Source organism: Actimicrobium sp. GrIS 1.19, assembly GCF_035984655.1.
Lineage (GTDB): Bacteria > Pseudomonadota > Gammaproteobacteria > Burkholderiales > Burkholderiaceae_D > Actimicrobium.
Genome location: NZ_JAXCHT010000002.1, coordinates 111,468 through 226,810 on the forward strand (window position 1 = coordinate 111,468; position 115,343 = coordinate 226,810).

94 protein-coding genes, 2 tRNA genes and 1 pseudogene (2 of these 97 cut by a window edge) are annotated in these 115,343 nt (G+C 60.9%); 59 read left to right on the forward strand and 38 right to left on the reverse strand.

The features are described 5' to 3' along the window. Positions 1-6,310: the 3' end of a leukotoxin LktA family filamentous adhesin gene (locus RCH09_RS02210; RefSeq protein WP_326939399.1), read on the forward strand. 12,545 nt of this gene lie to the left of the window's left edge; 6,310 of the gene's 18,855 nt are visible here — the last part of the coding sequence; its start codon lies off the left edge, out of view; its stop codon occupies positions 6,308-6,310. Continuing rightward, a complete protein-coding gene (locus tag RCH09_RS02215; protein ID WP_326939400.1) occupies positions 6,310-7,989 on the forward strand; it encodes a ShlB/FhaC/HecB family hemolysin secretion/activation protein in 1,680 nt (559 codons plus the stop codon). The genes RCH09_RS02210 and RCH09_RS02215 overlap by 1 nt, the downstream gene beginning before the upstream one ends. Positions 7,990-7,992: 3 nt before the next feature. Here the strand turns inward: RCH09_RS02215 and RCH09_RS02220 are convergent, their stop codons facing one another. Then, complete coding sequence (locus RCH09_RS02220) at positions 7,993-9,288, reverse strand: acetyl-CoA hydrolase/transferase family protein (protein ID WP_326939401.1); 1,296 nt, start codon at positions 9,286-9,288, stop codon at positions 7,993-7,995. Between the two features lie 526 nt (positions 9,289-9,814). On the opposite strand from RCH09_RS02220, the gene RCH09_RS02225 reads away from it, so the two are divergent. The 3 genes from RCH09_RS02225 to RCH09_RS02235 are packed head-to-tail and all read left to right on the forward strand — an operon-like array spanning position 9,815 to position 11,461. Beyond that, positions 9,815-11,017 carry a hypothetical protein gene (locus RCH09_RS02225; protein WP_326939402.1) on the forward strand — a complete coding sequence of 401 codons (1,203 nt, stop codon included), beginning with the start codon at positions 9,815-9,817 and terminating at the stop codon, positions 11,015-11,017. 9 nt (positions 11,018-11,026) lie between these two features. Further along, a complete protein-coding gene (locus RCH09_RS02230) occupies positions 11,027-11,308 on the forward strand; it encodes a hypothetical protein (protein ID WP_326939403.1) in 282 nt (93 codons plus the stop codon). A gap of 3 nt (positions 11,309-11,311) precedes the next feature. Next, the gene (locus RCH09_RS02235; protein ID WP_326939404.1) at positions 11,312-11,461 is read left to right on the forward strand and encodes a hypothetical protein; all 150 of its coding nucleotides are present in this window, start codon (positions 11,312-11,314) and stop codon (positions 11,459-11,461) included. Between the two features lie 20 nt (positions 11,462-11,481). Here RCH09_RS02235 and RCH09_RS02240 read toward each other — a convergent pair whose 3' ends face one another. From RCH09_RS02240 to RCH09_RS02250, 3 genes are all read right to left on the reverse strand, one after another. Beyond that, on the reverse strand, positions 11,482-12,576 hold the full coding sequence (locus tag RCH09_RS02240; protein WP_326939405.1) for a response regulator: 1,095 nt from the start codon (positions 12,574-12,576) through the stop codon (positions 11,482-11,484). Continuing rightward, positions 12,573-15,089: an ATP-binding protein gene (locus RCH09_RS02245; RefSeq protein ID WP_326939406.1), complete on the reverse strand. Its 2,517-nt coding sequence runs from the start codon at positions 15,087-15,089 to the stop codon at positions 12,573-12,575. Before RCH09_RS02245 ends, RCH09_RS02240 begins: the two co-directional genes overlap by 4 nt. 101 nt (positions 15,090-15,190) lie before the next feature. Continuing rightward, positions 15,191-15,421 carry a hypothetical protein gene (locus RCH09_RS02250; protein ID WP_326939407.1) on the reverse strand — a complete coding sequence of 77 codons (231 nt, stop codon included), beginning with the start codon at positions 15,419-15,421 and terminating at the stop codon, positions 15,191-15,193. A 389-nt stretch (positions 15,422-15,810) separates the two neighbouring features. Between RCH09_RS02250 and RCH09_RS02255 the strand changes: the two genes are divergently transcribed. Then, positions 15,811-16,737 (forward strand): lytic transglycosylase domain-containing protein, encoded by a 927-nt coding sequence (locus tag RCH09_RS02255; protein ID WP_326939408.1) that lies wholly within the window; start codon positions 15,811-15,813, stop codon positions 16,735-16,737. Between the two features lie 9 nt (positions 16,738-16,746). Here the strand turns inward: RCH09_RS02255 and RCH09_RS02260 are convergent, their stop codons facing one another. After that, on the reverse strand, positions 16,747-17,133 hold the full coding sequence (locus RCH09_RS02260; protein WP_326939409.1) for a nucleotide pyrophosphohydrolase: 387 nt from the start codon (positions 17,131-17,133) through the stop codon (positions 16,747-16,749). Between the two features lie 214 nt (positions 17,134-17,347). Here RCH09_RS02260 and RCH09_RS02265 point away from each other — a divergent pair, with 214 nt between their 5' ends. The 3 genes from RCH09_RS02265 to RCH09_RS02275 are packed head-to-tail and all read left to right on the forward strand — an operon-like array spanning position 17,348 to position 19,462. Further along, positions 17,348-18,004, forward strand: coding sequence for a DUF1345 domain-containing protein (locus tag RCH09_RS02265; RefSeq protein ID WP_326939410.1), 657 nt, complete (start codon positions 17,348-17,350; stop codon positions 18,002-18,004). Between the two features lie 42 nt (positions 18,005-18,046). Then, the gene (locus RCH09_RS02270; RefSeq protein WP_326939411.1) at positions 18,047-19,105 is read left to right on the forward strand and encodes an AI-2E family transporter; all 1,059 of its coding nucleotides are present in this window, start codon (positions 18,047-18,049) and stop codon (positions 19,103-19,105) included. Between the two features lie 24 nt (positions 19,106-19,129). Then, positions 19,130-19,462: a thioredoxin family protein gene (locus tag RCH09_RS02275; protein ID WP_326939412.1), complete on the forward strand. Its 333-nt coding sequence runs from the start codon at positions 19,130-19,132 to the stop codon at positions 19,460-19,462. Here RCH09_RS02275 and bioD read toward each other — a convergent pair. Genes bioD through bioA form a run of 3 tightly spaced genes read right to left on the reverse strand, consistent with a single transcriptional unit; the run spans position 19,459 to position 22,663 of the window. Beyond that, positions 19,459-20,154 (reverse strand): dethiobiotin synthase, encoded by a 696-nt coding sequence (bioD, locus tag RCH09_RS02280; protein WP_326939413.1) that lies wholly within the window; start codon positions 20,152-20,154, stop codon positions 19,459-19,461. The genes RCH09_RS02275 and bioD overlap by 4 nt on opposite strands. Then, positions 20,151-21,335, reverse strand: a complete 1,185-nt coding sequence (gene bioF / locus RCH09_RS02285; protein ID WP_326939414.1) for an 8-amino-7-oxononanoate synthase — start codon at positions 21,333-21,335, stop codon at positions 20,151-20,153. Before bioF ends, bioD begins: the two co-directional genes overlap by 4 nt. Continuing rightward, entirely contained in the window at positions 21,332-22,663 is a 1,332-nt protein-coding gene (gene bioA / locus RCH09_RS02290) for an adenosylmethionine--8-amino-7-oxononanoate transaminase (RefSeq protein WP_326939415.1), read from the reverse strand. Before bioA ends, bioF begins: the two co-directional genes overlap by 4 nt. 233 nt (positions 22,664-22,896) lie before the next feature. On the opposite strand from bioA, the gene RCH09_RS02295 reads away from it, so the two are divergent. Then, positions 22,897-25,620 carry a bifunctional diguanylate cyclase/phosphodiesterase gene (locus RCH09_RS02295; RefSeq protein ID WP_326939416.1) on the forward strand — a complete coding sequence of 908 codons (2,724 nt, stop codon included), beginning with the start codon at positions 22,897-22,899 and terminating at the stop codon, positions 25,618-25,620. A 93-nt stretch (positions 25,621-25,713) separates the two neighbouring features. On the opposite strand, the gene RCH09_RS02300 is transcribed toward RCH09_RS02295, so the two are convergent. The 3 genes from RCH09_RS02300 to RCH09_RS02310 all read right to left on the reverse strand — a co-directional run bounded on the left by RCH09_RS02300 (position 25,714) and on the right by RCH09_RS02310 (position 30,497). Continuing rightward, positions 25,714-28,227 carry a sensor domain-containing protein gene (locus tag RCH09_RS02300; protein WP_326939417.1) on the reverse strand — a complete coding sequence of 838 codons (2,514 nt, stop codon included), beginning with the start codon at positions 28,225-28,227 and terminating at the stop codon, positions 25,714-25,716. Between the two features lie 725 nt (positions 28,228-28,952). Continuing rightward, positions 28,953-30,128, reverse strand: coding sequence for a class C beta-lactamase (gene ampC / locus RCH09_RS02305; RefSeq protein ID WP_442784995.1), 1,176 nt, complete (start codon positions 30,126-30,128; stop codon positions 28,953-28,955). A 120-nt stretch (positions 30,129-30,248) separates the two neighbouring features. After that, on the reverse strand, positions 30,249-30,497 hold the full coding sequence (locus tag RCH09_RS02310) for a hypothetical protein (RefSeq protein WP_326939418.1): 249 nt from the start codon (positions 30,495-30,497) through the stop codon (positions 30,249-30,251). A 155-nt stretch (positions 30,498-30,652) separates the two neighbouring features. Here RCH09_RS02310 and RCH09_RS02315 point away from each other — a divergent pair, with 155 nt between their 5' ends. From RCH09_RS02315 to RCH09_RS02335, 5 genes are all read left to right on the forward strand, one after another. Next, positions 30,653-31,192, forward strand: coding sequence for a cytochrome b (locus RCH09_RS02315; protein ID WP_326939419.1), 540 nt, complete (start codon positions 30,653-30,655; stop codon positions 31,190-31,192). 29 nt (positions 31,193-31,221) lie between these two features. Continuing rightward, positions 31,222-31,770, forward strand: coding sequence for a YceI family protein (locus RCH09_RS02320; protein ID WP_326939420.1), 549 nt, complete (start codon positions 31,222-31,224; stop codon positions 31,768-31,770). 50 nt (positions 31,771-31,820) lie between these two features. Further along, on the forward strand, positions 31,821-32,396 hold the full coding sequence (locus RCH09_RS02325) for a YceI family protein (RefSeq protein WP_326939421.1): 576 nt from the start codon (positions 31,821-31,823) through the stop codon (positions 32,394-32,396). A 57-nt stretch (positions 32,397-32,453) separates the two neighbouring features. Continuing rightward, entirely contained in the window at positions 32,454-32,963 is a 510-nt protein-coding gene (locus RCH09_RS02330) for a YgjP-like metallopeptidase domain-containing protein (RefSeq protein ID WP_326939422.1), read from the forward strand. A 137-nt stretch (positions 32,964-33,100) separates the two neighbouring features. Next, positions 33,101-33,427 carry a hypothetical protein gene (locus RCH09_RS02335; RefSeq protein WP_326939423.1) on the forward strand — a complete coding sequence of 109 codons (327 nt, stop codon included), beginning with the start codon at positions 33,101-33,103 and terminating at the stop codon, positions 33,425-33,427. 53 nt (positions 33,428-33,480) lie between these two features. Here RCH09_RS02335 and RCH09_RS02340 read toward each other — a convergent pair whose 3' ends face one another. After that, entirely contained in the window at positions 33,481-37,086 is a 3,606-nt protein-coding gene (locus tag RCH09_RS02340; RefSeq protein ID WP_326939424.1) for a hypothetical protein, read from the reverse strand. A gap of 550 nt (positions 37,087-37,636) precedes the next feature. Here RCH09_RS02340 and RCH09_RS02345 point away from each other — a divergent pair. From RCH09_RS02345 to RCH09_RS02360, 4 genes and pseudogenes are all read left to right on the forward strand, one after another. Beyond that, positions 37,637-38,944, forward strand: a complete 1,308-nt coding sequence (locus tag RCH09_RS02345) for an NRAMP family divalent metal transporter (RefSeq protein WP_326939425.1) — start codon at positions 37,637-37,639, stop codon at positions 38,942-38,944. A gap of 35 nt (positions 38,945-38,979) precedes the next feature. Next, a pseudogene (locus RCH09_RS02350) lies at positions 38,980-40,257 on the forward strand (carbohydrate porin). Between the two features lie 90 nt (positions 40,258-40,347). Next, positions 40,348-41,058, forward strand: coding sequence for a queuosine precursor transporter (locus RCH09_RS02355; RefSeq protein ID WP_326939426.1), 711 nt, complete (start codon positions 40,348-40,350; stop codon positions 41,056-41,058). A 126-nt stretch (positions 41,059-41,184) separates the two neighbouring features. Further along, positions 41,185-41,400: a glycine zipper 2TM domain-containing protein gene (locus RCH09_RS02360; protein ID WP_326939427.1), complete on the forward strand. Its 216-nt coding sequence runs from the start codon at positions 41,185-41,187 to the stop codon at positions 41,398-41,400. 100 nt (positions 41,401-41,500) lie between these two features. Here RCH09_RS02360 and RCH09_RS02365 read toward each other — a convergent pair whose 3' ends face one another. Then, positions 41,501-44,200, reverse strand: a complete 2,700-nt coding sequence (locus RCH09_RS02365; protein ID WP_326939428.1) for a bifunctional diguanylate cyclase/phosphodiesterase — start codon at positions 44,198-44,200, stop codon at positions 41,501-41,503. 227 nt (positions 44,201-44,427) lie between these two features. Between RCH09_RS02365 and pepF the strand changes: the two genes are divergently transcribed. Continuing rightward, complete coding sequence (gene pepF, locus RCH09_RS02370) at positions 44,428-46,281, forward strand: oligoendopeptidase F (protein ID WP_326939429.1); 1,854 nt, start codon at positions 44,428-44,430, stop codon at positions 46,279-46,281. 68 nt (positions 46,282-46,349) lie between these two features. Here the strand turns inward: pepF and RCH09_RS02375 are convergent, their stop codons facing one another. From RCH09_RS02375 to RCH09_RS02400, 6 genes are all read right to left on the reverse strand, one after another. After that, positions 46,350-46,676: a hypothetical protein gene (locus RCH09_RS02375; protein ID WP_326939430.1), complete on the reverse strand. Its 327-nt coding sequence runs from the start codon at positions 46,674-46,676 to the stop codon at positions 46,350-46,352. A 58-nt stretch (positions 46,677-46,734) separates the two neighbouring features. Then, on the reverse strand, positions 46,735-47,328 hold the full coding sequence (locus RCH09_RS02380) for a PqiC family protein (RefSeq protein ID WP_326939431.1): 594 nt from the start codon (positions 47,326-47,328) through the stop codon (positions 46,735-46,737). Continuing rightward, positions 47,325-48,959: a PqiB family protein gene (locus tag RCH09_RS02385; RefSeq protein WP_326939432.1), complete on the reverse strand. Its 1,635-nt coding sequence runs from the start codon at positions 48,957-48,959 to the stop codon at positions 47,325-47,327. Before RCH09_RS02385 ends, RCH09_RS02380 begins: the two co-directional genes overlap by 4 nt. Further along, positions 48,952-49,602 carry a paraquat-inducible protein A gene (locus RCH09_RS02390; RefSeq protein WP_326939433.1) on the reverse strand — a complete coding sequence of 217 codons (651 nt, stop codon included), beginning with the start codon at positions 49,600-49,602 and terminating at the stop codon, positions 48,952-48,954. Before RCH09_RS02390 ends, RCH09_RS02385 begins: the two co-directional genes overlap by 8 nt. Continuing rightward, positions 49,595-50,287 (reverse strand): paraquat-inducible protein A, encoded by a 693-nt coding sequence (locus tag RCH09_RS02395; RefSeq protein WP_326939434.1) that lies wholly within the window; start codon positions 50,285-50,287, stop codon positions 49,595-49,597. The genes RCH09_RS02390 and RCH09_RS02395 overlap by 8 nt, the downstream gene beginning before the upstream one ends. A 72-nt stretch (positions 50,288-50,359) precedes the next feature. Further along, positions 50,360-51,253 carry a LysR family transcriptional regulator gene (locus RCH09_RS02400; RefSeq protein WP_326939435.1) on the reverse strand — a complete coding sequence of 298 codons (894 nt, stop codon included), beginning with the start codon at positions 51,251-51,253 and terminating at the stop codon, positions 50,360-50,362. Between the two features lie 265 nt (positions 51,254-51,518). On the opposite strand from RCH09_RS02400, the gene RCH09_RS02405 reads away from it, so the two are divergent. Genes RCH09_RS02405 through RCH09_RS02420 form a run of 4 tightly spaced genes read left to right on the forward strand, consistent with a single transcriptional unit; the run spans position 51,519 to position 55,136 of the window. After that, positions 51,519-52,169, forward strand: coding sequence for a hydrolase (locus tag RCH09_RS02405; protein ID WP_326939436.1), 651 nt, complete (start codon positions 51,519-51,521; stop codon positions 52,167-52,169). 30 nt (positions 52,170-52,199) lie between these two features. Further along, positions 52,200-52,457, forward strand: coding sequence for a DUF1427 family protein (locus RCH09_RS02410; RefSeq protein ID WP_326939437.1), 258 nt, complete (start codon positions 52,200-52,202; stop codon positions 52,455-52,457). 32 nt (positions 52,458-52,489) lie between these two features. Then, positions 52,490-54,364 (forward strand): amidohydrolase, encoded by a 1,875-nt coding sequence (locus tag RCH09_RS02415; protein ID WP_326939438.1) that lies wholly within the window; start codon positions 52,490-52,492, stop codon positions 54,362-54,364. A gap of 25 nt (positions 54,365-54,389) precedes the next feature. Then, positions 54,390-55,136 carry a YoaK family protein gene (locus tag RCH09_RS02420; protein WP_326939439.1) on the forward strand — a complete coding sequence of 249 codons (747 nt, stop codon included), beginning with the start codon at positions 54,390-54,392 and terminating at the stop codon, positions 55,134-55,136. A gap of 33 nt (positions 55,137-55,169) precedes the next feature. Here RCH09_RS02420 and RCH09_RS02425 read toward each other — a convergent pair whose 3' ends face one another. Further along, positions 55,170-56,600, reverse strand: coding sequence for a hypothetical protein (locus RCH09_RS02425; RefSeq protein ID WP_326939440.1), 1,431 nt, complete (start codon positions 56,598-56,600; stop codon positions 55,170-55,172). A 222-nt stretch (positions 56,601-56,822) separates the two neighbouring features. Between RCH09_RS02425 and RCH09_RS02430 the strand changes: the two genes are divergently transcribed. Further along, positions 56,823-58,538 carry a S41 family peptidase gene (locus RCH09_RS02430; RefSeq protein ID WP_326939441.1) on the forward strand — a complete coding sequence of 572 codons (1,716 nt, stop codon included), beginning with the start codon at positions 56,823-56,825 and terminating at the stop codon, positions 58,536-58,538. Here RCH09_RS02430 and RCH09_RS02435 read toward each other — a convergent pair. Together RCH09_RS02435 and RCH09_RS02440 are read right to left on the reverse strand one after the other, a co-directional pair. After that, entirely contained in the window at positions 58,535-60,013 is a 1,479-nt protein-coding gene (locus RCH09_RS02435) for a sigma 54-interacting transcriptional regulator (RefSeq protein WP_326939442.1), read from the reverse strand. The genes RCH09_RS02430 and RCH09_RS02435 overlap by 4 nt on opposite strands. Before the next feature lie 211 nt (positions 60,014-60,224). After that, positions 60,225-63,674: a hypothetical protein gene (locus RCH09_RS02440; protein ID WP_326939443.1), complete on the reverse strand. Its 3,450-nt coding sequence runs from the start codon at positions 63,672-63,674 to the stop codon at positions 60,225-60,227. A gap of 158 nt (positions 63,675-63,832) precedes the next feature. Between RCH09_RS02440 and RCH09_RS02445 the strand changes: the two genes are divergently transcribed. Further along, entirely contained in the window at positions 63,833-65,065 is a 1,233-nt protein-coding gene (locus tag RCH09_RS02445) for a DUF445 domain-containing protein (protein ID WP_326939444.1), read from the forward strand. A gap of 3 nt (positions 65,066-65,068) precedes the next feature. Here the strand turns inward: RCH09_RS02445 and RCH09_RS02450 are convergent, their stop codons facing one another. After that, positions 65,069-65,527: a SixA phosphatase family protein gene (locus RCH09_RS02450; RefSeq protein WP_326939445.1), complete on the reverse strand. Its 459-nt coding sequence runs from the start codon at positions 65,525-65,527 to the stop codon at positions 65,069-65,071. Positions 65,528-65,531: 4 nt separating this feature from the next. After that, entirely contained in the window at positions 65,532-67,646 is a 2,115-nt protein-coding gene (gene ppk1, locus RCH09_RS02455; protein WP_326939446.1) for a polyphosphate kinase 1, read from the reverse strand. A 180-nt stretch (positions 67,647-67,826) separates the two neighbouring features. Here ppk1 and pstS point away from each other — a divergent pair, with 180 nt between their 5' ends. The 7 genes from pstS to phoR all read left to right on the forward strand — a co-directional run bounded on the left by pstS (position 67,827) and on the right by phoR (position 74,392). Continuing rightward, the gene (gene pstS / locus RCH09_RS02460) at positions 67,827-68,873 is read left to right on the forward strand and encodes a phosphate ABC transporter substrate-binding protein PstS (RefSeq protein ID WP_326939447.1); all 1,047 of its coding nucleotides are present in this window, start codon (positions 67,827-67,829) and stop codon (positions 68,871-68,873) included. Positions 68,874-68,962: 89 nt separating this feature from the next. After that, positions 68,963-69,991 (forward strand): phosphate ABC transporter permease subunit PstC, encoded by a 1,029-nt coding sequence (pstC, locus tag RCH09_RS02465; RefSeq protein ID WP_326939448.1) that lies wholly within the window; start codon positions 68,963-68,965, stop codon positions 69,989-69,991. Further along, positions 69,988-70,833 carry a phosphate ABC transporter permease PstA gene (gene pstA / locus RCH09_RS02470; protein ID WP_326939449.1) on the forward strand — a complete coding sequence of 282 codons (846 nt, stop codon included), beginning with the start codon at positions 69,988-69,990 and terminating at the stop codon, positions 70,831-70,833. The genes pstC and pstA overlap by 4 nt, the downstream gene beginning before the upstream one ends. A gap of 6 nt (positions 70,834-70,839) precedes the next feature. Next, entirely contained in the window at positions 70,840-71,619 is a 780-nt protein-coding gene (pstB, locus tag RCH09_RS02475; protein ID WP_326939450.1) for a phosphate ABC transporter ATP-binding protein PstB, read from the forward strand. Between the two features lie 46 nt (positions 71,620-71,665). Then, a complete protein-coding gene (phoU, locus tag RCH09_RS02480; protein WP_326939451.1) occupies positions 71,666-72,367 on the forward strand; it encodes a phosphate signaling complex protein PhoU in 702 nt (233 codons plus the stop codon). Positions 72,368-72,376: 9 nt separating this feature from the next. Further along, positions 72,377-73,066 (forward strand): phosphate regulon transcriptional regulator PhoB, encoded by a 690-nt coding sequence (phoB, locus tag RCH09_RS02485; RefSeq protein ID WP_326939452.1) that lies wholly within the window; start codon positions 72,377-72,379, stop codon positions 73,064-73,066. Between the two features lie 9 nt (positions 73,067-73,075). Continuing rightward, complete coding sequence (gene phoR, locus RCH09_RS02490; protein WP_326939453.1) at positions 73,076-74,392, forward strand: phosphate regulon sensor histidine kinase PhoR; 1,317 nt, start codon at positions 73,076-73,078, stop codon at positions 74,390-74,392. Here phoR and RCH09_RS02495 read toward each other — a convergent pair. Continuing rightward, positions 74,380-74,901 (reverse strand): carboxymuconolactone decarboxylase family protein, encoded by a 522-nt coding sequence (locus RCH09_RS02495; RefSeq protein WP_326939454.1) that lies wholly within the window; start codon positions 74,899-74,901, stop codon positions 74,380-74,382. The two genes, phoR and RCH09_RS02495, sit on opposite strands and share 13 nt — an antisense overlap. A gap of 116 nt (positions 74,902-75,017) precedes the next feature. Here RCH09_RS02495 and RCH09_RS02500 point away from each other — a divergent pair, with 116 nt between their 5' ends. Continuing rightward, the gene (locus RCH09_RS02500) at positions 75,018-75,944 is read left to right on the forward strand and encodes a patatin-like phospholipase family protein (RefSeq protein ID WP_326939455.1); all 927 of its coding nucleotides are present in this window, start codon (positions 75,018-75,020) and stop codon (positions 75,942-75,944) included. 44 nt (positions 75,945-75,988) lie between these two features. On the opposite strand, the gene RCH09_RS02505 is transcribed toward RCH09_RS02500, so the two are convergent. Beyond that, positions 75,989-76,441 carry a C40 family peptidase gene (locus RCH09_RS02505; RefSeq protein WP_326939603.1) on the reverse strand — a complete coding sequence of 151 codons (453 nt, stop codon included), beginning with the start codon at positions 76,439-76,441 and terminating at the stop codon, positions 75,989-75,991. Positions 76,442-76,712: 271 nt separating this feature from the next. On the opposite strand from RCH09_RS02505, the gene RCH09_RS02510 reads away from it, so the two are divergent. From RCH09_RS02510 to RCH09_RS02530, 5 genes are all read left to right on the forward strand, one after another. Beyond that, positions 76,713-77,120 carry a GlcG/HbpS family heme-binding protein gene (locus tag RCH09_RS02510; RefSeq protein WP_326939456.1) on the forward strand — a complete coding sequence of 136 codons (408 nt, stop codon included), beginning with the start codon at positions 76,713-76,715 and terminating at the stop codon, positions 77,118-77,120. A 233-nt stretch (positions 77,121-77,353) separates the two neighbouring features. Next, a complete protein-coding gene (carA, locus tag RCH09_RS02515; protein WP_326939457.1) occupies positions 77,354-78,538 on the forward strand; it encodes a glutamine-hydrolyzing carbamoyl-phosphate synthase small subunit in 1,185 nt (394 codons plus the stop codon). Continuing rightward, positions 78,538-81,768 (forward strand): carbamoyl-phosphate synthase large subunit, encoded by a 3,231-nt coding sequence (carB, locus tag RCH09_RS02520; RefSeq protein WP_326939458.1) that lies wholly within the window; start codon positions 78,538-78,540, stop codon positions 81,766-81,768. Before carA ends, carB begins: the two co-directional genes overlap by 1 nt. Positions 81,769-81,877: 109 nt before the next feature. Then, entirely contained in the window at positions 81,878-82,354 is a 477-nt protein-coding gene (greA, locus tag RCH09_RS02525; RefSeq protein WP_326939459.1) for a transcription elongation factor GreA, read from the forward strand. After that, a complete protein-coding gene (locus RCH09_RS02530) occupies positions 82,326-82,823 on the forward strand; it encodes a DUF4149 domain-containing protein (protein ID WP_442784992.1) in 498 nt (165 codons plus the stop codon). The genes greA and RCH09_RS02530 overlap by 29 nt, the downstream gene beginning before the upstream one ends. Before the next feature lie 66 nt (positions 82,824-82,889). Here the strand turns inward: RCH09_RS02530 and RCH09_RS02535 are convergent, their stop codons facing one another. Beyond that, positions 82,890-83,366, reverse strand: a complete 477-nt coding sequence (locus RCH09_RS02535; RefSeq protein ID WP_326939461.1) for a YhbY family RNA-binding protein — start codon at positions 83,364-83,366, stop codon at positions 82,890-82,892. Positions 83,367-83,397: 31 nt separating this feature from the next. Between RCH09_RS02535 and RCH09_RS02540 the strand changes: the two genes are divergently transcribed. From RCH09_RS02540 to RCH09_RS02575, 8 genes are all read left to right on the forward strand, one after another. After that, a complete protein-coding gene (locus RCH09_RS02540; protein ID WP_326939462.1) occupies positions 83,398-84,069 on the forward strand; it encodes an RlmE family RNA methyltransferase in 672 nt (223 codons plus the stop codon). Between the two features lie 108 nt (positions 84,070-84,177). After that, on the forward strand, positions 84,178-86,064 hold the full coding sequence (ftsH, locus tag RCH09_RS02545; protein ID WP_326939463.1) for an ATP-dependent zinc metalloprotease FtsH: 1,887 nt from the start codon (positions 84,178-84,180) through the stop codon (positions 86,062-86,064). A 67-nt stretch (positions 86,065-86,131) separates the two neighbouring features. Beyond that, complete coding sequence (gene folP / locus RCH09_RS02550; protein ID WP_326939464.1) at positions 86,132-86,983, forward strand: dihydropteroate synthase; 852 nt, start codon at positions 86,132-86,134, stop codon at positions 86,981-86,983. A 38-nt stretch (positions 86,984-87,021) separates the two neighbouring features. Next, entirely contained in the window at positions 87,022-88,359 is a 1,338-nt protein-coding gene (gene glmM, locus RCH09_RS02555) for a phosphoglucosamine mutase (protein ID WP_326939465.1), read from the forward strand. Positions 88,360-88,522: 163 nt separating this feature from the next. Further along, a complete protein-coding gene (locus RCH09_RS02560; RefSeq protein WP_326939466.1) occupies positions 88,523-89,218 on the forward strand; it encodes a winged helix-turn-helix domain-containing protein in 696 nt (231 codons plus the stop codon). Between the two features lie 140 nt (positions 89,219-89,358). After that, positions 89,359-89,435 (forward strand) — tRNA-Pro (locus RCH09_RS02565). 152 nt (positions 89,436-89,587) lie between these two features. After that, positions 89,588-89,661, forward strand: a tRNA-Arg gene (locus RCH09_RS02570). A gap of 314 nt (positions 89,662-89,975) precedes the next feature. Further along, positions 89,976-91,055, forward strand: coding sequence for a GGDEF domain-containing protein (locus RCH09_RS02575; protein WP_326939467.1), 1,080 nt, complete (start codon positions 89,976-89,978; stop codon positions 91,053-91,055). A gap of 7 nt (positions 91,056-91,062) precedes the next feature. Here RCH09_RS02575 and RCH09_RS02580 read toward each other — a convergent pair whose 3' ends face one another. Genes RCH09_RS02580 through wrbA form a run of 4 tightly spaced genes read right to left on the reverse strand, consistent with a single transcriptional unit; the run spans position 91,063 to position 93,924 of the window. Continuing rightward, positions 91,063-91,485, reverse strand: coding sequence for a hypothetical protein (locus RCH09_RS02580; protein WP_326939468.1), 423 nt, complete (start codon positions 91,483-91,485; stop codon positions 91,063-91,065). 32 nt (positions 91,486-91,517) lie between these two features. Continuing rightward, positions 91,518-92,924, reverse strand: coding sequence for an FAD-binding oxidoreductase (locus RCH09_RS02585; RefSeq protein ID WP_326939469.1), 1,407 nt, complete (start codon positions 92,922-92,924; stop codon positions 91,518-91,520). After that, entirely contained in the window at positions 92,921-93,316 is a 396-nt protein-coding gene (locus RCH09_RS02590) for a DUF2069 domain-containing protein (RefSeq protein ID WP_326939470.1), read from the reverse strand. Before RCH09_RS02590 ends, RCH09_RS02585 begins: the two co-directional genes overlap by 4 nt. After that, on the reverse strand, positions 93,316-93,924 hold the full coding sequence (gene wrbA / locus RCH09_RS02595; protein WP_326939471.1) for an NAD(P)H:quinone oxidoreductase: 609 nt from the start codon (positions 93,922-93,924) through the stop codon (positions 93,316-93,318). The genes RCH09_RS02590 and wrbA overlap by 1 nt, the downstream gene beginning before the upstream one ends. A 183-nt stretch (positions 93,925-94,107) precedes the next feature. Between wrbA and RCH09_RS02600 the strand changes: the two genes are divergently transcribed. Beyond that, the gene (locus RCH09_RS02600) at positions 94,108-95,430 is read left to right on the forward strand and encodes a YihY family inner membrane protein (RefSeq protein ID WP_326939472.1); all 1,323 of its coding nucleotides are present in this window, start codon (positions 94,108-94,110) and stop codon (positions 95,428-95,430) included. 16 nt (positions 95,431-95,446) lie between these two features. Here the strand turns inward: RCH09_RS02600 and RCH09_RS02605 are convergent, their stop codons facing one another. Both RCH09_RS02605 and RCH09_RS02610 read right to left on the reverse strand, forming a co-directional pair. Then, the gene (locus tag RCH09_RS02605) at positions 95,447-96,268 is read right to left on the reverse strand and encodes an alpha/beta fold hydrolase (protein WP_326939473.1); all 822 of its coding nucleotides are present in this window, start codon (positions 96,266-96,268) and stop codon (positions 95,447-95,449) included. A 1-nt stretch (position 96,269) separates the two neighbouring features. After that, a complete protein-coding gene (locus RCH09_RS02610) occupies positions 96,270-97,592 on the reverse strand; it encodes an O-acetylhomoserine aminocarboxypropyltransferase (RefSeq protein WP_326939474.1) in 1,323 nt (440 codons plus the stop codon). Between the two features lie 158 nt (positions 97,593-97,750). Between RCH09_RS02610 and RCH09_RS02615 the strand changes: the two genes are divergently transcribed. Together RCH09_RS02615 and RCH09_RS02620 are read left to right on the forward strand one after the other, a co-directional pair. Then, on the forward strand, positions 97,751-98,197 hold the full coding sequence (locus RCH09_RS02615; RefSeq protein WP_326939475.1) for a CBS domain-containing protein: 447 nt from the start codon (positions 97,751-97,753) through the stop codon (positions 98,195-98,197). 94 nt (positions 98,198-98,291) lie between these two features. After that, positions 98,292-99,290, forward strand: a complete 999-nt coding sequence (locus tag RCH09_RS02620) for an NAD(P)/FAD-dependent oxidoreductase (RefSeq protein ID WP_326939476.1) — start codon at positions 98,292-98,294, stop codon at positions 99,288-99,290. A 27-nt stretch (positions 99,291-99,317) separates the two neighbouring features. On the opposite strand, the gene RCH09_RS02625 is transcribed toward RCH09_RS02620, so the two are convergent. Further along, positions 99,318-100,181 carry a substrate-binding periplasmic protein gene (locus RCH09_RS02625; RefSeq protein WP_326939477.1) on the reverse strand — a complete coding sequence of 288 codons (864 nt, stop codon included), beginning with the start codon at positions 100,179-100,181 and terminating at the stop codon, positions 99,318-99,320. A gap of 156 nt (positions 100,182-100,337) precedes the next feature. Between RCH09_RS02625 and RCH09_RS02630 the strand changes: the two genes are divergently transcribed. The 7 genes from RCH09_RS02630 (at position 100,338) to greB (ending at position 108,437) form a co-directional block, all read left to right on the forward strand. Then, positions 100,338-102,224, forward strand: coding sequence for an MFS transporter (locus tag RCH09_RS02630; RefSeq protein WP_326939478.1), 1,887 nt, complete (start codon positions 100,338-100,340; stop codon positions 102,222-102,224). Positions 102,225-102,496: 272 nt separating this feature from the next. Then, positions 102,497-103,792 carry an isocitrate lyase gene (gene aceA / locus RCH09_RS02635; protein WP_326939479.1) on the forward strand — a complete coding sequence of 432 codons (1,296 nt, stop codon included), beginning with the start codon at positions 102,497-102,499 and terminating at the stop codon, positions 103,790-103,792. 130 nt (positions 103,793-103,922) lie between these two features. Beyond that, positions 103,923-104,699 carry a molybdate ABC transporter substrate-binding protein gene (gene modA, locus RCH09_RS02640; RefSeq protein ID WP_326939480.1) on the forward strand — a complete coding sequence of 259 codons (777 nt, stop codon included), beginning with the start codon at positions 103,923-103,925 and terminating at the stop codon, positions 104,697-104,699. Then, a complete protein-coding gene (gene modB / locus RCH09_RS02645) occupies positions 104,696-105,415 on the forward strand; it encodes a molybdate ABC transporter permease subunit (RefSeq protein WP_326939481.1) in 720 nt (239 codons plus the stop codon). Before modA ends, modB begins: the two co-directional genes overlap by 4 nt. A 93-nt stretch (positions 105,416-105,508) precedes the next feature. Continuing rightward, positions 105,509-106,426: a 23S rRNA (adenine(2030)-N(6))-methyltransferase RlmJ gene (locus tag RCH09_RS02650; protein WP_326939482.1), complete on the forward strand. Its 918-nt coding sequence runs from the start codon at positions 105,509-105,511 to the stop codon at positions 106,424-106,426. A 156-nt stretch (positions 106,427-106,582) separates the two neighbouring features. After that, a complete protein-coding gene (locus RCH09_RS02655) occupies positions 106,583-107,854 on the forward strand; it encodes an EAL and HDOD domain-containing protein (RefSeq protein WP_326939484.1) in 1,272 nt (423 codons plus the stop codon). 16 nt (positions 107,855-107,870) lie between these two features. Beyond that, positions 107,871-108,437 carry a transcription elongation factor GreB gene (gene greB / locus RCH09_RS02660; RefSeq protein WP_326939485.1) on the forward strand — a complete coding sequence of 189 codons (567 nt, stop codon included), beginning with the start codon at positions 107,871-107,873 and terminating at the stop codon, positions 108,435-108,437. Here greB and RCH09_RS02665 read toward each other — a convergent pair. The 4 genes from RCH09_RS02665 to RCH09_RS02680 all read right to left on the reverse strand — a co-directional run bounded on the left by RCH09_RS02665 (position 108,434) and on the right by RCH09_RS02680 (position 113,304). Beyond that, positions 108,434-110,734 (reverse strand): RelA/SpoT family protein, encoded by a 2,301-nt coding sequence (locus tag RCH09_RS02665; RefSeq protein ID WP_326939486.1) that lies wholly within the window; start codon positions 110,732-110,734, stop codon positions 108,434-108,436. The genes greB and RCH09_RS02665 overlap by 4 nt on opposite strands. Before the next feature lie 36 nt (positions 110,735-110,770). Beyond that, positions 110,771-110,974, reverse strand: coding sequence for a DNA-directed RNA polymerase subunit omega (rpoZ, locus tag RCH09_RS02670; protein WP_326939487.1), 204 nt, complete (start codon positions 110,972-110,974; stop codon positions 110,771-110,773). Between the two features lie 22 nt (positions 110,975-110,996). Further along, entirely contained in the window at positions 110,997-111,641 is a 645-nt protein-coding gene (gmk, locus tag RCH09_RS02675; RefSeq protein ID WP_326939488.1) for a guanylate kinase, read from the reverse strand. Between the two features lie 691 nt (positions 111,642-112,332). Beyond that, entirely contained in the window at positions 112,333-113,304 is a 972-nt protein-coding gene (locus RCH09_RS02680; protein WP_326939489.1) for an IS5 family transposase, read from the reverse strand. A 281-nt stretch (positions 113,305-113,585) separates the two neighbouring features. Here RCH09_RS02680 and RCH09_RS02685 point away from each other — a divergent pair, with 281 nt between their 5' ends. Next, positions 113,586-115,070, forward strand: a complete 1,485-nt coding sequence (locus RCH09_RS02685; protein WP_326939490.1) for an ATPase domain-containing protein — start codon at positions 113,586-113,588, stop codon at positions 115,068-115,070. A 6-nt stretch (positions 115,071-115,076) separates the two neighbouring features. Continuing rightward, positions 115,077-115,343, forward strand: the beginning of a protein-coding gene (locus tag RCH09_RS02690; protein ID WP_326939491.1) for an EAL domain-containing protein. It continues 2,211 nt past the right edge of the window; the window shows 267 of its 2,478 coding nt (coding positions 1-267); the start codon lies at positions 115,077-115,079; its stop codon lies off the right edge, out of view.

The following is a 115,343-nucleotide window of genomic DNA, read 5'->3' on the forward strand; positions in this document are numbered from 1 at the left end:
CGATGCCGCCAACACCACGTACACCGCGACCAATACCCTGATCGCCAACAACGTGGCGCTGGCCGCTGACATCGAAGCCAAGCGCGTGAGCAATCTCGCCGACCGCACCGCCGTGTCGGACCGCAACACGCAGATCGGCGCCTACATCAGCGAAATCACTGCGCTCAAGAACGACATCGCGGCCCTGGCGGCGCTGCGCAATCCGGACGAGACCCTGATCGCCACCAAGCAGGCGGCGATCGACACCCGGCAGACCAGCATCGGCGTCAAGAGCGCCGAAGTGAAGAGCCTGTTGACCACGATCTCGGCGCGCAACACCACCATCAATAGCGACGTCAGTACGCTCAGCACCAACAACGCCACCATTGCCACCAACCAGACCGCGCTGGTGGATGCCTTCCGACTCGCCAACAAATCCGATGATGTCAGTGCCGTCACCGGCGCCATCAGCGGTGGCGCGGCAAACCGCACCAGCGTCGCCAGTGCCGCATCGACGATCGCAACCGAGCAGGCCAAATTCACCACCGCGACGACCGGCTATGGGGCGGTGATCGGCACGCAGGACACTGCATTGCAATCGGCGCTGACGGGCAAGGCCACCTGGCAGACCAGTCTCGACACGCTCACGGCGCAGTTGCCAACGCTGTCGGATGTGGCGGCCAACGGCCCGATCGCCGACTTCGTGAAAGTCGATGACATCACCGTCAAGCTCGGCAACATCCGCGTGCTGGCCGATGCGCTGGTCGGCTCCGGCGCATTGAATGCACCGGGCGATGCGCAGATCAACATCACCAACAACACGCCGAACTTCCTCAAGCTCAACAAGCTCACGGTGCAAAGCGATGACGGCGGCAAGTTACGCTTCAATGGCGCGCTGGTGAATTCGGTCGCCGACATCAACAATATCAACGATACCCACACCGGCGCGAATGGCTTGACCATCCTGACCGGCGAAACCCAGGGTGCGCCGAAACCGGCCATCACGGTCAACAGCAACTACAACCCGAACGGCGCGGGCACGCCGTTCGCAGCACCGTCGCCGGACGTCGAGCTGGCCGGTGACATCACCAATCTGCGCGGCAGCGTGACTGTGCACAGCAAGGCTGGTAGCATCCTGTCGGCCGGCACCGTGCGCGCCGGCACCGTCGACATCAAGGCCGACAACGGCGACTTCGTGCAAAGCTATGTCGACAATTTCTTCCATGTCGGCGGCGACCCCGCCTCCATCAAGGACAATGGCACGGCGCTCGGCGGCGGCATCATCGCCAACGGCAGCGTGTTGCTGAGCGCGCGCTATCTGAACATCAACAGCCTGGTGCAGAGCGGTATCGCGGACTGGAACATCACGCTGCCGTCGGCGCCGATCCTGACCGGCACCGCCGCTTTCTTCGGCATCGCGCAGTCAGCGCTGGATGCGAACCTGACCGCCTACGTCAATCACACCGGTCCGCAATACACCAGCTATACGGTGGCCGGCGGCACGGTGCGCTACAACGCAGTGGCCAAGCGGCTGGAAGCCGACATCGCCTTTGCCGACGCCGACAAGGCGACCAGCGGCTGGAGCGGACGCACCCTCGCCAACAGCGGTTTGTACACGCTGGTGCTGGGTGAAAACGGCGAGACCAGCAATATCGGTGCGAGCTACGATCCGACCAGCGGACGGTTTGTGCTGGACGGCACCCAGGTGCGCGGCGGCTACATCCAGGTGTATGGCCAGATCATGAACACCTCCTCCAGCGCCGGCACCTTGCGCGCGCTGGATGGCTATGGCCAGATCACGGTGACCAACAACACCGGTCGCGCGATGGTAATCAACAACCTCGACACCGGCACCGACAACACCGGCACCGGACGCGGCGTGGCCGGCGTCATCGACATCACCGACATCCAGGGCGTCAGCGCCAACGGCAAGGATGTCACCTCGACCCATACCGTGTACAAGCGCGAAAACGGCGTGATCACCGTCAACGGCGGCGCCACCACCAATGTGCGCAGCACCAGCTACGCGCCGCAAGAGGGCTTGCGCTATGTCTGGACCACCGGCACCGACAATTCGTACATCACGCATTGGGAATTCGCCGGTACCCAGTTGTTCGGCAACTCGGACATCCGGGTCGGACCGGATACCAGCAAGGCGGTCTCGCAAAGCACACCGTTGCTGCTCGACAGTTACCGCCTCGCCAGCGGCACCTATCTGATCACCGACAAGGCCAACGTGGGTAATGTCTATTTGCCAACCTCGGTGACCTATGCCAATGGCACGCCGCTGTGGGTGAAAACCGATGAGTGGTCGAACTGCAACTGGTGGACCTTGTGCGTGGCGCAGGATTACCACTCGACCTGGGATCAGACCACGCCAACCAAGACCATCACCACCAAGACGCTGAAGGCCGACAATCCGATCCGCATCGAATTCAGCGGCTACGACAAGGGCACGGTGGCGATCAATTCGTCGTCCGACGTGCTGCTCAAGGGTGAAATCCGCAATCTGGCCGGCGATACCACCATCGCCGCCAGCAATATCTTGCAGGTCAATGACACGGCACTGACCACCGGCAAGAACATCACGCTGACCGCCAGCGGCACTGTCGGTGGCGCGCTCGGAACCGATCCGGCCCGTGCGATTGCCGTCAACGTCAACGGCGGCGCAGTCAACGCCAGTGCCGCCAACGGCGACGTGCTGGTGCGTCAGGCGACTGGCAATCTGGTTCTCGGCACCGTCACCGCGACTGGCGATGCCGCACTCGGCAAAGGCCGGGTCGCGCTCACCGCCGACGGCAATATCACTGCTGCCAACACGTCGTCGCTGATTCGCGCCAACCGGGTCGATCTGGTTTCGCAAAACGGTGCGATCGGCGCCTTGAACGCGGCGTTGCAGGTGCAGGTCGGCTACACCGATGACCTGTCGGCACGCGGACGCTATGGCCTGAAGGCCAGCGCGGCCGGCAACATCAACGTCGAAGCAACCGCTTGGAGCGGCAATCTGGCCGGCAACCTGCTGCTCGATACCGTGGTCTCGACCGGTGGCGATGTCACGCTGAAGGCCCCGGGCCGGATGATCGACAACAACCCGAACGAACAACTCGATACGCGCACCTGGAACGAACTGCTGAACTTCTGGGATGCCGCCGGTTTGCGCGCCAACACCGCCAACAATCTGGCCAACCAGGCCAGTGCCGTGAAGTCATTCGAGCTGGGTCGCACCCAGGATTACCGCCTGTACTGGCAAATGCGCCAGCGCCAGGCCGACCCGGCGTCGTACAACCCGAACTTTGCCTACAGCGTGACTGCCACCGAGCGGCAGGCGCTGATCAATTCGGGCATGGATGCGACGCAGATCGCTGCGTTCGAAGCCAGCCGCACGGCTCAATACAAGCAGCTCAACACCGAAGTCGGCGGCCTCACGACGACCTACCAGCAGGCCTATGCCTATACTGCCAGCACGGACGAAAAAGCTGCGATGCTCAAGGGCGGTTCATGGACCGACCGGGAGCTGGGGATTTCGATTTCGGCCGGTCTGCTGAAGGAAATCACCAACACCAACCCGGTCATCAAGAGCGCCAACGTGTCGGGCCGGACGGTCACGCTGCAAGCCGGCATGGGAATCGGCGAGTCGCAGGTCGCGGTGGTGGTGCCGACCAACATCGATCCGAAGGATCTGACCGATGCGCAGAAGGTCGCGCTGGCGTCGGCCGAGCGTTCGGACATCGTGGTCACCGACACCGCCATCACCGTGGTGCGGCGTGCGCCATTGAATTTTGCCGCCAAGGATGCGCTGAACGTCGCCGTCACCGCTGCTGCGCTGGCCGGCACCGAGAACGGCACGGCCTATCTGGCCTCGCGTGGCAACGCGGTGCTCAACAACATCGCCACGAATGCCGCAACGCGCATCAAGGTCAGCGGTTCGATCGTCAACTACAGTCCGACCAGCGCTGCGGTGCAAACCGGGAACCTGATCCTGGAAGCGGCCAACGGCGGGATCGGCTATTTGCCGCCTGACGATCTGCATGCGTCCGGCCAGGCGCTGCCACTGCGCCTGAACCTGAACGCCGGCAGCACCCTGACGGCACGCGCTGCCGACAACATCGACATCGTCGAAGCCGATGACATGGCGGTCGATACGGTCTACTCGCGCAAGGCGGTCACGCTGAGCGCGGGCGACGCCATCGTCAATGCCAACAATGACTCGGCCAACAACGTGATCGCCAACACGATCACGCTCAATGCCGGCGCCGGATCGATCGGCACGGCCAGCAATGCGCTCAATGTCGGTATCAATCTGGACGGCGGCATCACCGCCAACGCGGGGCAGGGCGTGCATCTGCATGGCCCGCTGGGACACGCTTTCAATATCGCTGCGGTCACGGCCGGCGATGTGATTGACCTGTCGGCCGATGCCGACATGAAGATCCTCGGCGCGGTCAGCGGACCGGGCGATATCAGGCTGGTGGCAGGCCGGACCCTGACCCTGAACGGCACTTCGGCGATCCACGCCGCCGCCAACGGCATTGCCCTGTCGGCCAACACGCTGGCGATGCTCGACGGCGCCACCGTGACAGCAGACCTCGGCGGGATCGATATCCGCAGCGCGGGCGATGCCACCATTACCGGCATCAGCAGCGGTAATGGCGGCGCCAATGCGGTCTCCATCGTCAGTGGCGGCAACGTCATCGATGGTGGCGATCTGCATCTGGATGTGGTGGCCGATCACGGCCCGGCGGCGACGGTCAGCATTCAGGCTGGCGGCAATATCGGCGCGGGCAATCCGCTTGAGCTGCAACTGCTGCATCTGGCGGCCAGTGCCGGCGGCGGTGTCGACCTGGCCATCACCGGCCCGGTCACGATCGATGCCGTCCAGGCAGGCCAGCAGGCCGCGATCGTGGCCAGCGGCGCGATCACTGGCGCCAGCGTGTCGGCACGCAGCGTCGCGCTGACATCGACCGGCAGCAGCATCGATCTGGCCAGCGTGAACGGCACCGACGGCGTGCTGGCGCAAGGCAAAACCGGCGTCGCATTGACAGCGGTGGGTAGCGCCAACGGCACCATCGACGTGCTCTCGTCACAGGGCAATCTGACGCTGGGCAACGCCACGGCAGCGCAGGATATCCGGCTGAGCGCGGCGCAGGGCGGCATCAATGCCACGGTGCTCAATGCCGGTGGCAGCATCGTCACCAGCGCGCGGCAGGACACCACGCTCGACACGGCCACGGCGGCGGCGGATATCGTGGCCGACGTCGCAGTCGGTAATCTGACCATTGGCAAGGCCATGGCCGGCAAGGATATGCGACTGACAGCGGCACTCGGCGCGATCACCGCGACCGAATTGACGGCGGGCGGAAAAATCTCGACCAACTCGGGTCGCGGCACCAGCATCGGTTCCGCCACGGCGGTGGGTGACATTGCCCTCGACGCCGGCACCGGCCTGGTTGCCGACAGCCTGACCAGCAGCGGCGGCAGCGTCAGCGCCAACGCACGCTCCGGCGATGTCACGGTCGGCGCACTGCGCGCCGCGCGCAACGGCCAACTGACCGCGCCACTGGGCAACGTCCATGTCGACTCGGTCAACGTCGGCGGTGACTTTGCGCTGGAAGCAGTGGCCGATGTCGCGGTCGGCAACGGTACGGCAGGCGGCACCTTCCGTCTGTCGTCGCTGGGCGGCAATGCCACGGCTGGCAGCCTGACCGCCGACACGGTCATCATGACCGCGCCGAAACGGGTCAGTGCCAACCTGCTGCGGGTCGGCACGCGCTTCCTGTTGCAGGGCAATGTGGTCGATGCCAACATCACCGGTTCGGCCGGCACTCTGGCCGGCACCGTCACTGGCTACCGCGGCGGCATCGCCGATCAGGTCACGCTGACCTTGTCGAACCGGCAGGGCATTGCGTTCGATGACTTCATCGCGCGCATGGCGTCGGTCGATGTGCCGCTCGGTGCACTGAGCATTGCCAACACGCGCATCATGGATCGTGCCGTGCTGACCAATCCGCTCACCCGCGTGGTCGTCGACCAGCATGATTTCCGGCCGCAACCGGGCGCGGATGTGCAGCTCTACACTGACGGCGCACCGTTCGCGTTGCGCATGTTCGACAATCACGTGCTGACCGATGCCTTCGTGATCTTGCGCAACGTCGAACACGATGCGCTCGCCACCACCGGGCTGGACCGCAGTGTGATCGAAAGCAGCGAGTTGTCGCTGCTGACCGCGCGCCGCATGACGCAACTCGACCCGGATGCGGTTGCCAAACCCAAGCCTGGCGAATTCATTCCTGTGTCGTATTCAGGATTCCCCGTTTCACTGGAACAAAAATAATGACCAAGACCCCACTGCAACTCGCCATCCTTCTGCTGGCAAGCGCCACCTCGCTGCACGGCATCGCGCAAACGGTGGTGATTCCACCGGCCGGCGACGCCGGGGCGCTGCAGCAGCGCCAGATCGAAGAAGAAAAACGGCGACGGGCGGAAGAGCGCACGTTGCCGGCGCCCGCCGATCCGGTCACGCGCCCGGCCGCGCCCGCACCGCAACGGCTGCCGTCCGGCGCGGACGTGCGCTTCACGGTGCGTGAAATCCGCTTCAGCGCGCCGTCGGAAATCCTCGGCGCGGCCGAGCTCGACGCCATTGTTGCGCCATCGCGTGGCCAGCAGCTGACGCTCAACGACCTGCAGGCGCTGGCCGACCGCATCAATGCCTTGTACAAGGCAAGAGGCGTGGTCACGGCGCTGGCAGTGATTCCGCCGCAGGACATCTCGCAGGGGACCGTCACGATCCAGCTGGTCGAGGGCCATGTCGGCGCGGTCAATATCAGCGGCAATCAGAACACCCGTGAGAGTTTCATCGCCGCGCGCATCGGCTTGCGCGCCGGCGAGCTGGTCGATCTCGACAAGCTGGAGCGGGCCCTGATCTGGTTCAACCAGATCAACGATGTGCGGCTGCAGGCTGATCTGCAACCGGGCCAGCAGTTTGGCCTGACGACGCTGAACATCAGCGCCATCGAGCCGCCGCGCAACCAGTTGCTGTTCTCGCTGGATAACCTCGGCAGTCTGCTGACCGGTCCGAACCGGGCCGGCGCGACCTGGCGCAATCGCAGCGTGTTTGGCTGGCGCGATGACATGCTGCTGTCGCTGACGGCCGCGGGCGGCCAGCAAAGCGAAGCATTCAGTTATGGTTTTCCGATCAATCGCTGGGGTGGCCGGCTCAATCTGGCGTATTACAGCGACCGTACGGCGATTCGCTACGGTTCACTGTCGAGCCTGAACATTACCGGCGACTCGCATGCGCGCGTGGCCTCGCTGCGCCAGCCGGTGTATGTCGACAACAATGTCGAACTGGACCTGACCGCCGACGGCAAGAAGCGTGACAGCAGCAACTATATCGACAGCGTCTTCCTGTTGCGCACCGATACCAGCGCAGCGACCGTGGGCGCCGATCTGCAGCGCTACGACGACACCGGCACCTGGTCGCTCAGCCTGAACGGGTCGCAGGTCAGCGCGCGCGCCGCCGGCGTCGATCGCAACTTCGTGATCACGCGTGGTGCGGCACGGTTGAGCCGCGAAGTCGGTAGCGGCCTGTCAGTGCGCGGCAGCGTGGCATGGCAGTCGACCCCGGACAACAACCTGCCGTCCAGCGAGCAATTCTCGCTCGGTGGCGAGGGCAGTGTGCGCGGCTATGCGCCGGGCATTTATTCCGGCGACAAGGGCTACCTGATCAATCTCGAACTGCATCACCGCTTGGGCAATCTCGATCTCGGCGCCGCCAATTTTCAGGCCACCGGCTTCTTCTTCGCCGATCATGGGCACGTCAATCCGTACCGCCCGCCCAACTCGCTGCTCGATTCCGGCGAAAAGCTGACCGGTTACGGCTGGGGGCTCGATGCCACGCTGAACCAGCACACCACCATCCGTCTGGTGCTGGGCCGGGCCGCGAACACCGTGCCGCTGGCCGATTACGGCAGGAACCGCGTCACGCTGCAGATCACCAGCAGCATTCTGTAAGCGTCAACCCAGGCCGATTTTTTTCGCCGCCAGTGTCAGCTCGGCGCGGAAATCGGGATGGGCAATCGCAATCATTTCGCGCGCGCGCTGCTTGGCGGATTTGCCACGCAGTTGCGCCACGCCGAACTCGGTGACCACGTAATTGACATCATTCTTGCTGGTGCTCACATGGGTGCCGGCTGGCAGCACGGCCGAGATGCGCGAGATGGTGTCGTCCTTGCAGGTGGCCGGCAGCACGATGAAGGCCTTGCCGCCCTCGGAGCGATTGGCAGCGCGCACGAAATCGCTTTGCCCGCCGGTGCCGGAATAGGGCACCGGACCCAGGCTTTCGGAGCCGCACTGGCCGAGCAAATCGATTTGCAATGTGGCGTTGATGGCAATGAGGTTGTTGTTCTGACCGGCCAGATACGGGTCGTTGGTAAAGTCGGAGGGATGCATTTCCAGCATCGGGTTGCGGTCAAGGAAGCGGTACAGCTTGTTCGATCCCAGCGCAAAGGTGCCGATGATCTTGCCGTGGAGGTAGTTCTTCTTGCTGCAATCGACGGCGCCGCATTCGACCAGCGACAGAATGCCGTCGCCAATCATTTCGGAATGGATGCCGAGGTTCTTCTTGCTCGACAGTTGCAGCACCACCGCGTCCGGAATCCCGCCGTAGCCAATCTGCAGCGTCGAGCCATCGTCGATCAGATCGGCGACGTAGCGGCCGATGGCCTGCTGCACCGGCCCGATCTCGGGCAGCCCGACTTCGGTCAGTGGCGCATCGCTTTCGACGAGAGCCGCGAGCTGCGATACATGGACCAGGCAATTGCCATGCGCATAGGGCACGTTGGGATTGATTTCGAGCACCACCGCGCGCGCCTTGCTCACCGCCGCCATCGTATAGTCGGTGCCCAGGCTGAGTGAAAAATATCCCTGTTCATCCATCGGCGAGGCCATCGCAAACACCACGTCGGTCGGAATCTGTCCATGGCGGATCATGCCGGGAATTTCAGAAAAATAATTCGGAATGAAATCGGCCCAGCCGGCCTGGCCGCCGGGGCGCGAGGCGCCGCCAAAAAACAGCGCCGCATGCTGTACGTGATGTGCCGTCTCGGCATCGAAGTAGCCGAATTTGCGCACCGCCAGAATCTGCAGCACGCGCACGCCAAGGAAATCGCGCCGGTGTTCCGACAAGGCCGTCAGCAGCGTGGGCGGTTCGCCGACACCGGTCGGGACGATGATCGCATCGCCGTTGCGCACGAGGCGGATGGCCTGCTCGGCCGTAGTACGTTTGCTTTGATACAGCGATTGTGCGGACATGTTGTCTCCTGTTGGTGCTGCGCCTTGTTAATGGAACCGACGCTGGATGATGATCGCAAGTGGTTGGCTTGCGCGAATAACCATAGAGCATGACGCCTGTACCTTTCCCACGCCTTACAGCGAACCGAAAAACGGTCGGCATTGCGGTAAAAGGCGACCTGTAAAAAGGCACTTTCCGACGCGATCCAGCTGCGCCGGCGGAGCTTCTGTCGCGAAAAAGACACCGACCGCCGCGCCGCGAGAAAGTGCTGGAATTTGAAATGGAATCACCTATAGTATCAACCTGATAACTACTAAAATGTCAACTAATCGCGAAGCGTGATCTTGCTCGCCGGATACGGCGAGGAAGGCTCACCTGCGCTTCCCATCCAGTGCTGGCAGACCGATTGAAAAGTTACTCGACTGAGGTGCAACCGCTTTGCGACAGAATTCTGCTCACTTGCCGATCCTGATGCCGCTGCTTCGGTTTCTTGCCGAGGCAATCGCAGAACGCCTGCGCCGCACAGGATCTGTTTCTGTCGTACTCATGCTGTTGTTGCCATGCATGCTTTCCAGCGCGAACGCTACGGATCTCAACTGGTCCGGCTTTGCCGAAATTGGCTATGTCCGCTCGGACCAGTCATATCGCTATGACCGCTTTGTCGACGAGCAGGGCACGCTGCGCCGCGATTCGATTATCGGCGCGCAGCTCGATGCGAAATTTTCACCCTTTCTCAGTGCGGTGGTGCAGGCCAGCCTGGCGCCAACCGGCCAGAACGATCGGCGCAGCGCCGCAGGCATGCCATGGGCGGTACTGGCCTGGCGTCCCGACAACGACCTGCTGGTGCGGATCGGCAAACAACGCGTGCCGTTTTACCTGAACTCGGAAAACATCAGCGTGGGTGCGGCATACAACGCCGCGCGCCTGCCCGTCGAACTGTATTCGGTTGCGCCGAACCGGGATTTCATCGGGATGTCGATCAGCAAAACCGTGGATACCGCGGCCGGCGAGGTGTCCGTCGATGGCTATCTCGGGCGCGGCGACCTGCTGTTTCGCCTTGCTCGCAGCGACCCCGGCCCCGTCGGCGGTCCGCCGGTTGGCCCGCCGCAGTTGATCGGGGTGGACCGCGTCAAGGTCAACTCCAGCGGCCTGTCCTTCGTATTGCATCGGGACGAGGATCTGTATCGCATTGGCTGGCATCACTTTCGGGTCCCACCCGCTTCCACCGATCCCGAGCGCCAGCAGTTTGGTCTGGTCTCGTGGGTCTGGACCACCGGCTTTTCGGTCGGCTTGCCCGACCAATGGCGGCTCACCGGCGAAGTCGCACGTCACCATGGGGGTGGCCCGGATGCCGACTACAACGGCGCCAGTCACTATTTGACGCTGGAAAAAAAGCTCGGCAGGTGGACGCCCTACGTCACCGTGGCCGAGCTGCGTAGCGGTGCGCCGACCAGTCTCCCGCCGTTTCAGCCGGGACTTCCGCGGCCCGCGCCGCCGCCGAATGGGCCGCCTCCCGGCGGTGGGCCAACACCGCCAGGTTCGAATTTTTCGGCCGATGCAGCTTTTGGCCAGATCTCAGCGTCAATCGGCACGTCCTTCACGACTGATCCGGACACCAAATGGAAGGCAGAGTGGACGCGCGTGCGGAGTGGCTTTTTGTCGGGTCTGGTGCCAAGGCCGCTCGACAACAACGGCCCGCCACGTCAGTTTCTGAATGTGTTTTCGCTTTCCTGGAACCGGACTTTCTAGGCCCATGACATGACACGCCCTGTATTCGCCACCCTACTGCCAGCCTTGCGGGGGGCGCTGTTGATGCTCGCCTGCCTGGCTGCGCCGGTGCAGGCCGACGTGGTTGTGATCGGGCATCCGGGCCTGCCGCGGATCGATGCGGCGACGCTACAAAAAATCTTCACCGGGCGCGTCATCGAAGTCACCGGCATTGGCGTGACGGCGATCAACATGCCACCCGGCACGCAGGCGCGCGAGCATTTCCTGCAAACGCTGATGGAGCAGAACGAAGATAAATACAGCGCCTACTGAACCGTGCGACGCTACATCGGCAAGGGCGCGCCGCCCAAGGAAATCACCACCAGCGCCGAAGTCATCCGCTTCGTGCAGAACACCCCCGGTGCGATCGGGTATGTCGAGGAAACCGACCTCCGGCCCGGCTTGAACATCCTGTTGCGCAAATAGCGCTGCAGCGGCCGCCCGCATCAATGGTCGGCGAGGCTGGTCGCAATCTCCCGGAACTGCGGCAAACGGGCATAAAACGCATCGATGATTTCCGGATCGAAGTGGTGGCCGCGACCGGCCGAAATGATATCCACCGCGTGCTCGACCGTCATTGGTTCCTTGTACGGCCGGCGCGCCAGCAGCGCGTCGAACACGTCCGCCGCCGCCATCAGGCGTGCCGCCAGCGGGATGGCGTCACCCGCGAGTCCGTCCGGGTAGCCCGAGCCATCCCATTTTTCATGATGACTGCGCGAAATTTCCATTGCCACCGCGAGGAACTGTCCGCGTTCTCCCATGTCGTCGCCGGCGCGCTTGAGAATCGTATAGCCGCATTCGGCGTGGGTCTGCATGATGCGCCATTCGTCGGGCGTGAATTTGCCGCGCTTGAGCAGGATGTGATCGGGAATGGCGATCTTGCCGATGTCGTGCAGCGGCGCCGACTTGGCCATCAAGGCGATACGGTCGGGTGTCAGCACAGCGGCGTGATGCGGCTTGCCGGCAAGCTCGGTGGCCAGCAGCCGCACGTATTCGGAGGTGCGGCGAATATGGTTGCCGGTGGTTTGATCGCGAAACTCTGCCAGCGACACCATCACATGGATCGCCGCGTCCTGCAAATGATTGATTTCGGTCAGGCGGCGATTGACCTCGGTTTCCAGCCAGGCATTGTGGTCCCGCATCATTTCTGCAGCGGCCTTGATCTCCAGTTGCGTGCGCACGCGCGCGGCGACAATCGGCGGACTGAATGGCTTGTGGATGAAGTCGACCGCGCCCAGGGCAAAGCCGCGTTCTTCATCCTCCACCTCGGCCTTCGCGGTGAGAAACAGCACCGGCACGCGCGCCGTTGCGGGATTGTTTTTCAGGCGCCGGCAGACCTCGAAGCCGTCCATGCCCGGCATCATGATATCGAGCAGGATCAGGTCGGGCGGCTCGGCAAAGGCCAGTTCAAGCGCCTTGTACGGACTATTGGCGAGCTTGACGCGGTAAGCGCCGTTGAGCAGGGTCGCCAGCAGGCTGAGGTTGGCGGGGGTGTCGTCGACGGCCAGAATGGTCGGGCGTCGCTGGATGAGCGCATTCATTGGGTTTTGTCCTCCCTGATCGCGTCAACGCGAGTGGCTGCATTGGTCGGATCCGGCGGCAACAATGCCAGTGCCTTGTCGAATTCGAAATGATCTACGGCGGCGCTGATACGGCGTGACAACGGCGGTGGCAGCGTCGCATCCAGATCGGTCTTGTGCTCGGCCCATAGCGGCGCGGCCTGGCTGTCGCATTCCGCCAGCATCCTGCGCAGCCGCGGCAACCATTCGGACACGCCGGTCGCGGTGGGCGGTGGCGCGGGCATGCCGGGGCCGGCTGACACGGCCGACAACGCGTCCAGCAGGGCGCGCAACGCTGCGGAAAATTCAGGCAGCAAGGCGGTCGTCGCGGCCACATCATGCGCGTGGCTTGCTGCCTCGATGGTGTCTCCCAGCGGCGGCAGCGCGATCCCGCCGAGCGTGCCGCTCAAGCCCTTGATGGTATGAATCAGGCGTTCAAGCTGCTCCCATTCCTGCGCTGCCAGCAGGCGCGCCAGCTCAACCGGCGCGCCGCCGTAGTCGTGTACGAAGCGCTCGGCCAGATGCGCATGGAGCGCCATGTTGCCGCCAGTGCGACGCAAACCCATGCGACGATCGAGCGTCGGCCGGCCGGGCCCGCTGTCGACGGCGAGCCGTGCCGCGGCGTCCTGGCTGTGGCGCCCGTGATGCCGTGCCAGCGCTGCGTACAGGGCGTCCGGCTCGATCGGTTTGCTGATGTGGCCATTCATGCCGACGGCATCGCAGTGCAGCCGTTCATCGGGCAATGCGTGCGCGGTCATCGCGATGACGACCAGCTCACGGTAGCGCCCGCTTGCCCGCAGTCGCCGGGTCGCCTCGTAGCCATCCATCACCGGCATCTGCAGGTCCATCAGTACCGCGTCATAGTGTGTCGGCGGTAATGCGGCGAGTCGTTCGAGCGCCTCTTCGCCGTTGCTGGCGCGCTCGACGCGCACGCCACGCATGGCCAGAAGTTCGGTCGCCAGTTGCTGGTTGATGGGATTGTCTTCGACCAGCAGGATGCGCATCCCCGCAATATCGCCGGAGCGCTGCGGTGCGGGCAGGATCGGTGCGCTCAGGATCGGCGCGCTGCAGGCCGGCGCCGAGGCTGGCTGCATTGGCAGGGCGGCCGCGGCCAGCGCAAAGCGCGCGGTAAAGCGGAACGTCGAGCCAACCCCGGGCTGGCTCTCGACCCAGATCCGGCCACCCATCAATGCGACGAATTGCCGCGAGATCGCCAGACCCAGTCCGGTGCCGCCATATTTGCGCGTGGTGGTGCCATCGGCCTGGGTGAAATCGGTAAACAGCCGCTCCAGTTGCGGCGTGTCCATGCCGATGCCGGTATCGCGCAACGTGAAGCACAACGTCATCGCATCGGCATCGTGGCATTCCACCCGGGCACTGAGCCTGACACTGCCGCGCTCGGTGAATTTGATCGAATTCGACAGCAGGTTGGTCAGGACCTGACCGAGTCGCAGCGGGTCGCCCAGCAGCGAGTCGTCGCGGATCTCGGCATACAGATCGTCGACCTCGACCAGCAGGTCGATGTCCTTGTCCAGCGCGCTTTGCTGCAGCAGCGACACGGCCTGGTCGATCACCTCGTCGAGGCGGAACCGGGTCAGCTCGAGTTCCATCTTGCCGGCTTCGACCTTGGAGAAATCGAGAATGTTGTTGATGATCCCCAGCAACGACTTTGCCGCCGTATGGATGTTGTTGACGTACTCCCGTTGTCGCGTGTTCAGGTCGGTCTTCAAGGCCAGCCAGGCCATGCCGATGATCGCGTTCATGGGAGTGCGGATTTCGTGGCTCATGGTGGCCAGGAACATGGACTTGGAGCGGGTGGCGTCTTCCGATTGCACACGTGCCAGTTCCAGTTGCCGCTGCACCGCCGCGCGGTTCTGCAAATCATCTTCGATCGCCTGCGCCATGCCATTGACGGCCACGCCCAGCGCGGTCAATTCCTGTACGCCAAAATCGCGATCGGTCTCGATCAGCGGCTGGGTCTGCGCACGGTCGACCACCCGGGCGCTGTAGTTGCCACTGGCCAGCGCGCTGGCCGCCTGCGACAAGCGGCCAATCGGTTGCAGCACCTCGCGCTGAATCACGCGGGCAACCACCAGCACCAGCCCGATCGTGGCGATGATGCAGGCCAGTGAGGCGCGAATCAGCGTGTCAAGGCGCTGCAGGGCAAGGTTGACTTCCTTGTTGGTGCGGCTTTCGGTGGCCGCCACCAGACGCGCCACAGCGTGCGACAACTCGGCCTTGAGCAGGTTGTATTCATCGCCGTGCACCATGGCGCTGGCAACGTCCAGACGCGGTTCGCCATCGACAAACTTGCCATCGGCCGACTGGTAGGCAAATCCCTGGGTGGCGGCAAAGGCGACTTTTTCGACTTCTTTCATGGCCTGCGTGGCCGCCAGCACGGCGTTGAGTCCGGCGAATTCTTCCGGACTGAACCCCAGCAGCTGCATGCGCTCGCCCACCGAGCGCTTGACGCCGCCGCTGGGCAGGCGGTGCACGATGCGGCCGGCGATGACGTCATCCCAATAGGTGCCCGGGTGGAAGTTTTCTGGCGCGGCCCGTTCGCCGTCGCGAATCGCGAGGATATCGAAATACCAGTTCAGATAGGATAGCGCGTGTTGCCAGTGACGGAGTAGGCCCGCACCAGCGTCGCCAGCTGCTCGGCTTCCTGCTGCAATTCGTGGGTCAGTTCCTGCGCCTGCTGCCGATGCTGCTGCGCGATCACGAGGCGGTTATCGGCTTGTTGAATCAGCACGATCATCGCTGCGTTCAGGCCGAGCGCCATCAGCGTTGCGATGGGAAACCAGATCGAGATGCGACTTAATTTCATCGTCAGACCATAAATTTCGACGTAGAAACGCGACAATTCTGGCGGTCAATCTGCCGACAATCGCTCAAGCGGCGCCTGATCGATCAAGTTGTCTGCGCAACAATTGCGTGGGGCAACGGTGCATGCAAATCCTGGCTCAGTAACTATAACTCACCAAATGGCGTGGGCCGCATGAAAAATTGACCGGTTCGCGCCGACAAGTTGCTCCAGCGCACAGGCAGGCGCCGCTTGAGTCTGCACAGGTCAGGCGCGGAATCGTTCCGTCGCCCTGTAACCAATCGGCGCATTCCTTGCGTTGCATTTATCCCGACACCTTATTTGACACATTCATTGCCAAAATCGTAATAAGCTCGGGGTCCTGATCGTGTTCTTTTCGCACCACGAATCCTATGCAACTGCGTCACCTCCTTGCCATCCTTTGCTGCCTCGCGACGCTGTGGTTTCCCTGCGCCCGGGCCGATGACGAGATTGCTGCGTCCGCCAGCGCCGCGGAGGAACTGGTCGCACTGGCCGTGCAATACGAACACGGCGAGGGTGTGCCGCGCGATTACCTGCGTGCCGCCAGCCTGTATTGCCATGCGGCGCGCGACGGCAGTGCCGAGGGCTTGTTCGGACTGGGCTGGATGTATCTGAATGGCCGCGGCATAGCCGTCGACGAAGGCTACGGCGCGCGCTTGATCCAGCTGGCCGCTGCCGCCGGGCATCGGCAGGCGCAACGCCTGACGCAGCTGGTGTCGGCGCGCGCCGACGACGGCGTGCCGCCATGCCTGTTGCCGCAAAAGGAGGAGACGGCTGCGGCGCCGCAGCGCGAAGAGGTGGCGCCGGGCCCGGATTTGCGCAGCATGTCGGGAACCAGGATTCGCGACCTGGTCAGCAAGCTGGCGCCGCGCTACCAGATCGACCCCGATTTTGCCCTGGCCATCATCTACATCGAATCCGGTTTCAATGCCAAAGCCGTATCGCCCAAGCGTGCGCAGGGGCTGATGCAGCTCATGCCCGACACGGCATTGCGCTTCAACGTCAAGAATCCGTTTGATCCCGAAGACAACATCAAGGGCGGATTGCAGTACCTGCGCTGGCTGCTGGCCTATTTCAAGGGCGATGTCGTCAAGGTCGCCGCCGCCTACAACGCCGGTGAGGGCGCAGTCGAAGCACACGGCGGCGTGCCGCCGTATCCGGAAACGCGCGCCTATGTCACCCGGCTGGTCGCCATCTACCGCCACAAGGCGCATCCGTTCGACGCCACGCTGCGCTTTCCGGCGCCTTCCGGCACGCTGAAGCCCCGGCCGCTGGCGACGCTCAGAACCCTGCGCTAGTCGGCCAGCTCAGCCGGGATCGGATGCACCGTCAGCCGGACGCAACGCGGGGGCTTTCGCCGATGAGCCCCACGCCTCGGCGACCGGATAACGCACTCCATTTTTCTCCAGCTTGTTGCGGGCCGCGTCGAGCAAATCGATGCCGGCGGCATCGGCAATAAAGAGCAGGTACATCAACACATCGGCGCACTCATCGCGCAACGCCTCACGCAGGACCCCGTCCTGGCTGGCGGGATCGAGATCGGCATCGGTCTTCCATTGCGTCAGTTCAAGCAGCTCGGCGGCCTCAAGATTGAGCGAGACAATCAGATTGCGCAGGGTGTGAAATTGCTTCCAGTTGCGGGCATCGCGAAACTGTCGCAGTTGTTCGGTGAAATCGTTCAGGCTCTGGGTCACGGCAAGCGGCTTTCAAAAATTGGTGGTGGGTCGGCACCCGGCGTGCGCAGGCGCAGCGCCGGACGCCACAGTGATTGCTTGGCGCGCCGTCAGATTGCGTGCAATCATGCGGGGCGTCGTGAATCTGTCGTCAGCGTGAGGCTGACAATAACCCGATCGCTGCCGCAGCTGCAACCTGTCTGCCGCTGCCTTGTCCCTTGAGCCCGAAAATTTCATGACCAGAAAACGTCCGCCAACCCATACCCATCCGCGCCTGATCGCCGCACTTGTCATCGGCTTTCTGACAGGCTTCGCATTGCCCGATTCGTGGCAGCTGGTGACCCGCATCCTGACCGGCTGGAATGCGCTGGTCTGGGCCTACCTGCTGCAGATGGGGTGGCTGATGGTGCGCGCCGACCACGCCAGGATCAAAGCCATCGCCGAGAAGGAAGACAACAACGCCGTCGTGATTCTGGTAGTGCTGTCGATCGCCGCGATCCTGAGTCTGGTGGCCATCGTGTTTGAACTGTCGTCCGCAAAAGGGCTGACGGGCGCGCTGAAATTTTCGCATTATTTTTTTACTGCCATCACGGTGCTGGGCTCATGGTTGCTGGTGGCGACGACGTACACGTTTCACTATGCGCGGCTGTTCTATCGTTCGCCGGAGAACCACCGCTGGCTGCATTTTCCGGACGACGAGCTGCATCCGGATTACTGGGATTTCATGTACTTCTCCTTTACCATCGCGGTGGCCGCGCAGACCTCGGACGTCACGGTGATGGCCTCGGCGATGCGCAAGCCGGTGCTGGCGCAATCGTTGCTGAGTTTTTTGTTTAATGCGGCCATCATTGGCCTGTCGATCAATATTGCAGCAGGCATGGTTGGTGGCTGAGCCGTCCTGCACGCTGCATGTCTTGCACTGGGAAAAATAGTTATGTTCGGTATTGATGCTCGGGTTGCAAAAATCGTCTGGACCGCGTTTCTGGTCGGCTTCGTGCTGTATCTGACGTATTCCATGCGCTCGACCCTGCTGGTGGTGGTGTTTGCGATCTTCTTCAGCTACCTGCTGTACCCGCTGGTCGAACTGGTCGAACGCTACAAACCGAAGCGGGTGCCGCGCACGTTGTCGATCGCCCTGGTATTCATCTTTGCAGTGCTCGTATTTGGCGCCGGCAGCACCATCCTGGGCACCACCATCACCGAGCAAGCGGTCCGCCTCGGGCAGCAATTGCCGCGCCTGCTTGATCCAGCCAACATCGCCGACAGACTTCCGCTGCCAGCACTGCTGGAACCGCAGCGGGCAAAGATCCTCGCCTTCCTGACCGAACAACTGCACAGCGGGACGGGGCAGGCCCTGCCATTCGCGCAAAAGATGGGCATGCACGTCATGGCGGCGGCCACCAACGTGATCTATCTGGTGCTGATTCCGGTATTGAGCTTCCTGCTCATCAACGAAGCGCCGCAACTGCGCACCGAATTTCTGCGCGCCTTCAACGCCCGCAGCGGTTCGCTGTGGACCGGCATCGTGGAAGATCTCGATAATCTGTTGTCGCGCTACGTACGGGCGCTGCTGTTGCTGTCGATTGCGACGCTGGTCATTTACAGCCTGGTGTTCTCGGCGCTGGGCGTGCCGTATGCGCTGTTGCTGGCCGGGGTGGCCGGTATGCTGGAAGTCATACCGTTCGTCGGCCCGTTGTCGGCGGTGGTGGTGATTCTGGCGGTGGCAGGTTTCAGCGGCTTTGCGCATCTGTTGTGGCTGGCGATCTTTATTCTTGCTTACCGGGTCTTCCAGGACTACGTGCTCAATCCCTATCTGATGAGCGAGGGCGTGGAGGTCTCGCCGTTGATGGTGATTGTCGGACTGCTGGCTGGCGATGAGCTGGCCGGCGTGGCCGGGATTTTCCTGTCGGTGCCGGTGCTGGCGGCGATCAAGATTGTGCTGGTGCGATTGAAAACGACCAGTATCGTGCCGGCCAGTGAAGTCAACAATTGAGCCTGATCCCCATTGGGAGGTGTGATGTCCGGTCCTGAAAAATATGCTGAGGCAGCGCCCGCATGCGCCAGCGTCGACCAGTTCGAGGGCGCCTGCGTGCTGGACTTCGGCACCAACTGGTGCGGTCATTGCCAGGCTGCGCAACCCCTCATCGACGCTGCGCTGGCCGCGCATCCGGGTCTGCGCCACCTGAAGATCGAGGATGGCAAAGGACGCCCGCTGGGCCGTTCGTTCAAGGTGACGTTGTGGCCGACCCTGATCTTTTTGCAGCACGGCGTGGAAGTTGCGCGGGTGGTGCGGCCGACCGACGCGCAGGTCGTGCGCGACGCCTTGCTGCTGATCGATCCACTGGTTTAATCCGGCCAAGCCGGTAACACGGTGCAGTCCAGATAACCTGCGGCCAGCGCCGCCGATGGTTGCGCCAGACGCGGCACCACGCCGAGCAATGGCGCGCGCAGGCGTTGCGACAGTGCAGCGATGTTGGCATCGGCATGCGCCATGCCGGGATCGATGCGATTGGCCACCCATCCGGCCAGCGTCAGCCCGCGTGCGCGAATCGCTTCGGCGGTCAGCAAGGCGTGATTGATGCAGCCAAGCCGGACGCCGACCACCAGCACCACCGGTAGATCCAGGCGCCGCGCCAGGTCGGCGGTGTCGGCGCTGTGGGATAGCGGCACGCAAAATCCACCGACGCCTTCGACCACCACCGCATCCGCATCACTGGCCAGTTCGGCGTGACAGGCAACCAGGTGATCGAGCGACATGCTCACCCCGTCCAGTTGTGCCGCCACATGCGGCGCCGCCGCCGCGCGCAGCAGGTATGGCGTGGTCAGTGCCGCCGAGCGCTGCAGGTTGCCGGCGGCCGCCAGCAGCATCGCGTCCTCGTTGCACAGACGGCCATCGATCTCAATGGCGCCGGCGGCAACCGGCTTCATGCCGACCGCGCGCACGCCGCGCTGGGTCAGGGCGTGTAGCAGGGCGGCGCTGATCAGCGTCTTGCCGACCTCGGTATCGGTACCGGTGACGAAGCACCCGAAGCGCGCGCTCATGCTGCCTGCAACCGGTTGATCGCATCGACCAGGCGCGTCACCTCGGCGCTGCTGTGCGCCGCCGACAGCGTGACGCGCAGGCGCGCCGTGCCGGGCGCCACGGTGGGCGGCCGGATTGCACCGACCCAGATGCCGTCGCCATACAGTGTGGCGGCGGCGGCCATGGTGCTGTCATTGGCGCCGATGATGATTGGCTGGATCGCGGTATCCGATGGCAGCGCCTGCCAGTCGCGCAGTCGCAGGCCGGCGCGAAATTGTGCGATCAACGTGTTGAGATGGGTGCGGCGCTGTGCGCCTTCGGGGCCGCCGATGATGGCCAGGCTGGTCAGCAGGGCATGTGCCAGCGCCGGTGGCGCAGCGGTGGTGTAGATATAGGGGCGGGCGCGTTGCAGCAACCATTCGATCACCGTGTCATGCGCGGCAATGAACGCGCCGCTGACGCCGGCCGCCTTGCCCAGCGTGCCCATGTAGACCAGCCGGGTCGAGTAGATGCCGACATGTTCGAAGGCGCCCAGGCCGCGTTGTCCCAGTACGCCAAAACCATGCGCGTCGTCGACCACCAGCCAGGCGTTGTGCTGTTCGCACAGGGCCAGCAGCGCGGCCAGCGGTGCCAGGTCACCATCCATGCTGAAGACGCTGTCGGTGACGACCACCTTGTTGGTTGCATCGCTGGCCGCCAGCAGCGCTGCCAGTTGATCGACTGCGCCATGCGCATACACCTTCACGGTCGCGCGTGACAACCGCGCGCCGTCGATCAGTGAGGCATGGTTGAGCGCTTCGCAAAACAGATCGGTGCCGCGTTCGGCCAGCGCCGACACCACCGCCAGATTGGCCATGTAGCCGTTCGAAAAATACAGGGCGCGGGCCGACGGGATGACCGGCTGCATGAATTCGGCCAGCCGGTCTTCCAGCAACGCGTGGGCGCGTGAATGGCCGCTGATCAGATGCGATGCGCCGCTGCCTGCGCCATACAGGCTGGCGCCTTCGCGCAGCGCTTCGACAATCTGCGGGTGCGCCGCCAGTCCGAGGTAATCGTTGCTGCAGAACGCCAGCACCGGCGCACCGTCGATGGTGAGTTGCGGCGCGCACGGCGTGTCGGTGATGCGGCGACGACGGCGCAGGCCACCGGTGTCGAGCTCGCGCAGCCGCTGAGCGAGGGTGGTGAGCAGCGCATTGGTCATGCGATCACCTGCTCGAACACTGCCAGCGTGCGGGCCGCCAGAAGATCGATTTCATCGTCATTGAGGATATACGGCGGCATCAGATAGACCGTGTGGCCGATCGGCCGCAGCAGCAATTCCTGCTCCAGCGCGGCACTGAAAAACCGCCGCGAGAACGCGCCCGGCGCTTCAGTCGTGATGGCATCGAAGGCCCAGATCATGCCGCGCTGGCGCAGATGGCTGGCGTGCGGGTGATCGGACAGCGGCGCCAGTGCGGCGGACAGGCGTGCCGCCCAGCGCTGGTTGGATTGCAACACGTCGTCTTCCTCGAAAATCGCCAGCGTGGCCAGCGCTGCGCGGCAGGCCAGCGGATTGCCGGTGTAGGAATGCGAATGCAAAAAGCCGCGCGCGGTGTCGCTGTGATAAAACGCGTCGAAAATTGCCGGCCGCGACATCACCAGCGACAGCGGCAGATAACCACCGCTGATGCCTTTCGACAGGCACAGGAAATCCGGCCAGACGCCGGCCTGTTCGCAAGCAAAGAAGGTTCCGGTGCGACCGCAACCGACCGCGATTTCATCGGCGATCAGATGCACCTGATAGCGGTCGCACAGGGCGCGCACGGTGGCAAGATAGGATGGATCGTACATCGCCATGCCGGTGGCGCATTGCACCAGCGGCTCGACGATGAAGGCCGCGATGTGTTGACTGCGCTCGGCGAACAGGCGCTCCAGCGCGGCAGCGGCAAGGGCGGCAACATCGGCTGCGCTCTGGCCGGGTTCGGCACGCCGCGCGTCCGGGCTGGGCACCACGTGCACCGCCTGCAGCATCGGGCCGTAGGCGGTGCGAAACAGCGGCACGTCGGTCACGGCGAGCGCGCCGATGGTTTCGCCGTGATAGCTGCCTTGTAGGCAGACGAACTCGCGCTTGTCGGGATGGCCGAGGTTCTGCCAGGCGTGGAACGACATCTTCAGCGCGATCTCGACGGCGGACGCGCCATCGGATGCGTAAAAGCAATGACCCAGTTGCTGCCCGGTCAGCGCCGCCAGTTTTTCCGACAGACTGATCACCGGTTCATGGGTAAAGCCGGCCAGCATGGCGTGTTCGAGCTGGTCGAGTTGCGCCTTGATCGCATCGTTGATGCGCGGGTTGGCATGGCCAAACAGATTGACCCACCAGGAACTGATGCCATCGAGATAGCGTTTACCATCCATATCGATGAGCCACGGTCCGCGGCCATGGCTGACCGGAATCAATGGAATGGTTTCGTGATGCTGCATTTGGGTGCACGGGTGCCAGACGCTATGGCGACTGCGGCTGACCCAGTCGGGGGATTGGGGTGATGGCAAGGGATGGTCTCCGAAATAAGGTGGCGCGCGGCCTGCAGGCAGGCCGGGTTGGCAGTGTACGGTTTTTTTCGGAGGCTGCGTTTGTCGCGACGAAGGAACGGCACGAAATGGCGGGCGGTCGGCGCGGGGATACCTGCTGGAAATTACTGGTTTCCTGATAAAAATAACAAAGTCTAGCCTTTGCGCGGAAAACCAGCCGTGACACAATCGGTTTAACAAATACGGGAGGGGCCATGCGTATTTTTGGTGCTGGATGGAAGCCTGAATCAGGCCCTGCTGCGCGCGCCCTGTCGCTGTTGTCAGCCTGCGCCGATCTGATCGCACAAGCCGGTTCCGAGAGCCAGTTGCTCGACGGGTTCTGCGCCCTGATGACCCGCGACGGCAATTACCGGCTCGGCTGGGTTGGTCACCGCTGTGACGATGACGCCATTGGATTGCAGTCGATTGCCCGTTCCGGCGACGAGTTCGCCACCTACGATGCCGGTGGGCACTGGCGTAACATTTCCGAGTTCAAGGGCGGGCCCGCCGCCGAAGCAATTCGAAACCGTGCGGTGGTTGAATACGCCGACCTGGCGCAGGGCGAGCAGCCGGCGGCCTGGCGCACAGCTGCGGTGCGCGCCGGCTTGCGGTCGGTGATCTGCCTGCCACTCAATGACGCGGAACGGACCATCGCCGTGCTGGTGCTGTATCGCGACGTGTGCGGCGCGGTACCGCCAGATGAGCTGCAATTGCTGTTGCGCCTGTCGCGTCTGCTGGTGCAGGCGGTGCTGGGGCTGCGCGCACGCGTCGATCGGGATGAATCAACCACCGCCATGATGACCATTGCGCGAGCGCTGGAAGGATCGCGCGGCGATGAATTTCTGGGGCGACTGTGCAACGGCATGGTGCTTGCGCTGGGAGCCGACGCCGGATTCGTGGTGCGACTGGCGCCGTCGCAAGCGGGCATGGCGCGCGTGCTTGCCGGCACTGCCCTTGGCGAAACGGTGGCGCCGTTCGACTATCCGCTCGACCGCACCCCCTGCGAGCGCACGCTGCTGACCGGAAACGGGCTGGTCTGCGAGCAATTGCGCAGCCGCTTCCCGGGGATTCCCATGCTCGAAAAAATCGGCGCCGAAGCCTATGTGGCGTCCCGGCTGGACGATTTCGAAGGGCATCCGATCGGGCTGATCTACGTGCTGTATCGGCAACCGTTGTTGCACACCGCGTTATGCCGCACGGTGCTGCCGTGGCTGGCAATTCGCGCCGCCGGCGAGATTGCACGGCAGGAAGCCGACGAACGACTCATCGAACAGGCTGCGCTGCTCGACAAGGCGCACGACGCCATCATCGTGCGCGACATCGGGCATCACGTGCAATTCTGGAATGCCGGCGCCGAGCGCCTGTATGGCTGGGCCGGCAACGAGGCGCTGGGACGTTCGCTGGACGAGCTGGCGCTGGCGCCGGAAGAGCTGGTCGCCATTGACCGCCAGCTGCTCAATACCGGCGAGTGGAGCGGCACGCTGCGGCAACACCGCAAGGATGGCAGTGAAGTGGTGGTGGAGGGGCACTGGACACTGGTGCGCGACGCCCATGGTCAGCCCCGATCCATCCTTGAAATCGACACCGATATCACCGAACGCAGTGCCAACGACGCCGAGATGGCGCATCTGGCGTTTTATGACGCGCTGACCGGCCTGCCGAATCGGTTGCTGTTGCTGGATCGGCTGCACCAACTTCAGATCAGCCGGTTTCGTTCGCACAGCAGCGGCGCGCTGCTGTTCATCGACCTCGACAATTTCAAGACCTTCAACGACACGCTGGGCCACGATGTCGGTGACCAGCTGCTGCAGCAGGTCGCCCAGCGGCTGACGGAATGCGTACGCACCGAAGACACGGTGGGCCGCCTGGCAGGCGATGAATTCGTGGTGGTGTTGAGCGAACTCGACGATGCGCCGGAGGCAGCCGGCGCGCAGGCGACCGCCGTGGCGGAAAAAATCCTGCACGCCTTGCGCCAGCCGTTCCTGCTCGGTGAACACACCTGTCACAGCACCGCCAGTGTGGGCGTCACGCTGTTTGGTCGCGAAGATCTTGGCGTTGCCGAATTGTTGAAACGCGCGGACTTTGCCATGTACCAGTCCAAAGTGGCCGGCCGCGATACCGTGCGTTTCTTTGCTCCCGACATGCAGGTTGCCTTGTCGAGCCGGGCCTTGCTGGAGACCCAGCTGCGCCGCGCCGAGTCGAGCGATGAATTCGTGCTGCACTACCAGTCGCAGGTCGACCATGCCGGCAAGCTGATTGGCATCGAGGCATTGCTGCGCTGGCGCCATCCCACCCGCGGCATGTTGCTGCCGGCCGAATTCCTGGACCTGGCCGAACACAGCAGTCTGATCGTGCCGCTCGGACGCTGGGTGCTGGCGTCGGCCTGTGCCCAGCTGGCGCACTGGCAGCAGCGTGGATTGATGGGCGGCGCCAGCCTGTCGGTGAATATCAGTGCCAGGCAGTTCCGCCATCCGGGCTTTGTCGCCGACGTGCTGGCCGCCATCAACGATTGCGGCGTTGATCCGCATCAGCTCAAGCTGGAGATTACCGAAAGCGCGCTGGTGGCCGACAACAGCGACACCGCCGCCCGCATGGCCCGCATCAAGTCGCTCGGGATCGGCCTCACGCTCGATGAATTCGGCACCGGCTATTGCTCGCTGGCGTATCTGAAAGCACTGCCGATCGACCAGCTGAAAATCGACCGCTCCTTCGTCAGCGATGTCGTGACCAGTCGCGACGATCTGGCGGTGATCCGCAGCATTCTGGCGGTGGCGGGCAGCTTCGGCCTCGACGTGATTGCCGCCGGTGTCGAAAACCGTGATCAGCGGGATTGCCTGGCGCATGCCGGCTGCGAACGCTTCCAGGGGTTTCTGTTCAACCGGCCGATGCCGGCCGCACAGTTTGGTCATGTGCTGGCGCAGCAGCGCGGCGCTGGCTAAGCGGACTTCGAGCGCGGCGCGCCGAGAGATCCGCATTGCCGGTCCGTGACGGTGCAACGTACAGGCCTGGCCCGCTGCGCGGCCGCCGTGCCGTCATGGGTCGGATGGACGGTCTTTCCAGCTTGCGAACGGTTGCCAGTTGACCAGCCATTCCGGAATCGCCGCCGCCTCCAGGGGCCGGGCAATTGCATAGCCTTGTGCGATGTCGCAGCCGAGGTCGAGCAGGCGTTCGCCGATTTCCATGCTTTCGACGCCTTCGGCAATGACGCTGCGCTGGAATACATCGGCCAGCGCGATGACACTCTGGACGATGGCCAGGTCGTCATGGTCGATCAGCATGTCGCGCACGAACGTCTGGTCGATCTTCAGCGTTTCGGCCGGCAGGCGGCGCAAGTAAGTGAGCGCGGAATAGCCGGTGCCGAAATCGTCAATCGCGAAGTGCACGCCCAGCGCATGGCAGGCCTGCATCAGCGCAGCCACCGCGTGCAGGTCATGCAGCGCGCTGGTTTCGAGAATCTCCAGCTCCAGGTCGCCAGGGTCGACGTCCGGGAAACGCTCCAGCAGCAGGCCCAGCCGGACGGCGAAATCGGGCAGCAGCAGTTGACTGGCGGCGATGTTGACGCTGACCGGCAAGCGCAAGCCGTCCGCCTGCCAGCGGCTCATCTGCGCGAGCGCCTGCAGGATGACCCACTCGCCCAGCGTCGTCTCCAGCGGATCGTCCTGCATGACTGGCAGGAAGGCGGCTGGCGGCAACAGGCCGCGCTCCGGATGACGCCAGCGGATCAGCGCCTCCATCCCGGTGACCGTACCGAGCCGCATGTTTACCTTCGGCTGGTAGAACAGGACCAATTCATCGGTGACGATCGCCTGCGCGATGCGCGACAATTGCACGTTGCGCAGCTGAATGCCGGCCTCCAGCGCCGGATCGAAATGGTAGATCCGGTTGCGGCCTTCGCGCTTGGCGATGAACATGGCCTGGTCGGCATGGCGAATCAACTGATCGGCGTCGGCCTCGTCGTCCGGGAACACCGTCATGCCAATGCTGGCCGATACCTGCAACACCAGCTTGCCAATCACCACCGGCCGGGCGCAGGCGCGCAGGATGCGCCCGACCAGCGCGTCCGAGCACGCGGCGGTGCCGACGCCTTGCAGGACCACCACGAATTCGTCGCCGCCCATGCGTGCCAGCGTGTCGGTATCGCGGATCACCTCAAGCATGTGGTGCGACACCGCCACCAGCACCTGGTCGCCAATGTCGTGGCCGTAGGTGTCGTTGACCAGTTTGAATCGGTCGAGGTCGAGATACAGAACCGTCACCGGCTGCTGTGCGCGGCGCGCCTGCAACATCGCCTGCTGCAGGCGGTCGCCCAGCAGGATGCGGTTGGCCAGCTTGGTGAGCGGGTCGAAATGCAGCAGCCGTTCGAGTTCTTCCTGCTTGGCGCGCAGCGGCGTGATGTCGGCCACCAGCGCCACATAATTTTGCACCCGGCCGGCATTGTCGCGAATTGAATTGATCGACAACAGGCCGGCGTAGGCCTGGCCATCCTTGCGTCGGCTCCAGGCTTCGCCCTGGCAGCTGCCGGTCGCCGACAACTGCGCCCACATGGTTGCGCGCACCTCCGGGCCCTGCCGCGACGAGCTGAACATCAGCGGCGACTGCCCCAGCAACTCGTCACGCCGGTAGCCGGAGATGCGCAGGAACGATTCGTTGACTTCGACGATGAGACCGTTCGCATCGGTAATCAGGATGCCCTCATGCGTGCTGCTGAACACCCGCGCGGTCAGCTGCAGGCGCGCCTCGGCGCGTTTTTGCGCAGTGATGTCACGGGCGATCATTGAGGCGCCGATGATCTTGCCACGCGTATTGCGTATCGGCGAACTGGTGACCGAGACATCGATCAGGCGGCCATCCTTGCGACGGCGCACCGTCTCGATATGGTCGACCTTCTGGCCCGCGCGCAATTGCAGCAGGATGTCGTTCTCCTCGGCCTGGCGCTCGCGCGGCACCAGCAGATGGATCGATTGACCGATCATGTCGCACGCGGTAAACCCGAACATCGCCTGCGCACCGGCGTTCCAGCTGAGGATGGTGCCGTCGAGCGACTTGCTGATGATGGCATCGTCGGACGAAGCGACAATCGCCTCGAACTGCAGGGCGGTGACCGTCAGCGCCAGCCGCTCGGACACGTCGCGGGCGATCTTGGAGGCGCCGATGATGCGTCCGGCGCCGTCGCGGATCGGCGAGATCGTCACCGACACGTCGATCAGGTGACCGTCGCGATGCCGGCGCACGGTCTCGAAGTTTTCGACTTTTTCACCGGCCAGGATCTTGTTGAGGATCAGCGTCTCCTCGTCGCGCCGCTCGAACGGAAAAAGCACGAGCAGCGAACGGCCGATCATTTCCTCCGCGCTGTAGCCGAACAATGCCTCGGCGCCGGCGTTCCAGCTGGTGACGTTGCCGGCCATGTCCTTGCTGATGATGGCATCATCGGAACTCTCGATGAGCGCCTTGAAGTGTTCGCGGGAGAAGTCGGACGGCATGCCGCCGGGCGCGGAGCTTTCGCTCGCGGTTTCGCGGGGGCCGCCGCGTCTGCCCGGCTTATTCATGGGTGGCGCGTTCGGTACGCAAGGAGGGGATGTGCATCATGCCGATACTGTTTTCAGCCATAGTCAGCACTGGACCATTCGCAGCTTTTCGGTGGCGTTCAGACGGTAAAAGTTGTTGTTGTCTTGTACTCATCGCAGTTGCTGTCTGATATGAAGTTAAATGATTTAACCATATTTAAAAAAATACCACCTAATGATTAATATTAATTCAAGACTTGTGGCTTTTTGTTAAATGCAATAGCGCGAATGTGAAAAATATAATAGGCGAATGCACGCACGGCAGACTCTATCGGGTAACTCCTGCTTATACGCGGGGAATTGGCCAGCGGCCTGGCGTATTCAACGCAACCACGAATCCGTATAGAAAAATTTGCGGCACTGCGGCACTGCGGCACTGCGGGGCGCGCATCTGCGCTCGTTGCAAGAATAAAGCATGCGTAGACTACCTGGCAGGAACGCTGCAATAACCTGCGTTTACATTCCGGCCGGGATTGGCCGACACCAGGCGCCCTTTGCAGAATCCTTCACGTCCGTCTATTCGCGGCAGCCAGGCCAGATTGAGTTGGTATGACAAACCCGGACAGGTCAAAGCGGTTTTGGCCGATATTAAAAGCATTCGCGAACAGCGACACAGCGACTGATCCGGTTCAGCCTTCGCGTTGAACCAGTAAATCACTGCCTTGAGGGATTTTCGGGTCTGGCCACAGCGTCTGTTCGGTGCAAAGTCACTTCTCCGTCCGTGCCAGTTGCTCCAGGATGGCATGTGCCGCTTCGATGCGCGCGGGAATCGGGAAGTTCTTGTTTGCCAGTATCACGATGCCAATCTTTTTCTCGGGAACAAAGGCCACATAGGCGCCGAATCCATTGGTCGAGCCGGTCTTGTTGAACAGGGTCGGTCCGGCCGGCAGGCGTGGCGGCACAAGTTGTTTCGCTGCGGTTGGATCGAAGATCATGGCGCTGGAATTGCCGGATAGCAGCCGCTTCAGGCTGACCGGATAAGGATATTGCTCCCAGCCGATTCCCTGCACGGCATCGCCTGCCCTGAAATAACCGACATGGGTGCCGTCAACCGCGCTGCGCATCGATGCCTCCAGCCGGTCCGGCGCGATGTTCGCTTGTACAAAGCGGATCATGTCTGCGGTCGTCGACCTGACGCCATAGGCCGGTGCAGCCAATACCCCCGGGATCATCCGGATCGGTTTGTTCGCCTTGTCGTAGCCCCATGCATAGTTGGCCATCGCACTTCCGGGCACGCGGATGTAGCTGCCTCTCAGGCCCAGACGCGGGAAAACCTGCTGCTCCATGATTTCGGCAAAGTCGCCCTGCAAGGCGAGTGCGGCGATCTGCCCGAACAGGCCGATGCTGGGATTGGAGTATTGGCGTTGCGTGCCCGGCGCGGCCTCCGGTTTCCATTGCTGGAAATAGGCAAGCATCTGCGCATCGGTGCTGATCTGGTCCGGAACCTGCAGCGGCAGCCCGCCGGCGGTGTAGGTGCCCAGATTGAGCAGGCTTGCCCGGTTGATCGCGCTGGCCTGCAGCTGCGGCACGTATTTGCCGGGGTGATCGTCCAGCGACAGTTTGCCGAGCGCTTGCGCGTACGCACCGAGCGTTGCGGCGAACGTCTTGCTGATGGAGCCGATCTCGAACAGCGTGGTCTCGCTGACCGGCGTCTTTTCCTCACGCGAAGCGACGCCATAATTGTAGAAGCTGGTCTGGCCATCGACGGTCACGGCCACCGCCATGCCGGGCACGTCGTACTTTGCCATCAGCGGGCGTACCGTCCTGTCGACGGCGCCGCGAAGCTGTTCGGAATGGTCGGCCGCCCGGCTGGCGGGTGCAACAAAAGCAGAAGAAAGAATGACGGCAATTGCGATGCGACGGATGGGTTGTTTCCGGAGGATCAAAATGAGGTTTCCTTGTTTGCTGTCTTTGGCCGGCCCGGTGGCTACGCCTGCCAGCCTGCCGCAACACGATTCCGGCAGTCCCGCTTCCGCTCGCGAGGCGCCGCCGGCCGATGCTTGCTACTGGCCCTGGCAGATGATGGTGGTGACGTACTCGCCGGCGCGGGTCTTGCGGGCTTCGGTCCATGCCACCACCTGCTGCGCCAGCGCGATGGTCATCACCGACGCCTTGTCCTTGTTGCGGATGAACGAAACGCCTTCGAATTCGCCATTCTTGCCCAGCATTGCCTTGGCGTACACCGGCACATCCTTGTCGCCGGGGGTGGTTTTGCGCTGGCGTACCAGATAGCGCTGATCGATCTCTTCCATGGTGTAGTCCGTTTCCTGTTGCGGCGAAGCTGCAAGGATACAAGACCTTGGCTTTGATGCTGCCAGCACAGAAAAAAATTTGACCGTAAAATGTTGCCAGCCAAGTCCCGGCATCGTGCTGTATGCACCTACCTGATCATGAACGGAACAAACCGATGGGCGTGGTTCTTCGATATACCCGTACCGCCATGGCCTTGCACTGGCTGATGGCCTTGCTGATCATTGCGGGCTTTGTCCTCGGCCTCGTCATGACCGACATCCCCGGTCTGACGATGACCAAACTCAAGTATTTTTCGTGGCACAAATGGATCGGCGTGACGGTATTCTGGCTGGCATTGCTGCGCGTGCTCTGGCGTGCCACGCATCTGCCGCCGCCCACCGTCAACATGCCGGCCTGGCAAAAAAACGCGGCACATCTGGCGCATCAACTGCTGTACCTCCTCATCATCCTGGTACCGTTGTCCGGCTATTTTTACAGCACGGCCAGTGGTGTCGCGGTGGTGTATTTCGGGGTCATCCCGTTGCCGACCCTGATTGAGAAAAACGATGCCATCAAGGATGTGCTCAAGCTGCTGCATCAGACCCTGACCTACACAATGGCGGCCGTGGTGACGGTCCATGCCCTGGCGGCGCTGAAGCATCAGTTCATTGACCGCGACGGCACGCTGGCGCGCATGCTGCCGTTTCTGAAATAATTCATCCATTACCCTCAATCGGAACCCCCATGCGAATTCCTTCAATGCTGTTGTTGCTCTCCGCGGTGCTGGCCGTGCCCGCTCTGGCGCAGGTCGACCTCGCCAAAAGCAGCGTCACGGCGACGGCCAAACAACTCGGCGTGCCGATCGAAGGCAAGTTCAAGAAGATCAGTGCGGTGATCAATTTCAACCCGGCGCAGCTGGCGCAGTCGAACGCGAAGGTCGACATTGCCGTGAACAGTTACGACATGGGTGCGCCGGAATACAATCACGAAGTGCTGGGAAAGGACTGGTTCAATGCGGCGCAATTTCCGACTGCCAGCTTCGTGTCGGGTGCGATCACGGCGGCCGGCCCCAACAAATACAATGTCGCTGGCAAATTCACGCTCAAGGGCAAGAGTGCCGATGTGGTCATTCCGGTCACCACCAAAATGGACGGCGCCGCCCAGGTGTTCGATGGCGCCCTGACCATCAAGCGCACCCAGTTCAATGTCGGCGACGGCGAGTGGAAAGACACCTCGGTCGTGGCTGATGATGTGGTCATCAGGTTTCATGTTGTCGCAACGCCAGCAAAATAAGCCATTGTGATTTATCGCGCTGTTTTCATTCATTCTTAACAGGACCCACCATGAAATTGTTCTCCCTTGCCACCGGTGTCATGCTCATCGCGGCCAATGCTGTTGCCGCACCGTCGACCTACAACCTTGACCCGGGCCATACCTATCCGAGTTTCGAAGCCGACCACATGGGCGGCCTGTCGACCTTTCGCGGCAAGATCACCAAGTCTGCCGGCAAGGTCATGCTTGATCGTGAGGCCAGGACCGGCACGCTGGACGTGACCATGGACATGGATACGATCGACTTCGGGGCGAAGAAAATGAACGCGCACGCGACCTCGGCCGAGATGTTCAACACCGAAAAATTCCCGAACGCGACCTATACCGGCAAGTTCACCAAGTTCGACGGTGACCGTCCGACCGAAGTCGAGGGCCAGCTGACGCTGCATGGCGTGACCAAGCCGGTCAAGTTGACCATCCGCGAATTCAAGTGCGTGATGAGCCCGATGCTCAAGCGCGAAGTGTGCGGCGCCGACGCGGTGGCGAACATCAATCGTGCCGATTTCGGCGTTGACTATGGCGCGGCCTACGGCTTCAAGATGGACGTCAAGCTGGCGATCCAGGTCGAGGGCATCAAGTCTGAATAACGCAGGGCAGCGGGGAGGCCGCAGGGCTTCCCGCTCCTGTGCAACCGGGCGCGCGCCATGACCTATCTGAACGGCTATTCCGAAGAAATCCGCAACCAGGTGCAACGCCTGCAGGATGCCGGCAAGCTGGGCGAGCTGCTTCTCAAGAAATATCAGCGCGCGCATGATATCCGCACCGACCGTGCGCTGTATCAGTACGTGCAGGATTTGAAGAATGCCAAATTGCGCAACGCCGATCCGATCGACAAGGTGGCGTTCGACAGCAAGATCCACGTCATGAAACATGCGCTGGGGACTCACACCACGATCTCGCGCGTCCAGGGCGGCAAGCTCAAGGCCAAGCGCGAAATCCGCGTCGCCACGCTGTTCAAGGAAGTGCCGATCGAATTCCTGAAAATGATCACCGTGCATGAGCTGGCGCATGTCAAGGAGCGCGACCATGACAAGGCCTTCTACCAGCTCTGTTGTCACATGGAGCCGGACTATCACCAGTTTGAATTTGATTTGCGTCTGTACATGATGCACATGCAGGCATCGGGCACGCGCCTCTGGACCGGCCCGGAATAAAATCCGGCGGAGCCGTCGCGCCAGAGGATTCCATGTACTATGGAGGCGCTTTACAGATTGAACCATGCTTTTGCGCCGTTCCCCCTTCCGTACCCCGATGTCGTCACCAACCATCCGCAACGCTTCTGGAGAATGTCATGACCACCACCACCCTCGGCTACGAATTTGAATTCCCTGTTGACGGTATCAAGATCGGCTGCTTTGTGAGTCCCGTCTGCGCTGATGACGGCCACGTCAACCGGGTCGTGATCACGCGCGAATCGCCGGATGGGCTTGTGATCGCCGATATCGGCATCAGCCCGCAGATCTTCAAGCAGTTTGCAATGCCCAACATCGAAACGATGTGCCGGATTGCCATTGCCCAGGCCGCCAGCGAGCAGGCGCTGTCGGGTGGGGCGGCGCTGGTGGAAGTCATGCTCGACTTCGCCATCGAGCCATGGGAAGGTGCGTTGGCGCCGACCTGACGTAAAAACGGGCACCGCTGGGTGCCCGTGATGGCCTGTGCTGCCGGCGCAGGTCAGTTCGACCGCGAGGATGCCAAGGCAAGGTCATCAATCACCGCGGGCTGTGGCGCAGGTTCCTGTGCCGCCTTCAAATCATACGTTACCTTCAGGCCCGATTGCGGCGCCACCAGCTGGATCTGCGCCTGCGCCGGTGCAAGCTGCGGTGCCTGCGCCATGCCGAGCATGCTCCAGCCAGCCAGTCCCGCAACCGCCATCACGCCAGCGACCGCTACCGCACGCATGCGCTTGCCCAGTGCCGGCTTGCGCAGCAGTGGCGCTGCCTTGTCGGCCAGTACGGCGGCGGCGCGTTCCCGCCAGCCGTCATCGCTGGCCGCGATGGTTTTCAGACGCGCCACCAGTTCCCGCGCCAGGGTTTCCGACTCGGCATGGCCGCGTTCTGCGTTGAGTTGTGCGTCCAGCGCCTCGGCAGCGGCGTCGATGGCTTTGCGTTCGCTGTCCAGCTGCGCTTGCCGGGCGGCCTCTGCCTGGGCTTGGGCGGCGACCAGTTCTTCATTCAGCTTGCTGGCCTGACTGCTTAGTTCGGCCTGCGTGGCGGCGTGCTGCTGTGCGATTTCCTCGGCGCGGATCTTGGCTTGCGCCGCTTGCCGGGTTTGCTGTTCGATCGCGGCCTGGCGTTTTTGCTGGATGTCTTGTGCCATGGCTTGCTGCTCGGCGGCGCTGGCCTGGCGCAGATCGCGTTCGACCTGTTCGTGCAGCTTCGCCAGCGTGGCTTGCTCGCTCAGGATCTCGGCCCGTGCGCGCGCTTCGTTGCAGGCGTTCTGCTCTGCGGCGGTTTGCGCTTCGGCGGCGTGCAATGCCGTCTGGGTGGCCGCGTGGCGTTCCTGTTCCAGTTGCTGTTTCTGTTGCAGGCAGTCGAGCGCCTGCTGTTGCATCTCGGCGCGGCTGCGTTCGATGCGGGCCAGTTCGGCCGCGGCGGCCACCTGGCTTTGGGCGGCGGCGGCAGCGGCGCGTTGGGCTGCAGTTTGTTCGGTGGCTTGAATCAGTTGCTGTTGCTGTGCGGCATGTTGCAGCTCGACCGCCAGCCGCGCCTGTTGTTCGGCCAGCTGTCGCGCAGTGGCCAGCGCAAGTTGATCCTGCTCCAGCCGCACGCGGTTCTCGGCTTCGGCACAGGCAGCCTGTTCTGCGGCCAGCTTTTGCTGTTCGAGTTGCAGCAGGCTCTGGCTGGCGAGGCGACGCTGGTGAACTGCATCATGTTTCTTTTGAATGGTGTCGAGCACCTGCTGTTCGAGTTCGGCGCGCTCCCGGGCGGCCGCCGCAAGTGCGCTGGATTCGCTGGCCTGGGCTTGCATTGCCTCGGCCACCCGACGTTCCGCAGCGGCCTGTTCGGCATGGTGCTTCAGGATCGACTGGCTGGCCAGCGTGCGGGCGTTGGCAGCGGCCTGGCGTTGTTCTTCGGTGTCGATGCAGGCCTGCTGGACCGCGGCTTGCTGTTGTTCGGCTTCGACGCTGCGATTGGCTGCCTCGAGGGCGCTTTGCTCGGCAGCGACGCGCTGTTGCAGCGCCAGTAGCGCGGCTTCCTCGGCTTGCTTGCGCAGCCGTTCGACGCGGGTCAACTCGACCGCATCGCGCGCTTTTTGCAAGGCGATGCGGGCAGCCTGGCGTTGCAGTTCGATACTGGCGGCAGTTTGTTCCAGTGCGTGACGGGTGGCGGTCGCCTCGGCTGCCTGGGCTTGCCGCAGCTGCTGTTCGGTGGCGGCCTGCGCACTCAACAGATCAGCCTGTTCCTGCTCGGCGCGCAGGCGCGCCTGCGCCTCCAGCTCGGCTTGCCGGACGGCGGCGATGCGCTCCCTGGTCATTTCAACGGTTTGTGCGACGGTATCGGCACATTGCTGTTCCGCCGCCAGTTTTTCCTGTGCCAGCGTCAAGGCCTGTTGTTCGGCTTCGGCACGCTCGCGCCGGACCCGGGTCAGCTCGACCGCCTTGTGCGCGGCCGCCAGTGCGGTCTGCGCCGCCTGGCTACGCAGATCGGCTTGCGTGACCGAATGTTCCAGTGACAATTTCAGGGCAGCGGCTTCGGTCTCATGCGCCAGCCGTGCGGTCTGGTCGGCTTGTTCCTGCAGACGCAGCAGTTCGGTTTCGGCCAGTTCGGCCTGGGTCAGTGCTTCGGCTTCGGCCAGCGCGGCCTGCTCGGCGTTGCGCTTGTCCTGCAGTGCTGCCAGCGCTTGTGTATCGGCGTCGAGGCGGGCGCGTTCGGCACGCGCCAGTTCCAGCGTCTGTTGCGCTTTCTGGGCCGCGACGGTGGCGGCCTGATGTTGCAGTTCGGCGTATTCGGCGGCGGCGGCGACGCGTTTTTCTTCGGCGGCGCTGCGTGCCATGGCCATCTCGCTGGCGGCTTGCTCGGCTTCGGCGCGCGTCACGGCCAGTGCTGCGGCACGTTGTTCTTCGGCGCTACGGCGTTCGGCTGCGGCGGCGGCCAGTTGCTCGGCGCTGGCGCGTTGATTGGCTTCCTCGCTGGCCTGGGCTTCAAACACCAGCCGGGCGCGGGCCTGTGCATCGGCCTGGTGTTCGGCTTCAATGCGTGCCACGGCGGCGCTTTGCAACTGGCGCTCGACCTGCACCCGGCTTTCGGTTGCGGTGCGGATGCGCTCCTCGGCGTCGCGGCGGGCGCGCGCCGAGGCCAGTGCCATGCCTTCGGAGTGTTCGCGGCGCAGCGACGCATCGTGCAATTCGAGTTCGGCCTGCAGTCTCAACTGCAGTGATTCCAGCGCGCGCTGCTCACTTTCGGCGCGCGCCTGCGCGGTGGCCTGTTGTTCCTGTTCGGTGGCGATGCGCACGCGCGCTTCTTCGTGTGCCCGCACTTCCAGCGGGGCACGCTGGATCGTCGCGGCCAGTTCTTCGGTATCGGTCAGTTCGCGCTGGGCCGCCAGTGCCAGTGCTTCGCTGCGGGCGGCGGCCAGCATTTCGGCGGTCAGCCGGGCGCTGCGTTCGCGCCGTTCGCATTCGCGCGCCAGCTCGGTGATGCGGCTGTCGGCGCGGGCACGGCCTTCGGCTTCCAGTTGGGCACTCTGGATGGCAACCTGGCGTTCGGTGGACAGGCGGCGCGTCATCTCGGTGACCTGCGCCAGTTTTTCAGCGGCGGCCATGGCGTTGCAGCTCAGTTCGGCTTCGGCGTCGACCTGTTGCTGGGCGCGTTCGCGCGCTTCGCGTTCCAGCTGGACCCGGGTGTCGGACGCCACCGCGGCCTGCGCTTCGGCGTCGGCGCGCGCACGCAGTTCGCTGATTTCCTGATTGACCGAGAGGGTGCGCGCTTCGCTGGCAAGACGGGCTTCGCGCTCGACTTCGAGACGGGTGCGGCTGGCGGCGATGGCGAGTTCGGCTGCCTTGGCGTTTTCGTGGGCTTCGACGCTGGCAGCGGCGTCGATACGGGCGCGATCCTCGGCCAGTGCGCGGGCGCGGGCCTCGGCGCGGGCCCGGCTTTCGGCCGCGACGGTGGCCTTGGCTTCCGCCTCGACCCGTCCGATCGCTTCGCGGATGGCTTTCAGGTCGATGCCATTGTTGGCACTCCTGCGGTCATGCAGGTCAAGGTTGCCGGCATCTTCCTGCGCATCCTGCCGGTCTTCGTGGGCATAGTTGACGTGCAGTGAAAGATTTTTACGCATTGCCTGATTCGATTCCATTGCCCGCTCCTTGATTGCACCACACAGGACTTGATTATTGCGGCGTCTGCTGCCAATCGAGCGTCCAAGCAGAAGGACAAATCCCGCTCAGTTCGGCACTTTGGGACCTCCCGGCGCACCATAAAGCCACGCTGTAACGGAGGTTTCAGGCGAATGCCAGAATTTGGTTGACGAGGCATGAGCTGGCAACGTATTCTCGCGATGTTTTCATTATGTGGAGCCCGTTCATGGGTGCTTGTTCGAGTGACAGTTGTAGCCGGATTAGTTCCGGTAACGCCGCGGCAAGATAACGCAGAATTTCTCCCTGCCGTCATCTTGCTCACAGCGGATGATGGCGTCAAAGTGCGCGACTGATTTCTTCAAATCCGTTTCGCCGCATCAAACCCATCCAGAAAAACCATGTTGTTGCGGTGCCCTTGCCAGTTGCTTGGGGCTCCCGTCGATTTGCGTGCGCCCCTGTGTCGCGCGCGACTTGTGCGGCTGCAACGTTTGTCATGCCGACCCCGTTGGGGTCCTTGCGGTTGGAGTCACCATGCCAGAAACAAACACAGTTACACGCAACGCTGCCAGCGTATCCGTACCAAAACAAGTGCTGGCCAGTCTCGGCCCCGGCCTGATCACCGGCGCCGCCGACGACGATCCGAGCGGTATCGCGACCTATTCGCAAGCCGGCGCGCAGTTCGGCCTGAACATGCTATGGACGGTGTTGCTGACCTACCCGTTGATGGTGGGTATCCAGGTGGTCAGCGCCCAGATCGGCCGCGTCAGCGGGCGCGGGTTGGCCGGCAATATTCGCGATCACTATCCGCGCTGGTTGCTGTATGCGATCGTTTCATTGCTGCTGGTGGCCAATACCATCAACATTGCCGCCGACGTCTCGGCCATGGGCGAAGCGATGACGCTGATCGTCGGCGGTCCGTCACGATTCTATGCGGCCATTTTTGGCGTCATTTCGCTGTGCCTGCAAATCTTCATTCCCTACAGCCGCTACGTGCGCATTCTGAAATGGCTGACGCTGGCGTTGCTGGCCTATGTGGCCACCCTGTTCACCATCAATGTGCCGTGGGGCGAGGTCGCCATGGCCACCGTGGCGCCGTCGATCAGCTGGTCGCCGGAGTACATCACCACTGTGGTTGCGGTGTTTGGCACCACCATCAGTCCGTACCTGTTCTTCTGGCAGGCCTCGCAGGAAGTCGAGGAACAGCAGCGTCACCCGACCGAAAAACCGCTGCGGGATTTGCCCAAAATCAAGGGTATGGCACGCGCCAATTTCAAGCGGATCAAGATCGACACCGTGGTCGGCATGGGTTTCTCCAACCTGATCGCGTTCTTTATCATTCTTACCACTGCGATCACGCTGCACATGCATGGCATCACCGATATCCAGACCTCGGCGCAGGCGGCGGCGGCCTTGCGTCCGCTGGCCGGGGAGTTTGCCTTTCTGTTGTTCAGTGCCGGTGTGATCGGGACCGGATTGCTGGCGGTGCCGGTGCTGGCCGGCTCGGCCGCCTATGCGATGGCCGGGGCCTTCAACTGGAAAAAAGGGCTGGAGCACAAGGCCGGCGAAGCCAAGCAGTTCTACACCATCATCGCGGTCTCGACGCTGGTAGGCATCGGACTGGGCTTCACGCCGATCGATCCGATCAGGGCGCTGTACTGGAGTGCGGTCGTCAACGGCGTGATTTCGGTGCCGATCATGGTGGTGATGATGCTCATGGCGGCGCGTCCCGAAATCATGGGGCGCTACGTGATCCGGCAGCCGCTGAAAACGCTCGGCTGGCTGGCCACGCTGGTGATGGCGGTGGCGGTGGCGGCAATGTTCTGGTCGGTGGGCGCATGAGGCGCATTGGCTCCTGCGCGTTTGCGCTGCTGGTCATGGCGGCAGGTGCTGCGTGGGCCGGGGATATCGTTGCCGATGAAGCCGCGAATGCGAAGTTCCAGTCGACCTATGTGTGGCAAACCAGGCCGTCGTTTGCGGCGGCATACAGTGGGCCGAACAGTCTGCGCACCGAGCATGAAAAAGGCTATTCGTTTTCGGCCACCGCCGCGTTCGGCTGGCGCCTGTGGCACGGCGCGCAGCTGTACTTCGATCCCGAAGTGGTGCAGGGCGTGCCGCTGTCGAATCTGACCGGCCTGGGCGGCCTGTCAAATGGCGAGCAGCAAAAGACCGGCGGTCCCAATCCAACTTTCTATCGGGCGCGCCTGTTCGTGCGCCAACGCTGGGATCTGGGCGGCGAGCAGGTTGCCGTCGAATCCGGTGCCAACCAGTTGGCCGGCATGCAAAGCGTGCGCCGCGTCGTGCTGACAGTGGGCAATCTGGCCATTGCCGATCTGTTCGATGCCAACGGCCTGTCGCATGATCCGCGCAGCCAGTTCCTGAACTGGGCCCTGACTGCCAACGGTGCGTGGGATTTTGCTGCTGATGCGCGTGGCTATACCTGGGGCGCGGCGCTGGAATATATCGACGACGACTGGGCCTTGCGGGCCGGGCGTTTCCTGCAGCCGGCCGAGTCGAACGGACTGCCGCTGGATCACCGCATCTTCAGGCATTACGGCGATCAGATCGAAGTCACGCACAACCATACCCTGGCAGGCCGTCCCGGCGTGCTGCGGCTGCTGGCATTCCACAACCGCGCCAGCATGGGTGGCTTTCAGGATGCACTGGACCTCGCGACTGCAAGCGGATCAGTGCCGGCGGTGGCGCAGGTGCGCAGGGAACGCAGCAAGCATGGGGTTGGCGTGAATGTGGAACAAGCCATCACGCAATCACTCGGGGTGTTTGGTCGTGCCGGCTGGAATGACGGCGCATCGGAGACCTATTCCTTCGCCGAAATCGAACGCAGCCTGTCAGGCGGAGTTGTGATCAAGGGACATGGCTGGGGCCGTCCCGACGATACGTTCGGCGTGGCGCTGGTGCGCAACGGCTTGTCGCCGGTGCATCGCGCTTATCTGGCCGCTGGAGGGCTCGGTGCCTTCATTGGCGATGGCGCACTGACGTAGCGGCCGGAAGCGTTGCTCGAACTGACCTACAACGCCGAGCTTGGTCATGGCGTCTGGCTCGGCGCCGATCTGCAGCGCATCGCCAATCCGGCCTATAACGCCGCGCGCGGACCGGTGTCGATTGGTTCCTTGCGGTTGCACACCGAGTTTTAACAAGGTATTGCAATCGGCGATAAGATGCGAAGCAGTCAGCGCTTGACCCGCCGGACTGCCATCTTTACGACTGTCATGACTGGATCCACGATGCAAAGACCGATCGCCCAATACCGCTACTACGATTTTGTCATGGCGGCATTCGTCACCGTGCTGCTGTGCTCGAACCTGATCGGTGCAGCCAAGGCGGCGCAGGTCACGCTGCCGGTGCTGGGGACCGTGACGTTTGGCGCCGGCGTGCTGTTTTTTCCAATCTCCTACATCTTTGGCGATGTGCTGACCGAAGTGTATGGCTACGGCCGCGACCGCCGGGTCATCTGGGCCGGCTTCGGCGCGCTGGTCTTTGCCGCCGTGATGGCTGCCGTGGTGCTGGCCCTGACGCCGGTAAACGATGCCTTCAACAACAACTATCAACAGCATCTGGAGGCCGTCTTCGGCAACACCTGGCGCATTGTCACCGGCTCGATCATCGCATTCTGGAGCGGCAGTTTCGTCAACAGCTACGTGATGGCGAAAATGAAGGTGCGCATGCAGGGCCGTCATCTGTGGATGCGCACCATTGGTTCGACGTTGTGTGGTGAGCTGGTGGATTCGGGATTGTTCTACGTGATCGCCTTCTACGGTATCTGGTCGAACCAGCAGTTGCTGGCCGTAACCGTCACCCAGTACGTACTCAAGACCGGCTGGGAAGTGGTGATGACGCCAGTGACGTACCGGGTGGTGGCTTTCCTCAAACGCAAAGAAAATGAAGACTATTTCGATACCCACACCAACTTCAATCCGTTCAAGTTGAAGTCTTGACGGAACGCGACTGAAAGTTTGGGTGCGGTAACGAACGGTGAGGCGGCGGGTGGCCGGCCATACTGCTGGTGTGGCGCTGATTCAGGCGCATCCATGCAGCCCTCATCCCATCAAAAGGAATTCATCATGAACAACGTCAAAAATCTCATCATCACGACCGCCATCGCAGCAAGTCTGCTCGCACTGGGCGGCTGTAGCGGCATGTCGACGCGCGACAAGAACACCGCTGTCGGCGCTGGTGTGGGCGGCGTGGCGGGTGCCGTATTGACTGGCGGCAGCACTGCCGGCACGGTCGGCGGCGCGGCCGTCGGTGGCGTGATCGGCAATCAGGTCGGCAAATAATTCCATCTGACAGAACCCGTCCGGCAGGGTCGCGCGATCCTGCCGGACGATGGTGCCTGACGGTGCTGGGCTAGGCTGCCGATTTCGGGCTGCCCGCCACTTAGGTAGCCCAGTGCGGCTGCCGCAATCGCGCTGGAATCTCACTTGCCGGCATTGGCCGCGCAATCAGGAAACCCTGAATCTCGTTGCACCCCAATTCTTGTAGCAGGCGCAGCTGCGCATCGCTTTCGACCCCTTCGGCGACGACCGTCATGCCCAGCGCATGTGCCATCGAAATGATGGCCCTGAAAAACACCACACCCTCTTCAGTCCGATCCAGTTCGCTGGTGAACGCACGGTCGACCTTGAGCACATCGAGATCAAGCCGTTGCAGCTGCGACAGCGACGAATAGCCAGTGCCAAAATCATCGACCAGCAATCTGATCCCAAGCGCCTTCAACTCGGCCAGCGCCGACACCATGTCGGCGTGGTCGCTCATCATGCAGGATTCGGTCAACTCCACTTCGATCAGGTGGGCGGCAATGTCGTGACGCTGCATGGCATCCGCGAGTTGCTGGCATAAGTTTCCCTGGCTGAATTGACGCGGCGAGACGTTGATCGATACCGGCAACAATGGCAGTTGCTGGCGTTGCCATTGATCGATCTGGGCGCAGGTCTTGTCGATGACCATTGCGCCGAGCTTCAGGATCAGGCCGGTTTCCTCGGCCAGCGGAATGAATTCGGTGGGGGGCACCACTCCGCGCGTCGGGTGCAACCAGCGCACCAGCGCCTCCATGCTGCAAAAGGCACCGGTGTTGGCATCCACCCGCGGCTGGAAGAACAGCGTGAATTGATCCTGTTCGATCGCCAGTTCCAGCTCCTTGCGCGCGGTGAGACGCGCGCTCAGGCTGGCCGACAAATGCGGTTGATAGAAACAGTAGCGCGCCTTGCCGCCGACCTTGGCCGAGTACATCGCGATGTCGGCATGCTTGAGCAGCGTCTGGGCGTCGTTGCCATTTTCCGGATACAGGCTGATGCCAATCGAGGCGCGCACCAGCGTGCTGTCGCCGGCCACTTCGAACGGTTCATCAAACGCCGCCGCAATCCGCTGTGCGGCCTGTTCGACCGAGTCATCCTGCTGCACATGCTCCAGCACGATGGTGAATTCGTCGCCGCCGAGGCGGGCAATGCTGTCGTGTTTTCCCAGCAGGTTGCGCAGGCGACCGGCGACCGAGCGCAGCAATTCGTCGCCGGTGCCGTGGCCCAGCAGATCGTTGATATTCTTGAAGTCATCCATGTCGACGAACAACACCGCCAGCCGGCGTCCATGCGCCGCAGCGTGCGCAATCGCGCCGGGCAGGAACTCGATCAGCCAGTGGCGGTTCGGCAGCTGGGTCAGCGCGTCGGAATTGGCGATCATCGACAGCGCTGTTGCATGCGCCCTGGTTTCCGAGATGTCGCGCAGCGTCATTGCCAGTCCGTCGCCAAGGCGAATCAGTCGCCGTCGCAGCCACTGCATCTCGCCCTGTCCGGTCGCGCCGGCACAAAATTCGTCCTGGTGCACACCGCGATCCATTGCCTTGTCAAACAGGTCGACCAGCTGGCGCGGTTGATTGAGCAGGTCCAGCTCGGAAATTTTTTTCCCGATCAAGTCGCGGCGCGCGCTGCCGACAAACGCCGCGCCGCGCGCATTGCAGTCCTCCACTTGAAAGTCGGCCACATGGCCGTGCCTGTCGTACAGGGCATTGATCATATAGAACCCTTCGTCGCCGGCGTCGATCGCCAGCCGATAGGTTGCTTCGATCCGGTCCGTATGGTTTCTTCGCCATGCCAGCCAGACCGAGGCTGCGGTCGCGGCCGCCGCAAGCAAGGTCAGCATGGCAGCGCCAGCGCACAGCAAGTCCCGGTAACTTTGCCTGTTGGCGCGCCAACCCGCAAAGGCATCGTCTTCGGAGCGGCCCACCGCCGCTATCCACGGCGTGTTTCTGACCGCCTCCCAGCCGACGATGCGCGGCATCTTGTCGGCAAACTGATCGGCTTCCAGCAGCGCGGCTCCGGCATTGCTGTCGAACCCATAAGGCCGGTTCAACAGGGCCGCCGACGTGCTGACAACGCGATTGCCCATCCTGACGGCATGGACCTTGCCGCTGCGTCCGCCCAGCAGCAGGAAACCGTGCTGCCCGAGTCGCGCGTCGGCATAAAATTTCAGCAGGGTGGCAGGCATCACGATAACCTCGACCATGCCGTCAAACCCGCCATCGGGCAGGCCGAGCCGGCGCGTGAAATGGATAGCCGGCGGGATAGCCGGCGCGGCCGCGTGCGTGGCAGGAAACCCGGTGCTGATCTGTAGCGTTGAACTGGTGCTGGCCGCCCGCAACAGGGCCGGGTCGCTTGCAGCGGGAGGTGAGCCGGCCGGCAGCGCGCGCGTACTGGTCAGCGTTATGCCGCTGGCACTGACGATGCTGACGAACATCTGCTCGGTGGCCGGGTACAGTCCGCGCCGGTCTGGCGCGGCCAGATCGAGATGGCGCTGCGACGACTCCCAGTCGTGTTTGACGTGCCGCGTGATCTGGTCGATCTGTTCGACCAGCCGTGCCAGATCCTCGGCGTATGCCTGGGCCAGCGCCTCTGTGTCGCGCAAGGCGAGCGATTCGCTGCTGGATTTTTCGTTTGCCATGCGGGCGTCGATCAAGCCCCACATCGCGGTGCCAAGCAGTACCGCCAGCAGTGGCCAGAGCAGAATCAGATACAGTTTGTCGCGGACAAATCCGGTGTGCACCTGACCAGGTGCCTGGAACTGAGCGCGATTGAAACTCGGCATGGGGCGGTTTCCTGATAGCGTGTTGCCGGGCAAGGGAAGCGTGACAGCAATGCAGTACATTGCTAATGCGCAATGTTGCAGGCGTTAGCATGGCATCATTCTGCGAAAGTTGGTAGATGTTAATGCGAAACTTATGGTATTTACGGTTGGCAATTCGATATTCCTCGACGTACCGATTTGACGGATAATTCGTCACCGATTGTTCACCCACCTCCAGAATGGCAACCATGCAAAAACCTGTTCTTTTCCTGCTCCTCGCCCTTGGCGCAGCGCAACTTTCCAGTGCCGCCGAGAGCATCAACCCGCGCTGGAACCTGGCGGATGTCTATCCGTCCACCGAGGCGTGGCAGGCTGACGCGAGCAAGCTGGAGGGGCAGGTCAAGGAATTCGCCGGATGCCGCGGCCATCTCGGCGAGAGCGTCAAGCGTTTCAAGCAATGCATGGATCTGCGTGCCGACCTGAGCAAGCGGCTCGATCGCCTCGCCATCTATGCCAACGAGACGCACGCGGAAGATACCGGCAACACAGCCGGCCTCGAACTGAACCAGAAGACAGAAATCCTGGGCGCGCGGGTCGAAGAGAGCGGGTCCTTTTTCCGCCCTGAGATTTTGGCGCTGGGGCAAAAAAAGGTCAGTGCCATGCTGGCTGGCGACAAGTCGCTGGCGATCTATCGTCAGCCGCTCGACAACCTGTTGCGTGCCGCGCCGCACACGCTCGACGCCAAAGGCGAGGCACTCATTGCCAGCTTTGGCCTGACTGCCAACAGCGCCCAGTCGGTGTATTCGATTCTGTCGAACGCCGACATGCCATGGCCGAAAGTCACGCTGTCCGACGGCAAGGAAGTCACGCTGGATCAATCCGGCTACACGCAATACCGGGGCGTCGCCAATCGCGACGATCGCAAGAAAGTCTTCGATGCATTCTGGACAACGTGGCATGCCTTCGAGCGCACCTATGGCGTGACGTTTTATGAACACCTGAAGCAGGATTCGATCGACGCCAAGGTCCGCAACTATCCCGATTCGATCACCAAGGCACTCGATACCAACAAGATTCCGGTCGCGGTCTACAACACGCTGATCGAGCAGACCAATGCCAATCTGCCGACGCTGCATCGCTACTTTGCGCTGCGCGCCAAGCTGCTCGGCATCAAGGACATGCGCTATTACGATATCTATCCACCGCTGGTGAAGGGCGATTTCAAGTACCCGATCGAACAGGGCAACGCGTTGATGCTGGCGTCGGTCAAGCCGCTCGGCGACGACTACGTGAAGGCGATGGAGAAGGGTGTCGGCAGTCGCTGGATGGATGTCTACCCGCGTCCGCGCAAGCTGTCGGGTGCGCACATGGCCGGCGATGCGTATGACGTGCATCCGGTGATCCTGCTCAATTACACCGATGACTACAACTCGGTGTCGACGCTGGCGCACGAATGGGGTCACGCGATGCACACCGTGCTGGCCAACGCCGCCCAACCCTACGTGACGGCCGGCTATCCGATCTTCACGGCGGAGATTGCCTCCACCACCAACGAAGGCCTGTTGCTGGCGCGCATGCTGAAGATTTCGAAGACCGATGACGAGCGCCTGCTGTATCTGGGCTCGGCGCTGGAAAATCTGCGCGGGACATTTTTCCGCCAAGCGATGTTTGCCGAGTTCGAGCGCGATGTGCATGCGCGGGTTGATCGTGGCGAATCGCTGACTGGCGAAGGCTTGACCAAGATCTATGGCGATATCCTGCGCCGCTACCACGGTGACAAAGAGGGCGTTGTCACGATCGACGATGTGTACGCGACGGAATGGGCGTTCATTCCGCATTTCTACAATTCGTTCTACGTGTTCCAGTACGCCACCTCGATTTCTGCCGGGTCGCTGTTCGCCGAGTCCATTCTGGCCAACAAGCCGGGCGCGCGCGAACGGTATCTGGGTGTACTCAAGTCGGGCAGCTCGGCCTATCCGTATGAACTCGTGAAGGCGGCCGGCGTTGACCTGGCGACCCCGGCGCCGTACCAGGCGGTGGTGGCGAGCATGAACCGGATCATGGACGAGATCGAAGCCATCGTGGCACGTCGCAAAAACTGATTGGCAGTACAACAGGAACGGGCGCAAATCGATGGATTTGCGCCCGTTTTTTTATGCCAGAACGGATTTCAGTCAGAGCGGGGTTTGGTCGGGAACGCAGCGAAGGGCAACAAGCCCTGGAACAAGGCGGCGGTTTGTCCCAGCAGCGTGTTCTGCAGTTCGGTGAAGTTGGCGAAGGTTTCCTGCAGCGCGTCGGCCGGCATCATGCTTTCAGTCTGCTCGGACCACAGCTTGCCATCCCGATAGCCGCCCTGATGTTGCCGTAACGTGAACTGGTCGCCGTTGCCGGTCAACTCCCAGCGGCTATATTGCATCTGGAAAAACGGCATCGGTTGCGTGACCTGGCTGGGCTGCAGCAGCGCCCACGGATTGAAGGGAATGAGCTCGTTGCGCATCGAATTTCTCCTCGGGGAATTGAGAAACCGTTCGACTGCACCGACCCGTTCCTGTTCCCTATGGCGCGCGTTCGAGTGCGCCGATGGCGGCGGCGATGTCGCGGCTCAGCGCTGCCAGCGCGCGACCGTGCGCGGCGGCAACCGCGTCATGGTCGGCTCCCTGCACCGGTTCGCGCAATGTGGTCAGGCCGCTTTTCGCCGGGCGTCCGGCAGACTGAATGCGCCAGCGCGCTTCGAGCGTGGTGGCGTCGCCGAGGCGCGCGTCAAAGCGCAAGATATCAACGGCAACGTTGTACTTTGCCGTCGCACCGGCCTGCTCGCTGCGCGTGGCCACGGCCGCACCGGGCAGCAGACGGCGCAGGTTGCCGCTGATCACGCGCGGAATGGCGCGTCGCAATGACTCGGCCCAGCGCCGCGATTCCGGGATGTCGACCTGGTTGCTGCCGGATTGCAGGACCATTTGCGGCCGGTCGATCAACTCCGGCAGGCTCAACGGGCCGACGGCGATGCTCAGGTCGCTGACGGCAGCGCTGCTGTCGATTGCCACGCTCGGCTCCAGCGTATAAAAGTGCTCGGGCGGTGCGCTGGCGCAGGCGCCCAGCAACAGGAGCGGCAGCAGGACGCAGCGGCGCAGGGACGAAACAGCGATCATGGGTTTTCCTTTTTGCCGCGGATCAGGGATTCCGGATGGCGATCGAGATAGTCGGTCAGCGAGCGTAGGGCCTGTGCGGCGCGGCTGACATCACGCAGGGTTTCGCGCAGGTCCTGCTGCAACGGCGCGTCGCTGGCCAGCACGCTGTCGGCGCTGGCAACGGTTTTGCGGACCTGTTCCAGCGTGGCGCGCATTTCCGGTGCGAGTTCGGTATCGAGACGCTTGACCAGTTTGTCCGTGCTTTTGAGCGTGCTGTCGAGGGACTGCATTGCGGTGCGCAAATCGGCCGCAATCTGTTCCATCGGCACCTTGTCGAGGCGGCGCGCGATGCGGCTCAGAATGCTCTGCAATTCTTCCAGCGTGCCCGGAACGGTCGGCAGCACGATCGGCGATTGCTTCCAGTCGATCCTGGTCCTGGCCGCATCCGGGAAGAAATCCAGCCCGACGAACAATTGTCCGGTCAGCAGGTTGCCGCTCTTGAGCTGCGCGCGCAGTCCGCGCTTGACCAGTTTGTCGAGCAATTCCGGACTGTCATCGGGCGGCGTTTCGGTGGCGGACTTGCGACGGCGCGATTGCAGACGCTGCGGGTACAGGTTGACCTCGACCGGGAAACGCATCGCACCGGTGGCCTTGTCGTATTCCAGATCGATGCTGGTGACCTCGCCGATCACAATGCCGCGAAAATCGACCGGCGCACCCAGGCTCAGCCCGCGCACCGAGTCTTCGAAATACAGCAGCGCCTTGTGCACCACCGCTTCCTCGTACTTGAGCGCGGCATCGCGGTTCGGGTACAGCTTGAACTCGGCATTGGCCGCTGCCTCGGCGGTGGTCGGCATGTCCGCCGGCGCGGCGAAACTGACGCCGCCCGACAGGATCGCCGCCAGCGATTCGGTATTGACCTTGACGCCATTGGCATCCACGCTCAGCTCGACGCCGCTGGATTGCCAGAAGCGTGCATTGGTGGTGACGTACTTGTCGTACGGCGCATTGACGAAGCCATGCAGGATCACGCCAGTGCCGTTCGGATCGAGCTCATACGCGGCGATCTGGCCGACCTGGATGTGGCGGAAAAAAATCGGCGCGCCGATATCGAGCGAACCAATCTGGTCGGCGTGCAGCACGAATTGCCGTCCGGCCAGGCCGGTCAGCACGAAGGGCGGCACATCAAGGCCGGTGAATTCGGTGCGCGCTTCTTCCGACTTGCCGGCGTCGACGCCGATGTAGGAGCCCGACAGCAGCGTGCCCAGACCCGAGATGCCGCCGGCGCCGACGCGTGGCCGCACGACCCAGAAACGGGTGTCTTCGCGCAGGAAGCTGTCGGCGCTCTTGACCAGTTGTGCGGTGACGATGACCTGCTTGCGGTCCGGCGACAGCGAGATGCGGCCGACCGTGCCGATATCGACATCCTTGTACTTGATGCGCGTCTTGCCGGCTTCCAGCCCTTCGGCATTCTTGAAGTTGATGGTGATGGTCGGGCCGCGCGAGAGCAGTGCCTGAACCAGGATGGTGCCGCCGATGAGGGCGGCGATCACCGGAATCAGCCAGATCAGCCAGGGTGACCAGTACCAGCGCGGCGCCTGCACTGCCAGCGGCAATTGGGCGCGGGGGATATCGTCGTTCGGTTCAGTCATTGTCGGTCTTTATAAAATCCCAGATAAGGCGTGGATCGAAGCTCTTGGCCGCCAGCAGGGTGAGCACCACCACGGTGCCGAATGCCGCCGCGCCCGGTCCGGCCTCGACGGTGGCAAACGATTTGATCTGCACCAGCGCCACCAGCAACGCCACCACGTAAATGTCGAGCATGGACCAGCGTCCGATCGCTTCGACCACGCGGTACAGGCGGGCCCGGTGCAGCGGTAGCCAGACCGAACGACGCTGTACCGAAATGGTCAGCAGCGTCAACGCCAGCAGCTTGAACAGCGGAATCACGATGCTCGCCATGAACACGATCAACGCCAGCATACGCGAGCCGGACTCCCACAGGTACACCACGCCGCTCATGATGGTGTCAGTCTGGATTTTTGCCAGCGAACCGGTCTGCATGATCGGCAGCAAATTGGCCGGAATGTACAGGATGTAGGCGGCAATCAGATAGGCCCAGGTATGCAGGACGCTGCGATGGATGCGCGAACACAGCGGGGCGGCGCAACGCGGGCAATTGCCGGCATTGCCATGCCGCGCCGGCCGGCACAGCAAACCGCAGGCGCTGCAGGAAAGCAGGCCCTGGGTGGCAGCGGTAGCGCCGGCAAGGGGGCGTGGTCGCGACTCAGCCATGCAGCCACACCCGACCCCAAAGATCGCGCGGATTGAAAAAATGGGCGGCTGCCGATAACGCCACCATCAGGGCTGCGAACGACCACAGCGCAATGCCGGGAATGACGGTGGTGAAGGTGGCCAGCCGAACCACCGACACCAGAATCCCGAGCATGAAGACTTCCACCATGCCCCACGGCCGAATCGTTTGCACGAAACGGAACGTGGCCGGCACGCCGGGAACCACGTGTCCCAGCCGCAGCGGCAACAGGATGTACAACATCGCGGCGATTTCCAGCGCCGGTACCAGCATGGTGGTGACGAAGACCAGGATCGACATCGACACCAGTTCCAGTGATGCCAGCGCGCGCACTGCGCCAAACAGGGTGGCCGAGGTGCGCGTGCCCTGCAGTTCGATGCGCACCAGCGGGAACATGTTGGCAAACAAAAAGAACACCGCGGCCGACAACGTGAAGGCCAGCGTGTAATCGAGGCCGTGCAGGGTTTCGCGGTACAGATAGGCATTGCAGCGACCGCACAGGGCTACCCCATGCGGGGGCAGCTTCAGCTCATGCTGGAGCAGGTCGCACTCGGGGCAGGCAATCAGCGTCGGTGACGGTGACGGTGCAGCATTTTGCTCGGGCATCGGTGGCAGGAAGGACAGGGTGGGCAGGGCCGCCGGCCAAAAAACGGCACGGCGTGACATGGCCGTCAAATTATACGAGAGATTGTTGCCGGCCAAGTCGCATCACGTTGTCGCAGTAGCTTGTTTGCATGGCTATCCGGCGCCAACATGCGCAATGACGAACGCCATGAAGGCTCGCGTCTTCGCGAGCATGTGACGGTTGGGGACGATGGCATGCACTGCGATCGAATCAAACTCCCAGTCAGGGCACAGGCGCACGATGGTGCCTTCCTGTTCCAGCGCGACCGCCATGAAATCCGGCAGCATGCCAATGCCGAATCCGGACACCACCGCCTCACGGACAAATCCCAGACTGTTGACGCTGAGCGCACCTTGCACCGGTACCAGAACGCGCTGCTTGCCGCGCGCAAAGCGCCATTCGACGCCGTTGCCGAGCAGCGGGAAGGCAATGCATCGGTGCCTGGCCAGATCCTTCGGGCCGGTTGGCAATCCATGCAGGGTGATGTAATCGCAGCTGGCATAAATATGGCGTCGCAATTCGCACACGCGCCTGGCGATCAGCGTGCCATCCTGGATTTCGCCAATGCGCAACGAGATGTCGACCTGTTCTGCCTTCAGGTCGACGTTGCGGCTCGACAGGTCCAGCTCGATACGCACGGCGGGATACTCATGCAGGAACTTGCCGATGATCGGTCCGAGGAAAGAGGTCGCCAGTTCCGGCGGCGCGCTGACCCGGATCAGCCCGCTGACGCGGTGCTGCATTGCCATCACATGCGCATTGGCTTGTTCCAGATCGTAAATCGGTGCGGCACACTGTTCGTAATAGGCGCGCCCGGCGTCGGTAAGTGTGACGCCGCGTGTGGTGGCGTCGATCAACGGGGTGCCGAGCTGGCTTTCGAGCGCATGCAGTCGCTCGCTGACGGTGGATTTTCCCAGCGCCAGCTGCTTCGCCGCCTTGGTCACGCTGCGCTGTTCGGCAACGGCAATGAAAATCCGAATGTCATCGAGTTGCAGCGGTCGTTTCATGGTTGGGCCACCGATCTGGTTGTGCGGGCATCGCAGCTGCGGCCACGCAGGGCATGCTAAAGCATTTTGAAGGGAGCCGATAGCCATCACTGCCGGCAGGTGGCCGTGTTCGCTGCGCCGAATGCATTGTTCGGCCACCAGTCGTTCCCGTCTGGCACGGCTATGCTCTGGACCGGACCGCGCCTCGAAGCCGGACGCCGGCAACCGGCGCGCCGCCGCTGTTGGCCGGGCCAGACAATCGCCCACATTCTTTCAAGGAACCGTCATGCCAATCGCTCAAGCCACCGCCGGAAGCAACTTGCTCACGCCTGCCGACCATACCCTGGTCATGATCGATTTCCAGTCGCAAATGGCGTTTGCCACCAAGTCGATTGATGCCGTCACCCTGCGCAACAACGCGGCCCTGGTGGCCAAGGCGGCGGCCGCATTCAAGGTGTCGACGATTTTGACCACGGTCGCCGAGAAGACCTTTTCCGGTCCGATGTTCGATGAAATCAAGAGTGTATTTCCAGGCCAGAAAGTCTTCGACCGCACCTCCATGAATACCTGGGAAGACAGCGCCGTGATTGGCGAAGTCAACCGACTGGGCAAATCCCGTATCGTGTTATCCGGACTGTGGAGCAGCGTCTGTATTGTCGGTCCGGCCATGTCGGCGATCGATCAGGGTTTCGAGGTGTACGTGATCGCCGATGCCTGCGGCGATGTCTCCGACGAGGCGCACCAGCGCGCGATGGAGCGCATGATCCAGCAGGGCGCGCGGCCGATGACATCGCTGCAGTATCTGCTTGAGCTGCAACGTGACTGGGCCCGTGCGGAATCGTATGATCGGACCGTTGCGGTGTCGATCGCACACGGCGGCAGTTACGGACTCGGACTGGTCTACGCCCACGCGATGTTTGGTGGCCACGAAAGCTGATCGGCAGCGCTTCAACGAACGGGAGTGCGCATGAAAACCTATTTGCTGTCGCTGGCGGTCGGCGTACTGGTGGGGTTGATTTACGGCCTGCTCAACGTGCGCTCGCCGGCGCCGCCGGTGATTGCGCTAATCGGCCTGCTCGGGATTTTGCTCGGCGAGCAAATCGCGCCGGTCGCAAAACGGTTGCTGGGCGGGCAGCCGGTCTCGGTGAGCTGGATCAAAACCCAATGCAGCGAGCCTGTGCTCGGTCTCAAGCCCTCGGACGACAGCACTTCGCCGCCAGTCTGATAAACCACGCTCACCCTGACCGAAAGTGCTCCATGACCGCAGTCCCCGACCTGATCATTCGACACGCCCGCATCAGCACGCTCGATCGGCAGAATCCGGTCGCCGACACGGTGGCCATCAGTAATGGCAAGTTCAGCGCAGTCGGTGAGGATGCCGATGTGATGCGCCTGGCCGGGCCTGCGACCCGCGTCATCGATGCGCTGGGGCGACGCATGATTCCGGGCTTGATCGATTCGCATATCCACATTATCCGGGGCGGCCTGAATTACAACCTCGAACTGCGCTGGGACGGCATGCCGTCGCTGGCCGATGCGATGCGTGCGCTCAAGGAGCAGGTCGACAAAACCCCGGCGCCGCAATGGGTGCGGGTGGTCGGCGGATTCACCGAACACCAGTTTGCCGAAAAGCGCCTGCCAACCCTGGACGAACTCAACGCGGTGGCGCCCGATACACCGGTGTTCATTCTGCATCTGTACGACCGGGCCTTGCTCAATGCGGCGGCGTTGCGCGCCGCCGGTTATACCCGCGACACCCCCAACCCGCCCGGCGGTGTGATCGTCAAGGGCCCTTCCGGCGAACCAACCGGCTTGCTGCTGGCGCAACCGAATGCGTTGCTGCTGTATTCGGCGCTGGCGACCGGACCCAAACTGCCGTTCGAGTACCAGATCAATTCGACCCGCCACTTCATGCGCGAACTCAACCGGCTCGGCGTGACCAGCGCGATTGATGCCGGCGGCGGCTTCCAGAATTATCCGGACGATTACAAGGTGGTCGAGGAACTGCATGCCAAGGATCAACTGACCGTGCGCATCGCCTACAACCTGTTTACGCAAAAACCACACGAGGAGCTGGCCGATTTTTCGCGCTGGACCGGCCTGGTTACGCCGGGGCAGGGCGACGGGTTTTATCGGCACAATGGCGCCGGTGAAATGCTGGTGTTTTCGGCCGCCGATTTCGAGGATTTCCGGCAACCGCGACCCGAGCTGCCGGCCGGCATGGAGCCCGAACTGGAAGCGGTGGTGCGTCTGTTGGTGACCAGGCGTTGGCCGTTTCGCATGCACGCGACCTACGACGAATCGATTGGCCGGGCCCTCGACGTGTTCGAGAAGGTCAATCGCGAGATCCCGTTCGACGGCTTGCACTGGTTCTTTGATCATGCGGAAACCATCAGCGACCACAATATCGAACGGGTCGGCCGACTCGGCGGCGGCATTGCGATTCAGCACCGGATGGCCTATCAGGGCGAATACTTCATTGCCCAGTATGGCCAGGCGGCGGTCGAACGCACGCCGCCCTTCAAGCGCATGCTGGAACTGGGCGTGCCGGTCGGCGCCGGCACTGACGCCACTCGCGTGGCCAGCTTCGATCCCTGGAATGCGCTTTACTGGCTGACCACCGGCAAGACGCTGGGTGGGCACCGGATGTATCCGGCCGCGAATCTGATCGACCGCGAGACCGCGCTGCGGCTTTACACGCAAGCCAACACCTGGTTTTCCGGCGAAGAGGGGTGCAAGGGACAGATCAAGGTCGGTCAGCTGGCCGACCTGGTGTTGCTGTCGGATGACTATTTCAGCGTCGACGAGGAAGCGCTGCGCCACATCGTGGCCTCGCTGACGATCGTCGGCGGACGCATCGTGTACGCCGCCGACCAATTCGCCGCGCACGATGCGCCGCCGCCGCCGGCCATGCCGGACTGGTCGCCGGCGCGCAGCCGCGCTGGCTATTACAAGGCAACCAAAGCCGAGCAGCAGCAACGTGCCCTGCTGCAGGCCAGCGCATTGAAGGCGTGCCAGTGCAGCGCGGCCTGCGGTGTGCACGGACATGCGCACGGCACGGCGGGAAGCAGTCCGAGCGCGGATCGGGAGCGCTTCTGGGGTGCACTGGGCTGTTCCTGCTGGGCCGCATGATGCGGGGCGTGTCATGATCCCGCCCATGCCAATCGATACGCCCGCTCCCGTCACACCGGCCAAGGGCCCCGACCAGGCCACCGGCTCGGCGCTGGACGCCGCATTGCTGAGCTATGTCGCGGCCTTTGTCGACACGGCCGGATTTGTCGGCCTGTTCGGGCTGTTTACGGCGCACGTCACCGGCAACTTCGTGCTGATGGGCGCGCAACTGGTCAATCACAACGGCGAGGTCATCGCCAAGCTGCTGTCGCTGCCGGTGTTCGTGCTGGCGGTGGCCTTGTCGGTGTTGCTGGCCAACTGGCTCAAGCGACGCGCACGCTCCGCGCTCACGCCACTGCTCGGTGTTCAGGCGGGATTGTTGCTGGCAGCGGCATTGATTGCGATGCGCACCGGCGCACCGGTTTCCGCCGATGACATCAACGCCATCGCCATCGGTACGACCATGATTGCCGCGATGGGATTGCAGAACGCGCTGATGCGGCTGGAGCTGGGCGCCATGCCGCCAACCACCGTAATGACCGGCAATGTGACCCAGGCCACCATTGACGTCATGCAGCTCTGGACCACCTCGGCGAACGCGTCGGAGCGCGCGGTGCAGCGCAAGCGTCTGCAGAAAATGTGGCCGTCGATGCTGGCGTTCCTGCTCGGCGCAGCCAGCGGCGCGCTCGGGTATCTGCTGTTCGGGTTCTGGTGCCTGTTGGTGCCGTCGGCATTGTGTGCCGTGCTGGCGGGAAAATTGGGGCGTCGCAGTTTGTCAGGCGGCCCGGCCTGACTGCGCTGGTCGGGCCACCAATTTGTATCCTCGTCAGCTTGTCGTGCAGCCGATATCGCAAGGTCGGCAAGTGGCGCCTTCCTCTTCCTGGCTGACGTTGACTGCTGGCAGTTGCGGTGCAGCCGGCGGCGCGAGCGCTTCGGCTAGCGCCGCTGCAGGCGCTGGCGGAGCCGCAGCAGGCACCGCAGCCGCGCTACGCTCGGGCGACTGCGCCTTGGCCTGCTGCCGTTTTGCTTGCCATTCTTCGGCGCGTCGGCGCTTCTCCAATTGCTTTGCGGTGAGCGGCTTTGCCTCCGACTCGCCAGCACCGGCCTGCTGTTTCGTCGCCTTGCGTTGCTGGCCCTTTTTCTCGGCCGGCGCTGCTTCGGTGGTGTTGCTTTCAGCGGCACCCGTGGCGGCGAGCGGACGGGTATTGGCGCCCCACGGCACGCCGTTGACCAGTTCGCCATCGTCATTGGGGGCCTTCAGATACAGGCCCTTTACGCCAAGCAGTCCGGCGCTGTTTGGGTCGGCCACATGCGCCGCGATCACGCCCGGTCCGAACAATTCGGGCAGCCGGTTGAGCAACATGGCTTCTTCGCCGGCCCGGAAGTACATGTACTCCTTGGCCTTGTTCTCGATCATGCGTTCACGCGCCTTGCCTGACAGTCCTGCATGTTTCGGTTCGAACACGCTCGGGAACCGGCTGCACAAGGCGCCGGCCTGCTTTTTCAATCCTGCACTCACGGACCCGGGGATGGTGCGTCTGGCGGGATCGTTCTCCTTCGGCACCTGGATCACGCTGCGGCCATGCGCTGCGATCTGCTCCGGCGTGACGGCCAGGGTTGCCAGCATCTCGCTCAGATGGCGCGTTTCCAGTCCAAGGCCGGCGGCGTGCTGCTGCACCGATTGATAATACGGCACATGAATTTCAGGCGGGATTTCATTATGTTCGGCATGCGCATCGGCCAGGATCACGACGATCTTCGCCGGTATCGGCAAGGCATCCTGCAACGCGCGCAGTGCAGCCAGATTGCGCTGTTCGCGTGGCTGCAGCTGCGGGTTCTCGGCGAAGCCATGGAAATACGGCAGGGTGATTTGACCGCTCGCTGCCATCGCATCGACGGCGCGATGAAGCTCGGGCGAGTCGGTGAAGCCGCGCACCATCGCGTGGCTCTTGAAAACGGCTTCGATTTCCAGTGCCAGCGGCGAGCGCGGCGTGGCCGGCAAGGCACGCAGTGCGGCAACGGCCTGCTCCCGCGTGGCAGGGGCCAGCGCCGTGTCCGCAAGACTGCTGGTGTCGCGCGCACGCGTGGCGTCCTGCTGCAAGGTGCGTTGCAGCAAGCCGGGACGCGGCACCAGCCGAATCGCGGGTACGGCCGGTGTCGCCAATGCTGCGGCGGCTTCCTGCCAGGTTTGGGGTGCTGCGCGAAAAGAATCATCGCGGGCGACGGGGGGACGAACTGCTGCTGCGGTACTGAACATGACACCATTCCTCGTTGAAAAAAACTACAGTTGGGACTCATGGGTGTTCGTCACCGCTATTCGGTTCTAGAAGGTTTTCGCATTTGAATGGGCGCTCGTCGTTGTTTTTTGTTCGATGAGGCGGCACGATGTTACTTTCGAGGAATGCCGAAAGCGCGTTAATATCTGGCGGGGAAAAGTAGCAAGACTTTCATCGGTGTTGACTCAGTCGGGCGAGAAAAAATGAACAAGAAATCATGGTTGGTATCGCTGGTGGTTGTCGCTTTGTTGTCCGCCTGCGGCGGTGGCGGCGGAACACCCGGTGCCTGCAGTGGCAGCGCGGCGGTGTGTTCAGGCTCGACCAACACGGCCAGCAACCCGCCAGCCAGCGCCACGGCGCCCGAGGCCAGCGATACCGCGCCGCCACCGATGTCGGCCAGTGTCGAGAAACAGTGCGAAGCGCCGCGGCCGGCGAATACCGTCGATCCGCTGAGCGGCCGGCTGTATGGCGACACCCAGGGCTCGTTGACGCTGGAGAAGCAGTGGATTCGCGCCTACGTCAACGAAACCTATTTGTGGTTCGACGAAGTCGCGCCGGTCCGGGCGGCGTCGTATGTGGTCGGGGCCACGGTGCCATTTATTTCACCCTCCACCAATGCTGTCGGCAGCATGGCGCTGGCCAATAATTTCGATGTGGTCGATGCGTATTTCAACAGCCAGCGCAGCACGGCCAATACCGCGTCCGGCAAGCCCAAGGATCAGTTCCACTTTACCTACCGCAGCAGCGAATGGGCCGCAATGGCGGGCGCCGGGGAAAGCCTCGGCTTTGGTTTTGAAGTCGCGCTGGTCAGCGCAACACCGCCGCGCAAGGCAGTGGTCGCGTTCACCGCGCCCGGTTCCACGGCGGCGCAAAACGGCATCGCGCGCGGCGCGCAATTTGTCAGCGTGAATGGCGTCGATGTCGCCAGCGGCAGCGATACGGCGACGCTCAACGAGGCGCTGTTTTCGCCGGTCGCCGGCAAGAGTTATGTATTTCAGGTGCTCGACATCGGCAGCGCCGTTGCACGCACCGTGACGATGACGGCGGCAACGGTGACCTCGGTGCCGGTGCAAAACGTCGGCACCTTGCCAGCGCCGAACGCCAGCGTTGGCTACATGCTGTTCAACGACCACATCGCCACCGCCGAAGCCCAGCTGGTGGCCGCTGTCAATCAGCTCAAGGCAGCCAACAGTGGCGCCGGCGTGTCCGATCTGGTGCTGGATTTGCGCTACAACGGCGGCGGCTATCTCGACATTGCCAGCGAGCTGGCGTACATGATTGCGGGGCCGACCGCCACCAGCGGCAAGGTGTTTGAAAAACTCACCTTCAACAGCAAGAATCCGTTTGGCCTGAGCGACGCCGACAAGACCACGCCGTTCCATTCCACCACCCAGGGGTTTTCGCTGGCGTCCGGACAAAGCCTGCCGCAGCTTGGCCTGTCGCGGGTGTTTGTCCTGACCGGCAGCGGCACCTGCTCCGCCAGCGAGGCCATCATCAACGGTTTGCGCGGGGTCGGCGTCACGGTGATTCAGGTCGGCGGCACCACCTGTGGCAAGCCGTATGGATTCTTTGCGCAGGATAACTGCAGCACGACCTACTTCACGATCCAGTTCAAGGGCGTCAATGAGGTCGGCTATGGCGACTACGCGGATGGTTTCGTGCCGGCCGGAAGCAATGCTGCGGCCAACAGCCTGCCCGGCTGCGCGGTGGCCGACGACTTCACCAAGGCACTTGGCAATCCGGCCGAAGGGCGCCTGGCGGCCGCATTGCAATATCGCGCCAATGGCACCTGTCCGGCGCCACTGGCGTCATCGTCTGCCACGCTGGCGGGTCTGGTCAGCCTCAACAAGGGCGCGGATCCGGCGTTGCGCCGCAATGCCTTCCAGCAGAACCGGATCTATCGTCCGGCGGGCCACTAACGGGCTGTGCGCGGTTTGCTGCGAGCCTCGACCCGGCCAATCGTCAGCAGGGCCGGGTTGCCCGCTGGCGCCGCCTCCTGGTCGCTGCGCGCGGCAATGTGAATTCCCAGGGTCTTGAGCTTGTAATACAACACGTGCGGTTCGACGCTGAGCTCCCGTGCGGCACGCGCCACATTGCGCTGGCACCGTTCCAGCGCCGCCACCAGCAGCGCACGCTCGTACCGCTGCAGCAAGTCTTTCAGTGAACTGCCCGGCGAGGCGGTGTCATCGCCTGCAATCACCGGAAAGCCCAAGGCGTAACGCTGCGCGGCGGCACGTAACTCGCGGATATTGCCTTCCCAGCGATGCGCCAGGATCTGCGCCTCGACGGCGGGATTGACCGCGCTTGCGGTGGTCGTGCGGTAGCGGGTTTGCGCGTGTTCGACATAACGCCAGAATAGATCGAGCGCGCGCGCCGGTTGCGAACGCAGCAGCGGCAAGGCCAGTTCGACCACGCTCAGGCGGTAATACAGGTCGGTGCGAAATTTGCCCTGCTCGACCAGTTTTGCCAGTGGGGTCTTGGTCGACACAATGACCCGGAAACTGAGCTGCCGGAATACCGTCGAGCCAACCCGTTCGACGCCCCGATCCTGCAGCACGCGCAGCAATTTGGCCTGCAACGTGAGCGGCATGCTGTCGATTTCATCCAGATACAGCGTGCCGCCGTTGGCCGATTCGATGCGGCCGGCGCGGCTTTTCGTGGCGCCCGTGTAGGCCCCGGCATCGACCCCGAACAACTCGGCCTCGGCCAGGGTTTCGGGAATGGCGGGACAGTTCACCGCAATGAACGGTCCGCGCGAGCCTGAGTGATCGTGGATGTAATGAGCCAGCCAGTCCTTGCCGGTGCCGGTTTCCCCCACCAGCACGACATCGACGTCGGCGGGCGCGATGCGGCGCGCCGTGGCATACACTTCATGGTTGACGTCGGCGATGACGGGCGCGGCGTGGACGGGGGCGAAGGCTGCGCCCGGAAAATCGGGCGTTGCCTGCAGCGACGTCGGCTCGGCCAGCGGTTTCGGTTTGCGCGCTTCGACGCTGCTGTCCTCGGCGTCGTCGGTCGGCAGCGCGGCAGGGGACCGGTCCAGCAATTGCTGCAGTATTTCCGCCAGGCGGTGGTCGCTGGCCGGAATGTTGATGGCGCGGCAAACGCTGGCCGTGGCAACGCACGTGGCATAGTCGCTGCCGTCGACCAGTCGCACCAGCGCTGCCTGCGTCGAGATCCTGCGGCGCTCGCACTGGGCGACAATGCCGGCGAACTCGCCGTCGTCCTGGCACACCAGGAAGCGCGCGCCGGGATGACGCGCCAGGATGTGTTCGATGTCGGCCACTTGCACTTGCGCGAGCTGGACCGCCATCGCTTCGCCGGCACGCAACACGCGTAGCAGCAGGGAGTCGGCGGCAATGCACAGCAGCAGGGGACGATCAGACTCGGGCATGTGAACCATTCTTCCAGACAGGGCGACGTGATATGGATGCAGTGTGCTAACGCATCAGTCGTTGCAGTGACAATCGGTTATTTTAGAGTAACTCGCAGTTACAAAACCTTCAAGAACTATTGCTTTGAAGAAGCTATGGTGTTGGTTTGGCGCGATGCCATGACACGTCATGCTGGTATTCAAGACACACCGTGACAACAGCGGCGCCTGGCTAGATGAAGCCGGACGTCGTTTTGGCGATGCCCATCGCCTCGCGCCAGGACAGACCCAGGCTGAACTTCAACCCACGCGCTACCCGCCAGGTCTCGATATCGACAAGGAACGCCGGCAGATAACTGTCTTCGTCATGCAGCAAGGCGTTGGCGGCCTTTTCGTATTGCGTGGCGTGCTGGTGGTTTCCGCTGAGTTCCGCTGCCTTTTTCAGATCAAGAAGCCCATTGATTTGCGGGACCAGTTCCGGCGCGATTTCCAGAAATGCAACGTAATTTGTGTTCTGGTTCGCGTTCTCCAGCGCATTGTCGAGGTAGCGTTTCAGCGTCGCCTCTTCGTGCTGCACCGCCCAGGTCCTTTCGTTGTCATCGCCGTTGTCGGCGCCGTAGAGGGCGGGATGCTTGCGGCGCGCAAGTCGGTTGCTCCAGGCGTTGATGTTGGGTGCAATGTACTTTGCCAGGTCGTCCGCATTGCGATACGACTTCAACAAGTAGCTGGTGGGTTTGACCTCGTCGTTGTGCACGACTGTCTGGAACGCCGTGAGTTCGCCACCTTTATAGACTTCCAGCGTCAGCGCGCCGATTTCCGCCTGCGGTGGATACACGCTGGCCTCGGCAAAGGACGCTGCCGCCTGCCCTTCGGTTGAGTCGAGTGCAAGGGTGCCTGCCGCGCTCACGGTGCCGGACAGCTGGTGGCCATCAATTTTTTGGGGATTGGTTGTCACGCCGAAGTTTTCGCGATTGCGCGCCCGTCGCCATGTGCCGGTGAACGCCGTCGAAATGCTGGCGCCCAGCGCATAGGCGCCGCTGCCAAGACTGGCGCCAACCGAGCCGGTGAAGCGGCCGCGCGCACTGAGATCGCGCGTGGTGGTATCGGCATGCTCCAGAAAGCCAATCGATACGTCGGGAAAGTCGATGGCAATTTCTTCTTCCAGGGAGCGGTACTCAGGGTCATCGGCCGGCTTGCTGGGTCCTTCCATCAATTTCTTGAGCAGTGCCGCCATGCGTGCGGCAAGGGCGGCGTCACCGCCAAGGCCCGGTGCTTTGCCGTCGATCCCGGTGTCGCCCGGGCCCAGCCGATTGAAGCGATAGATGACGGCCTCCTTCAGGTTGGTATAGTCAGCGCCGAGTGTCAGGTCGGCGGTCATGCCGGCGCCAACGGAGGCATTGGCGTCGGCAAATGGCAGCCAGCCGGCAGTCGCGCCGCCGCCGGCGCGCACGCCCTTGTCGTCCTGAATGCCAACCACCAGCACGCCGCCCGGCGTTGTAATACCGGCGTTCACCACGGCGGTCCGGCCAACGGTGGCGCTGCCAATCACCCGTGGCGCGACAGGAACGCCCGCGACGCTCGCCAATGCGGCGCCATTGTTGACGATGCCGGACAGGCTCAGACCCCAGGTGTTGCCATTCGACAGGCTCAGCGTCGAACCCAGGCGCATGTCGCTGACTTGCTTGAAGATCTCGTCGAAGTTTGCGGGCGAGGAGGGCGGCGGCGTCGGGTTGCCGTCGGGGGCGCTTCCGCTGACGGCGGCGTGACGCGTCAACCTTGGCAACGACAAATCCTGGTCGGGAACCAGATATCGCATCGCCTCGGCAAATTCGCCGTAGCGCGCGCGCCGGGCTGCATCGGGTGAATTCTCCACGGACGCTTCGCTGAAATTCAGCGTCTGCGCCCAACTTTGCAGCCGCTCGGGGGTCAACGCCTCATTGAAGGCGGTTGCAACGGTGTGGACGGCTTTCTTGAAATTCTCCGAATTATCGCCGAAACGTGTCAATACTTCCTCGACCAGCTTTGCAAGCTGTCTTTCGTCATGCGCAGGCAGATTCAGCACATCGCCCATGAAGCTGGCGCGCCAGTCTCTGATGAACTGGTACTTGACGGCGGATTGGAGGTGAGCCAATCCGTTGGTGCGGTCGGTCGCGAAATCATAGTCCGGGTAGACATCGATTTCACCGGTGTCGTCCTGGTGTCCTTTAAGCCCGCCATGCTCGCACAGCTCCGTTTCCATGATGCCGAGCGTCTTGCGCATGGCTTCCCAATGCAGGATGGGGGTCGTCACCGGCAAACTCAATGTGCCCTTGAAGGGTGATTTATGACGCGTCAGGCGGAACTGTTCATGACTCCTTTTGCCACGCTCGGCCCAGACCGCCACCTTGTTCTGGCGCTTGCGCACGGCCTGCCATTTGCTCCCCGGCGCGTTGGAGTAGAAACCATTGCGCAAGGCGTGCGCCGAGGATGCGAATTGTTTTTCCAGATCGAGCTGGCGCTGCCGGTTTCTTTGTAACGTCCTGCGTTGATGTAAAAAGGTTTCGGCTCGCTGGTCGGTAAGGCTGCCAGGGTTGCCGAGGTATCCTGCCCAATTATCCGTGGCAAGGTCCAGCGCCTCCTGCGTAGCCCCAGCCCACTGATTCCATGCGCAGGACGCTGCCGTGTCGGATACAGCTGCCGTTTCCGGTGTCGCTGTCGCTTCCACCTTGCAGGCACGCTGCATGGCGGGCAGCCCCGTGATCAACAGGGTATTGGCCGGCAGGTCGGGCGTTTCAATTTGTCGGAAACAATAGTCCATCAATGCGTTCGGGTCTGCCTTGATATCGACCTGCCGCCCATGCTCGGTCAGGAGCTGATCGGCGGCGTTCAGAAAGGTGCGCACATTGGCATCCTGCCGAATGCCGCTGTTCCCCCCCAACTCGCGCGTCGGCGCCGATATTTTTTTCAGCAAGCCAAAGCCTGTTTGCGTCGCCGCCAGTTTCTGCGCGATGCGCCAGGCCAGATTTTCTGCCGCGCTGGTTTCCTCGTCGTGACCCTTGCGCCTGGCGGTCTGGATACATTCCCGGATGTCGGTCTGGTTCAAATGGTTCAGTGCGTCGATGACATCGCGCACCGGAACGCGCTTCCGGTCGTTTTTCGTGACCGCATTGTTCCTGACCGCATTGCAGGCGGCCTCCAGGCTCAAGGCCAGCACCATTTTTTCGTTATCCGTGGTGGTTGGCGGGCAGATATCCCTCATCCAGTCGGCCAGGTCGTTTTGCGCCGCAGCGCGTGCGGTGGCATCGTTGGTATCGGCGTACCTGATCGATCTCACTTCCCGCAGATGGTGAATCCAGGCATCGCCCGTGGTGCTCTCGTGGATCGATTTGGACAGCTGCGCTGGCAATGCTCCCGACCGTCTGTGGCACGGCTGAAAATAGGTCTCGGATGTTGGCGCTGCCCGTGTCGAGGTGGTGGGTCTTTGCGCCAGGCGGCGTGGCTCGGGGTTAAGCGTGTTGGCGGTAAACGTGGTGGAGTTGTACCAGCCGGCTACGGTAACCTGTGACAGGCCGTACCCACGCGCGGCGGCATTGCGTGTGGGAGTAGCGGGACCGGTCTGCGCCGCACGATTGGCAATTGACTCGGCCTCGCTGGGTGTCGGTGACATGCTGCCGCGAAAAAAAAGCCGTGCCAGAGAATTCATGGATGTGCCTTCCGAGTCAAGTGTGGTCTCCGATCGCGCCACCATGGTCCGGGTGAGGTATCCTCTGAGCGCGAATTGATTCATGAGTAGTCGCCTTGTCGGATTGGTTCCGAAAATAAACCATCCCCTTTTTTCATCCGCACCCCCTCAATCCCTGGATGCACGAGACCGACCCACTAGCTGCCCTCAATAAAATGCGTCGCATCGCCACTGGCTTGCTGGCGCTGATGGCAGTGGTGTTCGTCACGGCGCGCATTTACGAAGGCGTGCACCCGGCGGTGGGCTTCGTGCGTTCCTTTGCCGAGGCGGCGCTGGTGGGCGCGCTGGCGGACTGGTTTGCCGTGACCGCGCTGTTTCGTCATCCGCTCGGATTGCCGATCCCGCACACCGCGATCATCCAGCGCAACAAGGACCGCATCGGCGCCAGCGTCGCCAATTTCCTGGAACACAACTTCATGACGCGCGAAGTCGTCGCCGGCGAATTCGCACGTATCGATTTTGCCGGCGCCGCGGCGCGCTGGCTGGCGCACGACGACAACAGCAAGGCCGTGGGCCGGCAGCTTGCCGCGGTGGTTCCTGCGCTGCTGCGGCTGGTCGAGGATGCCGACATCAACCGCTTCATCCATGAACGCCTCGGCAGCCTGATGCGCCAGGTGCGGTTCGCGCCGATGCTGGCCGAGGTACTGTCATTGCTGGTGGCCGACCGCCGGCATCAGGAGCTGTTTGATCATTTGCTGGTGATGGTGGCCAATGCGCTGGAACAGAACCAGGCCTTCATTCGCCAGAAGATCCACGACAACAGTCCGCGCTGGATGCCGCGTGCCTTCGATGACCGCTTTTTCGAACGGCTGCTGGCGGGGTTGTCGAGCGTGCTGGAGGAAATGAAGCACGACGACAGCGAATGGCGTGCGCGCTTTCAGGTGGCGGTAGAGGAGTTGATCGCCGACTTGCGCACGTCGGACGACTACGAAGCCAAGATCGCGGCGTTGCTGTCCTCGGGTCTGCAGCACCCGGTTTTTTCAACGTATATCGACAACGTCTGGCAGGAGGTCCGCAGCCGCTTGCTGGCCGATGTGGCGTCGCCCGAGTCGCGCATCGCCGCGCGCCTGGCGCAGGCGGTACATGGGCTGGGCGCGGCGCTCGAAGGCGATGTGCTGGTGCGCGACAAACTCAATCTGTGGCTGCGCGAGTTCGCTACCGAGACCATCGTGCGGCGGCGCGGCGCGATTGCCGAGTTGGTCGAGCGCGTGATTGCGCAATGGGATGGCGAAACCGTGGCGCAGAAGTTCGAGCTGCATGTCGGCAAGGATCTGCAATACATCCGTATCAACGGCACCGTCGTCGGAGGACTGGTCGGCGTGCTGCTGCACCTCGTGTCGCTCGCGCTGTGAGCGCTACTTGACGATCAGTTCCGGGCTCATGACGGCGCGCAGGAAGGTGGTGGTGACGTCGCCGCGTTCGCGCTGTGCAATCCACCAGATCGCGCCCTTGCGAATGGTCCAGTCCTGTTCGCTGCCACCGATGAGCAGCGCGGCGACCCGGCCCAGCGTCGGTTGATGGCCGATCAGCACCACCGGTTCGCGGTTGTCGGGCCAGTTGGCCGCTTCCAGCAAGGACGCTGCGGTAGCGTCCTGCGCCAGGGCGGGGTGGATCTTGAAGCGGCGTCCCAGTGCCTCGGCGGTTTGCAGCGTACGCGTGGCCGGGCTGACCAGGATGCGGCAGCCGTTGGGCAGATTGCGGTCCAGCCACTCGGCCATCTTGCCGGCCTGCTTGTGGCCTTTGGCGGTCAGCATGCGACCGTCATCCGGTTCGCCGATTTCTGCTTCTGCATGCCGCCACAAGATCAGGTCCATGGGATTAGCGTCGTGCCTCGTCAGGTGGGGTGCCGAGGGTTTGCATCAGATACTGCTGCGCGCTGAACGGCGCTTGCTTGGCGCGTGGCTTGCGCTTGTGATACACGCCATCGCCATCGAGTTCCCACGAGTGCGTGTTGTCTTTCAGGTAGGGATTCAAGCCCTCGGCGATGACGCGTTTTTTCAGCGTGCGATCGAGGATCGGAAACGCCACTTCGATGCGGCGAAACAGGTTGCGGTTCATCCAGTCGGCGCTGGACAGGTACACGTCATGCGCCAGGTCGTTGCGGAAGTAATAGATCCGGCTGTGTTCCAGGAAGCGGCCAATGATCGAGCGTACCCGGATATTGTCCGACAGGCCCGCCACGCCAGGGCGCAGCGCGCAGGCGCCGCGCACGATCAGATCAATCTTCACGCCATCGGCCGAAGCCGCATACAGCGCCCGGATCACCGATTCGTCGAGCAGGGCGTTCATCTTGGCGATGATGCGACCCGGGCGACCGGCGCGCGCGATGGCCGCCTCGTTGCGGATCGCCTTGATGAATTCCTTTTGCAACGCAAACGGCGCCAGCCACAAATGGTTGAGCTTCTTCGGCTTGGTCAGGCTGGTCAGATGGATGAAGATCTCGTTGACCTCGGCCGCCAGCGCGGTATTGGCGGTCAGCAGGCCAAAGTCGGTATAGAAGCGCGTGGTGGTCGGATGATAATTGCCGGTACCCATGTGGGCGTAGTAACGCAATTGGCCTTCTTCGCGGCGCAGCACCAGCGCCAGCTTGGCATGGGTTTTCAATCCCACCACGCCATACACGACCTGGGCGCCGACACGTTCGAGCCGGTCGGCCCAGTTGATGTTGGCTTCTTCGTCGAAACGCGCCATCAGTTCGACGATGACGGTGACTTCCTTGCCGCGCTGGGCCGCGATGATCAGCGATTCCATCAGATCGGAATTCATGCCGGTGCGATAAATGGTCTGCTTGATCGCGAGCACATTCGGGTCCAGTGCCGCAGTGCGAATAAATTCGACGACCGGCTGAAATGACTGGAACGGGTGATGCAGCAGCACGTCCTGTTTTTTCAGATAGGCGAACAGGTCGCCATTTGCCAGCTGCGGCGGGAAGCGCGGCGTGAAAGGCGGAAACCGCAAGGCCGGGCGATCCACCAGATCCAGCAGTTCCGACAGCCGGACCATGTTGACCGGGCCATCCACGGCGTACAGACGATTTTTGTTGATGGAAAATTGGTCAAGCAACAACTGTGACAGATGCGCCGGGCAGCTTTTGGCCACTTCGAGACGGACTGCAACGCCGAACTGGCGCACCTGCAACTCGCCCTGCAATGCCTGACGCAGGTTCTTGACCTCTTCCTCGTCCACCCACAGGTCGCTGTTGCGCGTGACGCGGAACTGAGAATAGGCGATCACCTCGCGGCCCGTGAACAAATCGGTGATTTGCGCGTGGATGATGGACGAAAGCAGACAAAACGCGACGCCACCATTGGTCGAGAGTTCGTCGGGCAGTCGAATCACCCTTGGCAGCACGCGGGGTGCGCGCAGAATGGCGATCGCGGTGCCGCGTCCGAAGGCATCCTTGCCGGACAACTCGACAATAAAATTGAGACTCTTATTGACTACCTGAGGAAACGGATGCGCCGGATCAAGCCCGATCGGTGTCAGCAATGGCCGCACCTCGCGTTCGAAGTAAGCTTTGACCCAGGCGCGCTGGGCTTCGTTGCGGTCCTGGTCGCGCAACAGATGAATGCCTTCGGCCGACAATTCCGGCAGCACGTCTTCATTCAGCACCCGATATTGTTGTTGCACGATGTCGTGACATTCGGTGCTGGTCAGTTCCAGTGCCGCGGTCAGGGCCGGCGATTCGCGTGCATCGCCTTCCAGCCTGCTCTTGGCCAACAGGCTGGCGATTCGAACTTCAAAGAATTCATCAAGGTTGCTGCTGGCGATACACAGGTAACGCAAGCGCTCCAGTAACGGCACACTGCGGTCTTCGGCTTGCGCCAGCACACGGCGATTGAAGGCCAGTTGTGACAGTTCGCGATTGAGCAAAATTGACTCGTTCACCGGGATGGCGTCAGCGGTGTCGCCAGTCTTTGCAATTAGGGTCATTGTTTCGTCAGTTGTCATCCGGCTATGGTGACGTGAGTGTAGGGAGCAAAGGTGACAAGTTAATGACACACATTTTGCCGTCTTTTTACTTCATGACATGCTATTTTTGCACCGTCATCTACTTGTCATATTTGTTGGTTAGAGTACGGCGGGTCACATTAGCCACCCTAGGAGCTCTTAATGCAACTTAACAAAATTCTCAAATCAGTAGCGGTGCTCGCCACCGGTGCGGTCATGGTTCTGTCCACAGCAGTTGCTGCTGACATGACGGGTGCCGGTGCCACATTTCCTTACCCAATCTATTCAAAATGGGCTGAAGCCTACAAAAAATCCACCGGCAATGGCTTGAACTATCAATCGATCGGTTCGGGCGGCGGTATCAAGCAGATCAAGGCCAAGACCGTCGACTTCGGCGCGTCCGACATGCCACTGAAAATCGAAGATCTTGACGCTGATGGCCTGATGCAGTTCCCGGCAATCATCGGCGGCGTAGTCCCGGTCGTCAATCTCGAAGGCATCGCGCCAGGCCAGATGAAATTGACCGGCGACGTCATCGCCGGTATCTATCTCGGCAAAATCACCAAATGGAATGCTCCGGAAATCGTCGCATTGAACGCCGGCGTCAAACTGCCCGCTGACGATATCACGGTTGTGCATCGCGCTGACGGTTCCGGCACGACCTTTTTGTTCTCGGACTACCTGTCCAAGGTCAATGCTGACTTCAAAACCACCGTTGGCGCCGGTACGGCGATCAAGTGGCCAGTGGGTGTGGGCGGCAAGGGTAACGAAGGCGTCGCCGCCAACGTGCAGCGCATCAAGAATTCGATTGGCTATGTCGAGTACGCGTACGCCAAGAAAAACAAGATGGCCTACACGCAATTGAAGAACAAGGACGGCCAGTTCGTGTCGCCCGATGACGATAACTTCAAGGCAGCGGCTGCCGGTGCTGACTGGGCGAAGACGCCGGGCTTCGGCGTCGTGCTGACCGACCAGGCTGGCAAGATCACGTGGCCAATCACTGGCGCCTCGTTCATCATCATGTACAAATCTCAAGTTGATGCTGCCAAAGGCAAGGAAGTGTTGAAGTTCTTTGATTGGGCCTTCAAAAATGGTTCCGCCATGGCGACCGAACTCGATTACGTCCCGCTGCCAACCGCATTGACCAAGTCGATCGAAGACGTCTGGAAAGCGCAGTTGAAGGATTCGTCAGGCAAGGCAATCTGGTAAGTCAAGGTTGATTTTCGCGTAATACTCGCAGCTTCGGATGAACGCCGTCAGGTGTTCATCCGAAGTCGCTTACATCGAGTGCCACAATTATGAGCGCAAATATTTCTACCTTATCGATGTCGACCCCGGAGCAGGACAAGGATCTCGCGCAAGCGATACTGGCCGCAAAGCGGATGGCGGTCACGATGCGCAAGCAGCGTCTGCAGGATTTCATTTTTCACAAAATTACGTTCGGTTTTGCCTTTAGCGTCTTGCTGGTGCTGGTCGGCATTATCATTTCTCTCATGATGGGAGCCTGGCCCGCGTTCAAGGAATTCGGGCCGGCTTTCATCACCACCGTCGAGTGGGACCCGGTCAACGACAAATACGGCGCGCTGATCGCCATTGTCGGCACGCTGACCACGTCGTTTATTGCGTTGCTGATCGCATTTCCGCTCAGCTTTGGCATTGCCCTTTTTCTGACCGAAATCTGCCCCACCTGGCTGCGTCGACCGCTGGGTGCTGCGGTTGAATTGCTCGCGGGTGTCCCGAGCATCATTTACGGCATGTGGGGCCTGTTCGTGTTTGCGCCCATTTTTGCCGATTACGTGCAACCGGCCATGTCTGCGACCCTCGGGAACGTGCCGGTCATCGGTGCCTTGTTCAAGGGACCGATGATGGGGATCGGCATCCTGACCGCAGGCTTGATCCTGTCTGTAATGATCATTCCCTTCATCGCTTCGGTGATGCGCGACGTCTTCGAAGTCGTGCCCGAAGTGCTCAAGGAATCGGCGTACGCACTGGGCTGCACCAAGTGGGAAGTGGTGCGCAAGGTGGTGCTCCCTTACACCAAGACCGGTGTGGTTGGCGGCGTCATGTTGGGACTGGGCCGCGCCCTCGGCGAAACGATGGCAGTCACCTTCGTGATCGGAAATGCGCACAATTTGTCGTGGTCGCTTTTCGCGCCGGGCAACAGTATCGCGTCAACCCTGGCCAATGAATTCGCCGAGGCAGAATCGACACTGCATATGGCATCGCTGTTCGCGCTCGGCTTGATTCTGTTCGTCATTACTTTCGTGGTTCTCGGAGCGGCAAAGATAATGCTGCACAACATGGAGAAAAAGGAAGGTTCCGCATGAATCCAATTTACCGCCAACGTCTGTGGGTTCATCGCATTGGTATCGCCCTGTCGTTTCTGGCGATGGCCATTGGCTTGTTCTTCCTGATGTGGATCCTTTTTACTCTGCTGATCAAGGGCTTCAGTTCGCTCAGTCTGGTCATGTTCACCGAAACCACGCCATCGCCGGGTGGTGAGGGAGGTGGTCTGCTCAATCCGATCGTCGGCAGTTTGCTAATGGTCGGCATTGCCACAGCGGTAAGCACGCCGATCGGCATCCTCGCCGGAATCTATCTGGCCGAATATGGCGAGCGCAGCTGGTTCGCGCAAGTCACGCGTTTCGTCACCGACATCATGTTGTCGGCGCCGTCGATCGTGATTGGCTTGTTCGTGTATGCGATTTATGTCGCCAACGTCAAACATTTTTCCGGCTGGGCGGGGACGTTTGCGATTTCCTTGATCGCCGTCCCGGTGGTGGTCCGCACCACCGATAACATGCTCAAACTGGTGCCGAACAGTTTGCTCGAAGCGGCCTTTGCCCTGGGTGCGCCGCGTTGGAAAGTGGCGACGTTGGTGCGCTTGCGTGCGGTCAAGGCGGGTGTCATGACGGGTGCACTGTTGGCCTTGGCGCGCATCTCCGGCGAAACCGCGCCGCTGCTGTTCACCGCACTGAATAACCAGTTCTTCAGTGCCAATATGAATGCGCCAATGGCCAATCTTCCCGTTGTCATTTTCCAGTTTGCGATGAGCCCGTATGATAATTGGCGCGACCTCGCCTGGGCAGGCGCATTGCTGGTGACCTTCACCGTGTTGGGTTTGAATATCCTGTCGCGCACGCTGTTCAATCAAAAAATCAAGGCTTGATCTCCAATGACGAATCCCAACGCTGCTGACCAAAAGCCAACCATCGCCATCTCAGGATTGAATTTTTTCTACGGCAATTTTCAAGGCCTGAAGAACATCAACCTGAATATTCATGAGAAAAAAGTGACGGCCTTCATCGGCCCGTCCGGCTGCGGCAAATCGACTCTGTTGCGCACGCTCAACCGAATGTACGACCTGTACCCGGGGCAGCGCGCCGAAGGCAAGATCCTGTACCACGACAAGAACATCCTGGACCCGGGGCAAGACGTCAATATGCTGCGCGCCAAGGTCGGTATGGTGTTTCAAAAGCCGACGCCGTTTCCGATGTCGGTGTATGACAACATTGCGTTCGGCGTGCGACTGTACGAAAACCTGCCGAAGGGAGAAATGGACGAGCGCGTCGAGTGGGCGCTCAATAAGGCCGCACTGTGGGGCGAAGTCAAGGATAAGCTCAACAAGAGCGGTCTGAGCCTGTCGGGTGGCCAGCAGCAACGTTTGTGCATTGCGCGCGCGGTGTCGGTCAAACCGGATGTGTTGTTGCTCGACGAGCCGACCTCGGCACTCGACCCGATCTCGACAGCCAAGATCGAGGAATTGATCAGCGAGCTCAAAACCGACTACACCATCACGATCGTGACGCACAACATGCAACAGGCTGCGCGTTGCTCGGATTACACTGCATACATGTATCTGGGCGAATTGGTGGAATTTGGTGAAACAGATCAGATTTTCATGAACCCGGCAAAAAAAGAAACGCAGGATTACATCACCGGTCGCTTCGGTTGATTGTTTTCGTACAGAGCCTCAGGCAAAACAGTTCAGGAGAATTTTGATGACCGGTGAACACTCTTCAAAGCAATACGATACGGATCTGGAATCGATCCGTTCCAAGGTTCTGCTCATGGGCGGCCTGGTCGAAAGCCAGTTCCGCGACGCCATGGTGGCGTTTCGCACCGGGAATGTCGAAATGGCCTTTGCGGTGGTCAAGGGTGATGACAGCGTCAACAAGCTCGAAGTCCAGCTCGATGACACATGCAGCCATTTGATCGTGCGGCGTCAGCCGACGGCCAATGACTTGCGCACCGTGATGGCAACGGTCAAGGTCATTACCGATCTGGAGCGCATTGGTGACGAAGCCACAAAGATCGCCCGCACCACCGCCAGCATGCAGGAGCGCGGCGCCATGATCATCAATCACTACGAAACCGTGCGTGTCATCGCCAACAGTGCCGCCGACATGTTGCACGATTCGCTGGATGCGTTTGCCCGGCTCGATTCGAAACAGGCACTCCGTTTGATCGCACAGGATGAGGTCATCGACCATGAATTCCGCTCGATCATGCGCAGCCTGATCACTTTCATGATGGAAGACCCCCGCACCATTTCCTCGGCGCTGGACACCCTGTGGGTCGCCAAAGCGATCGAGCGGATTGGCGATCATGCCAAGAATATCGCCGAATACGTCATCTATATTGTCGAAGGCAAGGATATCCGGCATTCCGATTACGCCAGTACGGCTGACCTGGACGAATGACCGCGGACTATGGCTGTTGATAAAACCACGATCCTGATTGTCGAAGACGAACCCGCCATTGTCGAGCTGGTCAGTTTCACCTTGCGGGAAGCGGGCTGGAACTCGATGGCGGTCAATACCGCCGCAGAGGCCTGGGAATTCATTCAGCGCCGCACGCCGCATTTGATCCTGCTCGACTGGATGTTGCCGGACCAGACCGGATTGCGCTTGCTGTCGCGCATCCGCACGGATCGGCAACTGCATGAAGTCCCGGTAATCATGCTCACTGCCAAGACGATGGAAGAAGACAAGATCGCCGGCCTCGACAATGGCGCCGACGACTACATTACCAAGCCGTTCTCGCCGCGTGAACTGACCGCCCGCATCAAGGCACTGTTGCGCAGGAAGAGTCCGGAGCACGCCCAGAATTTAATGCGCGCCGGCACCGTTACGCTCGACCCGGTCAGTTGCAGTGTCAGCCTGTCCGACCAGAAGATCGATATCGGTCACGCTGAATTCAAGCTGCTGAAATTTTTCCTCGCGCATCCGGAACGTGTGTTCAGCCGTACCCAGCTTCTCGACAAGGTGTGGGGCGATCACGTGGTGATCGAAGAGCGCACCGTCGACGTCCATGTGCTGCGTTTGCGCAAGGCGTTGAAGGAAGCCGAGCATTTGATTCGCACCGTCCGCAGTGTTGGTTATATGCTGTCCGAAAAATAAAGACCCTCAATGAATTCCAGGCTGGCGTTTTGGTTACCGGCAATGCTGCGGTTGTTTGGTGTGTTGATGCTGTCGAGCGTGATCGGTTTCTTCTTCGGCAGCATTTCCGGCCTCGTCGCGGCCGCACTGGCACTCGCGTTCATCGCCTTGATGCAGCTGAGCTACCTGTATCGCCTCAATAGCTGGCTGGATGATCCCGACAGCGCCCGTCTGCCGGATGGCTGGGGCGCCTGGACGGACGTCTTCTCGCGCCTGTACCGGATGCGCCGCGATGATGAAAAACACCAGACCGAGCTCATTGAGTGGCTGGCGCGGTTTCGCCAGGCGATGAGCCTGCTGCCCGACGGTGTGGTCATCATGGATGACGTGCTGTTTCTCGAATGGTGCAATCCGGCCGCGGAGCGCCACCTCGGGCTGAAGCTGGACCGCGACGAGGGCATGCGCGTGACCAATCTGATCCGCAATCCGGATTTCATGGATTACATCATCCTGGGACGCTATGAGCAGCCGCTGATACTGGCGCTCAAGGATCGCAAGCTGATCCTGCAAATCATCCCGTTCGAAAATCGCCGCCAGATTCTGGTCACGCACGACGCCACCGAATCGGAGCGGATCGAAATGATGCGGCGTGATTTCATCGCCAATGCCTCGCACGAATTGCGCACGCCGCTGACGGTCATCAACGGCTTTCTCGAAATCGCCTACCTGCAGCCGAATCTCGATTCACAGACGCGCATGTCGCATCTGAAACTGATGGCCGAGCAGGGCCAGCGCATGCAGAATCTGGTCGAGGACATGTTGACGCTGACCCGGCTGGAATCGGTCGATTATCCAATGCGCCCGGAGCGCGTCGCGATCCATTCGCTGCTGGAGCAGATCCAGCAGGAAGCCGAGGCGCTGTCGGCCGGCAAGCACACCATTACGCTGCATGTCGACGGCCCCGATATCAATGGCAGCACCGACGAATTGCGCAGTGCGTTCGGCAACCTGGTCTCCAATGCCGTGCGCTACACGCCGACCGACGGCGCCATCAAGATCAGCTGGATCGAAGCCAACTCCGGGCCGCAATTCATTGTCCAGGACAATGGCATCGGCATTCGCCCGGAGCATATCTCGCGGCTGACCGAGCGCTTCTATCGGGTCGACAAAAGCCGCTCGCGCGAGACCAAGGGCACCGGGCTCGGTCTGGCCATCGTCAAGCACGTGTTGTTGCGCCACTCTGCGGCACTGGTGATCGAGTCGACGCAGGGCGAGGGCAGTCTGTTCAAGGTGAAGTTTCCGTCCAACGCCGTGCATCATCCCCAGCCGGTTGATCAGGCGTCGTGATCCAGCTGCAAGGCTTCCAGAAAGCGCGAGACCATGTTGTACGCCGCAATGGTGGCGGTCAGCTCGACCATTTCGCGTTGGCTTAGCTCCGCATTGATCGCGTCGAACACCGCCTGCGGCACCCGGATCGTGGTGGTCATTGCATCGGTATAGTCAATTACCTTGAGATCGACGGTGTCAAAATGCGCGCGAAAATCCGGCCTGCGCAAGGCGTCCAGCTGCGCTGTGGTGTAGCCTTCGGCCAGCGCAAACGGGACATGCTGCGCGAACTCGTAGTCGGCCTCATTTAATACTGCAATGCGCAAGATCGCCAGTTCGCGATAGCGCGCCGACAAGTCGCATTGCTGGCGAATCGCCGTGAGCAATTGCCGCCAGCCGTCCGCCACGGGCGGGCTTTGGAGCAGCATTTTGTACAGGTTGATCATTTTGCCGCCGCGCTCGGCGGCGATGCGTTGTGCCAATGGCGCAATGGCGGGGTGGGACGGGTCGGCGTAGGGGAGGCGGGCCATCAAGAAATCCGGTTGGTTGCACAAGGCCCCGATTGTGCCATTGAACCCGGAACCCACTTGCCTTTCCGCATTGCTTGTATGATCGAGCGCTCCGCATCCACTGGTTGACTGAACTCATGGCATTTCCCGTCCCCCGCAGCATCCGGCTTCTCCTGACTACCCTTTTGCTGGGTGCCTGCAGCACGACGCCGGTGGTCACGCCGGTGGCGCCTGTCCCCGTCCCGGCGCCGGTATCGGTGATCAAGCCGGCCCACCCGATCAAGATCGGGCTGGCACTTGGTGGCGGCGCGGCGCGCGGTTTCGCCCACATTGGCGTAATCAAGGCGCTCGAAGCGCAGGGCATCTATCCGGATATCGTGGTTGGCACCAGTGCCGGCAGTCTGGTCGGCGCCTTGTACGCGGCCGGGAACAATGGCTATGCGCTGCAAAGGATGGCGCTCGACATGGACGAAGCCACCATCTCCGACTGGAGTGTGCCGTTGTTCGCCAAAGCCAGCGGCGTGCTCAAGGGCGAGGCGCTGCAGAATTACGTCAACAAGGCGGTCAATAACGTAACGATCGAAAAATTCAAATTGCCATTTGGCGCGGTCGCCACCGATCTCAACAGCGGCATGTCGATCCTGTTCCGCAAGGGCAATGCCGGTCTGGCGGTGCGCGCATCGTCGGCGGTGCCGGGGGTGTTTCAGCCGGTGCGCGTCGGCGAGCGGTCGTATGTCGACGGCGGCCTGGTGTCGCCGGTGCCGGTGCGCTTTGCGCGCGAGATGGGTGCTGACTTCGTGATCGCCGTGAATATTTCCACTCAGCCGGACGCGCAAGCGGCATCAAGCTCACTGGATGTGCTGATGCAGACGTTCGCGATCATGGGACAAAGCATCAACCGGGTTGAGTTGAAGGACGCCGACATCGTCATTCGCCCGGGGCTGGGCTCGATGAAGGGAAGCGATTTCGGCGGACGCAATCTGGCGATCCTGGCTGGTGAGCAGGCCACGACGGCGGTGCTGGCCGAATTGCGGCAAAAACTCAAGCTGCGTCGCGAGCAATAAAAAACCGCCTCGATGGCGAGGCGGTTTGCACTGAACGGCGCGGGTTATTGATGTTCTGGAGCAGTGATCCTACGCGCGCCATTGAAGCGGCTCTTCCAGTAGCCGATTTCCATGCTCTCGACCCGTACCTGACCACCTGCCGAGGGCGAGTGAATGAATTTGTTGTCGCCCAAATAAATGCCGACATGCGAGAAGCCGCGGCGCAACGTGTTGTAGAACACCAGGTCGCCAGGTTGCAATTCCCGGCTCTCGACCTTTTCGCCAACGCGGCTGATTTCTTCGGCGGTGCGCGGCAGGGTTGCACCCCACGCTTGCTTGAATACGTACTGCACCAGACCGCTGCAGTCGAGTCCATTCTCCGGTGTATTGCCACCCATCCGATACTTGATCCCAATCAAACCAAATGCATTCATGGCCAGTTCGGACGCCCGGCTGCCGAAGTCCTGCAATTTTGCCAGTGCCACATTCATCGGCGGGTCGGTAATGTCTGCCGCCATTGCCGAGCCCGGCAGCGCGCACGCACACATCAGCAGGGCGCTGGCTGAGACGCGGCGAATACACAGGAAGGATTGGAAAGTTGTCGGCAAAATAAGATTGAAATCGGAGTGAGAAAACAAGGTAACTGAATCAATAAACCCTGTCAAAAGGTATTGCCGCGTGACGTCTTGTCAACATTTCTATTTTTGAAACATCCAGATATGTGGTTTCGTGTCGCAAATTGACACACGGCTGTCGTACAATCGGGGCTCTTTTCGATCAGGAGTTGTGATGCTTACCAAGCCAATGTTGTCCCTCGATGATGTCAAAAAAATCGCCGCTGCTGCCGAAGCCGAGGCAGTCGCCAACAACTGGGCAGTGGTGATTGCGATCGTTGACGACGGTGGTCATCTGCTGTGGTTGCAGCGTCTCGATGGCACCGCGCCGATTTCGGCCGACATCGCACCAGCCAAGGCGCGCACTGCCGCACTGGGTCGCCGCGAAAGCAAAATCTACGAAGACATGATCAACAACGGGCGCATGTCGTTTATCACCGCGCCGCGCCTGGAAGGCATGCTGGAGGGCGGCGTTCCAATCATGATTGATGGCCAGTGCCTTGGCGCGGTGGGCGTGTCGGGCGTGAAGTCGGCGGAAGACGCGCAGATTGCCAAAGCCGGTATTGCCGCACTGGTCGGCTAGGCTGTTCTCCGGCTGAAACCGTGACGGCGAGACTTAACGCACTCGCCGGATTGCCGCGATGGCCTGTCGTGGGCTATAATTCGGCGGTTCAGCCCATTTTATACCGCCGTAGCGCATACCCTCTTTAACGTCCCGGAACGACCCCGCCTACCGTCTGCGCTCCGCCGCGGAAAACACGCACGCGGTCAATTCTGGAGCGACGCAGCGCGGCGGTAACCACATCAGGAGTTACCTTGCCGCCATTTTTTTCTGGCCCCTCAGTCCCTGCCATACTGGCGCTTGCAGACGGGTCAATTTTCCAGGGGTTTTCCATCGGCGCGCCCGGCCACACAATTGGCGAGGTTGTATTTAATACGGCAATGACCGGCTACCAGGAAATCCTGACCGATCCAAGCTACAGCCGCCAGATTGTCACGCTCACCTATCCCCACATCGGCAACACCGGCATCAATGTCGACGACGTCGAATCCACGCGGGTCCATGCCGCCGGCTTGATCATCAAGGATCTGCCGTTGATGGCATCGAACTTTCGTTCGACACAAAGCCTGACGGAGTATCTGCAAGCCGAAAACATTGTTGCTCTGGCCGGCATCGATACGCGCAAGCTGACGCGCATTCTGCGTGAAAAGGGCGCCCAGAATGGCGCCATCGTCGCTGGCGAAGGCGTTACGGCGGAGCAGGCGCTGGCCCTGGCAAGATCCTTCCCGGGGCTGGCTGGCATGGACCTGGCGAAAGTCGTTTCTACCCAGACCGCCTACGAATGGACTGAATCGGAATGGGTGCTTGGCGCCGGCTACGGCAAACAGAGCGCGCCACAGTTCCACGTGGTCGCATTCGACTATGGCGTGAAATTCAACATCCTGCGCATGCTGGCGCAACGTGGTTGCCGCGTCACCGTTCTTCCGGCGCAAGCGACGGCCGAAGAAGCGCTGGCGCTGAATCCGGATGGCATCTTCCTGTCGAATGGTCCGGGCGATCCTGAGCCGTGCGATTACGCGATCAGTGCGACGCGTACCTTGATCGAGCACGGGATTCCTACCTTCGGCATTTGCCTCGGTCACCAAATCATGGCGCTGGCGTCCGGTGCACGAACCATCAAGATGAAATTCGGCCATCATGGCGCCAACCATCCGGTGCAGGACCTCGCCACCCGGCAGGTCATGATCACCTCGCAGAACCACGGATTCGCGGTGGATCCGGATTCGTTGCCAGCCAACTGCCGCGTCACGCACGTCTCGCTGTTCGACGGCTCGCTGCAAGGCTTCACCCGCACCGACAAGCCCGCGTTCTGCTTCCAGGGTCATCCCGAAGCGTCGCCTGGTCCGCATGACATTGCTCCCCTGTTCGACCGCTTCATTGACTTGATGACCAGCGCACGTAACAGCACCACATCGGGCAATGACGGAGAAAAGAAATAATGGCAAAGCGTACAGACATTAAAACCATCCTGATCATTGGCGCCGGGCCGATCATTATCGGACAGGCGTGCGAATTCGATTACTCCGGCGCACAGGCCTGCAAGGCGTTGCGCGAAGAGGGTTACAAGGTCATTCTGGTCAACAGCAATCCGGCCACGATCATGACCGACCCGGAGATGGCCGATGTCACCTACATCGAACCGATCACCTGGCAAGTCGTCGAGCGCATCATCGCCAAGGAACGTCCGGATGCGATTTTGCCGACCATGGGCGGTCAGACCGCGCTCAATTGCGCGCTCGACCTGCATCACAATGGCGTACTGACCAAATACAACTGCGAATTGATTGGCGCCTCGCCGGAAGCCATCGACATGGCGGAAGACCGCTCCAAGTTCAAGGAAGCGATGACCCGCATCGGACTCGGCTCGGCGCGCTCCGGCGTTGCGCACTCACTGGATGAAGCGTGGGCCGTGCAGAAGACGCTGGGATTCCCGACCATTATCCGGCCGTCGTTCACGATGGGCGGGACCGGCGGTGGCATCGCCTATAACTCCGAAGAATTCGAAACCATTTGCAAGCGCGGTCTCGAAGCCTCGCCGACCACCGAGCTGCTGATTGAAGAATCACTGCTCGGGTGGAAAGAATTCGAGATGGAAGTTGTGCGCGACAAGGCGGATAACTGCATCATCGTCTGCTCGATTGAGAACCTCGATCCAATGGGCGTGCATACCGGCGACTCGATCACGGTTGCGCCGGCGCAGACACTGACCGACAAGGAATACCAGATCATGCGCAACGCGTCGATCGCGGTGTTGCGCGAGATCGGTGTCGATACGGGTGGGTCGAACGTGCAGTTTTCGATCAATCCTGCCGATGGCCGCATGATCGTCATCGAAATGAATCCGCGCGTGTCACGTTCGTCGGCACTGGCCTCGAAAGCCACCGGTTTCCCGATTGCGAAGATCGCCGCCAAGCTTGCCGTCGGCTTCACGCTCGATGAGTTGAGCAATGAAATTACCGGTGGTGCGACGCCGGCGTCGTTCGAGCCAAGCATCGACTATGTCGTCACCAAGATCCCACGCTTTGCCTTCGAAAAATTCCCGCAGGCGGACAATCACCTGACCACGCAAATGAAATCGGTGGGCGAGGTCATGGCAATCGGACGCACGTTCCAGGAGTCGTTCCAGAAAGCCTTGCGCGGCCTTGAAGTCGGCGTCGATGGCATGAATGAAAAGACCACCGACCGCGAAACCATCGAAGAAGAACTCGGCGAGCCGGGCCCGGATCGCATCTGGTATGTCGGCGATGCATTCGCTCAAGGTTTCACGATGGAAGAGGTGCACCAGCTCACCCACATCGACCCATGGTTCCTGATCCAGATCAAGGAGATCATCGATCTCGAATTGTGGCTGGAGACAAAAGCGCTCGATGACCTCGACAAGGCGACGCTTTACAAGCTCAAGCAAAAGGGATTCGCCGACCGACGGCTGGCAAAGCTGTTGAACAGCACCGACAAGCTTGTGCGTGCAAAACGGCATGCCATGAACATCCGGCCGGTCTACAAGCGCGTCGATACCTGCGCCGGCGAGTTCGCGACCAACACCGCGTACATGTACTCGACCTACGAGGAAGAGTGCGAATCGGCGCCGACCAACAACAAAAAGATCATGGTGCTCGGCGGTGGTCCGAACCGCATCGGGCAGGGTATTGAATTCGATTACTGCTGCGTCCATGCGGCCCTGGCGATGCGCGAAGATGGCTATGAAACCATCATGGTCAACTGCAATCCCGAAACTGTGTCGACCGACTACGATACGTCAGACCGGCTCTATTTCGAGCCGCTGACGCTGGAGGACGTTCTGGAAATCGTCGACAAGGAAAAGCCTTACGGGGTCATCGTGCAGTACGGTGGACAAACGCCACTGAAGCTCGCGCTGGACCTCGAAGCCAATGGTGTGCCGATCGTCGGCACCTCGCCGGACATGATCGACGCCGCCGAGGATCGCGAGCGATTCTCGCAACTGCTCAAGGATCTGGAGTTGCGTCAGCCGCCGAACCGCACTGCGCGCACTGAAGAAGACGCGCTGCGTCTGGCGCAGGAAATCGGCTATCCGCTGGTGGTCCGGCCGTCGTATGTGCTGGGTGGACGTGCGATGGAAATCGTCCATGAGCAACGGGACCTGGAACGCTACATGCGCGAGGCGGTCAAGGTGTCGCACGATTCGCCGGTGCTGCTGGATCGATTCCTCAATGATGCAATTGAAGTTGATGTCGATTGCCTGTCCGACGGCACGCGTACTTTCATCGGCGGCGTGATGGAACACATTGAACAGGCCGGCGTGCACTCCGGTGACTCAGCCTGTTCGCTGCCACCGTATTCGCTGTCGCAATCGACCATTGACGAAATCAAGCGCCAGACGTCGCTGATGGCGAAGGGCCTGAATGTGGTCGGCCTGATGAATGTACAGTTCGCGATCCAGCAGCAAGTGATTGATGGCGTTGCACAGGATGTCGTCTTCGTGCTTGAGGTCAATCCGCGCGCCTCGCGCACCGTGCCATTCGTCTCGAAAGCCACGGGGTTGCAGCTGGCTAAAATAGCGGCGCGCTGCATGGTCGGCCAGTCACTCGATAGCCAGGGTATTTTCAACGAAGTGGTGCCTGGTTATTTCAGTGTCAAGGAAGCCGTCTTCCCGTTCGTGAAATTTCCGGGTGTCGACACCATTCTCGGACCGGAAATGAAATCCACCGGCGAAGTCATGGGTGTGGGCAAGACCTTCGGCGAAGCATTCGTCAAATCGCAATTGGGCGCCGGCGTCAAACTGCCGCGATCGGGTACGGTATTCCTGAGCGTCAAAGGCGGCGACAAACCGCGCGCGGTCAAGGTTGCCCGGGACCTGGTTGCAATCGGATTCTCGGTCGCCGCTACCAAGGGCACGGCAGCTGCGATTCGCGAAGCGGGCATTCCTGTCACCAGCGTCAACAAGGTCGTCGAGGGACGTCCGCATGTTGTCGACATGATCAAGAACAACGAGATTGCGCTGGTCATCAACACGGTGGAAGAAAAACGCAATGCGATTACCGATTCGCGCGCGATTCGCACCTCGGCGCTGGCCGCCAGGGTGACGACCTACACCACGATCGCAGGCGCCGAAGCGGCTGTCGCTGGAATGGCGCATCTGGATGAATTGCACGTCTACGATTTACAAGAACTGCATAAATCTTTACACTAAGTTCATCGTCATCACGTACTGAACACAATTGCAGAGGTCACAGAAGGTGCCCGGTTTACCAGGCGTCGTTTGTGGCCTCTGTAGTTTTTAATCGGAATAAAAAAGACCTATGAGCACCGTACCTATTACGAAGCATGGCGCACAACTTCTCAAGGAAGAGTTGCATCGCCTGAAGACCAAAGAACGTCCCTCGATCATCAATGCCATCTCGGAAGCCCGGGCGCAGGGTGATCTGTCGGAAAACGCCGAGTATGACGCCGCGAAAGAACGCCAGAGTTTCATCGAAGGCCGGATTGCCGACCTCGAAGGAAAACTGGGATCGGCGCAGATCATTGATCCGCTTACGCTGGAAGCCGATGGGCGCATTGTGTTTGGTTCAACCGTGCATCTCGAGGATCTGGAAACAGGCGACAAGGTTACCTATCAAATTGTGGGGCTGGATGAAGCCGATCTGAAGGATTTGAAGGTGTCGATTACCTCGCCAATAGCCCGTGCATTGATCGGGAAATTTGCTGGTGATGTGGTGGGTGTGCAGGCCCCCGCCGGTGTGCGCGAATATGAAGTGCTGGAAGTGCGTTACATCTGATTTGCGCAATCTCGCATCTCATGTCCGGCCGGTCATTATTGCCTTGTGGGTTGGCAGTCTCTGGACGGTTGGCTATCTGGTTGCGCCGACGCTGTTCGCTGTTTTACCGGATCGCGTCCTGGCCGGAACCATTGCCGGAAAGTTGTTCCGCGTTGAAGCGTGGTTTTCGGTAACGGCGGCGCTGGCATTGCTGGTATGGGTCAAGTTTCAGGTCGCTGAATCGTACAGGCGCAAACACCTGTATCAGTTGGCGGGTGCCATGTTGGCATGTACGCTAGTGGGATACTTCGGATTGCAGCCGTTCATGGCGTCATTGCGCGAAAGCGCGGAGGGTGGCGTGATGAGCGGTGACGCCAGGTTGCAGTTCGGCCTGCTGCATGGCGCAGCGAGCGCATTGTATCTGGCGCAAAGTATCGTCGGAATTGTTTTGCTGGTCAAAAATCAGCAGTTGGAACCGGCGCAGCAGTGAAGGGGTTGACGGAGGCGGGATGCGAACATGAGAGCGCAATCCCAGCCCCCAAATCAGCCAATCGCTTCAGCTATTCCCGAGCGACGATTTCTTGGCGCTGGTCTGACGCGGTTTCGCACGTTTGATCGAGCCGCCCTGGGTGACGCGCTCGTTACCCTTTACCATTACCTTGGTCACTGACGGGCGTTTGGTACCACTCGGGCTTGGTTTGACGATGGTGACCTCGCGCATGCCACGGCCTTTTTTCTCAAGACGTACTTCCTTCACCGCATCGCGTTTTGGTCGGTACACCACCAGGAGTTTCCCGATATGCTGTACGGGTGCGGCACCGAGTCTGTCGCAAATCGTCTCATACATGCCAATGCGTGCTTCGCGATCGTCGCCGAATACACGGACTTTGATCAAGCCATGTGCATCGAGTCCGTTATCAATTTCCTTGAGTACCGGTTCAGTCAGCCCAGCCTCACCGACAATGACGATCGGGTTCAGCGCGTGCGCTTCGGCACGGAGCGTACTGCGCTCTGCCGGTGTGAGTTTCAACATAAAAATCCCTTAAAAGCAGTATTCTACGCGAATGGCAAAGAACAAATTAAACAAAAACTGGCTACACGATCACATCAACGATCCTTACGTGAAGCTGGCGCAAAAAGAAGGATACCGGGCACGTGCTGTCTACAAGCTCAAGGAGATCGACGAAAATGAAAAACTGATCAAGTTCGGTCAGGTGATCGTCGACCTTGGCTCGACGCCCGGGAGCTGGTCGCAGTACGTGCGCAACAAGCTGGCAGGCAAGGCCGGCGGCGGAATCGACGGCACCATCATCGGGCTGGACATGCTGCCGATGGAGCCAATCGCCGACGTGCATTTCATCCTCGGCGATTTCCGTGATCACAAGGTGTTGCGTCAGCTCGAAGTGATTCTGGCCGGCCGCAAGGTCGACGTTGTGTTATCCGACATGGCACCCAACCTGTCCGGCATCGCCAGCGCCGACGCAGCCCGGATGGAGCACATCATCGATCTGGCGGTCGAGTTTTCGCAGATGCATTTGAAACCTTCCGGAGCCTTGCTCGTCAAATGCTTCAACGGTTCTGGCTACAGCCAAATCGTTGAAAAATTTCGCGATGAGTTCAAAACGGTTTCGCCAAAGAAGCCAAAAGCGAGCCGGGATAAATCTTCCGAGATATTTTTGCTTGGAAAAGGCGTGAAAAATCCGGTTTCCTTGTTAAAGACGCCAGTTGACCCTTGATATCCGGGCAGTTTGGCCCCAAGTCGGACATAGCAAGCGCTGTTTATTACGAGTAAAATCAAGTCTGCACATCGGGCATATGGCGCAACGGGCGTCCAAGGAGTTCTAGTGAATAATATGTTTTCCAAGGCCGCCATCTGGGTGGTCATTGCCATGGTTCTTTTCATGGTGTTCAAAAGTTTCGACAAGACCGGCCTGTCGGGTGGTGCAACCTCAGTGCCTTACTCTGATTTTTTGGATGAAGTAAAAGCCAAGCACATCAAGGACGCCACCATCGAAGACCGCAGCATCGTTGCGACTACACTCGATGGCAAAAAGATTAAAACGGCGATCACCTATCTTGACCGCGGCCTGATTGGCGATCTGGTCAACAATGGCGTGAAGTTCGACGTCAAGCAACCCGAAGAACAATCGTTCCTCTCGCAAGTATTCATCTCCTGGTTCCCGATGCTGCTCCTCATTGGCGTCTGGGTATTTTTTATGCGTCAAATGCAAGGCGGAGGCAAGGGCGGCGCGTTTTCGTTTGGAAAATCCAAAGCGCGGATGCTGGATGAAACCAGCAACGCCGTGACCTTTGCGGACGTCGCCGGCTGCGACGAAGCCAAGGAAGAAGTGCAGGAGCTGGTTGACTTCCTGCGCGATCCCACCAAGTTCCAGAAGCTCGGTGGCCGTATTCCGCGTGGCGTGCTGATGGTTGGTCCGCCAGGAACCGGTAAGACCTTGCTGGCGCGCGCCATTGCCGGCGAAGCCAAGGTTCCCTTCTTCACCATTTCTGGTTCGGATTTCGTTGAGATGTTTGTCGGCGTTGGCGCATCGCGTGTGCGCGACATGTTCGAAAACGCCAAGAAGCATGCGCCGTGCATCATCTTCATTGATGAAATTGATGCTGTCGGTCGCCATCGTGGCGCCGGCATGGGCGGCGGCAACGACGAACGTGAACAAACGCTGAACCAGTTGCTCGTCGAGATGGACGGATTCGAAGCGAATGCTGGCGTGATTGTGATTGCCGCAACCAACCGCGCCGATGTGCTGGACAAAGCGCTGTTGCGTCCAGGTCGATTCGATCGTCAGGTCGTGGTTGGCTTGCCGGACATTCGCGGTCGCGAACAAATCCTGTATGTCCACATGCGCAAGGTGCCTATTGCTCCTGACGTCAAGGCGGATATCCTGGCACGCGGCACACCAGGTTTTTCCGGTGCGGACTTGGCCAATCTGGTCAATGAAGCCGCACTGTTCGCCGCGCGTCGCAACAAGCGCCTGGTCGAGATGCAGGACTTTGAGGATGCCAAGGACAAGATCGTCATGGGCCCTGAGCGCAAATCTGCCGTCATGCGCGAAGAAGAACGACGCAACACCGCCTTCCATGAATCCGGGCATGCCGTCGTTGCAAAACTGTTGCCGAAAGCCGATCCGGTCCACAAAGTGACGATCATGCCGCGTGGCTTCGCACTGGGCCTGACCTGGCAGTTGCCGGAGCACGACCGTGTGAATCTGTACAAGGACAAGATGCTTGAGGAGATCGCAATTCTGTTTGGCGGCCGCATCGCCGAAGAAATCTTCATGCATCAAATGTCGACGGGTGCGTCCAATGACTTTGAACGCGCGACCAAGCTCGCCCGTGCCATGGTGACGCGTTACGGTATGTCGGAGAGCCTGGGGACGATGGTCTACGAAGACACCGAGCAGGATGCGTATTTTGGTCGGATGTCGGCCAAGACCGTGTCAGAGGCGACCCAGCAGAAAGTCGATACCGAAATCCGCAGCATCCTTGACGGGCAGTACGCACTGTCACGCCGTCTGCTGGAAGAGAATCGTGAAAAAGTCGAAATGATGGCCAAGACGCTGCTTGAGTGGGAAACCATTGACGCTGATCAGATCAACGACATCATGGAAGGACGTGAACCACGTCTTCCAAAAGCCGGCGTACCACCGAAACGACAGTCATCCGATAGCAGTTCGGGTGGCGTTTCACCGAGCGCAACTGCACCAGCCTGATTCGGCAAGTCGTCGATGACAAGAGGGTGAGGAGAGATCCTCGCCCTTTTTATTTTCCATGCACCCTATGAAATCAACCACGTTTCACTGCGGACGTTACCGTCTCGCGCTTGATGAAGGCGGACCGCCCCTGATCATGGGCGTGTTGAATGTCACTCCCGATTCCTTTTCGGATGGTGGCCAATTTGTCTCGCTTGAATCGGCCCTTTCGCGTGCCGATGCGATGATAGCTGCTGGCGTTGACATCATCGATATTGGTGGCGAGTCGAGTCGGCCCGGCGCGAAGCCGTTGTCGATCCGCGACGAGCTGGACCGCGTGCTGCCGGTGATTTATGCGCTCCGGGATTGCGGAAAACCACTTTCCATTGATACCTACAAGCCCGCGGTCATGCGTGAAGCCTTGTTGGCCGGCGTGGATATGGTAAACGACATCAGCGGCTTCCGTGACGTTGATGCGTTGAGCGCAATCAACGACAGCGACTGCGGCATCTGTATCATGCACATGCGCAAGGAGCCACTCACGATGCAAATCGCCCCCGACTATCAGGATGTGGTGCAGGAGGTGCTTGCGTTCCTGGCGCAACGCCATGCTGCGCTTGAGGCCGGAAAAATTCAGCGCGAGCGTATTTGCGTTGATCCCGGATTTGGATTTGGCAAAACTCTGGCGCATAATCTCGCGCTGTTGACGCACATTCGGTCAATCGGAAATGCTCTGAACCTGCCGGTTCTGGCTGGACTTTCCCGCAAATCAATGATCGGTGAAATCACCGGCCGTGCCGTGGGCGATCGTCTTGCCGGAAGTCTGGGTGCGGCGATAGCCGCGGCTCATCACGGCGCCGCAATGTTGCGGGTGCACGATGTCAGTGAAACCCGCGATGCTCTGGCGGTTTGGCATGCGGCGACACAGCCGGGCGCCTAGAACACGCAGCACCAACACTCACGAGGATGGAACAAGAAATGTCACGTAAATATTTTGGCACGGATGGCGTACGCGGGTTGGTTGGTGTGGCCCCGATCACACCGGATTTTGTCATGCGCTTGGGCTACGCAGCCGGCAAGGTATTGACGGCGAACGAGACAGGCAAGCCGACAGTGTTGATTGGGAAGGACACGCGCATTTCTGGGTACATGCTGGAAGCCGCGCTGGAAGCCGGCTTCGCAGCGGCGGGCGTGGACGTGATGTTGGCGGGGCCGATGCCGACGCCGGCGGTTGCCTATCTGACGCGGGCGTTGCGTCTGTCGGCCGGAGTCGTCATCTCGGCGTCGCACAATCCATTCCAGGACAACGGCATCAAGTTTTTTTCGGCGCAAGGCAACAAACTCCCGGATGCTGTCGAAGCCGCCATTGAAACGCAGCTGGAACAGCCGCTTGGCTGCGTTTCCTCCGAAAAGCTGGGGAAGGCACGTCGCCTGGAAGATGCGCAGGGGCGATACATCGAATTTTGCAAGAGCACCTTTCCCAACGAACTTGATTTGCGCGGCATGACCATCGTGGTCGATTGCGCGCACGGCGCCGCCTATCATATTGCGCCACATGTTTTTCATGAGCTGGGCGCCGAGGTCATTGCAATCGGTAATCAGCCAAACGGCATCAATATTAACGATGCGGTCGGTGCCACGGCGCCAGAAGCACTGGCGCTGGCAGTGCGCGCCAACAATGCCGATCTTGGCATCGCGCTCGACGGCGATGCGGACCGCCTGGTAATGGTCGATGCGGCGGGGCGCATTTTCAATGGCGACGAACTCCTGTACATCATGGTCAAGGACAGAATGGCGACGCAGAAAGTGCATGGCGCCGTTGGTACGCTGATGACCAACATGGCGCTGGAGGTGGCCTTCAGGGAGATGGGCGTCGGTTTTGCGCGTGCCAAGGTCGGCGACCGCTATGTCCTGGAAGTGATGCAGGAGCGCGGTTGGACGATTGGTGGTGAAGGTTCCGGCCACTTGCTGTTTCTGGACAAGCACACGACCGGCGACGGGATTGTTTCGGCCCTGCAGGTGTTATCCGCGCTCAAGCGCAGTGGCAAAACGCTGTCGGAATGTACCGAGGATATCGTGATGTATCCGCAGTCGTTGATCAATATGCGGGTAGAGCAGGGCTTCAACTGGTTGAATAACGGCGCAATGGTCGCTGAAAAAGAGGCAGTTGAGGTGGCACTGGCTGGCGAAGGGCGTGTATTGATTCGGCCATCAGGCACCGAGCCCCTGATACGCGTGATGGTGGAAGCAAAAACGCTGGAGATTGCCCAGGCGATGGCACGTCGCATTGCCGACAAGGTGCATCTGGTGAGTTAGTTGTTGCTGTCGCGTTGCTGCGTTCGCGTCAACCGGGAAAATCATTTATAGTCATTTGGCGCGGCGTATGCCGCGCAACGACAATGCGCGTCAGACATCGCGGCGTCGACCTCTTAGACCAACGTCAAGCGTCCTTGACTCTCTGCGCATGTAGCGCCCGGTAATGGAAAAAAATTCGTATCAAATTCTGATTGTTGAGGACGAGCCCGGTATCGTCGAGCTGTTGCGCTTTACGTTGGGTGATGCAGGATTTTCATCGACCATCGCCGTCAATGCTGCCGAGGCAAGAAAGGCGATTGCGCGACATTTGCCGGAGGCAGTGCTGCTGGACTGGATGCTTCCGGATGTCGCCGGTCTGACCCTGCTGCGTGAGTGGCGCAGTGATGGGCGCACTGCGGCACTGCCGGTGATCATGCTGACTGCAAAAAGCATGGACGAAGATAAAGTGCGCGGGTTGAATGCGGGCGCTGATGACTATGTCACCAAGCCGTTCTCGCCGCGTGAACTGGTAGCGCGCATCCATGCCGTGTTGCGACGCAATGCGCCCGAACCGGTCCGTTCAACGCAAACCCACGGGATGATTGCGATAGATTCGGAGCGTCACCTGGTCACCGTATCGAACCAGGCCGTCAAGCTCGATCAGGCAGAATTTCGGTTGTTGCGGTTTCTGATGATGAATCCGGAACGCGTATTTTCGAGATCGCAATTGCTCGACAGGGTGTGGGGCGATGACTCCTATATCGAGGAACGAACGGTTGACGTCCACATCATGCGTTTGCGGAAAGCCTTGGGCGCCGCCGCCGACTACATCAAGACAGTTCGGAGCGTCGGATACATGCTTGACGCCATGCCAGAATAACCAACCATGCGACTTCGCGTCGTTGAGGCGGCATGTCTGCCGGGTTGGATTGACCGGATGATCGTTATGGCGCGCTGTATGACAATTTAGACGCCGAAACCATTGACGTAAGCGACTGCGGCCGTTATGATTCTCTTCCTCGGAGTGTAGCGCAGCCCGGTAGCGCACCTGGTTTGGGACCAGGGGGTCCAAGGTTCGAATCCTTGTACTCCGACCAGAAATACGAAAGCGGGCTGTCTTAATGACAGCCCGCTTTTTTTTGTTCGCAGAGATTCGAAGGCATTGCTCGCCGGAGATTGCCTGGATGAGTTTTCCGGCCGTGGTCGTCGAACTGACAATGGCCGATTGTGGCGATCGCACCTTTTCTATGCGTCGGTAGCTCAGCTGGATAGAGCAATGCCCTTCTAAGGCATGGGTCGGGGGTTCGAGCCCCTCCCGACGCACTTTCTTTCCGTCGAAAAATTCCTGAATATCCTCAATCATTTTTAGGCATTTGCGTGTGCATTGAGTTATTGTTACAAGAATAGAATGTCTTTAAGTTGTTGCGCACAGGCAGATTGCCGACGGCGCGCGGTATCGGGCTTCAGTCCGGTTACATCAACTTGTTTTCAGCCTGGGATTGACTGCTTTGCATATTGATCCTGTCACCTTGTTGTTCTCCCTGAGCCTGCTATGTTTCTTGATGGCAGTGATGTCCTACAGTTCGGCGCGCGCGACTCCCAACAAAAAGTTTGGTCTCGAAAAATGGGGCGCGGCAATGGGCTGCATCGGCTTTGGCTTCCTGCTGCTTTTCTTTCGCGAGAAGCTGCCGTGGGTCGTCAGTTTTTTGCTGGCAAATGGGCTGATCATGGGGATGCCGGTTTTGTGTCTGCATGCCTTTTCCGAGCTGTTCGCGACGACAGTTTCCAGAAAGACGAGTGCCTTCATCTGGTTGCTGGGCATGAGCGGGGTGCTGTCGACCTATTTTTTCGATACACCCAAACAGTTTGCGATTTGTTCCATTTCCTGGGCGATTACGCTAATTCTCGCCAAGGTCTACGCGGTGATTCAGCGCAATCGCAGATTCTGTGCCACGAGCATGTTGGCCCTGGTGAAACTTGTCATCGGTGGAATGGCCCTGGCATTGCTGTTGCGCGGCGCTATCAGCCTGTTCGGTGACGGCGCAATGGTGGCGCCAACGGCGCGATCATTGCCACCGATCGGAGCGCTCTTCATGTTTGGGCTGTTCGTCATTGTCAGTTCCATGGGATTTTTTTACATGGTGCATGAGCGGCAGCGTTTTGAGGAACTCGAAAGCGCCAGACGCGACGATCTGACAGGGCTGCTGACCCGCAAAGCATTTTTTGAAATGGCGTTGGGAATCGATCTGCTTGTGCCCGCGGAAGCCTACGCCGTGGTGATGATCGACATCGATCGCTTTAAATCAATCAACGATGCATTTGGCCATTCCGGCGGTGACAAGATTCTGGCCCATGCCGCCCGGATGATGGTCAATCTGATCCGCATCAAGGATCTGGCGGGACGCTATGGCGGTGACGAATTCTGCATTTTGCTGCGTGAATCCAGCGAGGCGGATGCCGCCATCCTGGCGCACCGGATGGTCAACGAAGCCATGCAGCAAATGGTGCGCGTGCGGGATGACCAGAATTCTGGCTTCACGTTGACGGCCGGGTATGCGGCGCGATGCGTGGGGCTTGACCGCTGCGGGGGCGCCGAGTCGATCAATGCGGTGCTGGAGCGCGCTGATCAGGCACTTTACCTGGCCAAAAGGGCCGGCCGCAATCAGGCAATCGCAGCACTTCCCGCCAGAGAGATTGCTGCCTTGATGGGCAAATGAGCGCGGATCAGGGTGTACATTCCAGCGCGTATTTTTCGCCCAGTCGACGCGACTGGCGTCTGGACTTTTCGGCTTTCTGGCTTGATGCCAGCGCCGTATCTTCGGCAGCCCAGCGTCGTTTCAGTGCAAGTGCCGCGCATTGGCGCTGGTGTCGGGCTGCGGTCGCTGCGGCGCGGGCACGTTGCTGATCGTCCACGCGCTCGTTGCGCCGGCGGTTTTCCTCAAGTTCGAGCAGCTGGCGCTTCTCCGTTGCGGCGCGCTGCTGCGCACTTTGCTGATCGGCTTCGAGCGTGGCCGGCTTGCGCAAATCGCTGGGTGGTAGCGCGATGCCACCGGGGCAGGGATGGTCGCTGTACAGAGTATGACCATCCTGCGCGCACTTGAAGGCGGCATTGGCACAGAGCGACGAAAGGCTGAGAAGTACGGCCATGACGCAGCGGTTGGCCAGGGTTGCGGTTGCGATCAAATTACTTTTCCCGGGTTCATCAGGTTCAGCGGATCGAGTGCGGTCTTGATGCTTTGCATCAGACGCAATTCGAGCGGAGATTTGTAGCGGCGGATCTCGTCGCGCTTCAGGGCGCCCAAGCCGTGTTCGGCCGAGATTGATCCGCCGAAGCGATGCACGCTGTCGTGCACCACGCGATTGATGTCGGCTTGACGTGCAATAAACGCATCGCCGGCTTCACCGATCGCAGGAGAGACGTTGTAATGCAGGTTGCCGTCGCCCAGATGGCCGAAGGTGACCATGCGGCAACCGGGAAAAGCGTCCTGCAAGAACGCATCAGTGGCGGCAATGAATTCGGCAATGCGCGAGATCGGCACCGAGACGTCGTGCTTGATGTTCTTGCCCTCTTCGGCTTGCGCCAACGGCACATGCTCGCGCAGGCTCCACAGTGCCCTTGACTGCGCCAACGAGGAGGCCACCACGGCGTCGTGCAGGATTTCCTGTTCGAGCGCGTCGGCAAACAGGCTTTCGAGCATGGCTTCGGCATGCGCAAACGACTCATGGTCGGACAGTTCCAGCAGCACGTATTGGGGCGACGAGGTGGCAAATGGCAGCTGCAACTGCGGAAAATGCGCGTTGACGAGTTGCATGCAGAAGTCCGACATCAGCTCGAAGCCGGTCAGTGTCGCACCACAATGCTCCTGTGCCAGGGCCAGCAGTTGCAGGGCCTGTGCCGGTGTGGTCATCGCGGCGAATGCGGTCAGTCGCGCCCTGGGTTGGGGAAAGACCTTGAGCACGGCCGCGGTGATGATGCCCAGCGCCCCCTCCGCGCCGATGAACAGGTCACGCAGGTCGAATCCGGTATTGTCCTTGCGCAGTCCGCGCAGGCCGCTCCAGATTTCACCGTCGGCGGTGACAACCTCCAGGCCGAGGCAAAGATCGCGCATATTCCCGTACCTCAGCACGGCGGTCCCGCCCGCATTGGTGGCCAGATTGCCACCAATGGTGCAACTGCCTTCTGCCGCCAGCGACAGCGGAAACAGGCGATTGGCTTCCACTGCAGCCTGCTGCACATGATGCAGAATGCAGCCCGCTTCGGCAGTGATGGTGTTGTTGACGGGATCGACGCTGCGAATCTGGTTCAGGCGCAGCAGCGACATCACGACCGCCGTGCCGCTACTGTCAGGGACGCTGCCCAGAACGAGGCCGGTGTTGCCGCCTTGCGGTACGACAGGTATGCGGAACCGATTGCACAGGCGCACCAGCAGGGCAACTTCATCGACACTACCCGGCCTCAGCACGGCAAGTGCGCGCCCGGTGAAACGGCGACGCCAGTCGGTCAGGTACGTCGCCATGTCGGCAGGATCGACCACGACATGTTTCGCGCCGATCGCATCGACGCATTGCTGCAGGAAGGTATTCATTTCGCGGCTTTTTCGATCGCTTCGCGCGCCAGTTTTCGGGCCGCTTTCTTGTATGGCTTGAGGAACAGCACCGTCGAAAAAAAGTACACGCACACCAGCGCAACTTCGACCCACCCAAGCGTGGCCGACAACGTGACCCGGTCGCTGGTTGCGCGCACGATGCCTTCGGTCAGGTAAATCAGGATCAGCATGGACGACCACTGCAGCGTGTAGATGTCACGTTTGATGACGCCACGAAGCGGGAGCAACAGCGGCAGCACTTTCAAGACCATCCACGAGCCGCCCGGGCGCAACGGCGCCAGCCACATTTCCCAGCAGATGCCAAGCACGATGAGTCCGGTCAGGCTCGCCACGGCGGCGTAATAACAGGTTTTTTGAAAGGGTGTTTGCATTATTGCGGACGGTTTCTTCGTGTGGTCTCGGCCAGGCGGCGACCGAGTGCGATGGTGAGCGTGCGGGACTCGTCGGAGATCGGATGGTTGCCGTTCAAACCGGCCCAATGACTGGCGCCGTAGGGGGTGCCGCCGGTCGAGGTGGTCATTAATTCCGGATGGCTGTAGGGCAAACCGAGAATCAGCATGCCGTGATGCAGCAGCGGAATCATCATCGACAGCAGGGTGCTTTCCTGGCCGCCATGCATGCTGCCGGTGGTGGTGAAGACGCAGGCCGGCTTGTCCACCAGGGCGCCCGCGAGCCATTGGGCCGTGCTGCATTCCCAGAAGTATTTCAGCGGAGCGGCCATGTTGCCGAAGCGTCCGGGCGAGCCGAACGCCAGCGCGTCGCAGTGCACCAGGTCGGTCAATTCGGCGTACGGCGCACCTTCGGATGCGAACTCCGGTGCCGTGGCCTCGGCAACAGTGGACACCGCGGGCACCGTGCGCAACATCGCTTCGCAGCCGCTGACGCTGTCAATTCCCTGCGCAATGAGTTCGGCCATTTTGCGTGTCGCGCCGTGTCGTGAATAGTACAAAACCAGAATCGAAAGGTTGGGTGGGTTCATCCGCGATATTATAGGGCGCTTTGGTTCGGCCCCGGCGTTGACTGGTCATCTTGTCGCCGTTCGCGCAGGAAAGCCCGTCGGGTTGTGCCGCATGGCGCAGCGAATCGTGACGATCGATCGTTTTCGTTGTTGTTTGCAGGCGGTCCGGACCACCATCTTCTTTTGAACGGAATCTCTGAACGCATGCTTTCCCGCCGTTTTCAACTTTTGCGTGGCCTGACATGGTCCCAGATCCGCGACCTGTTTCGCTTCGCTTCCCGCCGTCTTGATGAAGAACATTTGCCGCAGGTCGCCGGCAGCCTGACCTTCACGACTGTGCTGGCGCTGGTGCCACTGCTGACCATCGCGCTGGCGATTTTCACGGCCTTCCCGCTGTTCAATACCTTTCGCACCGCGCTGGAAGCGTACTTCATCCAGAACCTGATGCCCAAGGCGATCGCCAATACGATTCTGGGTTATCTGAATCAGTTTGCCGCCAAGTCGACCGGCCTGTCGGCGATCGGTGGCGTCGTCCTGATCATTACCGCGCTGGCCATGATGTCGACCATTGAGCGGGTCTTCAACCGCATCTGGGGGGTGCGCATCGCGCGTCCGTTCCTGCAGCGCATGCTGGTCTACTGGTCGGTCATCACGCTGGGACCACTGCTCATCGGCGTCTCGATTTCCTTGACCTCGTACCTGTTCGAGGCAACCAATGGCGTGGTCATGAAGATGCCGTTTCTGGGGGCGATGACCTACACCACGATTTCGGTCGGCATCACCACCGGGGCTTTCACGCTGCTCTACATTGCGCTGCCCAACCGGCGCGTCGATTGGCGCGATGCCATCTGGGGCGGGCTGCTGGCCGGCATGGCGTTCGAAATTGCCAAGCGCCTGTTCGCCATTTACATCATCAAGTTCCCGACCTATACGATGGTCTATGGCTCGGTCGCGGCGGTTCCGATCGGGCTGTTGTGGATTTTCATGTTCTGGATGATCACGTTGTCCGGCGCCTTGCTGGCGGCAGCCTTGCCGGTGGTGAAATACGAACGCTGGTGGCATGTCGAGCGGCCGGGCGGCGCATTTGTCGATGCCATGGCGATCCTGCGCGTGCTGTACCACTCGCGTGAAGGGAACTCAACCGCGGTGGATGCCGACATGATCCGTGACCGCACCCGGCTCGGGTTTGACGAATCCGAAACGTTGCTGCAGCAAATGCTTGAAGTCGGTTGGGTAGGCTGCCTCAAGAGCGATGCCCCGAAGCGGTTGGGTTGGGCGAAAGCGCCGGCCAGCATGCTTGATCGCTGGACCTTGTTGATCAATCCGGCGCAATTGACACTGGCTGACGTGTACCGGCTGTTCGTGTTCGATGCGGTGCGTACCGGACCGCTGGCGAGCCATGTCGAGAATGCGGTCGAACAGGGATTGCGCCAGTCGCTGGCCGATTATTTCGATCATGAGGTCAGGGACGATGCCGCGGTCTCCGCGACCACGTCGCCCGCCGTGTCGATGGCGGGCGGTCGGTAAAGCGGCCGTACCGCCGTCACGCCATGCTGGTGGCGCTGCCGGCAAATCCGAACAGCGTTGTCAGTACCGCATCCGGTTGTTCTGCCATCAGGGCGTGGCCGCAGTTTTCCAGTCGCACCACGCGCGCGTTCGGCATGGCACTGATCAGTGGCGCGGTGGCCCGGGCGCTGGTCATCGCATCCTTGTCGCCGAGCAGAAATAGGGCTGGACAGGCGACCGATGCCGCCGCCACCGCGCCGTTGGCGTAGTTGTTGCAAGCCGAAAAATCGGTGTAGAAGACAGGCGCCGGATTGCGCGCAGCGATGCGCTGCATCAAACGCTTGCCAACCCCGATTGCCAGCGATCCCGGGCCGGCCATGGATGGCGTTGGCGTGACGGCGCTGTGCGACCAGATGTTGACCATATCGATGGCCGCTTGCTCCTGATGCCTGGAGGCCTCCAGCAGCGCATCGGAAACCTTCATCGGATACGCGGTGGCCACCAATGCCAGGCCGCTGGCACGAGCCGGTGCGCGACAGGCGGTTTCGAGTGCGACCAGCGATCCCATGCTGTGGCCGATCAACAGCGCGCGCTGCACGCCAGCCGCGTCGAGCAGCGCCAGCAGCCAATCGGCCATCGCCTCGATCGACTGCAGTGGCGCGCCGCCGCTACGACCATGCCCCGGCAGATCGACCGCCAGCACGCCATAACCGTGGTGCGCAAAATAGCGCGTCTGCAGCACCCACACCGAGTGATCGTTCTGCGCGCCATGGATGAATACGGCGGTCGGCAAAGCCGCATCGAACGGTTTGCCGCCGGTGTAACAGTAGGCCGGTTGATCGTGAATGGTCAGCAGCATCTCAGGCTCCTTTCTGCGCACTGCGCTGCGAGGCCTTCAGGCCGAGGGCGAGATCCTCGATCAGGTCGTCGACATCTTCCAGCCCGACCGACAGGCGCATGGTTCCTTCGGTGATGCCGGAGGCGCGCAGTTGCGCGCTCGGCACCCGGAAGTGCGTGGTCGAGGCAGGATGAATCACCAGCGATTTGGCATCGCCGACATTGGCCAGGTGCGAAAAAATCCGCAGTGATTCGACAAAGCGCTGGCCGGCGGCGCGATCACCTTTGATGCTGAACGAAAATACCGCGCCGCAGCCCTTCGGCAACAGGGTCTTCGCCAGCGCGTAATCCGGATGCGTTGGCAGCTCGGGGTAGGACACGGTCTCCACCGCCGGATGCGCGACCAGGAACTCCACCACCTTGCGCGTGTTGGCGACATGGCGATCCATGCGCAAGCCCAGCGTCTCGATGCCCTGCAGGATGGCGAAGGCATTGTGCGGACTCATGACTGCGCCGAAGTCGCGCAAGCCCTCGCGGCGCGCGCGCAATGAAAATGCCGCCACGCTGGATTCCTCTGCAAACACCATGCCGTGAAAGCCCTCATAGGGTTCGCACAACTCGGCAAAGTGGCCATTCTTTTCGTACGCGCGCTGCCAGTCGAACGTGCCGCCATCGACCAGCAAACCACCAATCGCGGTGCCGTGCCCGCACAGGAATTTGGTGGCCGAATGAAATACCAGATCGGCGCCGTGGTCGAACGGTCGCAGCAAATACGGTGTGGTGAAGGTGGAGTCCAGCATCAGCGGCAGATAGTGTTCGTGCGCGATCGCGGCAACGCGTTCGATGTCGAGCACGTCGAGCCCGGGATTGCCCAGCGTCTCGGCAAACAGCACCTTGGTGTTCGGCCGGATGGCAGCGCGCCAGGCGTCATGATCACGCGGATCGACGAAGGTGGTGTCGATGCCGAACCGTTTCATGGTGTAGGCCAGCAGGTTTTGCGAGCCGCCGTACAGTGCGCGCGAAGCAACGATGTGCGAGCCGGCCGCGGCGATGGTCGCCAGGCCCAGATGCATCGCAGCCTGGCCGCTGGCCACCGCCAGGCCGGCTACGCCGCCTTCCAGCGCGGCGATGCGTTCTTCCAGCACGGCGTTGGTCGGGTTTGAAATGCGCGAATACACGTGGCCCGCGCGCTCCATGTTGAACAGCGATGCGGCGTGATCGGAATCCTTGAACACGAATGAGCTGGTCAGATAAATCGGGGTGGCGCGCGCGCCTGTGGCCGGGTCCGGCGCACTGCCTGCATGCAGTGCGAGAGTGTCGAAACCGGGATAGTGCGGACCGCTCATGATGGGGTGTCTCCTGTGTCGAATGGTGCCAATCCTAGCATCGTATTGCACCTTGTTTGCGCTGGCTCAGTCCGGCGGTGCCGGGTAGTACGCTGGATTTTTCATGCTGCTTAGGCTACATTGCAAAGTACAGAACAACAACGTGCCGGGACGAGACAATGAAAGTATCTGAAATACTGAAGGTCAAAGGCAACATTCTCTACACCGTCACACCCGAGACACCCATGCTCGAAGCCGTCAACACCATGGCCGAAAAAGACATCGGTTCGCTGGTGGTCATGGAGTTTGGCGAACTGGTCGGCATGCTGAGCTTTCGCGAAGTCATGAAAACCATCCATGAGAACCATGGCGAAATTGGCCCCGGAACCGTGCGCAAGCACATGGATGACCACCCGATCACCATCACACCCGAAACCGACATCAATGAAGTGCGCCGCCTGATGCTGGAACGTCATGCGCGGTATGTGCCGGTCATGGACGCACGCACACTGCTTGGCGTGATGTCGTTCTACGATGTCGCCAAGGCGGTGTTTGAAGCACAGAGTTTTGAGAACCGTATGTTGAAGGCGTACATTCGCGACTGGCCCGCCGAAGGCGACGAGTAAGCGCGCTTGTGATCCCGACCAGTGCCGCCCATCGCTGTTTTTTCGAACAGCGATGGGCGGTTTTTTTTGGCTGATTGATTCTCAGGAGCATTGCATGCAAATTGCCATCATCGGTGCCGGCATGTCCGGCTTGACTTGCGCACGTCAATTGCTGGAGCAGGGGCACCAGGTTACCGTTTTTGAAAAGAGCCATAACGTCAGCGGACGCATGTCCACCCGACAAACCGAGCTGGGTGGATTTGATCATGGCGCCCAATATTTCACGGCAAAGTCGCCGGCCTTCAAGAAGGCCGTGGCCACCTGGAGCAAGGACGGCTGGGTCGCCCCCTGGAAAGGAAGATTCGTCACGCTCGAGAACGGCAAGAGCAAGCCGGCTGGAGCCAACGGCAGCGGCGTGCGGCACGTCGGGGTACCGGGCATGCGCGAGATTGGCGTGCAACTGGCGCATGAACTGGACGTGCGGTCGGCGCAGCGAGTTGAACGGATCGAACCGCTGGGCAAGCAGTGGCTGCTGATCGTGCAGTCCGACACGGTACCAATCAGCGCGACTGCCGGACCATTTGATGCGGTGGTGGTCGCCGTGCCGGCCGACCAGGCCGCGGGGCTACTGCGGGTGGCGCCGGCGCTGGCCGAGCAAGCCGCCAGCACACACCTGGTGCCATGCTGGAGTTTGATGCTGGCGTTTCAGGAGTCGCTCGAGCTGGGCTTTGACGGCGCGTGGGTCAATGGCTCGCGCCTTGCATGGCTGGCGCACGATGCTTCCAAGCCCGGTCGCCGGCCAGGTGAACACTGGGTCGGCCAGGCCTCGGTCGCGTGGAGCGTCGAACATTTGGAGGATGACCCGGAACGCGCCAAGGAAAAATTATTGAAAGCCTTTCACGAGGCTACCAACACGCACGTTCAGCCGGTGTATGCGGCCGTGCATCGCTGGCGCTATGCGCAGGCGGCACAGCCGCTGGCCGGTGATTGCCTGTGGGACGCGGCGCTGCGCATCGGCGCCTGCGGCGACTGGTTTGCGGCCGGCCTGGACGGGGCAGGGCGGATCGAGAACGCCTGGCTGAGCGGCGCCGCAATGGCGCAACGCCTGACCTGATTGCGCCAACGGCCGCAGCGCAAACCGCTAGCTGCAGGCCAGTGTTTGCGATGACGCACGACAGGGGATGTTGCGTTCCCTGATGCGCACGTACTCGCCGTCGGCTCTCAGGGTATCGAGCGCGGCATCAAAGCGCTCGACGAACCGTTCATCAATTGCGCGCCTGCTGAAGGCGATCAGGGCTGGCTCGCCGGAGACCACCACGCGGCTCTTGACCACGGTCTCCTGCAGGTTCAGCTGTTTGAGTTCGATCAGACCCGTCACCTCATCGGCGATCAAGCCATCGATACGGCCGACCTGCAGCATTTTCCAGCCGCTGCGACGCTGCCCGATCGGATAGAGATGCTTGTTGAATTCGGGATCAGCCAGCAAGGCGTCAAATTGCGGGCCATAGGACACCTTGATTTGTGCACCCAGCACGAACTCGGTGCCAATGATGTCGGCCAGCGTTTTCAGCGGAAAGCGCTGCTGCCCGGCTCTGGCAACGAACAGCACATTGGGTGATCGGTTGACCGGGTGCGAGAACAACGCGAATGCGTCGCGCTGTGGATTGTGCAATGCCCCTGGCAAAATATCGAGGTTGCCGGCTTCGAGATCGACCAGCGCACGCGCCCAGGGCAGTTCGACAAAGCGGGCGGTACAACCCATCCGCTGCAGTGCATTGCGCACCAGTTCAACATAAAAGCCGTTGATGGCACCGTTCTCATCGCGCCACGAATACGGCGGGTCATCATTCCAGCGCACGGTTTTTTCGCACGCGCCTGCGCTCGCGCACTGCGATGTCAGCGCCAGCGCCAGTGCCAGTGCGGCCGGGGCACCCTGGCGCCAGGCGCCGCGAAACCGCGAGACAACGGGAAGTAAGGTGAACCGGGCGACAGCAAAACGATGCATTGAAAATTTACCTTTGGCAGAATCTGGAGGGCAAGCCGGAGTATCACCGGTTTTTGTACAACGTGGCATGCCGTCCTGAATTTTCCCGCAGCAAAACCCGTTTTCGCGATCCCCGACTGCTGTTACAGTTCCCACCCCAGCACAGAAGACAATCCCATGAGCGATAAGAGCCAGTTTGCCCTGCTTGCCGAGCGCCGCTTCGGCCCATTTTTCTGGACCCAGTTTCTCGGGGCGTTCAATGACAACGTCTTCAAGACGGCGCTGCTGACGATTCTTACCTACGAAGCGCTGAGCTGGACCACGATGGATCCGGCATTGCTGAACAATCTGATCCCGGGCCTGTTCATCCTGCCCTTCGTCCTGTTCTCGGCGACCGCCGGGCAGCTCGCCGACAAGTTCGACAAGGCCCGTGTGGCGCGTATCGTCAAGGTGTTCGAGATCGGCATCATGGCAATCGCGGCGACTGGCTGGATGACACACAACCTGGTTCTGCTGATTGTCGCGGTGGTTGGCATGGGCATGCATTCGACGTTGTTTGGCCCGGTCAAATATGCCTATCTGCCGCAGCACCTGAAACAACACGAACTGGTGGGCGGCAACGGCATCATTGAAAGCGGCACCTTCGTCGGGATTTTGCTGGGCGAAATACTGGGTGCGGTGCTGGTCGTGCACAAGCCGTGGGGCACGGAACTGGTTGCCTTCGGCACGATCGCCATTGCGGTCACGGGCTGGCTGACGAGTCGGGCGATACCGGTGTCGCCGGCGCCTGCGCCGGACCTGAAAATCAACTGGAATCCGGTCACCGAAACGATCCGCAACATCAATTTCTCGCGCCAGAACCGGCCGGTGTTCCTGTCCTTGCTGGGCAACTCGTGGTTCTGGTTCTACGGTGCCATCATCCTCGCGCAGTTCCCTGTCTATGCGAAAGATTACCTGCATGGCGACCACAGCGTGTTCGTGCTGCTGCTGACTGTATTCTCATTGGGGATTGGCGCCGGATCGCTGCTGTGCGAACGGCTGTCCGGCCATCGGGTGGAGATCGGCCTGGTCCCGTTCGGTTCGATCGGGCTGTCGGTGTTCGGCATTGACCTGTTCCTGGCCAGCCTCGCCTACACGAATACCGCGCCGGTCGACCTGTCCGGCTTCGTGGCACAGCACGGCAGCCTGCGCATCCTGTTTGATTGCGTGATGATCGGGGTGTTTGGCGGGCTGTATATCGTGCCGCTGTTTGCCCTGATCCAGACACGTTGTGATCCGACGCATCTGTCGCGCACGATTGCCGGTATGAATATTCTCAACGCCTTGTTCATGGTGGCGGCAGCCTTGCTTGCGCTGGTCTTGCTCAAGAGCGGCCTGACCATTCCCCAGCTGTTTCTGGTGACTGCCGGACTTAATGCAGCGGTGGCGGTATTTATCTTTACGCTGGTGCCGGAATTCCTGATCCGGTTTGCCGCGTGGATCCTGATCCATACCATTCATCGGGTGCGCAGCATCGATGCCGATCGCATCCCGGAACATGGCGCAGCGGTGCTGGTCTGCAATCACGTCAGCTATGTCGACGCGATCGTGATCATGGCGGCCAGCCCGCGTCCGATCCGGTTCGTGATGGATCACCGGATTTTCCGGATACCGGTGCTGTCGTGGATATTCAGAAATGCCAAGGCGATACCGATCGCACCGGCGCGGGAAGATGCCGCGCTGATGGAACGGGCCTATGTCGAGATCGGCAAAGCGCTGGATGACGGCGATCTGGTGTGCATCTTCCCCGAAGGAAAACTGACCGTGACCGGCGAACTCAACGAGTTTCGTGGCGGCGTCATGAAGATTCTGGAGCGCTCGCCGGTGCCGGTCATCCCGATGGCGCTGCGTGGCCTGTGGGGCAGCCTGCTCACGCGCGGCGACGGCAATCCGTTTGGGCGGTCATTCCGGCGCGGACCATGGTCGCAGCTGGCACTGGCCGTCGGCCCTGCGTTGTCGCCCGCGGTGGTCACGCCGCAACTGTTGCAGGAACAGGTACAGGCGCTGCGGGGACAGTGGAAATAGATCTCCCGCCTCGTGCGGTGAATTTCACCATGCGGAAAGCGCATTCCTTATTGTGGGATATCACGCTGCGCAGCATCATTAATTCATTTCATTCTCAGGGAAATGATTTCATATAGTAAAAAATGCTAACCAACCCTTTGATTGTAATGGGAGTTAATTTAGTTATGTGTCTTATATAAGACCTTGTTGCTCCGCAAAATACGGCCTATGATTAGTCATCGGATTTCACTTCACTTCACTTCGACGACATCGTTCACCACAGGAGATTGACCATGGCAACTCGCGAACAGCAAATCGCTGCACTGAAAAAAGACTGGGCAGAAAATCCACGCTGGAAAGACGTCAAGCGTAACTACACGGCCGAAGACGTGGTTCGTCTGCGCGGCTCGCTGCAGGTTGAGCACACGCTCGCCAAGCGCGGCGCCGAGAAATTGTGGAATCTGGTTACCACCGAGCCTTTCGTCAATGCCCTTGGCGCACTGACCGGCAACCAGGCCATGCAGCAGGTCAAGGCCGGCCTCAAAGCCATCTATCTGTCGGGCTGGCAAGTTGCTGGCGATGCCAACCTTGCTGGCGAAATGTATCCGGACCAATCGCTGTATCCAGCCAATTCGGTGCCGATGGTGGTCAAGCGCATCAACAATACCTTCACCCGTGCTGACCAGATCCAATGGTCGGAAGGCAAGGACGACATCGACTTTTTTGCACCGATCATTGCCGATGCCGAAGCAGGCTTTGGCGGCGTGCTCAATGCGTATGAATTGATGAAGTCGATGATCGACGCCGGCGCTGCCGGTGTTCACTTCGAAGATCAGCTTGCTTCGGTCAAGAAATGCGGCCACATGGGCGGCAAGGTGCTGGTGCCAAGTCGTGAGGCCGTCGAGAAACTCAATGCTGCCCGCCTGGCTGCTGACGTGATGGGCACCACCACACTGGTGATCGCCCGTACCGATGCCGAAGCGGCAGACCTGCTGACCTCGGATGTCGATGAAAACGATCGCGAATTCTGCACCGGCGAGCGCACCGTCGAAGGCTTCTACAAGACCCGTGCCGGTATCGATCAAGCGATTTCCCGTGCCATTGCCTATGCGCCGTTCGCCGATCTGGTGTGGTGTGAAACCGGCAAGCCTGACCTGGCCTTCGCCAAGCAGTTTGCCGATGCAGTGCATGCCAAGTTCCCGGGCAAAATGCTGGCCTACAACTGCTCGCCATCGTTCAACTGGAAAAAGAACCTGGACGATGCAACCATCGCCAAATTCCAGAAAGAGCTCGGCGCAATGGGTTACAAGTTCCAGTTCATCACGCTGGCCGGTTTCCATTCGCTGAACTATTCGATGTTCAACCTGGCCCACGGCTACGCCCGCAACCAGATGTCCGCATTTGTCGAATTGCAGGAAGCTGAATTCGCTGCTGCTGAAAAAGGCTTCACCGCCGTCAAGCATCAGCGCGAAGTCGGCACCGGTTACTTCGATGCGGTCACGCAAGCGATCCAGCAAGGCGTGTCATCGACCACCGCGTTGCATGGCTCGACCGAAGACGAACAGTTCTTCGACAAGAAAGTCGCCTGATTGGGCGTTCTGGTCGCATATTGATGTGACCGAAAAGGCCGTCTTCCACAAGAAGACGGTTTTTTTTCGTCTGCAGCAAGGGCGCTTGTTACAATCCGCAGATTACATTGACAGGTCGCGCCAGCGCATCATGAATAGTTCAGCATGGGTTCGAGGTTTGCTCGCTAGTGCGCTGCTGTTGCTGGCGGCAGTCAGCGCGACGGCGGCGCCGGCACTGCAAATCGCCGCGGCTGCCGATCTGGCAATCTGCATCAATGAGCTCAACGCTACCTTTGCCAAAGCCAATGGCAATGCCGATGTCAGGTCCAGCATCGGTTCGTCCGGAAATTTTTTTGCACAGATCAACAATGGCGCACCTTTCGACGTGTTCCTGTCGGCCGATCTCGATTACCCACGCAAGCTCGCCGAGGCCGGTTTTGCCGATGCCTCGTCACTGACCACCTATGCAATTGGTCGACTGGTGCTGTGGTCGAGCGATCCGACGCTGGATCTCGATCGCGGGTTCAGGGTGTTTGCCGATGCCCGCGTGCAGCACATTGCGATTGCCAACCCGGAGTTGGCGCCGTACGGTCGCGCTGCACGCGCCGCGCTACAGCATGCCAGCGCATGGGACGGGATCGCTTCGCGCCTGGTGATCGGCGATAACGTCGCACAGGCGGCCCAATTCATTGCGACTGGCAATGCCCAGGTTGGCCTGGTTGGCGCGGCGCATGTGAGCGCAACAAAAGGCGGGCGTGCATGGATCGTTCCGCCGGACTGGTATCCGGTGATCGAGCAGGGCGGCATTGTCACGGCAAGCGGGCGCAGCAATCCGTTGGCCGCAAAATATCTGGCGTTCCTGCGCAGCGACGGCGGTCGCGACATCTTGCGCCGTTACGGCTTTGCACTGCCTGATCGAACCCCTTGATCACACCACTCTGGGCCCTGCCAAACGCATTGTGGATCGCGCTCGGTCTGACCGTGCAACTGGCCGCGGTGTCGACCCTGTTGTTGCTGCTGATCGTGTTGCCGGTTGGCTGGTGGCTGGCGACCACGCGTAACCGGATTGCCCTGCCGCTGGAGATCGTGATGTCGTTGCCGCTGGTGCTGCCGCCGACGGTGATTGGTTTTTACCTGCTGGTGCTGTTGTCGCCGGAACACGCGTTTGGTCACTGGTGGCAAACGCAGTTCGGGCACGCCCTGCCGTTTTCATTCGGCGGCCTGGTCATTGGCTCCTTCGTCTACAGTCTGCCGTTTGCATTGCAGCCTGTCCTGGCGGCGTTTCGCATGCTCCGTCCGGAGATTGCGCAGGCGGCGTATTCACTGGGGATGACGCGTCGACAGGCCTTCATCCACATCTTTCTGCCGCTGTCGAAAGCCGGCGTGTATTCCGGCGCGATCCTTGCGTTCGCCCACACCATTGGCGAATTCGGCGTGGTGCTGATGCTCGGTGGCGGCATTCCCGGCGTGACGCGGGTCGCCTCGATTGCGCTCTACGATGAGACCCAGAAATTGAATTATCCCGACGCCCACGGCTTCGCCTTGCTTCTGTTGTTGTTGTCGTTCGTGCTGCTGTGTGCGACCACCGCCTTGCAAAAACGCCAGGAGCGCTGGCGCCAGACCGGCTACTTTTCGGCCCGCTGACAGCAATCGGTGCAACCCGGTTGCGCCGGACTTGTTAAAATGCCGAATTAGCCGCCGTGCTACCTGCCATTCCCACCAAGATCGATCACCGTTATGTTGAGTTACCGCCACGCCTTCCATGCGGGCAATCACGCCGATGTCCTCAAACACGTCGTCACGATGCAGTTGTTGAATTACCTCAATCAGAAGGACACCCCGTACATGTACATTGATACCCATGCGGGTGCCGGTGTGTATGCGCTTGACGGGGGTTATGCAGCGAAGAACGCCGAATTCGAAAGCGGCGTCGCGCCGCTGTGGAACCGCAAGGATCTGCCGGCGCCCCTGCACGAATACATCCAGATGATCAAGAAGATGAACCCGAGCGGCAAGCTGCGCTATTACCCTGGTTCGCCCTATTGTGCCGACAAGACCATGCGCGAAGCCGACCGTCTGCGCCTGTTCGAGTTGCATCCGGCCGATGCGAAGATCCTGGCCGATAATTTCCGCAAGGTCGAGGCGCATGCGGCTGAACAGGGACAACGTGCCACGGTTCGGGGCAAGCGCATCATGATCCAGAAGGGCGACGGCTTTCTTGGACTGAAGGCATTGCTGCCGCCGCCGTCGCGCCGCGGACTGGTCTTGATCGATCCGCCATACGAAGACAAGGGAGATTACCGCCGTGTCAAGGAAACGCTGCAGGATGCGCTGGTGCGATTTGCCACCGGTACCTACGCGGTCTGGTACCCGGTGTTGCAACGGATGGAGTCGCGTCAACTGCCCGACAAGCTCAAACGTCTACCCGCAAACGGCTGGCTGAACGTGACGCTGACCATCTCGACACCCGGCCCGGATGGTTTCGGATTGCACAGCAGCGGCATGTTCGTCATCAACCCGCCATTCACACTCGAACCGATGCTCAAGGAGCTCATGCCGTTCCTGGTGCAAACTCTCGGCCGGGACAGTGGTGCAGGCTTCACGCTGGAAACCGGGGCCACCTCGGTCGCGCACACAGGAACCCGCCGGGTGTGACGGAATTCGGTCCGACGGCGGTATTTCGCAGGCGTATTTCACCGTACAATGGCCGAAGATTCTTCAAAACAACAAACGTCACGAGCGGTTCCGGTTGCAATCCCACGGCATTGATTCGTGCAGTAGCGGGGCACTATGACACAACTTTCTGATTCAGTGGCAACCCATTCCGGGAATGGCGACCCGGTGGTGCACCTGCGCGAATTTTTTCTCGCACGGCAGCCCATTCTGGACAACACCCAGGGCTTGATTGCCTACGAACTCCTGTTTCGCAGCGCCGCCGCCGGTCCGGCTAATGTGACCGACGACTTGCTGGCGACAGCCTCCGTGATGGCCAATGCCGCCGAGATGGGCATGGAAAACGTGGTTGGCAGTTCTCTGGCGTTCGTCAATGTGGACGTCACTGTGCTGATGAGCGACTTCGTCAGCTTTCTGCCGCACGATAAAGTCATCCTCGAAATTCTTGAGTCCGTGAAGGTCACGCCGGAAGTCATCGCGCGCATCGAGCAACTGGCCGCGGCCGGATTCCGTTTTGCTCTCGACGATGTCATTGCAGCATCCGAAGATGTGTTGCGCTTGTTGCCGGTGGTCGAGATTATCAAGGTCGACATCCGGGACATGGCGCAGGACGACCTGGAGCTGCTGTCAGCACGGTTCAAACTGGCCGGCAAAAAATTATTGGCAGAAAAAGTCGAGACGATCGAAGAGTTCGAGAACTGTGTGCGGCTTGGCTTCGATTATTTTCAGGGCTATTATTTTGCCAGGCCGGTGGTGCTGGTCGGCCGCAAGCTCTCGCCGTCGCAACTGGCGATCATGCAGTTGATGGAACTCCTGCGCAGCGACGCCGATGGCAGTGCGATCGAACGCGCCATCAAGCAGGATGCGTCGATGGGGTTGAATCTTCTTCGCATGGTCAATTCGCCAGGTGCTGGTCTGACGCACCGTGTCGACTCGCTCAGCCAGGCAGTGATGGTGTTGGGACGGCGGCAATTGCAGCGCTGGTTGCAGATTCTCCTGTATGCCGAGCCAAACAAATCCGGCCGATCGGTCTCGCCGCTGTTGATGCTGGCCACGACACGTGGCAAATTGCTGGAGTTGATGGCCGATCAGATCCATCCGGGCAATCGTGGATATGCCGAACGCGCATTCACTGTCGGTATCATGTCCTTGATGGATGCGCTGTTTGGGCAAACGATGCAGGCAATCATTGACCAGATTGGTGTCGCCGACGAGGTGAGCCAGGCGCTTCTGGCGCGCCGTGGCCCGTACGGCGAGATGCTCAAGCTGGCGGAATACATTGAACGCATTGAAGTCGCGCGGCCGTTGCTGGTGCCGACGCTGCGACGACTGGGTTTGTCGATCGAACAGCTCAACGCGATGCAGTTGGCGGCCTTCGAGTGGAGCAATTCGGTGGCTTCCGGCGCCTGACCTGCGCGAGGATGGAATGAACAAAGCCTTTGTCAAGGAAACCGATGACGATGACGACGATGACGCCATCGGTATCGTGCCGGCCATTCCTGCCGGCAGCAAAAACTACATGACCCCGGCCGGCTATCAACGCATGAAAGACGAGTTGCTGCGGCTGATTGATGTGGACCGTCCGGAAGTCGTGCGTATCGTGTCGTGGGCAGCGTCGAACGGCGACCGCTCCGAGAATGGCGACTATATTTATGGCAAGCGACGCCTGCGCGAAATCGACCGGCGTATCCGTTTTCTGACCAAGCGGCTGGATCTGGCCGAAGTGGTTGATCCCAGCGTCCATTTTGGCAACGACCAGATATTTTTCGGTGCAACGATCCGGTACCAGAACCAGTCCGGCGAAGAGCACGTCATCACGATTGTCGGCATCGACGAACTGGATCCGCTACATGGAAAAATCAGCTGGATTTCGCCGGTGGCGCGTGCCATTACGAAGGCACGCGAGGGCGATACAGTCTTCCTGAAGACGCCCTCGGGCATGGAAGAATTGCTGATACTGTCAGTGGAATATCCGGCGCCGCAGCGCGCCTAGCGCACCGAATTGGTCCACTGGCCGCGTTCCCGCAGAATGCGGGTCACGCCAGGAATGCGACGCACATTGCGCATCAGGCGCGCCAGATGCACCCGGCCTTCGACCTGTACCGTGAAGCGCAGTTGCGTCATCAATGCACCGCGGTCGTCATCCATCCCGACAAACGTGATATTGGCATCGGATTCGCCAATTTCGGCGGCAACCCGCGCCAGCACGCCGCGCTCGTTTTCAACCAGCACAATGACCCGGCAATCGAAGCGGCGATTGAGATCATTGCCCCATTCGACATCGATCCAGCGTTCCGGCTCCTTGCTGCGCTGACGGCGTGCCAGTTCGCAGTCGGGCGTGTGCACGACCAATCCCTGGTCGCGCTTGAGTTGGCCAATGACTTTGTCGCCCGGGATCGGCTGGCAGCAAGCCGCCAGCTGTACCGCCACACCTTCGCTGCCGTAAATGACGACCGGCTCGGGTTTGCTCGGCGCGTCCGGATTGTCATCGGCGTCGACGCGGATTTGCAGCGGTTGCCCGGCGCTGTCCTGCAAGCCCATGATGTGGCGCGCGACCAGCGCTGCCATGCGCTTGCCAATACCGATGTCGGCATACAGCTCATCGAGCGATTTCGCGCTGGATTCATTGAGCAATCGCTCGGCCGTCGCCGCCGGAATCGTCGCATCGAGATTCAGTGCCGCCAGTGCCTGGGTCAACAGCAGTTCACCGAGTTCGATCGACTCCGAAAGATTGATGGTGCGCAGGTGATGACGGATCGCCGAGCGGGCCTTGCCGGTGCGGACGAACGTCAGCCAAGTCGGACTTGGTCGCGAGCTGGCCGAGGTGATGATTTCGATGATGTCGCCGTTGCGCAACTCCGTGCGCAGCGGCGCGTGCTCGTGGTTGATGCGCGCCGCAACGGTCTGATCACCGATATCGGTGTGAATCGTGTACGCAAAATCGAGCGCGGTGGCGCCACGCGGCAGCGCGATGATTTTGGATTTTGGCGTGAACACATAGACCGAATCGGGAAACAGATCGACCTTCACGTGCTCAAGGAACTCAGCCGAGTCGCCGGTCTGCTTCTGGATGTCGAGCAGCGATTGCAGCCAAGCGTGGGTGCGCTGCTGCAGGTCGGTCAGGCTGCCTTCGTCATCCTTGTACAACCAGTGCGCCGCCACGCCGGACTCGGCCACCCGATGCATCTCCTGGGTCCGCACCTGAAACTCGACCGGCGTGCCATAGGGGCCAATCAGCGTCGTGTGCAGCGACTGGTAGCCATTCAATTTCGGAATCGCGATGTAATCCTTGAACTTGCCCGGCATGGGCTTGTAGAGCGCATGCAGCGTGCCGAGCGCGACATAGCAGCTGGCAAAGTTTTCGACCACGATCCGAAACCCATACACGTCCAGCACCTGCGAAAAAGACAGGTGCTTGTTGCGCATTTTTCGATAGATGCCGAACAGGGTTTTTTCGCGGCCGTAGACCTGGGCGGTGATGCCGGCCGCCAGCAGCGTGTTCTTGACCGACTCCATGATCTTGCTGACGACTTCACGGCGATTGCCGCGCGCCGCCTTGACGGCCTTGGCCAGCGTGCGATAGCGAATCGGATGCAGGTGCGAGAACGACAGGTCCTGCAGTTCGCGATAGATGTTGTTGAGACCGAGGCGATGCGCAATGGGCACATACACTTCCATGGTCTCGCCGGCGATGCGGCGCTTCTTTTCGGGCGACATCGACCCGAGCGTGCGCATGTTGTGCAGCCGGTCGGCCAGCTTGACCAGAATCACGCGGACATCGCGCGCCATTGCCAGCAGCATCTTGCGGAAGTTCTCGGCCTGGGCTTCGATCTGGCTCTGGAATTCGATTTTTTCGAGCTTGGACAGGCCATCGACCAGCGTCGCCACCGGTGCGCCGAAGCGCTCGATCAATTCTTCTTTCTTGACGTCCTGATCTTCCATCACGTCATGCAGCAAGGCCGCCATGATCGCCTGCGCGTCGAGCTTCCAGTCGGCACAGATTTCGGCCACGGCGATCGGGTGCGAGATGTACGGTTCGCCCGACATGCGCATCTGGCCCAGATGCATTTCGTCAGAGAAGCGATACGCTTCCTTGACTTTTTTCAGCTCGGCAGGGGAAAGGTACTCGGCGAGTTTCGCATTGAGTTGCGACACCGAAGCGACACCGGGCGCGGCAGGCACGCCGGTATCGGAGGAAAAGAATGTTCCGGGAATTTTTTGGATCAAACGCTCTGAAGCGGCCCGGCTAGTCAAGGCGGATACTGTCGAATCTGCAGGAGTCAAGTTCATACCGGTTGAGCCGCCGCGCCAGAGTCATGGAAACAATTAGCTTGGTACCTTTTTCAGCATTTCAATGCCTACCTTGCCGGCGGCGATTTCGCGCAGCGCGATGACGGTAGGCTTGTCCTTGGCGTCGACTTTTGGCGTGTGGCCTTGCAGCAGTTGACGCGCGCGATAGGTCGCGGCAAGTGTCAGCTGAAAACGATTCGGAATGTATTTGGTGCAATCTTCAATAGTAATACGGGCCATGAATGCTCCTGGAATGACAGTGTCAGTTTGATGCGGCGTGAATGCCCAGTTGGGCAAAGAGAGAAGCGTGGCGTGCAGCCTGTTGCGAGAACCGGCAACGTGTCGCCCGGACAATCGCTGTAAGTTCTTCTAAAGCGATCGCAAAGTCTTGATTAATAATAACATATTCGAACTCGAAGGCATGCGCCATTTCACCTCCGGCGGCCAGCAAGCGGCGCGTAATGACATGTGGCTCATCCTGTCCGCGTTTGGTCAGGCGTTCTTCCAGTGCACTGATCGAGGGCGGCAAAATGAAAATGCCCGACGCATCGGGAAACTGCTTCTTGACCTGTTGCGCGCCTTGCCAGTCGATCTCCAGCAGCACGTCGGTACCGGACTTCATCTGCGCCGAAATCATGACCCGTGACGTGCCGTAATAGTTGCCATGGACTTCCGCGGACTCAAGAAATTCGCCTGATTCACGCCGCTTGAGGAAATCCTCGACGCTGGTGAAGTAGTACTCGCGGCCATGCTGCTCGCCAGGGCGTGGTGCACGCGTGGTGTAGGAGATCGACAATTTGAGCGCCGGTTCCTGTGCCAGCAGGGCGTTGACCAGCGTTGATTTGCCGGCGCCGGAAGGTGCGACCACCATGAACAGACTGCCAGCGGACGCGTGAAGATCAGGCATGAAATTTCCAGGTTGTGAGGGTGTCAATGAGATCGTTTCGGCAAGACGCAAGCAAGAAAAAATGCATCCCGCTACCCGGATTGTTTCAGGAAAACCTGATCGCTCCGTGTGACATGAGGCGATTGCCTCTGGCACCTCTGCCATTTTACCAAACAGCTTGGGCTTCAGGGGTCGTGTTCGCGGTATCTCGCGTGGTTGAGATTAGCCGATCCGGATCTGCCCCGCGGCGGCATGCCGGGCGCCAGTGCTGGAAATGCCGCCTTGGCACGTGATGTGTGCGAAACAGGGCGTCGGCGCGATTTATCGCACTGATGGCGTCAGAGGGGCAGTGCGCGCCTCAGCGGTGCGTCAGCACAGCCGCTTTGCGGGCGCGCGGTGGCCGCTGGCAGGCCAATCGGCCACGCGCCTTCAATGCATCAGGGTGTGAACCGAATCATCCCGCACTTCTGAATAAAAAAGGCGCGTGTGCATTTTGTATAAACAATATTCAACGATAAATAGATTGATCTGGTGTTTTGTTTGATTAATGACTAAGGATGGTCTGCATAACCACCGCCACAGCGTGAGCTGAACGAGGGAAATTCGGGTAATGAAGATGGGAATGCGTTTTCGTGCAAATTCAGTGCATTTAGCGTGGGAATTTTTACGCTATAGGGCCGGTTCTAGGCCCCTCTCCGAATTGCGGACGGACTCATGCCCGCGCTCCGTCAATAATCGCTCGACGCGCCATCCACAAATTGCTCAGCGCAAACAGCGTGAGCAGTTGGGCCGTGTTTTTTGCCAGGCCGCGGTAGCGAACTTTTGTGAATCCGAACTGGCGCTTGATGACCCGGAATGGATGCTCAACCTTGGCGCGAACACTCGCCTTGAGCTTCTCGATGTTGTCGAGCATGGCACCCAGTTTCGTCGCCCTGTCCAACGTCTTGCGCTTGCCCGGACGCATGGCGATGTGCCACTTGACGCCGGTCGCCTCGGGCCGCCTGTTGGCGCCTTGGTAGCCAGCGTCGGCGAATACCTCGACTTCCTCACCGTGCAACAGTGCATGGCCCTGAGTGACGTCGTTGACATTGGCGGCGGTGCCGATCACGGTGTGTACCAGACCCGAATCGGCATCAACCCCAATGTGGGCCTTCATGCCGAAGTACCACTGGTTTCCCTTCTTGGCTTGATGCATCTCGGGGTCCCGTTCGCCCTTGCTGTTCTTGGTCGAACTCGGCGCTGCAATCAGCGTGGCATCGACCACCGTTCCGGTCTTGAGCAGAAGACCTCGCTTGGCCAGCGTGGCATTGATGGTGGCCAGCAGTTGTGCACTCAACGCATGTTTTTCCAGCAGATGGCGAAACCGCAGAATGGTGGATTCGTCGGGCAACCGGCTCATACCCGCGTCCAGTTCTGCAAACTCGCGATACAGCGGAATGTCGTGCAACGATTCCTCCATCGCCGGGTCACTCAGCCCAAACCACTGCTGCATGAAGTGAATCCGAAGCATGGTCGACACGGCAAATGGCGGCCGGCCCGTTTTACCTTTCGGCGCGTGTGGTTCAATCAAGGACACCAACTCGGCCCAGGGAACAACCAGGTTCATCTCATCAAGAAATTCACGCTTGCGCGTCTTCTTGGGGGCCAGTTCAAATCCGCTGGTGGGGAGGCTTATTTGTTTCATCGACAGTCAACGTGTTGGTAGGCGATTTCGCCGACCTTATGCAGAGATTCCCTAAGCTCAGGTTGTCGTAAAAAGTTGCCTAAGGTTAATTTATTGAAGCAATTTTTCCGCTGCTCGCTTTCACGGCGCGGGGTGTTGATTGCTTCGCAAACGACGGCGCATTCCTGTTGCCCCAGCCTGCGTGGCGATCGCCCAATGCTTTCAAACAGTTCATAACAGCGCATGCCCTATCCCGGTCCGGCCTCTGCCTGGCGATACGATACGCGACGGGAAACCAGCACATGAACCACACGAAGCAGGTGAACACATCGATACGCCTGTCGACCGGCGTGGTCGGTTGCGATGAGATTCTGAATGGCGGCTTGACCGCCGGTCGCAGTTACTTGATCGGCGGCGTTGCCGGTGCCGGCAAGACCATCTTCTCGCTGCAATGGTTGCGCGCGGGCCTCGCGCTCGACGAAAAATGCATGTACATCACGTTGTGCGAACCTGGCCATGAAATGCAGCGCAACGTCTCCGGGTTTGGCTGGGATCTGGCGCAGATCGAGATCCTCGATCTCTCGCCCAATGGTTCCGACCTGCGCGAGAGCCACGGTGATTACCATATGTTCCCGCCCAGCGAAGTCGAGAGCGTCCCGGTGTGGAGTGCAATCTACGAAGCGGTGGCGCGGGCGCGGCCGACGCGGCTGGTGATTGATTCGGTGACGCAGTTGCGCTATCTGGCGACCGACGAATACCAGTTCCGCAAGCATATTCTGGGACTGGTCAATTTTCTCAACAACAGCGGCGTGACGTCGCTGCTGGCATTCGACCCGACCGTGATGGAGCAGGATGCCTCCGTCGCGCTGGCCGTCGACGGCGTGATCCGCCTTGGCCGCAATATTTCGACCGGGATGGCGATTGGTCTGCGCTATCTGGAAGTCGACAAGCTGCGTGGATCGGGATTCATGTCCGGACGCCATCCGATGCGCATCGGCAATAGCGGGATTGAAGTGTTCCCGCACCGGATTGAACATACCGGTTCACTCAACCCGGGTGAGCGCATGATTTCATCCGGCATTACCGGACTCGATCAGCTGCTCGGCGGCGGACTTGAATCCGGCACCACTACCTTGCTGACCGGACCGACCGGCACTGGAAAAAGCACGCTTGGCACGCAGTTTCTGGCGCACTATGCGCGCACCGACCGCGCCGTCCTGTTCACCTTCGAGGAGCCGGCCAGCTTCATCATGGCGCGCAGCCGTGGCATCGGGGCGCCGATCGATGCGGTGGTCGCGTCCGGGGCGCTGAAGATCGTGCGAATCAATCCGCTGGAGCTGTATCCGGATGAATTCCTGGCCAACGTGCGCGAGGCCGTCGAGGTCGACGGGTGCGGCATGGTCATGATTGACAGCTTGCGTGGTTATCAGTTTGCGATGGAAGAATTCGGCAAGCCGCAGGCGCACATCCACAACATGATCAACTATCTGTCGCGCAACGGGGTGTCGACGCTGCTGATCAACGAAGTCGAGCACATCACCAGCACCAGCCTGAAGGCGACCGATCTGGGCGTGTCGCATCTGGCCGACAACATCGTCCTGTTGCGCTATGCCGAGCATGCCGGGCAGGTCATCAAGATCGTCGGGTGCCTGAAAAAGCGCATCGGTAACTTTCAACCGGAGCTGCGCCAGATCACGGTGGGTGCGGCCGGCATCGAAATCAGCGACAAGCTGTACCACCTGCAAGGCATCCTTACCGGCGTCCCCGCATTTACCCAGCGTGACTGAGCGGCGATGAACCGCCCACCCAGCATTGCCACCATTTGCCTGTTGATGTCGGACCTGTCCGATCAACGGCTACTGGCAGGATTTCTGGTGCAGACAGGCTATCGGGTAGTGGTCGTGGCCGGATCGGAACTGTCCAGCATCGACCCGGCGGCGGCACTGATGATTACCGATCAGGCCGGGGCACGGCAATACGGTGCAGCGCTGTTCGCCATGAAAGCGCGTCTGAAACCGCTGTACTTTCCGGTTCTCTTGACCTTGATTGGCGCTGGCCAG

Bases quoted from the DNA above. Each gene is read 5' to 3' on its own strand.
- gmk (WP_326939488.1), bottom strand. From the start codon at position 111,641: ATGCCTGATCTTCACGCGTCCGCTGGCAGTCTGTTCATGGTGGTCGCA.
- pstA (WP_326939449.1), top strand. From the start codon at position 69,988: ATGAATCCAATTTACCGCCAACGTCTGTGGGTTCATCGCATTGGTATC.
- RCH09_RS02435 (WP_326939442.1), bottom strand. From the start codon at position 60,013: ATGCCCGAGTCTGATCGTCCCCTGCTGCTGTGCATTGCCGCCGACTCC.
- RCH09_RS02410 (WP_326939437.1), top strand. From the start codon at position 52,200: ATGAAAACCTATTTGCTGTCGCTGGCGGTCGGCGTACTGGTGGGGTTG.
- glmM (WP_326939465.1), top strand. From the start codon at position 87,022: ATGTCACGTAAATATTTTGGCACGGATGGCGTACGCGGGTTGGTTGGT.
- RCH09_RS02680 (WP_326939489.1), bottom strand. From the start codon at position 113,304: ATGAAACAAATAAGCCTCCCCACCAGCGGATTTGAACTGGCCCCCAAG.
- RCH09_RS02325 (WP_326939421.1), top strand. From the start codon at position 31,821: ATGAAATTGTTCTCCCTTGCCACCGGTGTCATGCTCATCGCGGCCAAT.
- RCH09_RS02315 (WP_326939419.1), top strand. From the start codon at position 30,653: ATGGGCGTGGTTCTTCGATATACCCGTACCGCCATGGCCTTGCACTGG.
- RCH09_RS02450 (WP_326939445.1), bottom strand. From the start codon at position 65,527: ATGGACCTGATCTTGTGGCGGCATGCAGAAGCAGAAATCGGCGAACCG.
- RCH09_RS02630 (WP_326939478.1), top strand. From the start codon at position 100,338: ATGAGCGATAAGAGCCAGTTTGCCCTGCTTGCCGAGCGCCGCTTCGGC.
- phoU (WP_326939451.1), top strand. From the start codon at position 71,666: ATGACCGGTGAACACTCTTCAAAGCAATACGATACGGATCTGGAATCG.
- RCH09_RS02445 (WP_326939444.1), top strand. From the start codon at position 63,833: ATGCACGAGACCGACCCACTAGCTGCCCTCAATAAAATGCGTCGCATC.
- RCH09_RS02340 (WP_326939424.1), bottom strand. From the start codon at position 37,086: ATGCGTAAAAATCTTTCACTGCACGTCAACTATGCCCACGAAGACCGG.
- RCH09_RS02335 (WP_326939423.1), top strand. From the start codon at position 33,101: ATGACCACCACCACCCTCGGCTACGAATTTGAATTCCCTGTTGACGGT.
- pstB (WP_326939450.1), top strand. From the start codon at position 70,840: ATGACGAATCCCAACGCTGCTGACCAAAAGCCAACCATCGCCATCTCA.
- greA (WP_326939459.1), top strand. From the start codon at position 81,878: ATGAGCACCGTACCTATTACGAAGCATGGCGCACAACTTCTCAAGGAA.
- RCH09_RS02540 (WP_326939462.1), top strand. From the start codon at position 83,398: ATGGCAAAGAACAAATTAAACAAAAACTGGCTACACGATCACATCAAC.
- carB (WP_326939458.1), top strand. From the start codon at position 78,538: ATGGCAAAGCGTACAGACATTAAAACCATCCTGATCATTGGCGCCGGG.
- pepF (WP_326939429.1), top strand. From the start codon at position 44,428: ATGCAAAAACCTGTTCTTTTCCTGCTCCTCGCCCTTGGCGCAGCGCAA.
- RCH09_RS02590 (WP_326939470.1), bottom strand. From the start codon at position 93,316: ATGCAAACACCCTTTCAAAAAACCTGTTATTACGCCGCCGTGGCGAGC.
- RCH09_RS02420 (WP_326939439.1), top strand. From the start codon at position 54,390: ATGCCAATCGATACGCCCGCTCCCGTCACACCGGCCAAGGGCCCCGAC.
- wrbA (WP_326939471.1), bottom strand. From the start codon at position 93,924: ATGAACCCACCCAACCTTTCGATTCTGGTTTTGTACTATTCACGACAC.
- RCH09_RS02610 (WP_326939474.1), bottom strand. From the start codon at position 97,592: ATGAGCGGTCCGCACTATCCCGGTTTCGACACTCTCGCACTGCATGCA.
- RCH09_RS02665 (WP_326939486.1), bottom strand. From the start codon at position 110,734: ATGAACTTGACTCCTGCAGATTCGACAGTATCCGCCTTGACTAGCCGG.
- RCH09_RS02380 (WP_326939431.1), bottom strand. From the start codon at position 47,328: ATGATCGCTGTTTCGTCCCTGCGCCGCTGCGTCCTGCTGCCGCTCCTG.
- RCH09_RS02225 (WP_326939402.1), top strand. From the start codon at position 9,815: ATGCTGTTGTTGCCATGCATGCTTTCCAGCGCGAACGCTACGGATCTC.
- RCH09_RS02600 (WP_326939472.1), top strand. From the start codon at position 94,108: ATGCTTTCCCGCCGTTTTCAACTTTTGCGTGGCCTGACATGGTCCCAG.
- RCH09_RS02510 (WP_326939456.1), top strand. From the start codon at position 76,713: ATGCTTACCAAGCCAATGTTGTCCCTCGATGATGTCAAAAAAATCGCC.
- RCH09_RS02220 (WP_326939401.1), bottom strand. From the start codon at position 9,288: ATGTCCGCACAATCGCTGTATCAAAGCAAACGTACTACGGCCGAGCAG.
- RCH09_RS02440 (WP_326939443.1), bottom strand. From the start codon at position 63,674: ATGAATTCTCTGGCACGGCTTTTTTTTCGCGGCAGCATGTCACCGACA.
- RCH09_RS02500 (WP_326939455.1), top strand. From the start codon at position 75,018: ATGGCATTTCCCGTCCCCCGCAGCATCCGGCTTCTCCTGACTACCCTT.
- pstS (WP_326939447.1), top strand. From the start codon at position 67,827: ATGCAACTTAACAAAATTCTCAAATCAGTAGCGGTGCTCGCCACCGGT.
- RCH09_RS02615 (WP_326939475.1), top strand. From the start codon at position 97,751: ATGAAAGTATCTGAAATACTGAAGGTCAAAGGCAACATTCTCTACACC.
- RCH09_RS02215 (WP_326939400.1), top strand. From the start codon at position 6,310: ATGACCAAGACCCCACTGCAACTCGCCATCCTTCTGCTGGCAAGCGCC.
- RCH09_RS02330 (WP_326939422.1), top strand. From the start codon at position 32,454: ATGACCTATCTGAACGGCTATTCCGAAGAAATCCGCAACCAGGTGCAA.
- RCH09_RS02625 (WP_326939477.1), bottom strand. From the start codon at position 100,181: ATGCATCGTTTTGCTGTCGCCCGGTTCACCTTACTTCCCGTTGTCTCG.
- RCH09_RS02300 (WP_326939417.1), bottom strand. From the start codon at position 28,227: ATGAATAAGCCGGGCAGACGCGGCGGCCCCCGCGAAACCGCGAGCGAA.
- bioD (WP_326939413.1), bottom strand. From the start codon at position 20,154: ATGAGCGCGCGCTTCGGGTGCTTCGTCACCGGTACCGATACCGAGGTC.
- RCH09_RS02685 (WP_326939490.1), top strand. From the start codon at position 113,586: ATGAACCACACGAAGCAGGTGAACACATCGATACGCCTGTCGACCGGC.
- RCH09_RS02320 (WP_326939420.1), top strand. From the start codon at position 31,222: ATGCGAATTCCTTCAATGCTGTTGTTGCTCTCCGCGGTGCTGGCCGTG.
- RCH09_RS02375 (WP_326939430.1), bottom strand. From the start codon at position 46,676: ATGCGCAACGAGCTCATTCCCTTCAATCCGTGGGCGCTGCTGCAGCCC.
- RCH09_RS02275 (WP_326939412.1), top strand. From the start codon at position 19,130: ATGTCCGGTCCTGAAAAATATGCTGAGGCAGCGCCCGCATGCGCCAGC.
- RCH09_RS02385 (WP_326939432.1), bottom strand. From the start codon at position 48,959: ATGACTGAACCGAACGACGATATCCCCCGCGCCCAATTGCCGCTGGCA.
- RCH09_RS02605 (WP_326939473.1), bottom strand. From the start codon at position 96,268: ATGCTGCTGACCATTCACGATCAACCGGCCTACTGTTACACCGGCGGC.
- ppk1 (WP_326939446.1), bottom strand. From the start codon at position 67,646: ATGACCCTAATTGCAAAGACTGGCGACACCGCTGACGCCATCCCGGTG.
- folP (WP_326939464.1), top strand. From the start codon at position 86,132: ATGAAATCAACCACGTTTCACTGCGGACGTTACCGTCTCGCGCTTGAT.
- RCH09_RS02345 (WP_326939425.1), top strand. From the start codon at position 37,637: ATGCCAGAAACAAACACAGTTACACGCAACGCTGCCAGCGTATCCGTA.
- phoB (WP_326939452.1), top strand. From the start codon at position 72,377: ATGGCTGTTGATAAAACCACGATCCTGATTGTCGAAGACGAACCCGCC.
- RCH09_RS02395 (WP_326939434.1), bottom strand. From the start codon at position 50,287: ATGTCACGCCGTGCCGTTTTTTGGCCGGCGGCCCTGCCCACCCTGTCC.
- RCH09_RS02310 (WP_326939418.1), bottom strand. From the start codon at position 30,497: ATGGAAGAGATCGATCAGCGCTATCTGGTACGCCAGCGCAAAACCACC.
- RCH09_RS02365 (WP_326939428.1), bottom strand. From the start codon at position 44,200: ATGCCGAGTTTCAATCGCGCTCAGTTCCAGGCACCTGGTCAGGTGCAC.
- RCH09_RS02580 (WP_326939468.1), bottom strand. From the start codon at position 91,485: ATGGCCGTACTTCTCAGCCTTTCGTCGCTCTGTGCCAATGCCGCCTTC.
- bioF (WP_326939414.1), bottom strand. From the start codon at position 21,335: ATGACCAATGCGCTGCTCACCACCCTCGCTCAGCGGCTGCGCGAGCTC.
- RCH09_RS02230 (WP_326939403.1), top strand. From the start codon at position 11,027: ATGACACGCCCTGTATTCGCCACCCTACTGCCAGCCTTGCGGGGGGCG.
- RCH09_RS02250 (WP_326939407.1), bottom strand. From the start codon at position 15,421: ATGAAATTAAGTCGCATCTCGATCTGGTTTCCCATCGCAACGCTGATG.
- RCH09_RS02295 (WP_326939416.1), top strand. From the start codon at position 22,897: ATGCGTATTTTTGGTGCTGGATGGAAGCCTGAATCAGGCCCTGCTGCG.
- RCH09_RS02425 (WP_326939440.1), bottom strand. From the start codon at position 56,600: ATGTTCAGTACCGCAGCAGCAGTTCGTCCCCCCGTCGCCCGCGATGAT.
- greB (WP_326939485.1), top strand. From the start codon at position 107,871: ATGAACAAAGCCTTTGTCAAGGAAACCGATGACGATGACGACGATGAC.
- RCH09_RS02355 (WP_326939426.1), top strand. From the start codon at position 40,348: ATGCAAAGACCGATCGCCCAATACCGCTACTACGATTTTGTCATGGCG.
- RCH09_RS02415 (WP_326939438.1), top strand. From the start codon at position 52,490: ATGACCGCAGTCCCCGACCTGATCATTCGACACGCCCGCATCAGCACG.
- RCH09_RS02430 (WP_326939441.1), top strand. From the start codon at position 56,823: ATGAACAAGAAATCATGGTTGGTATCGCTGGTGGTTGTCGCTTTGTTG.
- RCH09_RS02560 (WP_326939466.1), top strand. From the start codon at position 88,523: ATGGAAAAAAATTCGTATCAAATTCTGATTGTTGAGGACGAGCCCGGT.
- phoR (WP_326939453.1), top strand. From the start codon at position 73,076: ATGAATTCCAGGCTGGCGTTTTGGTTACCGGCAATGCTGCGGTTGTTT.
- RCH09_RS02240 (WP_326939405.1), bottom strand. From the start codon at position 12,576: ATGAATGCGCTCATCCAGCGACGCCCGACCATTCTGGCCGTCGACGAC.
- modA (WP_326939480.1), top strand. From the start codon at position 103,923: ATGAATAGTTCAGCATGGGTTCGAGGTTTGCTCGCTAGTGCGCTGCTG.
- RCH09_RS02270 (WP_326939411.1), top strand. From the start codon at position 18,047: ATGTTCGGTATTGATGCTCGGGTTGCAAAAATCGTCTGGACCGCGTTT.
- RCH09_RS02265 (WP_326939410.1), top strand. From the start codon at position 17,348: ATGACCAGAAAACGTCCGCCAACCCATACCCATCCGCGCCTGATCGCC.
- RCH09_RS02495 (WP_326939454.1), bottom strand. From the start codon at position 74,901: ATGGCCCGCCTCCCCTACGCCGACCCGTCCCACCCCGCCATTGCGCCA.
- pstC (WP_326939448.1), top strand. From the start codon at position 68,963: ATGAGCGCAAATATTTCTACCTTATCGATGTCGACCCCGGAGCAGGAC.
- RCH09_RS02575 (WP_326939467.1), top strand. From the start codon at position 89,976: ATGGGCTGCATCGGCTTTGGCTTCCTGCTGCTTTTCTTTCGCGAGAAG.
- rpoZ (WP_326939487.1), bottom strand. From the start codon at position 110,974: ATGGCCCGTATTACTATTGAAGATTGCACCAAATACATTCCGAATCGT.
- RCH09_RS02505 (WP_326939603.1), bottom strand. From the start codon at position 76,441: ATGGCGGCAGACATTACCGACCCGCCGATGAATGTGGCACTGGCAAAA.
- RCH09_RS02620 (WP_326939476.1), top strand. From the start codon at position 98,292: ATGCAAATTGCCATCATCGGTGCCGGCATGTCCGGCTTGACTTGCGCA.
- aceA (WP_326939479.1), top strand. From the start codon at position 102,497: ATGGCAACTCGCGAACAGCAAATCGCTGCACTGAAAAAAGACTGGGCA.
- RCH09_RS02530 (WP_442784992.1), top strand. From the start codon at position 82,326: ATGAAGTGCTGGAAGTGCGTTACATCTGATTTGCGCAATCTCGCATCT.
- RCH09_RS02650 (WP_326939482.1), top strand. From the start codon at position 105,509: ATGTTGAGTTACCGCCACGCCTTCCATGCGGGCAATCACGCCGATGTC.
- RCH09_RS02405 (WP_326939436.1), top strand. From the start codon at position 51,519: ATGCCAATCGCTCAAGCCACCGCCGGAAGCAACTTGCTCACGCCTGCC.
- RCH09_RS02585 (WP_326939469.1), bottom strand. From the start codon at position 92,924: ATGAATACCTTCCTGCAGCAATGCGTCGATGCGATCGGCGCGAAACAT.
- RCH09_RS02390 (WP_326939433.1), bottom strand. From the start codon at position 49,602: ATGGCTGAGTCGCGACCACGCCCCCTTGCCGGCGCTACCGCTGCCACC.
- RCH09_RS02400 (WP_326939435.1), bottom strand. From the start codon at position 51,253: ATGAAACGACCGCTGCAACTCGATGACATTCGGATTTTCATTGCCGTT.
- RCH09_RS02535 (WP_326939461.1), bottom strand. From the start codon at position 83,366: ATGTTGAAACTCACACCGGCAGAGCGCAGTACGCTCCGTGCCGAAGCG.
- RCH09_RS02360 (WP_326939427.1), top strand. From the start codon at position 41,185: ATGAACAACGTCAAAAATCTCATCATCACGACCGCCATCGCAGCAAGT.
- RCH09_RS02255 (WP_326939408.1), top strand. From the start codon at position 15,811: ATGCAACTGCGTCACCTCCTTGCCATCCTTTGCTGCCTCGCGACGCTG.